Source organism: Nocardia bovistercoris (assembly GCF_015674855.1).
Lineage (GTDB): Bacteria > Actinomycetota > Actinomycetes > Mycobacteriales > Mycobacteriaceae > Nocardia > Nocardia bovistercoris.
Genome location: NZ_JADMLG010000003.1, coordinates 229,083 through 344,425, shown reverse-complemented (window position 1 = coordinate 344,425; position 115,343 = coordinate 229,083). Strand labels below are relative to the sequence as shown.

Here is a 115,343-nt window from a genome sequence, read left to right as displayed (position 1 = left end):
CTCGGGGCGGGTGAATTCCGTCCATTCTCTGTTCGAGGAGTTGCCGTGATTTCCGACCATTCCGTGGCCGCGGCGCCGTCGCCCGTGCAAATCGCGGTTCTGGAGAGCGTCGCGCCGCATATGCGGCACAACCCGTACGGCAGCTACGAGACGCTGCGCGTCGCAGGTCCCTTCGTGCCCGGCCCGCACGACACGCACCTGGTGACCCGGCACAGCGAGGCGCAGGCGATCATGCAGGATCCCCGGTGGAGTCACGCCGAGGAACCGGATCTGCTGCACGGTGACAGCGATGTCGAACTACCGGGGTCGTTCCTGTGGATGGAGCCGCCGGAGCACACCCGTCTGCGCGGGCTGGTGAGCAAGGCGTTCACCGCGCGCACCGTGTCGGGCATGCGCGACTACGCCGAACGCCTCGTGGGGGAGTTGCTCGACAAGGCGCTCGCCCAGGGCGAGGTCGACCTGCTCGACGCGCTGGCGTATCCGTTGCCGCTCAGCATGATCTGCGATCTGCTCGGTGTGCCCGCCGAGGCGCACGAACACGTCAGGAGCATGTCCACCGGCATCGCCCGCGGACTCGACCCCGACGTGCTGCTGTCGCCGGAGGAGCTGGCGGCACGCACCACCGCCGTCAACGACTTCCTCGAGTTCTTCGGCGATCTGGTCGACCAGCGCCGCAAGGCGCCGCGCCCCGACCTGATCACCGCGCTGGTGCAGGCCGAGGACGCGGGCGCGCGCCTGACCCGCACCGAACTGCTCGGCACCCTGCTGATCCTGGTGGTGGCCGGGCACGAGACCACGGTCAACCTGATCGGCAACGGCGTACTCGCCCTGATCCGCAATCCCGAGGAGTTCGCGCGGCTCGGCGCCTTCCCCGAACTGAGCGAACCCGCCGTGGACGAGGTGCTGCGCTACGACGCGCCCGTACATCTGACCACCCGCACCGCCCACGCGGACATCACCGTCTCAGGGCGGACCTTCGCCGAGGGCGAGGCGGTCATCGTGCTGCTCGCCTCGGCCAATCGCGATCCGCTCGCCTTCCCCGACGCGGACCGCTTCGACATCGCCCGCTACGCGCGCGGCAGCCGCGCCGAACGCCACCTGTCGTTCGGGCTCGGCCTGCACTACTGCCTCGGCGCTCCGCTGGCGCGGTTGGAGATGTCGGCCGCGCTGCGCGCCATCGCGGGCCGCGTGCGGTCGATGACCCTGCTCGAGGAACCGCCGTACCGGCCGAACGTGGTCGTGCGCGGCATGTCGCAACTTCGTGTCCGATTGGAGCCCCGATGAGCACAGCAGTACCGACCGGCGTGAGTTTCGACGCCTTCGACCCGGCCTACCGCGCCGATCCGTATCCGGCCTACCGCAGGGTGCGCGACGCGGCGGCGCTGTTCCCCTACGAATTCGGCGACGTGCCGGTCACTCTGGTGACCCGCTACGAGGAATGCGCGCAGGTGCTCACCGGTTCGGACTGGGGCCACGGCTATGCGGCGGGCATCAGCCCGTTCCGCGACACCACCGCCGCCATTCCCGGTTCGTTCGTGCGCATGGACCCGCCCGAGCACGGCCGCTACCGCAAGTACGTGGCGAAGGCGTTCACGCCGAAGGTGATGAGCTCGCTGGCGCCGACCGCGCAAGCGGTGGTGCGCGACCTGGTCGACCACGCCCTCGAACGCGGCGAACTCGACATCCTGAACGATCTGGCGGTTCCGCTTGCGGTGGCGATGGTTCCGGTGCGGCTGCTCGGCGCCGATCCCGCCGACGGCGCGCACTTCCGGCGCTGGCAGTTGGCCATCGCGCGCGGCAGCGACCCGGACTGGCTGCTCGACGAGGCGGCCACCACCGCGCGCACCGGCGCGGCCATGGAATGCATGGGCTACTTCGCGCGGCTGATCGGGATCAAGAAGGAGAACCCGACGCAGGACCTGCTCGGTGATCTGCTTGCCGCGGCGCGCGAGCCGGGCGGGCTCACCGAACCCGAGGTCATCGGAATCACGCTGCTGACCCTGGTCGCGGGCATGGAGACCTCGATCAACCTGATCGGCAACGGCATGCTCGCGCTGTTGCGCAATCCGGATCAGCTCGCCCTGCTGCGTGAGAACCCGGACCTGATCGCGCCCGCGCTGGACGAGATGCTGCGCTACGACGCGCCGACGCAGTTCACCATCCGCGTCGCGCTGGCCGACACGGTGGTGGGTGAGCGCGAATTTCGCCGGGGCGACGGCGTCGTGGTGCTGACCGCCTCGGGTAGCCGCGACGACCGGGTCTTCACCGACGCCGACTCCTTCGATGTCACCCGCTACGCCGGAAACCGTCCCGCGCGTAAACATCTCGGCTTCAGCCTCGGCGTCCACTACTGCGTCGGCGCGCCGCTGGCCAGGATCGAGGCCGACTCGGCGATCCGCGCCCTGCTCGCCCGCACCTCCGAGCTGCGCTTGGCGCACGAGGACATCGAATACCAGCCGAGCCTCATCCATCGCGGCATCACCGCACTTCCGGTGGCACTGCGCTCATGAGCGCGGGCGAGACCGCGGCTACGGGCGGCGGCGAGGGTGCTGCGGTCGGGAGCGCTGGTAGTGCTGCGGCTGCGAGCGCTGGTGGCGCGGAGGTTACGAGTGCCGGTGGCGCAGCGGCGATGAGTGCCCGCGACGTGGCGGCCACGGGTGCCGGTCGCGCTGTGGTCACGAGTGTCGTGGCGGTGCGTTCATGAGCGCGGGCGGGACCGGGCACGCGATTGTGCTCGGCGCGGGCATCGCCGGAATGCTCAGCGCCCGTGTGCTTTCCGAGTACTTCGAGCGGGTGACGGTGATCGAGCGCGACACCTTCGACGCGGACGGACCGCGCCGGGGCGTGCCGCAGGCCAGGCATCTGCACGGCCTGCTCGATCGCGGCCGCACCATCATCGAGGAACTGCACCCCGGATTCACCGAGGAGGCGGCGGCACTCGGCGCGCCCACCGCCGAGGCGCTGATCGGGACCCGCTGGTATCTGAGCGGTCTGCGGGTCACACCCACCGAGACCGGACTCACCTCGCTGATGGCGACCCGCCCGCTGCTGGAATCGGTGCTGCGCCGTCGCACCCTGGCCGCCCCCGGTGTGGAACTGCGCACGGCCGCCGCGGCGCGCGCGCTGATCGGTGACGCGCGGCGGATCACTGGTGTGGTGATCGCCCGCGAGGAAGTCGAACAGGCCGTCGCGGCGGATCTGGTGGTGGACGCCACCGGCAAGGCGTCGCGGTCGCCGGATTGGCTGCGCGCGCTGGGCGCGGCGACACCCCGCGAGGAACGCGTCGACGTCGATCTCGGCTATGCGTCGCGGTTCTACCGGCGCACGCCGGAGGATCTGGACGGACAGTCCTCGGTGATCATCTCCACCGGCCCGAACGGTCGTGGCGGCGGCGCGATCCGGGTGGAGGACGACCGATGGCATGTCACGCTGGCGGGGATGCTCGGCGACCATCCTCCCGTCGACCCGGCGGGTTTCGCAGACTTCGCCGCCACGATCGCCGCACCTGACATCCACCGGATCGTCACCTCGGCCGAACCTCTGGACGACGGTGTGCCGCACCGGTTCCGGCACGCCGTGCGCCGCCGTTTCGAGCGTTCGCACGCGCCGGAGGGTTTCCTCGCCGTCGGTGACGCGGTGTGCAGTTTCAACCCGCTCTACGCGCAGGGCATGGCGGTGGCGGCGCAGCAGGTGCGCGTGCTGCGCGACTGCCTGGCCGTCGGAACGGTCGATCTGCCCGCGCGGTTCTACGCCGCGGCCGCGCGCGTGGTCGATGTCGCGTGGCAGATGTCGACCGGGTCGGATCTGCGCTATCCCGGCGTGGTCGGCCACCGCACGGCCCGCGTCAGGCTGACCAATGCCTATGTCGGCGCGGCCCATCGCGCCGCGCACACCGATCCGCGCATCGCCAGGACCTTCCTGCGCGTCGCCAACCTCGTCGAACCGCCCGCCGCGCTGCTGCGCCCGGCGATCGCGAGCCGAATCCTGCTGCCCGGCAGACGAAACCGATGACCCCGCAAGTCGAACAGGAGGCAACACCAGGTATGACCGCCGAAACACCGGTCGTCGCGGACTCCGGTACCGCGATCCAGGACGCCATCGCGAAATTGTTCGGTCCGGACGGCCGGGCCGACCCCTACACCCCGGCGCGCGTGCTGCGCGAAGCGGGCCGCGTACACGAGACCCCGCTCGGCCACAAGGTGCTGACCCGCTACGAGGACTGCTCGGCGGTGCTGTCGACCACCGCGTGGAGCCACGCCGAGGAGGCCGGGATGATGCATCCCACCGTCTCCCCGGAGGACGCGCCCGAGGAACTGCCGACCTCGTTCCTGTGGATGGAGCCGCCGGACCACACCCGGCTGCGCAACCTCGTCACCAAGGGGTTCACCCCGCGCATGGTGACCAGGCTGCGTCCGCGCATCGAACAGCTCACCGAACAACTGGTCGACAACGCGCTAGAGGCCGGGGAATTCGACCTCGTCGAGATGATCGCCTACCCGCTGCCGCTCATCATCGCCTGCGAGCTGATCGGCGTGCCGGAGGAGGCATACGGCCAGGTGCACCAGTGGTCGCAGGATCTGGCGCGCGGCTTCGACCACGACTACACCCTGCCCGAGGAGTCGCTGCGGGCACGCAGCACGGCCTCGCGCGGTTTCATGGCCTACTTCCGCGAATTGCTGAACGAGCGTCGGGTGCGGCCGGCCGACGACCTGCTCAGCGCGCTGTCGCAGGTCGAGGACCGCGGCGACGTGCTCACCGAACAGGAACTACTTGCCACCTGCATCACCACCTTCGTCGCTGGCCACGAGACCACCGCGAATCTGATCGGCACCGGAATGCTGCGGCTGCTGCGCAATCCGGATCAGATCGAGGCCATGCGCGCGCGTCCCGGCCTGACCGAATACGCCCCCGACGAACTGCTGCGGCTTGAGCCGTCGGTGCAGATCACCACGCGCGCCGCGACCCGGCCGATCACCGTGGCAGGCCACGATTTCGAACCGGGCGAGGGCGTGGTGATCCTGATCAACTCGGCCAACCGCGACGACGCGGCGTTCACCGATCCCGACCGCACCGACGTCTCCCGCTACGCCGACCGCATGAAGCCGCCCAACAAGCATCTCGGCTTCAGCCTCGGCATCCACTACTGCCTCGGCGCACCGCTGGCATTGCTCGAGATGGAAGTATTGCTCGACGTGCTGCTGCGCAAGGTGCGCACCCTCGAACTGCGCTCCGAGGAGCCGCCGTTCAAGCCCAATGTCGTCATTCGCGGCCTGGAAGCGCTGCCTGCCGCGTTCAAGGCCTGATGCGCACGCCTTGCGGGGCGGTCGAACCGAGTCCGTACCACAGTGCACCTACCCGTCGGTCGCGGTTCACCGAGCCGCAACGCAGTGGGCAGGTGTTGTGCGGGCTCGGTTCATGCTCGGTTACTTGGCGAAGCTAGCGTGGCGGGTACCCGGAAGGAGTCGGCATGGAGTTCCGACATCTGGTCTCGTTCATAGCGATCGCCGAAGAGCTGCACTTCGGCCGCGCAGCGCAGCGCTTGCATCTTACGCAGCCCAGCCTCAGCACACAGTTGCAGAAGTTGGAGAAATCGCTCGGGGTACAGCTGGTTTCACGCAATTCGCATGAGGTCAAGCTCACTCCGGCGGGGTACGAGTTCGAGAGTCAAGCGCGTCTGATCGTGGCCCAGATGGATCGTGCCGCGAAGTTGGCCAAGGCGACCGCCGCGGGCCGGGCGGGCGCGCTGAACATCGGGTACAACCTTCCGGCCAGCAGACATGTGCTGCCAGACGCGCTGGAACGGATGACTCGCAGGCACCCCGACATCGTGGTGTCGCTGTGGGAGAAGCGCACCGGGCCGCAGCTGGCCGGACTGTCCGACGGCTCACTGGACATCGCGCTGGTCTACGGGCATCCCGGCACCACCGAATACCGCTATCGCCGTCTGCTGCACCGGGTTCCGTTGGTCGCGGTGGTCGGGCGCAGACACCGCTGGGCGGACCGGCCCGGCGTGCCGTTCTCGGAACTGGACGCCCAGGAGTGCGTGCTGTTCGCACGCGAGCAGTGTCCGGCCATGTACGACACGATCTTCCAGGCCGCGGCCGACAAGCGCATCTCGCTGCAGGTGGTGCAGACCGCCGACGATCCGGGGGCGACCGCGCACATGGTGTCGGTGCGGCCGCTGGTCGGATTCGCCTCGCTGCCGCGCGCGGTGTCGATGGGCATGGGCGCCCCCGACAGCAGCACGGTCGCGGTGAAACTGTTCGACCCGGTGCCGACGCTGGATCTCTACGCGGTGTGGACCGCGGTGGAGACGAATCCGGCGGTGTCATTGTTTCTGGCGTGCATAGAATCGGCCGAACCCCCTCGGCTCAATATTGCGCGAGTGGCAAGCGCGTGACCACTTCGATAGAAATCGCCATTCGCGTGGTTGCCAAGGAACCATAGCCGGGCCGTTATCCGCGGTCGCCGAGAACAATTGGTAATCGTGAAAACTGTCTCGACCACCGATAACGGTGCGAATTTGGCGGACGACACCGGTTTGTACTCGGTGATATCCGAGGCGGCCGCGCGGCATCCGGAACGGAATTCCCTCTGCGCCGCGGGAAACGAAGTTTCCCCGCTCACCTGTGCCGAGGTCGACGCGTCCGTGCGGGCGCTGGCCTCGGCGCTGCTGTCTCGCGGCGTAGCGGCGGGCGACCGGGTTGCGGTACTCGGGCGGACCACGCTGGAGTGGGCACTGCTCGACTGCGCGGTGCTCGCCGTCGGCGCCGTGCTCGTACCGATCTACCCGACCTCGTCGGCGGTGCAGATCAAGCACATACTCACCGACAGCGGCAGCGCCCACTTCGCCGCCGAGCTCGCCGACGACGTCGAGCGACTTGAAGCGGCGGGCGCGACGGGGGTCTGGACCTTCGGCGAGATCGCGACCTGGACCGGCACGCCGGAAGCGGCCGATCTCGCGGACCGCATCGACGCGGTCCGCGCCGACGACCTGGCCATGATCGTGTACACCAGCGGCACCACCGGAGTTGCCAAGGGCTGCATGATCACCCACCGCAACATGTACGTGTCCTCGGCCAACACCGTGCGCCAGACCGGTGACACCTTCGACGGGACAACGGTGCTCGCACTGCCGCTGGCGCACGTGTTCGGGCAGACGATCCTGTTCGCCTGCCTGGCCGGCGGCGCGCGCACGCACCTGCTGCCCGGCATCCCCGACCTGGTCCCCGCGCTGCCGCGGCTGCGCCCGACCTTCCTGGCGATGATCCCGTACGGGCTGGAGAAGATCCGCAAGTTCTGCCGCACGGTGATCGACGAATCCGCCGAACGGGAAGCCGTCGCGCGCGGCCTCGACCTGCTCGGCGCCCGCGTCGCGCCGCAACTCACCGACAACCCGGTCGCCGCCGCGCTCGGCGGGCGGCTCGCGCACGTCATCTGCGGCGGCGCGTCGCTCGACGATTCGACGGCGGGCTTCTACGCGGGCTTCGGCGTCGCGATCCTGAACTGCTACGGCCTCACCGAGGCGGCCACCGCGGTCACCGTCAACGCGCCGGCGACCAACCGGCTCGCCACCACCGGCAGGCCCATTCCCGGCACCTCGGTCGCCATCGCCGAGGACGGCGAGGTGCTCGTCGGGGGGCCGCACGTCAGCCCCGGATACTGGGGCGCGGCCGCGGACCAGAAGGTGGTCGACGACGAAGGTTGGCTGCACACCGGCGATCTCGGCGAGATCGACGAGGACGGCTACTTGATCATCACCGGGCGCAAGAAGGAGATCCTGGTGACCTCGGGCGGCAAGAACGTCGCGCCGACCCCGCTCGAGGACCGGATCCGCCTGCATCCGCTGGTCAGCAACTGCATCGTGATCGGCGACGCCCGCCCGTTCGTGACCGCGCTGGTCACCCTCGACCCGCCGCAGGTGCGACGCTGGCGCGAGAGCAATCCCGACGGTGATCTCGCGGCCGCCCTCCAACCCGCCGTCGACGAGGCGAATTCATTGGTATCGCGCGCGGAATCGATTCGGGCATTTCGGATAGTCGACGGCGATTTCACCGTGGACAACGGACTCGTCACCGGATCGCGGAAGTTGCGCAGGGCCGCGATCGCAGGCGCTTATTCGGAAGATATCGATCAGCTCTACGTTGCCCGCGAGTGAATTGCGGGGAAATCCTGCGCTTGATAGCCGAGACCGATCGTCCGATGAATTAGCGCCGCCGCGACTGGTTGATGCCGACCGGCGGCGACAGACTCGACAAGTAATTCGACTACCGAAAGTGATGCCACATGTACGACGTCATTGTTGTCGGAACTCGCGTTGCGGGCGCGCCGCTGGCCATGCTGCTCGCGCGGCGCGGCTACCGGGTGCTCGCCGTCGATCGGGCGAGCTTCCCGAGCGACACGCCGTCCACCCATTTCATCCACCAGGCGGGTCTGAGTCTGCTGAACTCCTGGGGTCTGCTCGACACGGTCGTCGCCACCGGCTGCCCGCCCATCCGCCACCTGAACTTCACCTACGCCGACATCGAGATCCGCGGCATGGCCGACCCGTCGGCCGACGGCATCGACGCGGTGTACTGCCCGCGCCGCACCGTGCTCGACAAGATCCTGGTCGACGCCGCCGGTGACGCGGGCGTCGAGTTGATCGAAGGCTTCGCGGTCAGCGACCTGATCTTCGACGGCGACAAGGTGGTCGGCATCCGCGGGCGCGTCGGTGAGGGCGCGGAGCGCGAGTTCCGGGCGCGGCTCGTGGTCGGCGCCGACGGTTCGAATTCGACGGTCGCCAAACTGGTCGGCGCGCAGGAGTACGACGCCTACCCGGCGGCGGGCTTCGTCTACTACTCCTACTACACCGGCGTCGACTGGGGCATGCAACACCGCACCGGCTTCGGCGACCAGCAGTTCGCGGCCTGGCCGACCAACGACGACCAGTACCTGGTCGCGATCATCCGCGAGCGCAGCCGCTTCCGCGACTTCCGCGACGACCCCGACGCGAAGATGCAGGAGATCATCGACGCCATCGACCCCGAGATCGGCGCCCGCTTCCGCGACACCGCGCAACGCGTCGAGCCGTTCCGGCCGATGCTCTACCCGCACAACTACCGTCGTCGCTCCTACGGCGACGGCTGGGCGCTCGTCGGCGACGCGGGCTACCACAAGGACCCGTTCACCGGCTGGGGCATCACCGACGCGTTCAAGTACGGTCAACTGCTGGCCGACCTCGCCCACCAGGGTCTGTCGGGCGAGCGTCCGATGGCCGAGGCGCTGGCCGAGTACGAGCGTGAGCGCGACGCCCAGAGCCTGAGCACCTACGACCTGACGCGCAGCATCTCCGAACTGACCTTCACCCCGTTCTACGATTCGGTGTTCCGCGCCACCAGCCGCAGCGAGCACTACACCACGAAGTTCTTCGGCCTGATCGCCGGACTGTACCCGCCGGACAAGTTCTTCGGCGAGCAGCAGCTCACCGACCTCTACGAGGAAGTCGACTTCCCGGTCGCCGACCGCCACGTGGTCAACCCCGAGGAACGGCGGCCAAGCGACATCGAGCAGCGCACCGAAACGGTGACCGCGTGACCGCGCCCGGCCTGACGGCCCTCGGCGACAGCTTCGTCGAGGGCCGGGGCGACCCGGCCACCGGCGGCGGCTACCGCGGCTGGGTCGCCCGCCTCGGCGGACAACTCGGCCTGCGCTCGGCCGCGGTGCGCAACTACGGCGTGCACGGCGCAACCACCACGGCGGTGGTGCGTGATCAGCTGCCCGCCGCCGCCTCGGCGCGCGCGCACGTCTACGGCGTCGTCGTCGGCGTCAACGATCTGGTCAGCGACTTCGACCCGGATCGCTTCGCCGAGAACCTGACCACCATCTTCGGCACCCTCACCGATTCCGGCGCAACGGTTTTCACCGCCAGCTATCCGGATATCCCGGCCCGGCTCCCGGTTCCGGACAACTTCCGCGGCCTGCTGCGCGACCGGTTCGACTACGCCAACGAAACCCTGTCCCGCGTCACCGCCGACACCGGGACCGAACTACTCGACATCGCGGCCCGCCCCGACTGGGAGCGCGCCGAGGTCTGGACCGAGGACGGGCTGCACCCGAGCCCGCTCGGACACCGACTATTCGCCGCGGGCGCGGCGGACCTCATCGCCTCGGTGACGGCGACCACGGTCGCCGCCTGACCCCATCTCGCCACTCGAGAGGAACTTCCTGTGACGGACGACAGACGACTGGCTCACAACCCGATCGCCATCGTCGGGATGTCGGGCCTGCTGCCCAAGGCCCGCAATCATCGCGAGTACTGGCAGAACATCGTCGACGGCGTGGACTGCACCGAAGAGGTGCCCGCGTCGCGATGGAGCCTGGACGACTATTACGACCCGGATCCGACGGCCGCCGACAAGACCTACTCCCGGCGTGGCGCGTTCCTGCCCGACATCGATTTCGACCCGCTGGAATTCGGCCTCCCGCCGAATCAGCTCGAGGTCACGAGCACCATGCAGACACTGAGCCTCGGTGTCGCGCGCGATCTGCTCGTCGACGCGGGCGCGGTGGATTCGAACTGGTACGACCCGAGCCGGACCGGTGTGGTGATCGGCACCACCGGACCCGTCCCCCTCATGCATCCGCTGGCGGCGCGACTGTCCACGCCGGTGCTCGAGGAGGCAGCGCGCTCGGTCGGGCTCTCCGACGACGACGCGCGCGCGATCGCGACGAAATTCGTGGCCGCGTTCGCGCCGTGGGAGGAGAACTCCTTCCCCGGTCTGCTCGCCAACGTCGTCGCGGGCCGGGTCGCCAACCGACTCGGCCTCGGCGGCATCAACTGCACCGTCGACGCGGCATGCGCGGCGTCGATGGCCGCGATCCGCACCGCCATCGCCGAACTGCTCGACGGGCGCGCCGACATGGTGCTCACCGGCGGCGTCGACACCGAGAACACCATCTTCATCTACATGTGCTTCAGCAAGGTCGGCGCGCTCTCGCCGACCGGCCGGATCAGCCCGTTCTCCGACGGCGCCAACGGAACTCTGCTCGGCGAGGGCATCACCATGCTCGCGCTGCGCCGCCTCGAAGACGCCCGCCGCGACGGCAACCGCGTGTACGCGGTCATCCGCGGCCTCGGCTCATCCAGCGACGGCCGCGCCAAGAGCATCTACGCCCCGCGCGCGGAAGGCCAGGTGCTCGCGCTGCGCCGCGCCTACGCCGACGCCGACTGCTCACCGGCCGACATCGAACTGTTCGAGGCGCACGCCACCGGCACCGCCGTCGGCGACAAGACCGAACTCACCGCGCTCGAGGGCGTGCTGAGCGAGGCGTCGCCGGAACGCGCCTTCGCCGCGCTCGGCACCGTGAAGTCCCAGATCGGGCACACCAAGGGCGCCGCGGGCACCGCGAGCGTCATGAAACTCGCACTGGCACTGCACGAGAAGGTGCTGCCCGGCACCATCAACGTGGACGCGCCCAATGCCCTGATCGCGGCCGAGGACGCGCCCTTCTACGTGAACACGCGCACCCGCCCGTGGATCCTGGATCCGCGGCGGCCGGTGCGCCGGGCCGCCGCCTCCGCGATGGGCTTCGGCGGCACCAACTTCCACCTCGTCCTCGAGGAATCCGATCAGCGGCGCGCGGGTGTCGTGCTGCACCGCACGCCGCGCGCGCACATCTGGCACGCGCCCGACGTGTCGGGACTGATCGACGCGGTGCGCAGCGTCGCGTCCGGTGACGGCGGCGACATCCCGGACGACCACGCGCGCGTCGGCTTCGTCTCGGTCGACGCCGAGAGCGCGGATCACCTGCGCGAGTTGGCCGTCGACGAGTTGATCCGCGATCCGCTGGCGCGGCACTGGGATCACCCCGAGGGCGTGTTCTTCCGCGCCGCGGCGCTGCCCGAACGTCGGATCGGCGCGCTGTTCGCGGGCCAGGGCAGTCAGTACGTCGACATGGGAGCCGCTGCCGCACTGGACAATCCGCCCGTCGGCGCGGCCTTCGACGCCGCCAACGCCGCCTTCGCGGGCGCGCCGCGCAGGCTGTCCTCGGTGCTGTTCCCCGCGCCCGCCTTCGACGAGCAGACCCGCTCCGAACAGGAACTGACGTTGCGCCGCACCGAATTCGCGCAGCCCGCGATCGGCGCCCTGTCCGCGGGCCAGTTCCGGGTGCTTACCGAATTCGGCCTGCGCGCCGACGGATACCTCGGCCACAGCTTCGGCGAACTCACCGCGCTGTGGGCCGCGGGCGCGCTCGCCGACGAGGACTTCCACCGCCTCGCACGGGCGCGCGGCGTCGCCATGACCCCCGAGGACGGCGTCGACGCCGGAACCATGATGGCCGTCGGAGCGACCCGCGACATCGCCGAAGAACTCGTCGCCGCGGTCGAGGACGTGTGGATCTGCAACCACAACGCCCCCGACCAGGTCGTGCTCGGCGGCGGCGCGGACGGCATCGCCGAGGTCGCGCGGGTATGCGCGGAACGCGGCATCGTGACTCGTGAACTGCCGGTCTCCGGCGCGTTCCACACCCCCTACGTCGGCCACGCGGTCAGCGCCTTCGGCGCGGCCGTCGCCTCGGTGCGCATCGGCGAGCCCGACGCGCCCGTCTACGCCGACACCCCCGGCGTGATCTACGGCGCCGACGCCGACGCCAATCGCGCCGTCCTCACCGAACAGCTCAGCAAGCCGGTCGAATTCGCGGCCGCGCTGACCGCGATGCGCGACGCGGGCTGCACGGTCTTCGTGGAGTTCGGCCCCAAACAGGTCCTCACCTCGCTGGTGCGCCGCACCCTCGGCGACGACGTGATCGCGATCGCCACCGACTCCGGCCCCGTCGGCGACGGCAGCCTCGCACTCGCCCGCGCCGCCGTCCGGCTCGCCGTCCTCGGCTTCGACCTGCGCGGTCTCAATCGTTACGGCGCGCCGCAGCCCGTCGCCGCGTCCGCCGGATCCGGCATGACGGTGTCGCTGTCGGCGCCCGAATACGTGCCGCAGAGCCGCCGCGCCGCCTACTCCGCGGCTCTCTCCGACGGTTACCGCGTGAGCGTTGGCGGATCCGGAAGCGCCGGTTCGGGCGTGTTCGGAGGTGTCGGCGTAGCCGCACCCGAGCGCGTCGGTGTGGTTGCACCGGGAAGTGTGGGCGCGGCCGTGTCCGGAACTGCTGGTGTGGCTGCGCCCGGAGGTGTCGGTGTGGCTGGGCCCGGAGGTGTCGGTGTGGCCGTGTCCGGAACTGCTGGTGTGGCCGTGCCCGGAAGTGTTGGCGTCGCCGCACCCGAGCGCGTCGGTGTGGCCGTGTCAGAGGGTGTCGGCGCGGCCGTGTCCGCACCGGTCGCCGTCGGTGCCGCCGCGCCCGTGGCAAACCATTCCCGAGTCGTAGAGAGGTCGAACGTGCAGGCAACGTCCAACGACGCGACGCATCCCGGCGCGTCGCAGGTGCCAGGAGTCGCGCCGTCGCAGTCGGCGGGCTCGGCGCTGTCGCGGGCGGCCGAGTTCGCGCCGTCGCGGTCGGTCGATTCCGGTCCGGTCGCGCACGCCGCAGCCGAGGCGGTCGCGGCCCGATCGGAGTCCGCTCACGCGTCCGCGAGCTTTGGCGGATTCGGTTCCGATACTGTCGATTCCGCGCTGGTGCAGCACATGCAGACGCACCGCCAGTACCTCGACGGCCAGCTCGACCTGGCGCGCGGTCTGGCGGGCCTGCTGAACGGCGGCACACTGGACGAATACACCGTGCGCGCCATAGAGGCGGTCAAGGACCACGGGGTGACCATCAGCGAGAGCCACGCGCACGCGGGCGAGGTGCTGGTGCAGCTGGCCGAACTCGAGAGCGGCGCCGCACCCGCGGTCCGCGCCCCCGCCCACCGAGTCGCACCCACAGCCCCGGCCCCCGCGCTGGAGCGCCGGGCCGCCACCGCCCCCGAACCCGCGCCCGCCAACGGTCACCACGCCGTCGCACCCGCCGCGCCGTCACCCGAAACCAACGGCGCCGCAGAGACTTACATCCCCGCCCCGAGTGCGGACCCCGCGCACATCCCGGTTGCGCCTCCCGTTCCGACCACCCCGGTCGCGCCACCCGCGTCGCACACTTCGGTAGCTCCCGCACCCGCGCGGAACGATTCGGCCTCGGCCGAGGAGTTGCGTCGCGCACTGCAGGAAGTGGTGGCCGAGAAGACCGGCTATCCGGTCGAGATGGTCGATCCCACACGCGATCTGGAGGCAGATCTCGGTGTGGATTCGATCAAGCGTGTGCAGGTGATCGGCGCTCTCCAGGAGCGGTTCCCGCAGTTGCCGGATCTGGGTCCCGAGCAGTTGGGCACGTTGCGCACGCTGGATCAGATCGTGGATCTGCTGGGCGATTCCGCCGCGCAGGCTCCCGCTGCGCAGGGTGCTCCCGCTGCGTCGGCGGGTATCGGCAGTGGCCCGTCCGACGAGGAGTTGCGGCGGGCGTTGCAGGAGGTCGTGGCCGAGAAGACCGGTTATCCGGTCGAGATGGTCGATCCGACGCGTGATCTGGAGGCGGACCTCGGTGTGGATTCGATCAAGCGTGTGCAGGTGATCGGCGCTCTCCAGGAGCGGTTCCCGCAGTTGCCGGATCTGGGTCCCGAGCAGTTGGGCACGTTGCGCACGCTGGATCAGATCGTGGATCTGCTGGGCGATTCCGCCGCGCAGGCTCCCGCCGCGCAGGTTTCGGCTGGGCAGGTTTCGGCTGGGCAGGTCCCCGCTACGCAAACCTCGGCGGGGGAGTCCTCCTCCGCGCCCGTCAGTGCCGGTGGAGGTGGTTCTTCCGACGAGGAGTTGCGTAAGGCGTTGCAGGAGGTGGTGGCCGAGAAGACCGGCTACCCGGTGGAGATGGTCGACCCCACGCGCGATCTGGAAGCGGATCTCGGTGTGGATTCGATCAAGCGTGTGCAGGTGATCGGCGCTCTGCAGGAACGGTTTCCGCATCTGCCGAGCCTGGGTCCTGAGCAACTCGGCACGCTTCGCACGCTGGATCAGATCGTCGCCGAGTTCGCGGCGGCGACAGGCGGTGATGTCCACCCAAAAGCTGAGGCCGCGGCATCGACGCCGCGGCACCTGGTCGAGTCCGTCGAGCTGGCCCCGGTGGACGCGGCCGTCGAGACCTACCGCGCGGGGGCGAGCGTGCTGCTCGTCGACCTCGCCGGAGAGTCCGAATCCGACCGCGCCGCACTGGAATCCGCCTGCACCCGACGCGGATGGCGGGTGCGTACGGTGCGGACGGTCACCGAAGCCGACGGCGACGACATCGACCTGTGCGTGGTGGTGGTCGGCGGCGCCGCGGACCGCGCCGAGGCGCAGCGCAGGCTCACCGAGGTGATCCTCACGGCGGGTCGGTCGATCCCGCGTCTGCTCGGCGCCGCCGGGCGCGCGGGTTTCGTGACCGTCACCCGCCTCGACGGCGAACTCGGTTACCGCGGCGGCGCCGACCCGGTCTCCGCGTTGCTCGGCGGCGCGGGCGGGGCGGTGAAAACACTGTCCGCCGAACAGCCTTCGCTGTTCTGCCGGGCTGTCGACATCGACCCGTCGGTCACCGGCGACCGCTTCGCCGCGCTGCTGCTCGACGAACTGACCGACAGCGCCAGAGACACCATCGAGGTCGGCATCGACGCCACCGGTGCGCGCCGTACCCTGGCGCCGAGCCGACACGCGGACGCGCGGACCGTGATCGAGGTGCGCCCTCTCGATGCGCAGCCCGAGAGCGTACTCACCGCCGAGGACGTGCTGGTGGTCACCGGCGGCGCACGCGGCGTGACCGCCCTGTGCGTGCTCGCCCTCGCCCGTCGCAGTCCGGCGCGGTTCGTACTGTTCGGCCGCTCGGAGCCGAAGCCGGAGCCGCGATGGGCGCTCGGCGTGGCCGATTCGGATCTCAAACAGGCGGCGCTGCGCGCGCTGGCAGGCACCGGCGTGACCCCGCGCGATATCGAACGCGAATGCGCGAGCATCCGCGGCGTGCGCGAGATCCGCGCCACCCTGGACGAGTTGGGCGACAGGGCACAGTATTTCGCGGTCGACGCCACCGACGAGGCGGCGGTGCGCGCCGCGCTCGAACCGGTGCGCGAATCGATCACCGGCGTCGTGCACGGCGCGGGCGTCCTGGCGGATTCGATGATCACGGCGAAGACCGAGGAATCCATAGCGCGGGTGCTCGAACCGAAGATCGGCGGACTGATCGCCGTCCTCGCCGCGCTCGGCGACCTGCGCCACCTCATCCTGTTCACCTCGGTGGCCGGCCTTTTCGGCAACGCGGGTCAGGCCGACTACGCCGCCGCCAACGAGGCGCTGTGCCGCTTCGCGGTGAGTTACCGGGCAGCCGCCCCGGACTGCCACGTGACCGCGATCGACTGGGGCGCCTGGGACGGCGGCATGGTGACCCCCGAACTGCGGGAGTACTTCAACGCCAGGCAGATTCCGCTGCTGCCCCCGGAATCCGGCGCTGCCGCGTTCACCGAACAGTTCACCGCCGAACGCGCGACGGACACCGTGGTACTGGTCGGCGCCGCCACCGCGCTGTCGGGTCCCGACACGGGCGCTCCGCCCGCGGTACGAGCCCGGCGCACGATCGGCTCGCTCACCGAGCACCCGGCGATCGCCGCGCACAAGGTCGGCACACACATCGTGCTCCCCGCGACCTTCGGCCTCGGCGCGATGATCAACCTCGCCGAACGTCGAGCGCCGGGCCGTTCGGTGATCGGCGTCCGCGAGTTCGAGGTGCTCAAGGGAATCGTGTTCGATCACCCGATCGCCGAACTCGACATCGAACTCGTGCCGGGCGACGAGCACGGCGCCCTCGTCCGCGCCGCAGTGTACGCCGAGGGCGCGGTCCGCTTCCGCGCCGAACTGGTCCTCGGCGACTCGGTCGCTGCGGGCCAACCATCCGGCCAGGACGTGGGTCTGCTGTCCGCACCGACCGGGGATCCCACCGACGCGGTGGTGATCTACCGCGACGGCGTGCAGTTCCACGCACCCGCGCTGCAGGGGATGCGCACCATCCGCGCCGCCTCCGACACCGCGATCGTGCTGGAATGTGTCCTGCCTCCTGCCACCGTGGCCAACGGTGCCTACGCCGGACGACTGCACGACCCGGTGCAGGCCGACTTGATCCTCCAGGGCCCGCCGGTACTCGGCCACCGCCTGCTCGGCGCGGCCTGCCTGCCGCTCGGCGTCGGCCGGATCGACTACCAGGGGCCGCTGCCTGCGGGCGAGCCGTTCCTGCTCATAGTGGACAACCCGCGCGCGGGCCGGGTCGACGCCCGCATCGACGCCACCGCGACCCTACTGGACGGCACAGTGCTGCAACGTTTCTCGGATGTCACCGTGGTGACGACACCGGATCTGACGGAGAAGTTTCGCACCTCGGTGAGGCAGTGGATGTCATGACAGTTCTCGACTTCGACGGAATCCCCTTCGACGCGCTCGCCGCGACCCGCACTCCCGAACCGGCGCCCCTCGCCCCGGCGAGTCCGGCCCCGGCAGCGCACCCGGACACCGCACCCGCGGTGCCCACCCACTCGTCACCTGCCCGGACTGCCCACACCGCACCCGAGGCGGGCGACCCCCGAGTCCGCGCGGCGATCGGCGAGATCCGAGCAGGCGTGGTAGCCGCGCACCGTGCGACCCTGGCCGCCCAGGTCGCCATCCAACGCGCCATCCTGCGCCGCGCGGCCCTCGCCCCGGCCGAGCCGCCCCTCCCCGTCGTCTCGGAGGCGCTCGCCACCTTTGCCGGGACCGTGAGATCGGAGAGCACGGCGGTCTTCGAGCCGACAGCGTCTTCGCGTGCGGGTAGCGGCCGAGAGGTGACCAATGGTCGAGGTGCGGCCGAGCGGTCCGCGGCCTCGACCACCGCGGCGGTTCGGCCTGCGACCTCGAGTGTCACGCCCACGGCCGGACTTGTCACTCCCGCACCGGAACCCGCGTTCAAACCGCTCGCACGAACCTCGGTGACCCGCCTCGATTCCGAGGCGCTGCACCGCCTCGCGGACGGCGATATCGCGGGCGTCTTCGGCCCGAGTCACCGTCGCGGCACCGAACCCGGCGTGGCACGCCTCGCGAGCACGGAACCGCTGACGCTCACCGACGTCGAGTCGATCGAACTGCGCGGCGGCGATGGCAAGGGCAGGTTGGTCGCCGGATTCGACGGCGACCCGCGTGCGGCGGCCGTGCAGGCCGCCGAGGTGTTCGCGCTGTTCACCGGCATGCATCTGGGTCTGTCACGCGGCGACCTGGTCGCGGCGGCGAGCTCGGATCCGACGACCGAGCCGAGCGTCGGATCCGGCGTCCTCGAATTGCTCGTCGGCCGAATCGATCTCGTGCCGCGCCCGCACGTCACCGGTGTCGTCCGGGTGGCGGGCACGGCGACCGCACTCGAGGTGTCGGTGGCGGTGGTGGAGCGCGACGGGACCTCCGTGGGACCGGGCGAGGCCGCGAACGGCCTGCTGCTCAACGAATTCCACATGGTCCACCTCTCGCGCGGAGATCAGACCATCGCCATGGGCCCGGAATTCGCCGAGTACACCGGCGTGCGCGCGACCCGACTGCCCACCGGCGGACTGCTGCTCGTCGACCGTGTGCTCGATTTCGACGGCGCGCGTGGCCGATTGGACTCGGCCGCCTACACCTCGGAATACGATTCGCCCGCCGACTCGTGGTACTACGCCGACACCGCCAATGACTCCATGCCGCATTTCGTCTACATGGAGACCTCCCTACAGGCGGCGCTGCTCATGGGCTACTACGCGGGGCCGACGCTCACCCAGCCCGGCACCACGCTGAGCCTGCGCAACCTGGGCGGCAAGGCGACCGTGCTGCGGCAGATCGATCTGCGCGACAAGACGATCGAACAGTCCTCGCGACTGCTGTCCACCACGATCCTGCCCGGCTCCTCACTCCAGACCTTCGACTACACCCTGAGCGTGGACGGCGAACCGTTCTACGTCGGCGAGACCATGTTCGGCTACTTCAGCGATCAGGCCCTGGCCAACCAGACCGGCCTGGACGCGGGCCGGACGAAACCGAGCTGGCTGGCCGAGCATTCGGGCGCCGCGGTGCGCGAGATCGACGTGGCCGCCCGCCGGGCCGACCCGTCCGCACCGCTGTGCGCGCGCCGGAACCTGACCCTGATCGACCGGGTCACGGTGGTCGACGGCGGCGGCGAACACGGCGCGGGCTACCTGCATTCGCTGCGCACCATCGACCCGTCGGACTGGTATTTCGCCCGCCACTTCCACCTCGACCCGGTGATTCCCGGCTCGCTCGGCGTCGAGTCGGTGATCCACGCCGTACAGGAGTGGATGATCGACGCCGGTTTCGCCGACACCATGGCCGATCCGGTGTTCCGCATCCCGCGCGACATCGCGTTCAGCTGGCGCTACCGCGGCCAGTTCCTGCCCTCCGACGGCACCGTGGAACTCGAGGCGCACGTCAAGTCGGTGCGCCGCGAGCCGCACGGCGTCGTCGTCACCGTGGACGGTTCGCTGTGGAAGCCTGGCCTGCGCATCTACGAACTCATCGACCTCGCCATCGAACTCGTCGACCGGAAGGCTTCGCGATGACCACCTCGCAGACCATCGCGATCGCCGAGACGGCTGCGGAAATCGCTGCGCTGCTTCGTGATACGAATAGTCCGTGCTGGATCATCCGGCACGACGGTCGCGTCGCCGCCACCGCCGACGACACGGTGGCGGCGCGCGCGCAGGTCCTGGCCGCGGTCGGCCCGCTCCCGCCGGAGCGTCTGGGCGACAGCGGTTTCCGCGCCGCGCACGGGGTGCGCGCCGCCTACGCCGCGGGCGCCATGGCCAACGGCATCGCCTCGACGGCGCTGGTGTCGGCGATGTCGCGGGCGGGCTACCTCGCCTCCTACGGCGCGGCTGGTGTCACTCCCGCGATCGTTGACTCCGCGCTGGCGGGCCTGGCTCGCGACCTCGGCGACCGCCCGTTCGCGTGCAACCTGATCCACAGCCCGTCGGAGTCGGCGCTGGAGCGCGCGATCGTCGATTCCTGCCTGCGCCACGGTATTCGCTGTGTCGAGGCGTCGGCGTTCATGTCCTTGACTCCCGAGGTGGTCCGCTACCGCGCCGCCGGCCTCACCGCGGCCCCGGACGGGGGAGTGCGGGTGGGTCACCGGGTGATCGCCAAGGTGTCGCGCGTCGAGGTGGCCGAGGTGTTCCTGCGGCCCGCGCCCGCGCCCCTGCTGCGCGCGTTGGTCGAGGCGGGCGATATCACCGCCGAACAGGCGCGCCTGGCCGAGCGGGTGCCCATGGCCGACGATCTGACCGCCGAGGCCGACTCCGGCGGCCACACCGACCGGCGTCCGCTGACCGTGCTGCTCCCCGAACTCGTCGCCGCCCGCGACCGGGTCGCCGTGACCGTGCCCGCCGCCGCGGCGGTCCGGGTCGGCGCGGCGGGCGGCATCGGCACCCCCGCGGCCGCGGCCGCGGCCTTCGCCCTCGGCGCGGCCTACGTGGTCACCGGTTCGGTGAATCAGGCCGCGCGCGAGGCCGATCAGTCCGAGACCACCAAGAAACTCTTGGCGACCGCGGATTTCGCGGACTGCGCGATGGCGCCGTCCTCGGACATGTTCGAACTCGGCGTGCAGGTGCAGGTGTTGCGGCGCGGCACCATGTTCGCCGCCCGCGCGCACCGGCTCTACGACACCTACCGCGAATTCGACGGTCTGCACGCGCTGCCCGACGCCCTGCGCTCCGATCTGGAGTCGACGGTCTTCCGCCGCCCGACCGAGGATGTCTGGCAGGACTGCGTCGCCTTCTTCACCGAACGCGATCCGGCCCAATTGATCGGCGCCGCCGAGGATCCCAAGCGCAAGATGGCGTTGATCTTCCGCTGGTATCTCGGCCTGTCGTCGGGGTGGAGCATTCGCGGCGTCGCCGAACGCGCCGCCGACTACCAGATCTGGTGCGGCCCGGCGATGGGCGCGTTCAACAGCTGGGCGGCGGGCACCTATCTGGCCGAGCCGCGCCATCGCACGGTCGCCGATATCGCCGACCAGTTGATGTCGGGCGCCGCCTATCTCACCCGCGTGGCGCAACTGCGCACCGCGGGCGTGCGGCTACCCGCCGTGATCGCCCGTTTCGAGCCACGACCCAGCGAGGAACGATGACCACACTCGAATCCGGCGCGGCGACCGGGACCGCGTGGCTGCTGTGCGCCGCCTGCGGCGCGATCGTCTACGCCAAGCGCTACGAGCGCGCGGGCCGGATCTGCCCCGAATGCGACGGTCACGGCGCGCTCACCGCCGAGCAGCGCATCGCGGCGCTGCTCGACCCGGACTCCGTCGAGATCCTGACGGTCGCCGAAACCGTCGCCGACCCACTGGAATTCACAGATTCCCGCCCCTACCCGGAGCGGCTCGCGCAGGCCCGCGCCCAGACCGGGATGGTGGACGGCTTCCGGTGCGCGCGCGGCGCCATCGACGGTGCGGGGGTTGTCGTGGCCGCCATGGATTTTCGCTTTCTCGGCGGCAGTCTCGGCGCCGCGGTCGGCGAGGCCGTCACCACCGCGGCCGAGGCGGCGCTGGCCGACCGGACGCCGCTGGTGATCGTGTCGGCCTCCGGCGGCGCGCGCATGCAGGAGGGCATCATCGCGCTCATGCAGATGGCCAAGACCAGTCAGGCCCTGCGCGCGCTCGACGACGCGGGCATCCTGACGATCTCGGTGATCACCGACCCCACCTACGGCGGCGTCGCGGCCTCCTATGCGACGAGCACCGACATCATCATCGCCGAACCGAAGGCCAGGCTGGGTTTCGCCGGTCCGCGCGTCATCAGCCAGACCATCGGCCAGACCCTGCCGCCCGGCTTCCAGACCGCGGAATTCCTGGTCGAGCACGGCATCGTCGACATGATCTGCCACCGTTCCGCGCTGCGCGAACGCCTGGCGCGGCTGCTGGCCATGGCCGCCGATCGCGGCAGGCGCATCCCGAGATCCGACGCCCGCCCGCCGCTGCTCGACGACCCGGCCGAGCGTGATCCGTGGCGATCGGTGCGCACGGCAAGGGAATTGGGTCGTCCGACCACCCTGGACTACCTGAACACCGCCTTCGAGGAATTCGTCGAACTGCACGGGGACCGGATGTCGGCGGACTGCCCGGCCATGATCACCGGACTCGCGCGCCTCGACGGCGTCCCGGTGGTGGTGGTCGGCACCCAGAAGGGCCACAGCGCCGAGGAACTGCGTCGCCGCAACTTCGGCATGCCGAGTCCGGCGGGCTACCGCAAATCCGCGCGCCTGCTGCGGCTCGCGGCGAAGCTCGGCCTGCCGGTCATCGCGCTGGTGGACACCGCGGGCGCCTATCCAGGCATCGAGGCCGAGGAGCAGGGCCAGGCGGTCGCCATCGCCGAGAACCTGAAACTGCTGGCGGGACTGCCGGTTCCGGTGATCACGGTGGTCACTGGGGAGGGCGGCAGCGGCGGCGCGCTCGCGCTGTCGGTGGCCGACACGGTGCTGGTGCTGGAGAACGCCTGGTATTCGGTCATCAGCCCCGAAGGGTGCGCGTCCATCCTGTGGAAGGACGCCGCGTCCGCACCGCGCGCCGCCGCGGCCCTGCGCGTCGACTCGACCTCGCTGCTGCGGCTGCGCGTCGCCGACGGCGTGATCGGCGAACCCGAGGGCGGCGCACACCGCGACCCGTCCGCCGCGGCGGCGAACCTCCGAGAAGTGCTGCGGCACAGTCTCCTCGGATTCGAACCGCTGGCCGCACCCGAACTGCTCGCGCGGCGTCACCACAGATTCCGCGCCTTCGGCACGAACCGACCGACACAGGAGTTTCAATGAGCGAGTCCGTGGCCACCGAACCGGTCGGCCGTGCCCTGAACCCGTCCGACGCCGATGCGGCGCTCACCATTCTGTCCAGGCACGCGCTGACGGTGCGCGACGCCACCGCGCCCAGTTCGGTGACCCTCGTCAACGGCCCGGTCTCGCTGCGAATCAGCTGGAACGGCAACGGCGCCGCGAGCGTCGCCACCTCGGAACAACTCGACGACGCCGCGAAGAACGGCACCAACGGCAACGGTAACGGCAACGGCCACAGCCGGAGCAACGGCGCGGCGCCCGCCGAACCAGCCGAATCCGTCTCCGACGCCGATACTTTCGTCGTCACCGCCGAGACCGTCGGCGTCTTCTACCGGCTGCCCGAACCCGGCGCGGCCCCGTTCGTCACCGAAGGCGACCCGGTGCGCACCGGTCAGCAGGTCGGCATCGTCGAGGCGATGAAACTCATGATCCCGGTGACCGCGTCCGCCGCGGGCCGGGTGCTGGAATTCCTCGTCGAGAACGGCGAAGCCGTGGAATACGGCGCGCCGCTGCTGCGGCTCGAGGCGGTCCGGTGAGCATCGGGGGAATCCGCACGGTGCTCGTCGCCAATCGCGGCGAGATCGCCGTGCGGATCATCCGCACCTGCGCCGAACTCGGGATCGCCACCGTCGCGGTGTATTCCGAGGCCGACGCCGAGTCGGCGGCGGTGCGCATGGCCGATCGCGCCTACCGCATCGGACCCGGCCCCGCCAAGCGCAGCTATCTGCACATTCCCGCGATCGTCGAGGCGGCCCGCGCGACCGGCGCCGACGCCATCCACCCCGGATACGGATTCCTTTCGGAGAACCCGGATTTCGCCGAGGTGTGCGAGGCCGAGGGGTTCGTGTTCATCGGCGCCCCAGCCGCCGTGATGGCCGATCTCGGCGACAAATCCACCGCGCGCACCCTGATGTCGGCGGCGGGGCTGCCGCTGTTGCCCGGCAGCCGCGAACCCCTGGACTCGGCCGAGGAGGCCAATGCGCTGGCCGACGAGATCGGCTACCCGGTGATCATCAAGGCCGTGGCGGGCGGCGGCGGTCGCGGGATGCGCGTGGTGCGCGACTCCGGTGACTTCGCGCAGGCCTGGCGCGACACCCGCGCCAACGCGAGCGCGGTCTTCGGCGACGGACGTCTCTACGTGGAGCGCTATCTCGATTCCGCGCGGCACGTCGAGGTGCAGATCCTGGCCGATCACCACGGCACGGTGCTGCACCTGGGCGCACGCGACTGCTCGCTGCAACGCCGCCACCAGAAGCTGGTCGAGGAATCGCCCGCACCGGGACTGTCCGACGAACTCCTCGCGCGGATCGGCGAGACGGCGGTGCGCGGCGCGGCCTCGGTCGGCTACGTCGGCGCGGGCACCTTCGAATTCCTGCTCGACCCGCAGGGCCGCTTCTACTTCATGGAAGTGAATTGCCGCCTCCAGGTGGAACATCCGGTCACCGAGATGGTCACCGGCATCGACCTGGTCGCCCAGCAGCTGCGGATCGCGGCCGGACTTCCGTTGGATCTGCCCGACGACATCGCCGTGCCGCGCGGGGTCGCCATCGAATGCCGGATCAACGCCGAGGACCCGGCGCGCGAATTCGCACCGGCGCCGGGCACACTCACCGAATGCGTGCTGCCCGGCGGCCCGTTCGTGCGGGTCGACACCCACGTCGAATCCGGTTATACGATTCCGCCGCACTACGATTCGCTGCTGGCGAAGGTGATCGTCTGGGGTGAGGACCGGTCCGCGGCGATCACGCGGATGCGTCGAGCGCTGGCCGAGACCAGGATCGACGGCGCGGGCGTGGCCACCACCGCGCGTTTCCTGCACGATGTCCTCGACCATCCGCGCTTCGTCACGGCCGAGCACGACACCGCGCTGATCGGCGCCCTCACCGAGCCCGTGTCCGTGGGTTCCTGAGCGCCGGACGACGAAGAAGGCGGTCGAGATATCTCGACCGCCTTCTTTCTTTCTCGGAAGCGTTCTCACGCAGGAAGTTCGCCCGCGGTGATCCAAGCGCCGAGCACGCGCGCGATGGCCGCGGAATCCTTGGTCCACAGGAAATGGTCGCGATTGGCGATCTCGGAGTTCTCGTCGATATGCCAGCGCGACACCCGCGCCTTCGGCATCCGCGAGACCAGGAAGTCCACATTCGACTTCGGCCCGAGCACATCATCGGACAGCGAGATCGGCAGCACCGGCAACGTCATCCGCGACAGCAGCGCGTTGTAGCGGCGCTTGCTGCCCCTCGGCCGGTAGTAGCTGGTCAGCGAGTGCACCGACCAGTCGATCATCACCCCGCCCGGCATCGGCGCCGGAATCAGCACGCCGCCCGGCCAGTGGCCCTTCACGCGCGCGACCATGCCGATCCACTGGATCTGGCTGATGGCCTCGAACCAGCGGCGCGGCCCGAACGCGTACCAGAACACGGTGCCGGTGCCGATGGTGATCACCCCGGCGACCCGCTCGGGTTCGGCGGCCGCGAACAGCAGCGCGAGCTGCCCGCCCAGGCTGTGCCCGAACAGGTACAGCGGCGCCGACGGGAAGCGTTCGCGCACCGCGCCGACGAGCGCGGGCATATCGATCTCGAGCATCTCGCGATACCCGAAGTCGGTGTGCTCGCCCAGGGCGGGCGCGGCCTCGCCGTGCGCGCGCAGATCGCAGGTCGCCACCGAAAGGCCCTGTGCGTGTAACGCTTTGGCCAGCGCCAGATAGTTGCGCGCCTTCATCGCCATGGCCGGGATGATCAGCACCACCGGTGCGTCCGGTGTTTCGGCGGGCAGGAAGCGCACGGTGAACACGACCTCGTCGGAGGTCCGCACGCGCACCGATTCCAGCGACCCGAACTCCGATTTCGCGTCGGGCGTCTTCGTGGTCATGCCCGCTCCTCGACGATGGCCACATCGCACACGTAGTCGAAGGTGAACTTCGCGACCACGACCTCGTTGTCGTCGAGCAACGCGACCTTGCCGGACAGCTCGAAGCGACCCGAGGCCGTCGCGCCGAGCACCTCGGCCAGTTCGCGCAGGTCGACGGTCGCGATCGCGCGGATACGGCCGACGGCAGGCTTGCGGTAGGAGGCGGTGCCCGCCTTCAGCACCAGCCGTTCCACGGTGTACAGCCGGGTCGCGGCGGCGCCGACGAAGGCGGCCGCGCCCGCGATGTCGGCGGCGGTGAACAGCGCGCCCGCGTGCACGGTGCCCATGTGGTTGCGGACCGATTCCAGCGCGGGGATCTCCACGACGGCGCGGTCGGCGCTGATCTCGGTGACGACGGTGCCGACACGCTCGGCGAAGGGCACCATCGCCTGCGAGACGGCCCGCAGGTATTCGTAATCGACGGCGGCGTAATTCAATTCGGGATAGGCCGCCGCGAATCCGGCGATTTCACGAGTAGTCATGACGATTCCTCACTTCTGCACGCGCAGCGCGCGGCGGGCGATGGACCAGCGCAGGACCTCGGAAGGGCCCTCGTAGATGCGAAAAGCCCGCGCCTCCACCAGGAAACGGGCGACAAGATGATCCTCGCAGACCCCGAGCCCGCCGTGCAGCTGCACCGCACGGTCGAGCACCCGCCATACCGCCTCGGCGACGAAGGTCTTGGCGATGGAGGTCTCGTGCTTGGCCTGCGAGGAGGACGGACCCTGCTCGTCGATGGTGGTCGCGGCCTGCTTGATCAGTCCGCGCGCGGCGGCGATGTCGATCTCGTTGTCGGCGATCATGCCCTGGGCAAGACCGTGTTCGGCGATCGGCGCGCCGAAGCCGGTGCGCTCGGTGATGTGGGCGACGGCGAGCCGGTGCCCGCGCACCGCGAGCCCGAGCCAGTTCATGCAGAACACCAGCCGCGACGGCGCCAGCCGGACCTGCGCGAGCGTCAGACCCTGGCCGACCGCGCCGAGCACCGCGTCGTCGGACACCTCGCAGTCGGTGAACAGCACCTCGCAGTGCCCGCCCGGCGCGCTGGTGTGGTCGAGCGTCGGCATCCGCCGCCCGACCGTCATGCCGGGATTGTCGGCGTCGACCAGGAACATCGTCGGGCCGTCGGAAGTGCGCGCCACGCAGATGGTGAACGCCGCGCCCTGCGCGCCGGTGGTGAAATGCTTGGCGCCGTTGATGACCCAGCCGCTGTCGGTCTCCTCGGCGTAGGTGCGCAGCATGGTCGGGTCCGAACCGGCGCCGGGCGCGGGTTCGGTCATCGCGATGGCCGAACGGACCTCGCCGGAGGCCAGCGGCGCGAGGTAGCGCTGTCGCTGCTCGGGATTCGCGACGTGGGCGAGCAGATGGATATTGCCGTCGTCGGGCGCCCATGCGTTGATCGCGAGCGGCCCGATCAGGCTCGCGCCCGCGGCCTCGAGCACCTGCGCCTGCGCGCGGGTGTCGAGGCCGAGTCCGCCGAAAGCCGGATCCGACAGCGGGCCGAACACGCCCGCCTCCTTGGCCTTCTTCTGCAACTCCAGACGCAGGGCGTCATCCATCACCCTGCCGTCGGCGACGATCTCGCGTTCGACGGGAAAGACGTGGTCACGGACGAATTCGGTGGTCTTCTCTACCAAGTGCGCCACTGAGGTCATGGGGTCAGTGTCGGTGCGCGGCGCGAGCGCGGCGACGGGCGATAGTCAACGTCGATTGCGCGAATCGACTGCGCGAACCTCGTGGCCGCCGCAACGCCCGCCGGGCGACAGTGGCTCCATGACCGACTTGCCGGTACGCATCACCGCCCGCAGCGACGAGGCCACCGGAGTCTTCGCACTCGAACTCGCCGCGCTCGACGGCGCCGAGCTGCCGCCATGGTCACCGGGCGCGCATATCGACGTGGCCGTCGGGCAGGCCGGGGTCAGACAGTACTCGCTGTGCGGAGAGCCCGGCGACCGGACCCGCTGGCGCATCGCCGTGCTGCACGAACCCGACGGTCGCGGCGGTTCCGATCTGCTGTTCCGCACCGCGCACGCGGGCGCCGAACTCGCGGTTTCGCCGCCGCGCAACAACTTCGAGCTGGAGTCCCGCGAGCGCTACGTCTTCATCGCGGGCGGCATCGGTATCACGCCCATCCTGCCGATGATGGCGGCGGCGCGGGCCTCTGGCGCGTCCTGGCGGCTCTACTACGGCGGCCGGACCCGCGAGCACATGGCCTTCGCCGAACACATCACCGCCCGCTACCCCGAGGCGCGACTGCTGCCGCAGGACGCGCACGGACTGCTGCCGCTGGCCGAGATCATGGACGAGAACGGCGACGCCGCCGTGTACTGCTGCGGTCCCGAACCGCTGCTGACCGCCGTGGAATCCGAAGGCGCGCGGCGCGGTGTCGCGGTGCGCACCGAACGATTCGTCCCGCGACTCGTCGACAGCGCCGAGGACCTGGCCTTCGAGGTGAAACTCGCCGACGGCCGCACGCTGCGCGTCGGCGCGCGCCAGTCGATCGTGGACGTCCTCGAATCCGCGGGCGTCCCGGTCGTCACCTCATGCCGTGAGGGCACCTGCGGGAGCTGCGAGACACCGGTTCTCGGCGGTGCGATCGAGCATCGGGATTCGATTCTGAGCGCGGAGGAACGCGAGCGCGGCGACACCATGATGCTGTGCGTGTCAAGGGCGCGCGGCGACCTGCTCGTGCTCGATATCTGAAGCAGGTTCGGACCTGGCCGCCGTGGCAAGCGGCGCCGCACTACTCGCGACGAGGACGCCATGATCGACACCGACGCCGAGGATCGGATCATCACGCTCGACGGTGATTTCTTCGCCGACCCACACGCGCACTACCGGCGCTGGCGCGCGAACGGTGCCGTGCATCCGGTGCGCTTCCCCGACGGGGTGGTGCGGTGGGTGGTCATCGGATACGCCGAGGCGCGGGCGGCGTTGGCCGATCCGCGACTGCGCAAGAACATGTCGCATATCGATGCCCTGCTCAGCGCTCGCCGCGAGGCGCCGCCGACGAATCCGCAGTGGCTGGCGCTGACCTCGCACATGCTGCACAGCGACCCGCCGGAGCACACCAGATTGCGGAAACTGGTCAACAAGTCCTTCACCGCGCGTGCCGTCGCCGAACTGCGCCCGCGGGTCGAGCGGATTGCCGACGATCTGCTGGACGCGATGGCCGCCGCGGCCGAGACGGACCTGATGGAAGCGTTCGCGGTGCCGTTGCCGGTGACCGTGATCTGTGAACTGCTCGGCGTGCCCTACGGCGATCGGGCGGATTTCACGAGGTGGACGCGGGATCTCATCGGCATCGCCGGTCGCGAGGCGGAGCGGGGGCGCGCTGCCATGGCGATGGTCGGCTATCTGGGTGAACTGGTCGCCACCAAACAGCGCGAACCTGCCGACGACCTGCTGTCCGCGCTTGCCGCCGCCCATGAGGACGGCGACCGGCTCAGTTCGGCCGAGCTGGTGTCGATGGCGTTTCTGCTGCTGGTCGCCGGGCACGAGACCACGGTCAACCTGATCGGGAACGGGGTCTACGCGCTGCTGCGCGATCCGGTTCAGCTCGCGGCCCTGCGTGCGGATCCGTCGATGATCCCGGGCGCGGTCGAGGAATTGCTGCGCTTCGACGGGCCTGTCGACATGGCGACCGTGCGCTACACCGCCGAACCGGTGTCGCTGGGCGGAGTCGAGATTCCCGAAGGGGAGCTGGTCTACGTGGCTGTCACCGCCGCGAACCGTGATCCCGATCGCTTCCGGGATCCGGACACCCTCGATATCGCGGGCGACAGCTCTCACCTGTCGTTCGGTCATGGCATTCACTTCTGCGTCGGGGCGCCGCTGGCTCGTATGGAGGCCACTGTCGCGTTCGCCGGGCTGCTGCGGCGGTTCCCGGATTTGGCGTTGCTCGACGGGGCGTCGGAGCCCCAGTGGCAGCCGAGCACGATGATTCGGGGGATGCTCGGGCTGCCGGTGCGGTTGCGGGGGTGACGGGTTTGCCTGGGCAATGGTTGTGTGGCTGAGTTACTGCCTCGGCGCTCGGACTGCCTGCGGACGCGAGTGATGGCATGATCATGGCCGCGGCCTGGCCTGGGAATGCGTGCACCGTGCGCATGTCCGAGATCTGAATCCGACCGGCGGCTGTGCGCGGGGCAACCGGAGTGTGGGGCACGACCTGTGCGTGGATCGCGTCGCGTGGCGATCGGAGAAGTTGGTTTGTCATGGCGACCTTCACCATCGATGGCACCCTCATCGCCTATACCGATACCGGTGTGCCCGCCGGTGTCCCGGATGCCGCTACCGTCGTCTTCGCCCACGGACTTCTGTTCGGCGGTTGGGTGTTTCGCAGGCAGATCGCCGTGCTGCGTGGTCAGTACCGCTGTGTGACGTTCGACTGGCGTGGTCAAGGCGAGACGCCGCCCACCGCCGACGGCTACGACATGGACACACTCACCCGCGACGCGATCGGGGTGATCCGCGCGCTCGGCGTCGGACCGGTGCACTGGGTGGGGCTGTCCATGGGCGGATTCGTCGGGCAGCGCTTGGCCGCGCGCCACGGCACCCTGCTGCGTTCGCTGACCCTGCTCGGCGCGGACGCCGAAGCCGAGGATCCCGCCAGGGTCGGTGCATACAGACGGCTGGCGTTCGCCTGGCGATGGTTCGGCGGCGCGCTGCTCGTCGGCCGGGTCGCGGTGCACATGTTCGGTCCGGTGTTCCGCGCCGATCCCGCCAACGGACCCGTCATCGACGAGTGGGCGCGCAGGCTGTGCCGCGGCGACCGGGTCGCGGTGCGGCGCGCGGTACTCGGCGTTATCGAGCGCGCGCCGGTGGCCGACGAGATCACCGGCGTGACCATGCCCACGCTGGTGGTGGTCGGCGTCGACGACGCCGTGACCCCGCCCGAACACTCCCGCCGCATGGCCGCACGCATCGCGGGGGCGCGGCTGCATGTGCTGCCCGACTGCGGGCACACCAGCGTGCTCGAACAGCCTGCGGCGATCACCGCTCTGCTCAACGAATTCCTGGCCAGTGTCGACCATCCGTGACGCCGCATACCAGACATCCGTCCGGCGCCGTTCGCGCGCTCGATTCCGCTATCGAGTAATTGATGTCGCGCCGAGACGGTTTCTCCGATCCGATGGGTGCGCGACAGTGTGCGTGACGTTCACGCAGCTGGAGGGCACATGTGTTCCGCCGTTCTCGACATCTCCACGGCACCGGTCGATCCCGACGAATACATCCGGGAACTGATGACATGGCATTTCAGCGAGGAGACCGGTAGTCCGTACTGGCTGCGCCGCGCGCGCACCCTGGACTTCGACCCGCGCGCCGACATCCGCACCTTCGCCGACCTCACCCGATTCCCCAACGTGGTCAACGAGTTCCGCGACATCACGATCGAGGACCTGATCCCGCGCGGACTCGAGGGCCCCGACCGCGAAATAGCGGGCATCTTCGAAAGCGGCGGCACCACCGGACTGCCGAAACGTTTCGTGATGTTCGACCGCTGGATGGAATTCGCCCTCGGCTGGGACGAATTCCACTACGCCGAACTCGGCACCGTGAACACACTGGCGATCGCGCCGAGCGGCCCCCATATGTTCGGCGAATTCGCGACCCGCCGCGCACGCAGGCACCACGGCGTGAAATTCACCATCGACCTCGACCCGCGCTGGATCAAACACCTCATCGCACAAGGCGACACCGAATCGGCCGACCGCTACGCCGAACACCTCGTCGACCAGGTCGCCCACATCCTCACCACCCAATCGGTCGGCATCCTCATCACCACCCCGCCGCTGCTCGAACGCCTCGCCCGCCGCCCCGAACTGGTCGAAGCGATCCGCAAACAGGTCAAATTCATCTGCTGGAGCGGTGCGCACATGGACGCCGACACCCGTGACATCTTCCGCCGCGAAATCTTCCCCGACATCCCCCTCAAGGGCCTCTACGGCAGCACCACCATCCTCGGCATGTCCCGCGAACGCGACGAGGAACGCCCCGACGGCCTCCCCGTCTTCGACACCCCGAGCCCCTACATCGCCTTCCGCGTGGTCGACCCCGAAACCGGCGCCGACCTCGACTACGGCCAACGCGGCCAGGTCGTCATGAACCACCTCACCAAATACGCCCTCCTGCCCAACAACCTGGAACGCGACATGGCCACCAAGGTCGAGCCCCTCCCGGGCGCCATCGGCTGCGCTGTCGCCGACGTGGGCCCGGTCAAAACCTTCGACGACCGCTCCGTAATCGAAGGCGTGTACTGATACGCCGATCCGGCGTGCCGTTTCGACGTTCCTCCTCCCGCGATTCTTGTCACGAGGTGTGTTTCCGATGGACATCCAGATCGATGCGCTCGGCCCGTCCGGCGCCTATCGCTCCCGTGAGCGCCTGCCCTTGACCGCGTTGTCGGGGGAGGGGATCGGCGAGATCAGCCAGGTGCCGCCGCTGTTTGTGCGACGCACGCTCACCGCGATGCGCGCGGCGCCCGTGCTGCCGGTGCGGGAGCGGTTGGCCGCGCTCGACAAGGCTGCGGAGTTGTTCCTGCACGGCACGGTCGGCGGGCTCGATCCCGATGGCTACGCCGAGCTCGTCTCGACCGCTTCGGGTGTGCCGCTCGCGGTGGTGCGGCAGTCGGTGGAGTGGGTCACCGATGTGCTGCGTTCACAGCGCGTCACCAGGGAACTGGCGATGCCGCGCGGTGCGGTCGAGGAATGGGCGGCCGAGCAGACGCTCGGGGGGTCGGCGGTGTGGACCCGCAAGGGTGACCTGTTCGCGGTGCACGCGGCGGGTAATACTCCTGCCGTGCACGGGCTTTGGCCGGAGGCGCTGGCGATGGGCTACAAGGTCGCCGTTCGGCCGTCGACCCGCGAGCCGTACACGGCGTTCCGCCTGGTCGCCGCGCTGCGCGAATCCGGTTTCCCGCCCGAGATCGTCGCATTGCTGCCGACCGACTACGCCGCGGCGGACGTGATCATCGCCGAATCCGATTTCGCCATCGTGTACGGCGGACAGGATGTGGTCGACAAGTACTCCGCCGACCCGCGCGTGCTCACCCAGGGGCCGGGTCGGTCGAAGGTTCTGGTGACCACCGACGTCGACTGGCGCGACAAAGTCGAGTTGCTCGCGGGTTCGGTGAGCCATCTCGGCGGCACCGCCTGCACCTGCGCCACCGCGATCCTGGTCGAAGGCGATCCGGAACCGGTCGCGGCGGCGGTGGCCGAGGCGCTGGCCGCGATCCCCAGCCTGCCCGCCGACCACCCCGACGCGATCCTCACCGTCCAGCCCACCGAGTCGGCGCGTCAGGTGGACCGCTACCTGCACGAGGTCGCGGGCACGGCGCGCCCGATGCTCGGCGGCGACACCATAGTGGACGAATTGCCTTCCGGCGGTGCGGTATTGCGCCCGGCCGTGCACCTGGTGGACAGTGCGACGGCCCCGCAGCTCAATGTCGAACTCGGATTCCCGTGCGTGTGGGTCGGGCCGTGGCGCGCCGAGGACGGCATCGCCCCGCTGCGCGACTCCCTCGTCCTCACCGCCATGACCTCGCGTTCCGAGCTGATCGACGCACTGCTCGACGAGCCGTCCATCACCAACCTGTACCTCGGAGACAACGCGACCACCTGGCTGCGCCCGGGCGTGCCGCACGACGGCTACCTGGCCGAACATCTCATGCGCACCAAGGGCATGATCCGCTCGGCCGTCTGACCGGCCGTCGCCGGACTACGGCCGAACTCACAGTTGGGTCAGCGCCGCCAGCAGCGTCAGGGCGGGGATCGTGCCCTGCGACGCGGCGGCCTTGACCATGCGCCGGTCGGTGGCCACCAGTACGGCGGCGGCCGCGAGCATCGATCCGCAGCCCATGATGATCAGCGCCCACCCCGCTGCGGGTTCGGGCCGCACGAGGATCGCGCCGACGAAGGCACCGATACCGAGGAACAGGTTGTAGAACCCTTGGTTGAAGGCCCACGGCCGCACCGCTTCCACATCGGTGTCGGCCACGCCGAATATTCCGCGATGCACCGCGGCGGCGCGGAACCGAATGCTTTCCAGGGTGAAGATGTAGACGTGGACGATCGCGGCGAGTATCGCCAGGATCTGCACGATCGCGAGCACAGGTTCTCCTCGGTGGTGCGGACGCTTGCCGGGACCGTATCGCGCTCGACTTCCACACTCCGCGCGCCGCGCCGCTGCCCGTGTCGGTCGACAGCGGCTACTTCTCGACGTCGCGATCGTAGTGGCGTGGATCGTTCGCCCGCTGCGGGCCGCGTTTGTCGCCCGAGAACTCAGTTCGCGTCGGTCGGTCCGATGCCCGCGACCCGCGCCGCTTCGGCGAGCACCTGTTCGAGCATGGCGGGGGTGAGCCTGCCGGTGAAGGTGTTCTGCTGGCTCACGTGATAGCACCCGAACAGATGCAGCGGTTCGCGATCGGATCGGGCCGGTTCCAGGAGTACGTGTGCGCCGTGACCGAATCGCGGCCGCGGTCGCGGCACCACCCAACCCGCTTCGGCGAGCGCGGGCAGCAACGCCTGCCAGCCGAAGCCCCCGAGCACGACGACGGCGCGCACGGTCGGCGCCAGCAATCCCAGTTCGATATCGAGCCAATTCCGGCAGCGGTCGCGTTCGTCCACGGTGGGTTTGTTGTCCGGCGGCGCGCAGTGCACGGGCGCGGTCACTCGCGTGCCGAGCAGTCGCAGCCCGTCGTCGCGGTGCGTGGCGTGCGGCTGATTCGCCAGTCCGACCGCGTGCATGGCGGCGAAGAGCACATCGCCGCTGCGGTCGCCGGTGAACATGCGTCCGGTGCGGTTGCCGCCGTGCGCGGCGGGTGCGAGACCGACGAGCAGTAGGCGCGCGTCGTCCGGTCCGAGTCCGGGAACCGGCCTGCCCCAATAGGTTTCGTCGCGGTAGGCGGCGCGCTTGGTGTGCGCGACCTGTTCGCGCCAGGCGACGAGGCGCGGGCAGGCGCGGCAGTCGGATACGGCGGCGTCGAGGTCGCCGATCGTGCGCGGGGTCGCGGCCCGCCCGTCCGGTCGTTGCGGCGGCGCACCGGAGGTCATGATCGCAGCGTAGGCGCTGCGCGCGCGGCGGCGGTAACGAACCTGTCACGTCGGGCGGCATGGTGATCAAGATCGAACCGACCGGTTGCCATGGCCCAGTCGGCGGCGGTAGGTTGCGTCGAGGAGGCGGCCCGTGCAGGCCGCGAACATCGAGCAACCACGATGACCAGGACCGTGCGCGCCGAGAACCCCGTGGGCGAGCACGCGGCGATCCGGATCCCCGACGGGCTCCGGGCGATGGAGCGAGGTGGATATGAGCGACCCGTGGCCCCCTTCGATGAATTCCTTCGACGACATCTTCCAGCGCTTCTTCGGATCCGGACTGGCCGCGCAGCCGCCGGTGCAGCGCATCGACCTCGGTCGCCTCATGACCGACAACGCCAAACTGCTCGTGAGCACCGCGCGCGAAGCCGCCCTGGACTGGGGCAATCCGGAAGTCACCCCGGAACACCTGCTCTATGCCGCGACCGAATCCGAGCCGGGACGCAGCATCCTCGCCGAACTCGGACAGGACCCGGACAAGGTCGCCGCCCAGATGCGCACCATCTCCGACACCGGCCGCGCCAATGAACCCGCCGACGAACCGCTGACCCTCAGTCCTACGGCGAAATCGGCGTTGCGCGCCGCCCAGCGCGCCGCGGCCGAGGCGGGCAGCAGCTATATCGGCCCCGAGCACGTCCTGCTCGGCGTCGCCGCGACCCCGGACAGCCCGGCCGCGCAGGTCCTGCTGTCGGGCGGGCGCACCAGGACTGCCGCGGGTCGCACTGAGAGCGCCACCCCGACCCTGGACCGATACGGCCGCGACCTGACCGCCGAAGCGCGCGCGGGCAAGGTCGATCCCGTGGTCGGCCGCGCCGAGGAGATCGAGCAGACCGTCGAGGTCCTGTCGCGGCGGCGCAAGAACAACCCGGTGCTGATCGGCGATCCCGGCGTCGGCAAGACCGCGATCGTGGAAGGGCTGGCCCAGCGTGTCGTCAACGGCGATGTGCCGAGCACATTGGCCGAGCGCCGGGTGATCGCCCTCGACGTCGGTTCGCTGGTCGCGGGCAGCAAGTATCGCGGCGAATTCGAGGAACGACTCACCAAGATCCTCGACGAGGTGCGCGCGCACTCCGACGAACTGGTCATCTTCATCGACGAACTGCACACCATCGTCGGCGCGGGCGCCGGGTCCGAGGGCGCGATGGACGCGGGCAACCTGCTCAAACCCGCGCTCGCCCGCGGCGAACTGCACGTGGTCGGCGCGACAACCATCGACGAGTACCGCGCGCACATCGAGAAGGACGCCGCGCTGGAACGCCGATTCCAGCCGGTCATGGTGTCGGAGCCGACGGTGGCCGACACCATCGAGATCCTGCGCGGCCTCGTCGACGTCTACGAGGAACACCACCAGGTGCACTACGCCGACGACGCGCTGATCGCCGCCGCCGAACTCTCCGACCGCTACGTCACCGACCGCTTCATGCCGGACAAGGCCATCGACCTGATGGATCAGGCGGGCGCGCGGGTGCGGTTGCGCAGCGGGACGCCGGGACCCGACCTGCGCTCCAAGGAGGAGCGGCTGGCGCGACTGCGGCGCGAGAAGGACGCGGCGGTGGCCGCCGAGGACTACGAGAAGGCCACCGAACTCAAGGCCGAGATCGCCGCCGCCGAATCCGGCATCGCCGAGAGCGAGGAGGAGCGGGAGCCGAGGGTGACGGTCGCCGACATCGCCGAGGTGGTCTCGCGCCACACCGGCATCCCGGTCGCCGACCTCACCGTCGAGGAACGCCAACGCCTGCTTCGCCTCGAACAGGCACTGCACGAGCGGGTCGTCGGCCAGGACGAGGCGATCGTCGCGGTGGCCGAGGCGGTGCGCAGGGCGCGGGCCGGTATGAAGGACCCGAATCGGCCGGTCGGCTCGTTCCTGTTCCTGGGCCCCACCGGCGTCGGGAAGACCGAACTGGCGAAGGCGTTGGCGGAGGCCGTCTTCGGCGACGAGGACCGGCTCATCCGCTTCGACATGAGCGAATTCCAGGAGAAGCACACGGTGTCGCGACTGGTCGGCGCGCCACCCGGATACATCGGCTACGACGACGCCGCGCAGTTGACCGACAAGGTGCGCAGGCAGCCGTATTCGGTGATCCTGTTCGACGAGATCGAGAAGGCACACCCCGACGTGTTCAACGTGCTGCTGCAACTGCTCGACGACGGGCGGGTCACCGACTCGCGCGGTCGCACGGTGGATTTCAAGAACACGATCGTGATCATGACCAGCAATATCGGGTCCGACCTGATCCTGTCCGCGCCGCCCGACGATTCGAAAGCCGTGGAGGAACGGCTGTTGGGACGGCTGCGCGAACACTTCCGGCCGGAGTTCCTGAACCGGATCGACGACACCATCGTCTTCCACCGGCTCGACAGCCGCCAGATCCACTCCATCGTCGGACTGGTCCTCGACGGCACCCGTCGGTTGCTGCGCGCCCAGGACATCGACCTCGACGTCACCGAACCCGCGGTGGACTGGCTCGCCGACCACGGCTACCAACCCGAATACGGCGCGCGCCCGCTGCGCCGCACCGTGCAGAAGGAACTCGACAACAAGTTGTCCCGCCTGCTGCTCGACGGCGCGCTCGGCGCGGGTGACACGGTGCGCGTCGACGCCGACGACACCGGACTCGAACTCGCCGCGCTGCACCACGACAACGGGCACGTCGCGGAAACCTCACTCGGGTCGTGAGCGGCCCCCGATCCGGGGTACTCCCGATCCGGGCGGGCGGATACCGGACATGTGCGGTGTGTGCGTCCGCGCGTTGTCCCCGAACTGCGCTACCATCGCGTTGCCATCGTGGGACAACTCGCCGATACGGCGGAATCTGCTGGGAGAGTTGTGCATTGGGTATGTTTCAGACTGGTCGCAGGGGCGGGGACGGTGGGTGGCGATGAATCCGCGCGAAGAGTTGCTGCGTCGTGTCCGCGACGCGTTGGTTGTCATGCCGGAGGACGAACGGCTGGTCACCATGCCGCATACGCGGCACGGCCGACCGGACGAGCCGACCACGGGTGACCGCACGGCGCTGGCCGACCTGTTCGCCGAACGACTGCGACATCACGGCGCCCAGGTCCGCAACATCATCGAACAGGACATCGCCGACACCATCGGTCAGGTGCTCGCCGCGCACGGCGCGAAGTCGGTGGTGGCGCCGCAGGGGCTGCCCGACACCTGGCTGGCGACCTGGCGCGCCGACGAGCGCAATCAGGTCATCGACGACAGCCCGTTCCTGCCGACCGGTCAGCTGGCCGCGGCCGACGCGGTGGTCACGAGTTGCGCGGCCGCGGTCGCCGACGCGGGCATCATCGTGCTCGACGGCGGCATGGGGCAGGGACGGCGCGCGCCAACGCTGGCGCCCGCCTGTCACGTGTGCGTCGTGCGGGTCGACCAGATCGGCGCGACCATGCCCGAGGTGATCGATCGCCTCGACCACCGGCGCACCATCACCTGGTTCGGCGGTCCTTCCGCGAGCGCGGAATCCGAGATCGACCAGCCGCCGGGCATCCGCACGGCCCGCCAGTTGATAGTGGTGATCGTGGACTGAGATACACGCGACGGCCTGTGCGGTGCGCGATGGTGGTCGAACGGCGTGAATCGGCTCAGCGACCGACGCATTCGAACGCCCGCACCCGGCAGCCTCGTGAACCGAGGAATCGAGCGGCCGCCCCCTGCGCGCTCAAGCCAAGGGGGCGGACCAGCGCAGCACCGTCCCGCCTTCGGGACCGGGTTCGATCGCGAAACCGCCTCCTTGCCGTTCGGCGCGCGCCGCGAGATTCGCCAGACCGCTGCGCCGCGACAGTTCCGGCGCGATCCCGACACCGTCGTCGACCACCTCGACGGTGACATCGTCGCGGATCGTGAGCGTGACCGCGACGGTGGTCGCCGACGCGTGCCGGATCACATTGCTCACCGCCTCGCGCAGCACCGCCTCCACGTCCTCCGACAGCGGCGGCGTGAGCACCGACACCGGACCCGCGAGCCGGATGGTGGTGCGCAGGCCGCTGTCCGCGGTCATGCCGGTGACCGCGTCGTAGAGGCGTTTGCGCAGCTTCGGCGCCTCGGCGCCGGTGCTGGAATGCAGGTCGAAGATGGAATGGCGGATGTCCTGGACGATCGCCTGGATATCGTTCACGGTGTCGACCAGGCGTTCGCGGACCTCGGGCGCGTCGGTGCGCCCGACCGTGCCGCGCAGCGAAAGGCCGACCGCGAACAGGCGCTGGATCACGTGGTCGTGCAGGTCGCGGGCGATCCGGTCGCGTTCGGAGAGCACGTCGAGGTCGCGCATCCTGCGCTGGGTGTGGGCGAGTTGCAGCGCCAGCGCGGCCTGTCCGGCGAAGGCCGCGAGCATCGATTGCCCGGCCGGGTCCAGCGGCGGCACCTCAGCGGGACGCACCGTGGTGAGCACGCCGATCACGGCTTCGCCCGCGCGCAGCGGCAGGATCAGGGCGGGGCCGTCCATGCCGACCGCGTCGGGCGGCACATACTCCAACTCGTCGACCGCGTGCACCCGCCCGTCGCGGAACGCCGCGCCCGAATGCGAGGCCGCCACCGGGATGCGCTGTCCGACAATACCTTCGGAATCGGCGCCGGAGGCGGCGACGACCACGAGTTCGGTGACCTCCTCGGGCGGGGTCTGCGGATCGGCGGGCAGGGCGACGAAGGCGTGTCCGGCGCGCGTCACCGACACCGCGCGCTCGGCGACCAGTTCGAGCACCTCGCCCGGTTCACCGCCCGCGAGCAGCTGGGTCGCCACGTCGAGGGTGGCCTCGAGCCACTGCTGGCGGATCCGGGACTGTTCGTAGAGCCGCGCGTTGGCGATGGCGATGCCCGCGGCCGCCGCGAGCGCCTGGACCAGCACCTCGTCCTGTTCGGTGAACTCCTGGCCGTCGGCCTTCTCGGTGAGATAGAGATTGCCGAACACCTCGTCGCGCACCTGCACGGGGACGCCGAGGAAACTGCGCATCGGCGGATGGTGCGGCGGGAAACCGACCGAGGAGCGGTGTGTCGACAGATCGGCGAGCCGGATGGGTTTGGGTTCGTGCAGCAGTAGGCCGAGCACGCCGTGCCCGGTCGGCAGCGCGCCGATGCGGATGCGGGCGCGATCGTCGATGCCCTCGTAGACGAATTCGGCCAGCTGTTCGCGGGTGGTGTCGGTGGCGCGCACGCCGAGCGCGCCGTATTTCGCGTCGACCAGCTCGATGGCGGTGTGCACGATGGAGCGCAGGGTGTTGTCGAGGTCGAGGCCCGCGGTGACGACGAGCATGGCCTCGATGAGCCGGTCCATCTGATCGCGGACGCCGACGATCTCGGCCATGCGGTCCTGGATCTGGCCGAGCAGTTCCCGCAGCCGGGACTGCGCCACGCCCGGTTCCGGGATGCGCGGCAGATTCATCCGCGCTCGCCGGGCGCGCCGAGTTTGGTCGCCAGCACCGCGGCCTGGGTGCGGCGCTCGACGCCGAGTTTGGTGAGCAGCCGCGAGACGTAGTTCTTGACGGTCTTCTCCGCCAGGAACATTCGGCCCGCGATCTGGCGGTTGGTGAGCCCCTCGCCGAGCAGGCCGAGCAGGACGCGTTCCTGTTCGGTGAGCGCGGCAAGCGGACCGGTGCGCCCCTCGGCCTCCGAGCGCAGTTTCGCCATGAGCGCGGCGGCGGCGCGATTGTCGAGCAGCGATTTGCCCGCGCCCACCGAGCGGATGGCGTCGACCAGCTCCAGCGTGCCGATGTCCTTGACGACGTACCCGCTGGCCCCGGCCAGGATGGCGTCGAGCATGGCCTGTTCGTCGGTGAACGAGGTGAGGATCAGACAGTGCAGTTCGCGGTGACGCGAGAGCAGTTCGCGGCACAGTTCGATGCCGTTGCCGTCGGGTAGCCGCACGTCGAGCACGATCACGTCCGGCCGCGCGGCCGGGATGCGGGCCATGGCCTCGGTGACGGTGCCCGCCTCGCCGACCACTTCCATATCGGGCTCGAGGCCGATCAGGTCGCCGACGCCGCGGCGGACGATCTCGTGATCGTCGACGAGGAAGACGGTGATCATCGGCGCACTCCTTTCGGCGGTCGGCTCCGCCGGTTCAGCGTACGGAACCGGCATGCCGGAGAAACGCGGTGTTGGACCCGTAATAGGTGACCGAAGTCCCTTGACATCGACCCTGCCGATCCGAGGTCCGCAGGACCCTCGCACGTGCTGCACATGGTCCCGCGCGCCGATGACGTTCGGCCCTGCTCCGCGTGCGCGGTGGCTGATGGCATGGGATCCCACCGACAGATCCCATCGACAGATGAGGAAGGACATGTTGTGCCACGAGATCTGACCCAGGGTGAGGTCCTGCGCGAACTGGAGCCGGTCGCCGAGACCTGCGTCAACCGCCACCTGGCCATGGCCAAGGACTGGAACCCGCACGACTACGTGCCGTGGGACCGGGGCCGCAATTTCGCCATGCTCGGTGGAATCGACTGGGATCCGGGCCAATCCACGCTCAGCGCGGTCGGCAAGGCGGCCATGATCACCAACCTGCTCACCGAGGACAACCTGCCTTCCTACCACCGCGAGATCGCACAGAACTTCTCCCGCGACGGCGCGTGGGGCACCTGGGTCGGGCGCTGGACCGCCGAGGAGATGCGCCACAGCACCGTGATCCGCGACTACCTCGTGGTCACGAGAGGGGTGGACCCGGTCGCCCTCGAACAGGCCAGGATGGTCCACATGACCGGCGGCTTCTCCTCCGGCGTCGACGCGGCGGGCGTCGCGGACGGCGCCGGATTCCTGCATTCGGTGGCGTATGTGTCCTTCCAGGAACTGGCCACGAGGGTCTCCCATCGCAACACCAGCAGGGTCTGCGAAGACCCGATCGCGGACCGGATGCTGCAACGCATCGCCGCCGACGAGAACCTGCACATGATCTTCTACCGCACGGTCTGCGGCGCGGCACTCGACCTCGCGCCCGATCAGGCGATCGAGGCCATCGACACCATCGTCGAGAATTTCCGGATGCCGGGTGCGGGCATGCCCGACTTCCGCCGCAACGGGGTGCTGATGGCCAAATACGGCGTCTACGATCTGCGCCAGCATCTCGAGGACGTGCTGTGGCCGGTGCTGCGGCAGTGGAACATCTTCGAGCGCACCGACTTCGGCGCTCGCGGCGAGGCGGTGCGGGAGCGGCTCGCCGCGTTCCTCGAGGACATGGAGCGGGTCAAGGTGCCGCGCTTCGAGGAACAGCGTGACCGGGCGCTGGTCAGGGATGCGGCGCGGATCTGAGTCCGGTCAGTCCAGCGGGGTCACCCCGAGTAGTACCGCGAGCACTTGGCGCAGGCGGTCGACGTCGCCGTGGATCCCCGCGGCGCGGTCGTTGTAGAGGAACGCCTCGCCGAGGCGGACCAGGGCGTAGGCCAGCAGCGCGCGGTCCAGCGGCGGCTCGTAGCCGTCCTCGCGTTCCACTCGGGCGATCAGTTCCTCCACGGCGGCGACCACTTTCGGCTGCACAGGTCCGTCGCCCGCGGTGATGATGCGCAGGCCGGAGATGGGTTCGAGTTCGAAGTAGCGGCGGAACGGCTCGTTCGCCGACTCCCAGCGCGCCACCCGGTCGAATACCTCGAGGATGCGCGCCGCGCCGTGCGTTTGCCTGCGCGCGTCGGCGTGGTCCAGCATCCGCTGGTGCTCGCGGGCGAGCATGGTGCCGAGGAGGCCGTCGCGGGAGCCGAACCAGCGGTAGATCGAGGCGCGGCTGAGGCCGAGTTCGGCCGCGATGGCTTGGACGTCGACGCGTTCGCCCGCCAGGAAGGCGCGTCTGGTGAGTTCGAGCACCTGCTCTCTGGTCGCGGAGGCGGGCCGACCGGGTGAACGAGGGACGGGCTGGCCGGGTGAACGAGGGACGGGCTGGCCGGGTGAACGAGGGGCGGGCTGGCCGGGTGAACGAGGGGCGGGCTGGCCTGGTGAACGAGGGGCGGGCTGGCCTGGTGAACGAGGGGCGGGTTGTTCGGGTGAACGAGCGGCGGGTTGTCCTGATGACGGGGGTGCAGGCCGTCCCGGTGACTCCGACGAGGGGCGCCGCGTGGAGGTGCTCATTACGGAAATAGTACACCGGTCGGTTCATGTATCTAACTTGAGTCGGCGAATCCGGGACGGGAACGGGCTCCTCATTGAGACGTGGATTCGAAGATGTACCTTATCGACGTCGATTCGATCACCCGACCCAGGGAGCTTTCCATGAGTGAGACCCGCACCGCCATCGTCACCGGAGCCGCCCGCGGAATCGGCGCGGCCACCGCCCGCAAACTCGCCGAGAACGGACTCGCGGTGGCCGTGCTCGACCTCGAGGAATCCGCGGGCGCGCCCGTGGTCGCCGACATCGAGGCCGCGGGCGGCCGGGCGCTGGCCGTCGGGGTCGACGTATCCGACGAGGCGTCCGTCGACGCGGCCGTGCAGCGGGTCGCCGACGAACTCGGCGCGCCGACCGTGCTCGTGAACAACGCGGGCATCACCCGCGACAACCTGCTGTTCAAGATGACGGTGACCGACTGGGACGCGGTGATGGGCGTGCACCTGCGCGGCTCGTTCCTGATGAGCCGCGCCGCGCAGAAGTACATGACCGAGGCGAAATGGGGCCGCATCGTCAACCTGTCGAGCACCTCGGCGCTCGGCAACCGCGGCCAGGCCAACTACTCCGCCGCCAAAGCCGGGCTACAGGGCTTCACCAAGACCCTCGCCATCGAACTCGGCCGCTTCGGAGTGACCGTCAACGCGATCGCCCCCGGTTTCATCGAAACCGAGATGACCCGCGCCACCGCCGAACGCCTCGGCATCTCCTTCGAACAGTTCGCCGACGGCCTGGCGAAAGAGATCCCCGTCGGCCGCGTCGGACAGCCCGCCGACATCGCCGAGACGGTCGCCTTCCTGGTCGGCGACGGCGCGGGCTTCATCTCCGGACAGGTGCTCTACGTCGCGGGCGGACCGACCGACTGAATGTCGTAGGCCGAACGGCCGCCGTGCCCGCGTTCGATCGTGCGGGCGCTTCGGATGCGGCGTTCGGTGGATTCGGAAAGCGATATGGGGCGGCCGATCGAGCGTCACCGAGGCGGCCGAGCGTCGCCCACCGGCCATCTGCCGCGCGGTCCGATCGCGCGGGGCTCGGCGGTCGACTCGGGTTGCGGTGTCGGTCGATCCCGATAACGGCATGGATTCGACCGGGCGGATAAGTGTCGGCCGTCGGGTGGCCGGGCCTACGATCTGGTCCGGGACGGTGGGTCCCGGACGGATTGCCGGAGGTCCAGGTGCCTCGGGCACGGCAGGCGTCGCCCGATCCGACGCGGGATGAGGGCCGGATGACTATTCGCAGCACCACCCCGATGCGGCGCGCTCGCCGGTGCGGCGCGGTGGCATTCGCGGTCGCCGTGTGCGCGGGACTCGCGATGGCTCAGCCGCCTTCGGCGGGCGCCACCGTCACCAGGGTCGGCGTGTACTACGACACCAACTACGGCCCGCTGACCAACTTCGGCACCGCGTGCACCTACACCGTCGAAGCGCGGTTGAGCAGCGCCGTCGGCCCGGTGTCCATGTACGACAACGGAATTCTCTTCGCCACCGTGCAACCCACCGGCGGCGTCGCCATCGCGCAATGGTCACCCGCCACGCGCGGTACCCACACCATCAGCGCCGCCCAGTCCACGGACAGCGCCACGGCAGGCGTCGATGTCTTCGTCGGCGCGGGCATCCCGATCGGCTACTCCTGCCTGGTCATCTGAGCCGAAACGCTCGCCGTGCCCGCTCGGGAGTGGTGCCTCGCCTGCCATCGACCGAGCCGGGTCGGGTGTCCGGTCGGCGCAGGACGAGCGCGCGAGGATCAGTCGCGCACCCCGTCCGCGCGGCAGTGGCGCCAGGCTCGGCCACCGTCGGATGAGTCGGGCTATTCGGTGGCGGGGTGCTCGGTCGGTGTGTGACCGGCTTCAGGCTGGTTGCTCGCGGCGGGTGCGCGGCGGTGTGGTGCTCGGCTCTGCCGCCGTCGGTTGAACCGGGCTATTCGGTGGCGGGGTGCTCTGATGGTGCGTGGCCGGCTCCAGGTCAGTCGCTCGCGGCGGTGTGGTGCCCGGCTCGGTCGCCGTCGGTTGAGTCGGGCTATTCGGTGGTGGGTGCTCGGGTCGGTGTGTGACCGGCTTCAGGTCAGTCGCTCGCGGCGGGTGGGTGGTAGTGGAGCTCGATTCGGTCGGGCATCGGCGAACCGGTTCACCGGGCGGGCGGTGGGAGGTCTGGTCGGCGTGGGGCCAGTTCGAAGATCAGTTCGGTGTCGCCGATGCGCAGCACCGCGCCGTCGCCGAGGGCCATGCTGTCGATGACCCGCTGGTCGTCGACGTAGACGCCGTTGGAGGACATCAGGTCCTTCACGACGTAGGCGAGGCCGGTGTCGACGACGACGGCGTGGTGGCGGCTGACTCTGCCGTCGTCGAGGGTGATGTCGTTGTCGCGCAATCGCCCGATCCTGGTGAACCGTCCGCGCACCGGGTGGCGGTGGCCTGCGCTGTCGCGCAGGGTGGCGAGGTGGTCGCCGCCGCTCTGGTCGATGATCGTGGTCATCCTGGTCGCCGAGGCGGCGCCGGCGGCGTTCGCGGTCAGCGGTTCCTGGCGCAGGATCCTTGCTTCGAGGTCGCGCAGCGGCGGTCCCGGATCGATGCCGAGTTCTTCGGCGAGGGTCGCGCGCAGGCGGCGCGCCGCGTCGAGTGCGTCGGATTGGCGGCCGTCGACGTAGAGGGCGGTGATCAGCTGCTGCCACAGCGGTTCGCGCAGCGGGTGTTCCGCCACCAGGTGCGACAGCTCCGAGACCACCGCGCCCGCGCGGCCCTGCGCGATATCGGCCTCGGCGCGCGCCTCGACCACCGTCATCCGGTCGTCGTCGAGGACCGTCGCGTACGCCTCGGCGAAGGCGAGTCCGCGCAGGTCCGCGAGCACCGGGCCGCGCCACTGGGCGAGCGCGTCGGAGAGCATCTCGCTCGCCGCGCGGAAGCGGCCCGCGGCCAGCGCGCGCAGCCCGGATTCCTTGCGTGCGCCGAATCGTTGGACGTCACTGCCGTTCTCCGCGACGGTGATCCGATAGCCCGCGCCGACCTGAGCGAGGGTGGCGCGCGCGTCGATGCCCGCCTCGCGCAGGGGTTTGCGCAGATTCGAGACGATGGTGTGCAGACTGACCCGCACATCCGGCGGCGGATTCTCCTCCCACACCGCCTGCGCCAGCGAATCCACCGACACCGGCCGGTTGGCGTTGATGACCAGATAGGCGAGCACCGCGCGCTGTTTGGGTCCGCCGAGCGGGCGCGCCGAACCGTCGACGGTCAGTTCCACCGGACCGAGTACGCCGAACCACGCCCGCCCCTCTGCCATGCCGAACTCCCTCACGACGCGGGCCACGAAGGCCATGGCAGGAATCGGTGCCGGATCCGGGCGCACCCGGCGGCGCATCAATCGTATACGGGTCGGGCGCCTGCGCTACCGCTTGTGAGCTCTGATATCGGTCTCGACCTCGGCCGAGCGACCGGCGACGGAGCGGGAACCCGCGGGGAGCGCGGCCCAGCCGCAGCGGACCGAAGCTCCCCTGCCTTCCGACAGGGGAGGACGTCAACGGACGGCGAAATCCGGACCGAACAAGATCGCGAGCCCGGCCGTGGTGTGCGGGTGGTTCTCCAGCAGCGTGGCGACCGCATTGCCGACGGCGCCCGGCGCGGGTTCGGACCACGGGTTGTCGTGGCCGAACAGTGTCGCGATGGCGTTGCAACCACTCCGATGAGTGCGCAGCAACTCGGCGACCGGACCACCCGACGGCACGGCCGCCACCGGAGGCGGCGATTCCTCGCGCTCCCACGGCGGGACGAAGGCGGCGATACCGGCGCGGTCGCCGGGGAAGGTGCGGCCCGCCTCGCGGGTCAGCGCGGGCACGAGCTCACCCGCCTGCGTGCGCAAGGTGGTGATCAGTGTCGGCAGCCACGGCAGCAGGACCGCGTCGGGCAGTCTGCCGAATGCCTTGGACAGCATCTCGACCACGAACGGCTTCACCGTCGGCACCGGATCGACGGCCTGCACGAATCCGCTCAGGTATTGCGGAAAGGCCGGGACGATCAGTGGATTGGCCAACATCTCGTCGCAGCGCGTGCGCAGCTCGGCTCGCGTCAGCAGACCCAGTTGCATCCGGGTCGCCCACAGCAGCGCCACTTTGGCGGGCGCCTCGGGATGCGATTGCCGCACCGCGAGTTCCAGCTGGGTGTGATCGCAGCCGAGTGACAGAGCCAGGTTCTCCATGCCGAACAGGAAGCCGAGCATCGCCGCGACCGGCCGCACCCCGGTGTCGTCGTCGGTGAAGGCGGTCGGGAGCAGCGTGCAGTAGTGGGCGTAGCCCGCGGTGACGAAGCGCCCGCACCACGACGGCAGTCCCGCATCGGTGGACCGGAAGTAGTTGAGCAGCAGTCGAATACGGCGCAAACCCGCGGGCGCCCCCCCCCGCGGGCGGGCGCCCCCCCCCCGTCCGCCCGCCCCCGCGCCGAGTTCGTCGGCGAGCCGAGCCGAGCCGAGATACAGCAGCGCGTCCTCGACGGCGGCCAGCGCGATCGCCGCGGTGGCGTCGGGGTCGTTGACCGCACGCCGCAGCCGCTGCTCGAGCACCTGTTCGAGGGTGACGCCCTCGTACCCGAGTTGGACGAGGTCGCGCTGGTATTTGCCGATCGCCACATCCCAGCTCTCCTGGATGGCGCGTTCGCCCAGCGCGCGTGCTCCCATCACGGGTCGCACGGCCCGGTCCGGCAGCAGGCGCCGCAGCATCCACAGCAGATCCGAGCACGGCCGCAGGTGCGGGTCGGCGTCGAGATCGAGCAGGGTGCGCTTTACCGTGCGGCCCGCGGGATCGATGCCGAGCGGTTGTAGACGGTCGTAGACGTCTCGGGCCAGCGGCGGCAGCGCCGCGTATCCGACCCGCCCGATCCGGTCGCCGCCGAGCAGGATCTCGCACAGTCGGCGCACGTCGCGCCGCCCCGGTACGTGATCCTTCTCGATGCAGGTGATCGCCGCGTCCTGGAAGTCGTAGGGCGTCGGCCTGGCCCGATTGCGCATGCCTGCCAACAGGATCGCGGTCTCGTAGACGGCGATGGCGTCGGCGGTGCTCGCCAGGTATCCGTTGCGGCGGGCGAGCCGCACGATGTCGACCGACCAGTCGAGCAGTTCGGTCTCGTCGAGCCGATCCGGACTCGGCGGCTTCGACAGGTACCCCGACAGCTGGTCGGCGACCTCGGCGGTCGCGACCGCGGGCGCGGCGACCGCCTTCGATTTCCCCTTCGCCGGTGTGCTCGCGAGGTCGAACGGCCGAATCCGGCCGCGCTTCAACCCTTTCGCCCACGTGGCTCCCGCGATCGACACCGATCCCGGCGCCAACCCGAACTGCTCCTCGATGGCGGAATGGCTCGACGGTATGAGCCCGTACTGCCAGACCGTCGCGGTGCGCGGGCCGATCTCGTAATGCGCCTGCGAGGCCAGCCCGAACTGTTCGACCCGGCTCGCGGCGTGGAACGCGCCGCACACGTACAGGCAGTGCGCGGGATCGGCCCCGGTGGCGGCGAGGTGTTCGCGCATCCTGGTCCACATGTACCGCTCGCGGTCCTCGTCGCGGTCGTCGCGGTCGCGGCGCAGGCGACGGAACAGGCTGCCGATCATCACCATGACCTGGCGGTAGGTGTCGTAGTCGGCGCCCGACAGCGGCTGTTCGACGTATTGGTCCCACCATTCCGACCAGTGCCGCACCTTGCCGTGGTGCAGCAGGTACTCCTCTAGTTCGGCGAAGCGCGGTCGCAGATCGCCGATTTCGATGCCGACCGCGTCGCCGTGCAGCGCCGCACCGCTCGCGGTAGCGTCCGCGACGGACTCCTCGGCGGCCGATTCCTCCGACGGCGACCACTGGAAGACGTGGTCGGTTGACCGGTCGACCAGGACCAGTTCCACGCCGGGGGTGTTCAGCGCGTAGGCGATCACCTGGTACTCGGCGGACGCCTCGGTGATCGGTGCGACCACCGACAGCGGCGCCAACGCGGCCGGGAACCCGTCGGTCTCACCTGCCCACGCCTGCAGCGCCACCGGCAGGGTGCAGTTGCGCAGTTCCTCCAGGATCGGCCGCAGGTCCTCGCACAACTCCAGATAGACGACCGACGGCCGCTTCTCGTGCAGCCGCCGCACCATCGCGAGCGCGGAGGCGGGGGAGTGGTGGCAGACCGGGAAGATCTCGAGTTGTTCGCCGAGCGCGCGATCGACATCGTCGACGATGCCGGACAGGATGTCGGTGAAGACTTCCGATCCGGCGCTGAAACGCTCGGCGGCGGTGCTGAGCTGCTCGCGCAGCGGGGCGAAGGTGCTCACGAAAGCCTCGCGATGGCGTCGCGGCCGCCTTCGAGGAAAGGCGTCCAGTCGCCGCCGGTCTCCTTGCTGCGCGGTTCGATCACCCCGTGCCAGAACTTGTTCAGGATGGCCAGATCCTCCGGCGCGCGCCGCACCAGCGATCCGACCAGCGAGCCCGCCAGGGTCTGGGCGCGCAGGGTGGCGTCGCCGAAGAACTGCGAGTGCAGGATCGCGTCCTCGAGTACGCCGATCTGCTCGGCGGTGGACAGCGCCGACTCCAACTTCTCGTCGTCGCTGCCCGCCGCGGCGGCCGCGGCGCGCAGGTCGGCGAAACTGTCCAACAGGATGTCGAGCAGGGTCGGCGGCAGTTCCAGTTCGATGCTGTGGCGGCGCAGCAGTTCAGCGGTGCGGAAACGCACGATCTCGGCCTCGCTGCGCTTGTTGGTGACCACCGGGATGCGCACGAAGTTGAAGCGGCGCTTCAACGCCGAGGACAGGTCGTTCACGCCGCGGTCGCGGCTGTTGGCCGTGGCGATGATGGAGAAGCCGGGTTTGGCGAACACCACGTTGTCGTCGTCGAGTTCTGGGATGGACACATACTTCTCGGACAGGATCGAGATCAGCGCGTCCTGCACGTCGCTGGTGGAGCGGGTGAGTTCCTCGAAGCGGCCGATGACGCCCTGTTCCATCGCGGTCATGATGGGCGAGGGGATCATCGATTCCCGCGACTGCCCCTTGGCGATGACCATGGAGATGTTCCAGGAGTACTTGATGTGGTCCTCGGTGGTGCCCGCGGTGCCCTGGACCACGAGGGTGGAATTGCGGCTGATCGCCGCCGACAGCAGTTCGGCCAGCCAACTCTTGCCGGTGCCGGGATCACCGATGAGCAGCAGGCCGCGGTCGGAGGCGAGGGTGACGATGCTGCGTTCGACGAAGCCGCGGTCGCCGAACCATTTCTGGTCGACGGTGCGGTCGAGTCCGTCGGCGCGTTCGGAGCCGAGGACGAACAGCCGCACCATTTTCGGGCTCAGTCGCCACGCGAAGGGCTTCGGGCCGTCGTCGATGGATTCCAGCCAGTCGAGTTCCTCGGCGTATTTGACTTCGGCGGGGGCGCGCAGCGTGGTTTCGGTCATGGTAGGCGTCTCCTAGTCGAGGAAGTTCTTGAGTTCGTTGACGAGTTTCTGGATGCGGCCCGACAGCACCGGGGTGCCCATGGCCTTGAAGCGTTCGCGGAACCAGGGGTTCACGCTCTGCTGCCCGGAGCTGTTCACCGAGCCGACCGGAATGAATTTCACGCCGTTGCGGTGCACGGCCTGCATGCTCTCGAACAGGGGTTGGCATTCCCATTCGTAGAAGTCCGAGATCCACACCAGCACGGTGTTCTTCGGGTCGGCGATCTTCGGCTGCGCCAGCGCCATCGCGACCCTGCCGTCGGTGCCGCCGCCGAGGTCGGTGCGCAACAGCACCTCGAACGGGTCGTGCACCCACGGGGTGAGGTCGAGTGCGTTCGTGTCGTAGGCGACCAGGTGCACGTCGACCTTCGGCAGTCCCGCGAAGATCGAGGCGAGGATGGTGCAGTTGACCATCGCGTCGACCATGGAACCGGACTGGTCGACCACCACGATCATCCTGGCGGGCACGGTCCTGGTCGCGGTGCGCCGATAGAACAGCCGGTCGACGTAGAGCCGTTCGTCCTCCGGATTCCAGTTGGTGAGGTTCTTCCAGATCGTGCGGTCCACGTCGAGGTTGCGCAGGATCCGCTTCGGCGCCACCGTGCGGTCGATCGTGCCCGCGGTGGCCTGGCGCACCTGCGTGCGCAGCACCTCGGCGACCTGGTCGACGAAGCGACGGATCAGGGCCTTGGCGTTGGCCAGCGCGACACCGGACAGATTCGCCTTGTCCCGCAGCAACTGTTCGATGAGCGACATGCTCGGCGTGAGCTGCGCGGCCAGCTGCGGATCGGCAAGCACCTCGCGCAGCCGCATCCGCGCCACCAGATCGCCTTCGAGTTCGGCCAGTACGGGCCGCAGTTCGCCGTCGCCGAGCGTCGCGCGCAACCACCCCGCGTCGCGCTGCCATGCCGCGAGCATTCCCGCGTCTACCGCCCCCGATCCGGTGGCGAACACATTGAGCAGCAGTTTCGACATCAGCGCCGCCGTGCGCACCTCGCCCGCGCCCACCTCGCCCGCGGCGGACGCGGCCTCCGCGCGGCCTTCCCCGGCGTCGAGTTCGGTACGCAGCGCGGCGAATTCGCGGTCGAGTTCGGGGAAGCGCTGCACGACGGTGTCGACCGCGGTGCCCGGTTCCAGGAGTGCGGGCGGCAGCGCGAGATCGTCGAGGATCGTGACGCTCGCCGATTCCAGCGCGGGCTGTGCCTCGCTGTCGAAGATGCGGGACAGCAAGCGCCAGTACAGGATCTGACGTCGGGTCGCGTCGGTCGCCGGTTCGTTCGCAGTGCTCATTTCCGCAGCAACCGTCCCGCTCGTTCGCGTAGCACCGCCACCGAATCACCGGATTTGGCGAGGGCTTTCGCGATCTTGGCATCGGTCGGGCCTTGCGCCCAGTCGCCGTTGTGGACCTGGACCGTCGCGCCCTTGACGGTGCGCTGGATCGCCAGCGGCCGCAGCGACCAGCCGCCGACGTCCCAGCGCAGCAGGCCGATGCAGGCCGTGGAATCGGCGACGAGCGCCGGCGTGAGCGGTCCGCAGTCGGGGAGCCGGTCGGTCTCGATCGGTACGCGGCCGCCGTCGAGTTCCAGGACGCCGTCGACGATCCGATAACCCTCGAGCAGGACCGGTTCGGCAAGGTGCACCGGGTCGCGATCCAGCGGCGCGACCGCGGGCGACACCGCGTCGGCTAGTCGCACACGGGCGGTGGTGAACGGGTCGGCCTCCGTGCCGAGGGTCGCGTTCGCATCGCACCACAGCAGATCGCCGCTCGGGGTGATCGCGGTGTCGGCGATCGTCAGCACGCGGTGTTCGGCCAAAGCCTGGAGCAGGCGGGGATGTTCGCCGAGCACCTGCCACACCGCCGGGCCGACGATGGTGTCGACCTTGGCCGCGCTCACGCTGACCCGCACCCGGCGGGCGGGACCTGCGCCGACCTCGAGCAACGCGTGCACCTGCGCCTGCACGGCGGTGCCGTGCTCGTGCACGTCAACCCCGAGGATCAGCAGCCGCCCCGAGACCGTCTCCGGCGCGGGCGGGGACTCCGCACGCCAGGTCAGCAGCAGCGCGCGGCTCCACAGATCGGCCCAGCGCCGCGCGGGCACCCGGTCCAGGCTCGCGATCGGCGACGCCGCGTGCAGTTCCGCGGCGAATCCGTCCAGCAGCACCGCGAGCCGACGCAGCTCCGGCTGATCCCACAGCGCCTCGACGGTGCGATCGGCCGCGGCGACCAGTTCGTGGTCGACCCCGCGCCACCCGGTGATCGCCAACTCCTGCAACCACGCCCGGCACCCCGCCGCGAGCGTGCTCGCCCCCTGACTCGGGTCCGGTCCCGCCCACTCCGCGCGGACCCGGCCCAACGCCGTATCGAACCGCAGCGCCAACGCGTCGTGCACCGCGCCGAGTACCGCCGCGCGCGCCCCCGCCAGCGCGCCGAGCGCCTCGGGGCCGATCGCGCCCGCGGCCACCCTCGCCACCGCGTCGGCCACCGGTGCGCCCAGCGGCGAGCCCGCGACCGCGCCCGCCAAGGCGGACAGCGCCGCCGTGCCCGCGTCGCCGAGGCGGCCGACGCCGTCGACCAGCGCGGCATCGAACGCGGCGACCATCTCGACGGCGTCCCGCACGCCCTCGGGCGTCTCGGCCAGTTCGGCCCAGTGGATTCCGAGCATCAGCGCGCCACCCCCGCGGCCGGGAACCACTGCAATTCCGGAATGGGCGACGCCGCGCCGGGCCGTTCCAGATACGCGAGATGCCGAAGGAAGCGGCTGAACACGACCGCCGCGGGCGCGGGCTCGTGAGTGACAAGCAGCGCGCTCAACAGATTCCCGCCCTCTGGCGCCGCTACCCGCAGATACCGCGCGACCCGCTCCATGCCGTATTGCAGCACCGCCTCCGCCGCCAGCGCGTCGATGTGCTTGCACGGATACGCCCCGCGCAACCCGCCGCACGGGCGATTGTTGTTCGTACTGCAACTCAATCCGTGATCGCGCACCGAAATCGACGAGACATAGACCCGCGCGATATCCGAGCCGCTGGACACCACACCCTGTAAGCGCCCGTCGGCCATTTCCACGAAGGGCACCTTCGCGAGTTTGCGCGGCGCGACGGCGGGCAGCACGCGCACCACCGAAGCCCGTTCCCGATCGCTGTCACCGGAGTCCATCCGATCGCCTCCCGTTCTCGTCATGGACACGAACCTAGTCGAGGCCACCGACAGGTTTCGGCGGGCGGGCATCGTTGCCGGACAGTGGCTTTCGCCATGTCCGGCGCATGTCGGCGGCTACTGCTACGCTCTGCACGGTGTTCGTGCAGTACTACTTCGCACTGGGCGAATCCGATGCCTCCGCGGTGCACCGGGTGCGTGAGACAGTGCGCTTCTTCCTGGGTTGCCGGGAAGTCGACACCGTGGAATCGGAGCACGGATCCACGGTCGTTCCGGGTCATCCGGTCGATCACCGCGCGCTCGGGGAATTGATGTCCGAGGCGCTGCGCAATCTGGACCGAGCCACCGAGGTGCCCGACCGTCATCTCGTCACCCCCATGCTCGGCTTCGATTTCGCGTGCGCCTGGAACTACGCGGTCGACCCGTGGTGCCCGCGCTGTCGCACCCCGCTCGAGGGCTGGGACGGCGAGGCGTGGATGCACGGCGCCGAGCCGTTCGAAACCTGCTCGGCCTGCGAATTCACCGGCCTGATCGGCGACTGGGACCTGACCAACGCGGCCTTCGCGAAAACCAATTGCGGTGTGGCGCTGCTGGATTGGCCGAATCTGTGGGAATGCGCCGTCGAGGTGCACCGGCACGCGCTCGGACTGATCGGGCGGCGCTCGCGCTACCTGTGCGGCGGCGTGTGAGCACCGGCCGGTCACGCGGTGGCGCGTCGGGACACCTGTCCGGCGCGCCGCGTGATATCGAGGAGCGATGACCTCGACGCGAAGTTCCTATGATGCGGTGGTGGTCGGCGCAGGCCACAACGGCTTGGTCGCCGCGGCCTATCTCGCCCGCGCCGGACGCTCGGTGCTGGTGCTGGAACGCCGGGACCACGTCGGCGGCGCCGCGGTCTCCGCGCGGGTCTTCCCCGGCGTCGATGTCCGGCTCTCGCGCTACTCCTACCTCGTCAGCCTCCTGCCGCGCCGGATCGTGACCGACCTCGGACTGTCCTTCCTGACCCGGCGCCGCCGCATCTCCTCCTACACCCCGGTCGGAACCGGCGGACTGCTCATCGACACCGCCTCCGAAGCGCGCACCAGGGACAGCTTCCGCGCCACCACCGGCTCCGACCGCGATTTCGACGCCTGGCGCGAGTTCTACGCCGCCACCGCACGCTTGGCCGCCCGCGTGTTCCCCACGCTGACCCAGCCGTTGCCGACCCGCGCGCAGCTACGGCGACTGGTCGACGATCCGCGCCTGTGGGAGGAGGTGTTCGAACGCCCGCTCGGCGAGACCGTGGAGGCCCGCTTCGCCGACGACGTCGTGCGCGGAGTCGTCATGACCGACGCGCTCATCGGCACCTTCACCCACGCGCACGATCCGACTCTGCTGCAGAACCGCTGTTTCCTCTATCACGTGATCGGCGGCGGCACCGGCGACTGGGACGTGCCGATCGGCGGCATGGGCGCGTTCACCGACGCCTTGGCCGACGCGGCCAGGTCGGCGGGCGCCGAGATCGTGACCGGATGCGAGGTCACCGGCATCGACACCGACGGCGTCACCGCCGAGGTGCGCCACAGCGACGGCCTGGCGCACGCCTCCCGCGTCCTGGTCAACGCCTCGCCCTACGACCTGTCCCGGCTGCTCGGCGAGCCCGCGCCGCCGAAACCGCGAGGATCGCAACTCAAGATCAACATGGTGCTGGACCGCTTGCCACGCCTGCGCGACCCCTCGGTCGACCCGGCGCTCGCCTTCGCGGGCACTTTCCACGTCGCCGAATCCTACGAACAACTCGAACGCGCCTACCGCGAGGCCGCGAGCGGAACCAGACCCGCCGCGCCCCCGTCGGAGATCTACTGCCACACCCTGACCGACCCGTCGATCCTGTCCGACCGGGCCGCCGCGCGCGGCCTGCACACCCTCACCCTGTTCGGCCTGCACACCCCGGCCGACCTGTTCGCCGCGACGCCGGAACAGACCCGCAGCGATCTGGTGGTCGCCACGCTGGCGCAACTGGATTCGGTGCTCGCCGAACCGATCGCGGGCTGTCTGGCCGTTGACGCCGACGGCATGCCGTGCCTGGAAGCCAGGTCGCCGGTCGACCTGGAGCGCGAGATCGGCCTGCCGGGCGGCCACATCTTCCACCGCGACCTGTCCTTCCCCTACGCGGAGCAGGAGTCGACCGATCCGGCCGAGCGCTGGGGCGTCGCGACCGGTCGGCCGACGGTGCTGCTGTGCGGCGCGGGCGCGGTGCGCGGCGGCGGAGTCAGCGGAATTCCCGGCCACAACGCGGCGATGGCGGTGCTGGAAACGTGACCGCGTTCGCCGCCGGATCTACGGACTCGACCTGACGGCTCGGTGGCCGTGGTTCGGTCGTGCACCGAGAGGACGAGCAATGTGGGTGCCCGCCGCGGCATAGGCGTCGCGATCGACCGGGCGCAGTCCCGTCGAAATGGTTCTCCACGGGATCTCCACACTCGCGTCGCCGCCCGCGCACATTCGGTTCCTACTGTTGCCGATATGGACAGTGTGCGACTCGAACAGCGCCGACACCTCGCCGGATTCGCCCGGTGGCGGGAAGAATTCGCGGCGAAGGCGGTCGCGCGCGCTGCGGTCGGCGACCCGGACTGGGAGCGCGGCGCGCGACTCGACGCTTCGGTGATCCGCAGCATTCAGCGATTCCAAGTCGGCGAGAGCGGCGACGGCGCGAACCTGATCGCCAAGGCCGAGGCCGCGGGTGACCCCGAATACACCGCCGCGGTGCGGATGTTCGTGGCCGAGGAGGCCAATCACGCGCGGCTGCTCGAGCGGCTGCTCACCGCCGCGCAGGCGCCGATCATCTCCGGGCACTGGAGCGACGCGGTATTCGTCCGACTGCGGCGCGCGCTCGGCTTACGCACCGAACTGATGGTGCTGATGGTCGCCGAGGTGGTGGCGCTGCGGTACTACAGCCTGCTCGGTCGAGGCGTCGACGATCCGCTGACGCGTCGGGTGGCGGCGCTGATCTTCGAGGACGAGAAACGCCACGTCCCGTTCCACTGTCAGCGCCTGCGCGCGGAATTCACTCGCGCGCACCCGATCACCCGCGCGGTGGCGGTGGCGCTGTGGTGGGTGGTGCTCATCGGGGCAACCGTGGTCGTGGCCATCGACCACGGCCCTGCACTACGCCGGTTCGGTTGTCGCCGTCACCAATTCGTGCGATCCGGCATCGCGCTGTTCGGCGCGATCCTGCCCGGTGCGCTGCCCCCGCGCCGAAATCGACGCGTCGGATAGCGCTGTCACAGCCCGCCGAGTCGAGTGAGCACCTCGAGCGCGGCGTCGACGGCACGCCACGTCAGATCGATCTCCTGCGCGGCGGCGGGCGCGAGCGCCGGATCCTGGAGTGCGAGACCGTTGGCGAAGATGAACACATTGGCCCCTGAGTCGGCGAACCGCAGCAGCGCCACGCTGCCGACGCCTTCGCCCAGCACCGCGTCCAGCCCCTCGCCGACGAAGTAGAAACGCCACAGCGGACCGAGGTCGCCGCCGTAGACCTCCTTGGTTCGGGAGACGATCAACCCGCCGTGCCCGGCGATGGCGTCCACGATGCGGAAGTTGTCGGGCGCGTTGTCCGGCGTGGCGCGGCTGTCGGCCAGCGCGTAGGACAGGTCGACGCTGAGGTGCGCGTTGTATCCGGCCATCGCGACCCGCGCGGCCGAGAGTTCGCACCGCTGGGCGAGCGCGAAGTAGTGCGCCCACTGCGGCGGCACCGGCGCGCCGGTGAATTCGGCGTGCACGGCGTCGAGGAAGCGGGCCAGCAGCAGCAAGCTGATCCGGTGCGCCCATTCGGGGTCGCGGAAGGCGGCCGGGTCGCGCTGCATCGGCATCACCGCCGCCTGTTCGACCGCGTCCAGGCCCAGCGGCAGCAGCCCGCGGCGGTCGCGGTGGCGCACCAGGATTTCGGTGAGCCCGGCGTGCCGGTCGACGGCCTGTTCCAGCCGCTGCATGGTCGATCCGGTGAGCACCGAGGTATCGGAGAGTTCGGTGATCTGCCGCATCTCGGCCTCGCTCAGCGGCGACCCGCACGCCTGCGCGGCCACCGCGCCCGCCGGGGTCGGAACGACGGCGGTGAGCGCGGCCGACAGCACCACGAGCAGTCCGGCGACACCGATTCGTCGCGCGGTCGTGCGGGATGCGGTGCGGGAGTTGGTCATCACGGCTCCGTATTCGCTGATCGATGCTGCGGAGTCGACCGGCCTGCACCGGTCGCGGGGATGGTCCGGACGTCTCGGAGCCTAGCGAACGCGGGTCGGGTCCGCATGCGCCGGTATCGCTACGAGGTCTTGCGCAGCGTTCCGCTGATGGTGCCGCCGAGCAGGCCGGGTGTGCTGTAGCTGAGGGTTCCGTCGTTGCGCAGGGTGACGCTGGACTCCTTGCCGTCGTCCACGCAGTCCGCGCCGCTGTTCGCGGTATCGAGCGCGGCGGTGAAATGCAGGGTGTCCTCGGCCACCGAGGTCACCGTCTCCAGCCGCGAGCATTTCGTGCCGACCAGCTTGCCGGTGTTGGACGAGGTCGCGGCCTGGTCGCCGACCGTGCCGCCGTGGATGGTGAGTTCGATGTCGAAGCCGAGCAGCCCGTCGTTGGCGGTGCCGCGCCAACTGCCGAGGAACGCGTCGGGGATCGGCGATCCCGACTCCGCCGCGCTGGTCTCGGTCGCCGACGGCTCGGTCGTTTCGGGGTCGGTGGTCTCCGCGTAACTGGGCTCGGTGCTCGACGCCGAATCGACCGAGTCATTGCGCAGCTGGTTGCCGACCACGAACGCCCCGACCGCGACGACCACGGCGATCACGACCAGACTCACGATCAGGCCGATCCGCGTGCGGTCGCGTTTCGGTGCCTGCGCGACCTGCGGCATCATGTGCGGCGGCGGGTGCTGACCGCCCACCGGGTTCTGCTGCCATCCCGGCTGCGGAGTCTGCCATCCCTGCGGGGCGGAACCCCGGGTGTCGCCGGACACCCACGTCGGCGTCGAGGCCGGATAGCGCGGACCCGAGGCCTGCCCGGTCGGCGCTGCGGCGGGCGGCTGCGTATAGCCCGCCTGGCCGTGCGGGGTCTGCAACTGCTCGGGGATGTCGTAGGGTCCGGAATCGAGGTCGAGCAGCTGGACGGCCCGCCTGCTGACCTCGTGCAATACCGGATTCGGCAGCCAGCCGCCGTCCGCGGGCACGCCGATGCGGGCGAGTTCGTCGAGCAACTGGCGCGGGGTCGGCCGTGCGCCTGCGTTCTTGTTCAGGCAGGACGCGATGAGCGGGCGCAACCGGTCCGGCACGGCGTCCAGGCGCGGCTCCTCGTAGACCACGCGCCACAGCATCTGCACGGTGTCGCCGGTGCCGAACGGGCCGTGTCCGGTGGCCGCGAACACCAGCACGCCGCCGAGGGCGAAGATATCGCTGGCGGGCACGACCGGTTCGCCGGTGACCTGTTCCGGGCACATGAATCCCGGCGATCCGATCACCTTGCCGGTGGTGGTGAGCGCGGTGTCCTCGACGGCGCGGGCGATGCCGAAATCGATCACCTTCGGACCGTCGAGCGCCAACAGCACATTGGAGGGTTTCAGGTCGCGGTGCACGACCCCCGCGCCGTGGATGGCCGACATCGCCTCGGCGAGTCCGCGGGCGAGGACCAGGATCGCGTCCTCGGTGAAGGTGCCGAACTGCTCCACCGCCTCGGCCAGCGAGAATCCCGCGACGTAGCCGGTGGCCAGCCACGGCGGGTTCGCGTCGACGTCGGCGTCGAGCACCGGGGCGGTGAACGCGCCGCCGACCCGGCGCGCCGCGGTGACCTCGCGGCGGAACCGCATCCGGAACTCGCCGTCGCCGATGAGGTCGGGCCGGATCACCTTCACCGCGACCGTGCGCCCACCGGCATTGCGTCCCAGGTACACCCGCCCCATGCCCCCGGCGCCGAGTACGCCGAGGAGGCGGTAGTCCCCGATCCGTCGCGGATCGTCCATGCCTAGCGGTTGCATCGCGAGCCTTTGTTCCCTTCGGGTGAATCGAGCTAGGCGAAAGGCTACCGACAACGCCGACATCCACCCAGACCTACTGCGCGATCACAGCCGCGACTGCACCTGAGCCGCGATCAGTTCGAGGTGGTCGAGGTCGTGCGGATCGAGGATCTGGAGGTAGACGCGACCGGTCCCGATCTCGGCGTACCTGCCGATCTTGTCGACCACCTCGGCGGGCGAACCGGCCAGACCATTGCGTTTCAGCTCGTCCACGTCGCGCCCGATGGCCTCGGCGCGCCGGGCCACCTCGGCGTCGGTGGCGCCGACGCAAGCCACGAGGGCGTTGGAGTAGATCAGGTCCTCGGGTCTGCGCCCGCGCGCCTGCGCCGCCGCCCGCACCCGGTCGAACTGGCGCGCGGAATCCTCGACCGAGGAGAACGGCATATTGAATTCGGTCGCGTACTCGGCGGCCAGCCTCGGGGTCCGGGTGGCGCCCTGGCCGCCGATCAGCAGCGGCACCGGATCCTGCACCGGTTTCGGCAGCGCGGGGGAGTCGACCAGGCGGTAGTGCTCGCCCTCGAAGTCGAAGGTGTCGCCGACCTTGGTCGACCACAGTCCGGTGACCACGGCCAGCTGTTCCTCCAACCGGGCGAATTTGTCGGTCGGGAACGGAATGCCGTATGCGGTGTGCTCCGCGGCGAACCATCCGCTGCCGAGCCCGAGTTCGACTCGGCCACCGGACATGCGGTCCACCTGCGCGACCTGGATGGCCAGCGGTCCCGGCAACCGGAAGGTCGCGGCGGTGACGAGGGTGCCGAGTCGGATACGCGAGGTCTCTCTGGCGAGTCCGGCGAGGGTGATCCAGGCATCGGTGGGGCCGGGCAGTCCGTCGGCGCCGCCCATCGCCAGGTAGTGATCGGAGCGGAAGAACGCGTCGAACTCCAATTCTTCGGCGGTCTTCGCGACGGTCAGCAGCGTGTCGTAGTCGGCGCCCTGCTGCGGTTCGGTGAAGATGCGCAATTTCATGGGACCTATCGTGCACGATGGATTCGCCGCGCCGATGGCCGCCCGACCGGAGCGCGAGATACGGTGTCCCGCGATGAAACCCCAGCGCGAACGGACCATCGTGGTCATGGGAGTCAGCGGAAGCGGGAAATCGACCGTCGGCGCCCTGCTCGCGCAAGCGCTGGACGTGCCGTTCGCCGAGGGTGACGCGCTGCACCCGGCAGCGAACATCGCGAAGATGAGCGCGGGCGTCGCGCTGACCGATGCGGACCGAGCGCCGTGGCTGGACCGGGTCGCGACTTGGCTGGGGCAGCACCTCGACGGCGGCGTGATCACCTGCTCTGCCCTGAAACGCGCCTACCGCGACCGCCTGCGCGTCGCCGCACCCTCCGTTTTGTTCGCGCACCCGCAGACCGACCGCGTGGAGTTGGCGCGCCGAACAGCCGCGCGCCGCGACCATTTCATGCCGCCTGCCCTATTGGACTCCCAACTCGCCACCCTCGAGCCGCTCGCCACCGATGAACACGGCGTCACCGTGGACGCGACCGCGGCGCCCGAGCGGATCGTCGAACAACTGCTCGCGGCGATGGGATTCGCCTAGGGTCGCCGACCGGCGGTGAGCCGAACCCGAACAGAGCGCGGCGCCGGGTGTTTTCGAGCGATGCTCGCCTGCCTTATCCCGGCGCCGGGCACGACTGCCCCGACACCACCGGAATGCACACCCCCGTCGCGTCCGACAACAGCAGACCGCCGCCGACGACCAGTGCCGCCACCGCGATCACACCGAAGAACAGCACCCACACGATGCCGGGGACGCGGGTCAGCCGAGCCAACTGATCGGCGTCGGAATCGACATTGCCCGGAGTGTTGCGCAGCCTGCGGACCCGCCCGCGCTGGAGTTCGAGCACCGGACGCGCGCCCGCCAACAGCAGGAACCAGGCCCCGAGAAACGCGAAACCGGCCTGCACCGTGTCGGTGCCGAACCACGACACCGCGAACACGAGCCCGCCGAGCCCGACCACCGTGCACACGCCGTACACATTGCGCACCTTGACCAACACCGCGGCCAACAACGCGATCGCCGTCCACAGCATGAGCGTGATCCGTTCCGCGCCGAGCAGCGCCGCGAACCCGAGCCCGAGCAGCGGGGGCGCCGGATAACCCGCCATCGCGGTCAGGATCATGCCGAGCCCATACGGTTTCCCGCTCGACACCGTCAACCCCGAGGTATCCGAATGCAAGGTGATGCTGTTCAACCTGCGCCCCGTGAGCAGCGCGAACAGCGCGTGCCCGCCCTCGTGCGCGATCGTCACCACATTCCGCGTGAGCCGCCACAACGGCCGATAGCTCACCAACACCAACGCCGCCACCCCGGTCGCCACCACCAACCACCACGGCGGCGGCGCCTGCGTGGTCGTGAGTCGATCGATGATGGAACTCCCGCGATCGACCAGTTCCGCTCTGTCCACCCGCCGCACCCTATCCCCTCACACGCCGGTGTGAGACACCTCAGTGTGCGTCAACCCCGCCCCGAACACGCCGAAACCCGACCGATCCGAGCGCATCACGCCAGGTTGCGCAAGCCCGCGCGCCCCGGTCGGTCGATTACGCTTCGCAAGCGTCCGCGTACTTCACGGCGAACCAGGCTCGGTCGGAATTCGCTTCGCGAGGTGATGCGAGCGACAGACCGGTCCGAGCCGCCTCGGTTCCTCACAGGATCAAATCCACGAGCGGAATTCCGCCCTCGGTGCTCCACATACAAGCGTCGGCTTCTCTTGTGAATTCTGTTCTGTCACAGTCGGATCGTCTGCCGATCTGCGGCGGATCGGCGGGCGGCCGCGAGGATGTCGGTGGTGGCGACGGCGTCTTCCGGGGTGACCGGTACCGGCGCGTCGTCCAGGACGGCCGCGGCCATCGCGGTGTAGAAGGCGGGGTAGTCGCCCGCGCGGAGGGGGTGGGGGCTGGTCTGGTTCTCGGTCCCCAGCGTGCCGTGGCGGACGGACTCGCCTGTGCCCCAACCGGGCTCGCCGGGTGCGCGGCCCGCGCGCAGTGCGTTCTCCTGCGGATCGAGTCCGTGGCAGACGAATCCGGCCTCCGAGCCGAGTACGCGGAATCGGGGGCCGAGCAGTGGGGTCACCGCGCTCGCCCAGAGGTGGGATCGCACGCCGTTGGTGTGGGTGAGCGCGACGAACGCGTCGTCATCGGTGCGTACCTCGGCGCGGCGGCGGTCGAGTTCGCAGTAGACCGAGTCCACAGGGCCGAACAGTGCGTACGCCTGGTCGACCAGATGCGGTCCGAGGTCGAACAGCACGCCCGCACCCTCTTCGGCCGCGCCGATCTCGCGCCAACTGCCTTTCGAGACGGGTCGCCACCGTTCGAATCGGGACTCGAATCGGCGCACCGAACCGAGTCGTCCCGAATCGAGAAGGTCGCGTACGGTCAGGAAGTCGTTGTCCCAGCGGCGATTCTGGAACACCGACAGCGGCACACCGGTCTCGCGCGCGGCCGCCGCCATGGTGCGCGCCTCCTTCGCGGACAGCGCGAACGGCTTGTCGACCACCGTGGCGATCCCCGCGCGCACGGCTCGCAGCGCCAGCGGGGCGTGCGTGCGGTTCGGTGACGCGATGACGACGAGATCGATGCCGCCCGGGTCGGCGAACAGTGCGTCGGTATCGGGAACGATCCGCACCCCGGGGTACGCGCGGCGCGCCGACTCGGCGCGTTCGGCGGATCCCGTGACCACCGCCGCCACCCGCATACGCGGTTGCGCCGCGATGAGCGGTGCGTGGAACACCGACCCGGCGAGCCCGAACCCGATGACGGCGACCTCGACGCTGCGCATGATCCAGACGCTACCGCCTGCCACACCCGGGCCGACCGGCACCCTATTTACCGAAGAGGTCAATTATCGAGCGATACGATCAAGTCGCCTTTCTCGGCATGGGGTGAAATCTCACCGGAGAATACGATCGAGTACCGGTCCGGCCCTGATCGATGGAAGTCCAGCGCCTTGACCGCTCCCGTGAATCGGCTACCGTCGGACTTCCTCAGTTCTACGGCTTCGCCGACGTTCATTTCACCCTTGATATGGCCGACAATAAATGGTTCCGGCATAAAACTGACGGGGAATATATCGATAATGGTGAACTCGGCCACTACTTGCCTCGCTTTGCCACAACCGAATGAGCACCTATGGCGGACCGTACACCACTGTGTAGCCATCAGCCTTCCACGCCGACAGCGACACCGACACCTACGTCCAGCAGTAGAGGGGTCCCGCCGAAATATCCGGGTGACTTCAGTTCTCGAGTGCGTGGAGGGCGTGGAGCGCGGCTTCGGTCGATGCCTCGGACGCGGGGAGCAGGGGGAGTCGCACGGTCGGGCTGGGGATATGGCCTTCGCGGGTGAGGACGGTTTTCAGCACGGTCGGGTTGGGTTCGGCGAACAGGGCCGATGACAGCGGTGTCAGTTGGTGGGCGGTCCGGCGGGCTTCGGTGAGTCGTCCCGAATGCCAATGGGCGAGCATGCCGGCGTATTGCGCCGGTGCGATGTTGGCGGCGGCGAGGATCGCGCCCGTCGCGCCGAGTGCGAGGAGGGCGGGGGCGAGTACGTCGTCGCCCGCGAGGATGGCGGTGCGGTGCGCGTGGGTGGCGAGGAACGCGGCGGTGGTGTCGTCGACGACGCCCGCGGAGTGTTTGAAGCCGATGACATTCGGGATCTCGGCCACCTCGCGCAGGGTCTCGGTGTCGAGTGTGCGGCCGGTCCGGTAGGGGATGTTGTAGACGACCAGCGGCAGCGGGCTCGCGGCGGCCAGTGCGCGGAAGTGGGCGACCACGCCCGGCTGCGACGGGCGCGTGTAGTAGGGGACAACGGTCAGCGCTGCGCTCACCCGAGGGTCGAGTGCCGCGAGCGCGCGCACCGAGTCCGCGGTGCAGTTGGTTCCGGCGCCCGCGAGCAGCGGAACCGAGCGTTCGGCGCACACGCTCGCGCACACGTCGAGTACCCGCGCGCGTTCCTCGGGGGAGAGGGTCGCGGGTTCGCCGGTGGTGCCGAGTGCGACGAGTCCCGCCGCGCCCGCGTCGAGGACGCGATGGGCGAGTCCCGCGAGCGCGTCGGCGGCGAGTTCGCCGCCGGTGGTGAAGGGGGTGATGAGCGGTACGAACAGACCGGTGAGCGACATACCGTCAGCTTGCGCCCGCATTTGCTTCAGGTCTATTTCACCTTTCCGATCCTGACCTTAAGCTGAGCTGATGCTCGATGTCCGCAGACTCCGACTGCTCCGGGAACTGGCCAACCGCGAGACGATCACCGCCGTCGCCGAGGCGCTGTCCTATACGCCGTCGGCCGTCTCCCAGCAGCTCACCGCCCTCGAACGCGAGGCCGGGGTGCCGCTGCTCGTCCGGACCGGACGCCGGGTGACGCTGACCCCGACCGGCGCGTGGCTGGTCCGCAAATCCGAGGTCGTCTTCACCGCGCTCGCCGAGGTCGACGCCGAACTCGCGCGCATCGCGGGCCAACTCACCGGCACGCTGCGCATCGGAGTCTTCCCGACCGCCGTGCGCGCCATGCTCACCCCGGCCCTGGTCGCGCTCAGCCGCGACCACCCCGACCTCGAACTGCGTGTCACCGAACTCGACCCGGCCACCGCGCCCGACGCCCTGCGCGCCGAAACCCTCGACATCGCCCTCGTCCAGGACTACGACCACGTGCCTGCGTCCCCCGATCCGGCCCTGGACACCGACCCCCTGCTCCGCGAGACCATCTACCTCGCCGCGACGGCGGAAGGCGCCCTCGACGACCACCGCGACCAACCGTGGATCCTCGCGACACCGGGCACCCTCTGCCACGCGATGACCGTACGCGCCTGCGAGGCAGCCGGATTCACCCCGCGCGCACGACACATCGCCGACGACTTCGGCACCGTCCTCGCGCTCGTCGCCGCATGCCAGGGCGTGGCGCTGGTTCCGGAACTCGGTGCGGGACAACCCCCGGACGGCGTGGTCCTCACACCCCTGCCCCTCGCGCGGGTGACCCGCCTGGCCTACCGCCGCGGCACCGGTGACCATCCCGTGGTGGCAGCCGGACGCTCGGCGCTGCGCACGGCCGCGGCCCTCGTGACACGCGGATGAGCGCCCGGCGATTCCGCGCGGGCTTCGCCGAGCGGGAGCCGTCGGAACCGCTCGCGAAATCCACCGTCGGGAATGGTCCGCTGGTTCGGGTGGCCGACATACACTCCGGAGTGATGGCCCGATCTGTGGGGTAGGTGTCCTTGTGGACCTGAGAACGGGTGACCAGACTGGGGATATGGAAACGAGGACCCGCGGCGAGGTGGTGGTGGCGGTGGCCGACGGGGTGCTTATGCTCGACGTCGCGGGCCCGGCGCAGGTCTGGCACTGGGCGGGCAGGCGAGTACGGTTCGCCTCACCGGACGGCCGGCCGGCGCGCACCGACATCGGCGCACCACTCGGTGTCGATTGCGCGCTCGCGGAGGTGGATTCGAAGATCGACACCCTTGTCGTGCCGGGATACCCACCGGAGGAAATGGTTTCGCCGCCGCTCGTGCGCGCGGTCCGTGAACTGGCCCGAAACGCACGGCGTATCGCCTCGGTGTGCACGGGGGCGTTCGTCCTGGCCGAGGCCGGACTTCTGGACGGTCGGCGTGCGACCACGCATTGGATGGCGTGCGCCGAACTGGCGCAACGGTTTCCGAGCGTCTCGGTGGAACCCGACGCGATCTACGTTCGGGACGGCGACGTCATCACCTCGGCGGGTGTGACCGCGGGCATCGATATGGCCCTCGCGCTCGTCGAAGCGGACGACGGCCAGGAAGCGGCACTCGACATCGCGCGCCATCTCGTGGTTTTCCTGCGCCGACCCGGCGGCCAGTCGCAGTTCAGCGTGCGGGAGAGCGTGCGCACCGCCCGCACCGGCGTCGTGCGCACCGTGCTGGACGCGGTGGCCGCCGATCCGAGCGCCGACCACAGCCTCGCGGCCATGGCCGAACGCGGCAGTGTCAGCGGTCGTCATCTCACTCGACTGTTCCGGCGGCAGACCGGGCTGTCCCCGGCGCGCTATGTCGAACAGATCCGGGTCGAGGCGGCGAAGGCATTGCTGGTGTCGGGCGACGACGGTGTCGCGACGGTCGCCCGCCGATGCGGATTCGGATCCGAGGAAAGTATGCGCCGCAGTTTCGTCAAGCTCCTCGGCGTCGCCCCCACCGAATATCGTGGCCGATTCCGCGCGAACGCTGGCTGACCTCCATCCGGACGAACCCCGAAGACACGCTTCCTCGTTCGCGGTGACACCGCACCGATGCTCACTCGATCGAACAGTTCACGCTCACAAGGAGATTCGCCATGCCCGAAATCGCCGCCAAGCACACGGACGATCAACTCGACCTGCCCGCGACCACACTGGCCCGTGACGTCACGAACCTGATCACCGAATCGCTGGAACCGCACCTACGCAACCACAGCATCCGCGGCTACTTTTTCGGACGCGCGCTCGCCGAGTCGCAGGGGCTCGAGCCCGACACCGACTACGACACCGAAACCCTGTACCTGATCTGCGCTCTGCACGATATCGGCCTGTCCGACATCGCCTGCGGAACCCAGCGATTCGAGGTGGACGGCGCCGACTACGCCGCGCGATGGCTCGAGTCCAGAGGCGTCGCGGACCCGATCATCGATGCGGTGTGGGACGCCATCGCTGCCCACACCAGCAGATTCTCCGACTCGCCCGTCTACCGTCGCCGCCGCGCCCCCGAAATCTGGATCGCCGTCGCAGGCATCGGCACGGATGTGGCGGGCGGCCCCGCCGATCTGCCGCCCGGATATGCCGACCGCGTGCACGCGGCCTACCCGCGTCTCGGCGGAACCCCCGCGCTCACCCGCGCCATCGAAGAGCAAGCGCTCGCCCATCCCGAGAAGGCGCCGCCGACCACGCTCGCGGGTGAGCTCGTACGGCAGCGACACCCTGACCTGCCCTACACCACTTGGGACATGATCGTCGCCACGCGCGGCTGGAGCGACTGATCCGGCGTGCTCAACCCGCGGCGGGCGCGGATTCGGTGGCCTTCAACTCGGCCTTCCACTCGCGGAACCCCTCTTCGGTGCGACCGCGCCGCCAGTACCCGGAGATGGAGTTGGCCCATTCGGCGGACACCTCGCGCTCGCGGCGGATGTAGCGGCGCAGGTCGTGCATGACGGCGTGCGCTTCACCGTGGATGAAGACCTGCACCTGCCCGTCGGACCACGGCGCCGCGCGCACCGTCTCGGCCAGCAGTTCGCCCGGTCCTCGGGCGCCACGGTGCAGCCAGGTGAATTCGACGCCGTCGGGCTTGTCGATGGGCAGTTCGTCGTCGGGACCGGCGACCTCGACGAACGCCTGACCTTTCGCCTCGCCGCCCATGGCGGCGAGCGCGGCGGAGATGGCGGGCAGCGCGGCTTCGTCACCGGCCAGCAGATGCCAGTCGGCGTCGGCGCGGGGCGAATACGCGCCGCCCGGCCCGTAGCAGTCGATGGACGCGCCGGGTTTCACCTCGGCGGCCCACGGTCCGGCGATGCCCTCGGCGCCGTGGTAGACGAAGTCCGCGGCGATCTCACCGGCTTCGCGGTCGACCGAGCGCACCGTGTAGGTCCGCAGCACTTCGATCCCGTCGTGGTCGAAGATGAATTTGACGTAGGAGTCGGTGAATTCGCTCGCGCGGAACGCCTCGAATCCGGGCCCGCCGAGGTGGACGCGGATCAGGTGCGGGGTGAGCCATTCGGTGCGCTGGACGATGAAGGTCGTGCGGGGTCGTGCCAAGATTGCCTCCGGATCGAGTGGACTAATTAGGCATGCCTTACCCAACGGTACTCGCCCGCGCCGTTATTCCGGCTCACCCGCCGACGCGCCCGATTCGATTCAGCGTGACCCATACCGCAGACGCCGCCCGCGCGACCGGCGAGCATTGTCGTTCATGACACAGACCGTGCCGACCCCCGCCAACGCCGTCCAGCAGCGCTACCGCGACGCCGAACCGACGGAACCGGCCGACTGGAACCCGGTGCTCCAGGTCGTGCACGAGCACCGCTCGGTGCGCCGCTACCTGCCCGATCCGGTGTCCGAGGCCACCCTGCGACTGCTGATCTCGGCCGCCCAGTCCGCCCCGACCTCCTCGAACCTCCAGGTGTGGAGTGTGGTCGCGGTGCGTGACGCGAAACGCCGGGCGCGGCTGGCCGACCTCGCGGGCAACCAGGACCACATCCGGCAGGCGCCGGTGCTGCTGGTGTGGACCGCCGATTTCGCCCGGCTACGCCAGCTGGCCGAGGACAACGACGCACCTCTGGAAGGTGCCGACTACCTGGAATCCAGCTACGTCGGTTTCATCGACGCCGCGTTGGCCGCGCAGAACGCCGTGGTCGCGGCGGAGTCGCTGGGACTGGGCACCGTCTACATCGGCGCGCTGCGCAACAAACCGGAGGAGGTGGCGGCGGAACTGGGGTTGCCCGACTCCGTATTCGCGGTGTTCGGCCTGGTCGTCGGGCATCCCGATCCCAGCGAGGGCGCGCGGGTGAAGCCGCGCCTGCCCCAAGCTGCGGTCCTGCATCACGAGACCTATGACCTCGAGGCGCAACGCGACCATGTCACCGCCTACGAGACCAGGATCGCCGAGTTCTACGCCGAACAGGACCTCGCGCATTCCTGGCGGGAACGGGTACTGGCCCGCCTCGCCTCGGCGGCAAGCCTGAACGGCCGCGACCGGTTGCGCGAATCCCTGCTCGGCCGCGGCTTCGGCCTGCGCTGACTCAGGCCGCGACCTTCTCGGCGAGCAGTTCGAACGAGCGGATCCGCGCCTCGACGTCGTAGACCAGGGTATTGACCATGAGCTCGTCGGCGCGGGTTCGCTCGAGCAGCGCGGTGAGCTGGGTGCGCACCGTGTCCGGCGAACCCTGCGCCTGACCTTCACGCCGGGCCAGCACGAACTGTCGTTCCCGATCACTCATCGGATAACGAGCCGCCTCCTCGGGCGTCGGGAGCGCCTGCGGCCGCCCGCCCGCCAGATGTAGGAAGGCCAGATCGCGCGGCAGCGAAAGTTCTTCGGCGCGTTCGTCGGTCTCGGCGCACACGACGGCGACGGCGACCATCGCGTACGGCTTGTCCAGATGTTCGGAGGGCCGGAAATTCTCCCGATAGAGCGCGAGCGCGGGTTCGGTATTGGCCGCGGAGAAATGGTGGGCGAACGCGAACGGCAACCCGAGCATCCCCGCCACCTGAGCGCTGAACCCGCTGGAACCGAGCAGCCAGATATCGGGCCGTTCCCCGCGCCCCGGCGTCGCCGTGATGCCTGCGGGATCGGTGCCGTGGAAGTAGCGCAACAGCGCGGCCAGTTCCTGCGGGAAGGAATCCGCGTTGAGACCTTCCCGCGTGCGGCGCAGAGCCAGCGCGGTCGCCTGATCGGTGCCGGGAGCGCGCCCGATACCCAGGTCGACCCGTCCCGGATGCAGTGCGTTGAGCGTCCCGAACTGCTCGGCGACCACCAGCGGCGCGTGATTGGGCAGCATCACGCCGCCGGAACCGAGGCGAATCGTCGAGGTCGCCGCACCCACATGCGCCAGCAGCACACTCGGCGCCGAACTCGCGATACCGGGCATGTTGTGATGTTCAGCGACCCAGAAGCGCCGGTATCCCAGCGCCTCCGTGCGTCGCGCCACCTCTGTCGTCGCCGCGAGCGCGGCACCCGCGCTGCGGCCTGCCTCCACCGGCGCGAGATCCAGAACTGACAGCGGGACGTCAAGCAATGCGGGCTCCTCTGATGGTCGACATCAAGAGCCAACGCCGCCCGACCCGACCGTTATTTCACGAGCCCGCGGGCGACACGAACTCCGGCTGATCGAGCAACCGGAGCCAACTCCCGTCGGCCTGGCGCCGCGCCACCTGAGCGCGAGCACCCGCACCGTCCCTCGGCGGTGTGGAGGTGAGCGCGATATCACCGCTGACCAGCGTCGGCAACGGCGGCTCCTGCTCGAAGCGCGGACGATTCGCCAACACCTTCTCCCACAGCACGCGGATCGCCTCCCGCCCGACCGTCTCCCCACCCGGCGGATACGCCAACACCGCGTCCTCCTCGTACAGCGCCGCGACCCCCGCCGCGTCACCGGCATTGGACCGCTCGACGAACAAGCGGGTGAGATCCTCTGGGCGCATGGCCTTTTCGTACTCCGACATGATGTCCTCCTGAGGTTCGACTGCTTCCGTACCTCCACTCTGGCCCAGGCGTTGCCAGTAGTCCAACAGATAGATCTGCTGGGAACTAGAATCCATAGTCATGGAACTCAGGCAGTTGGAATACTTCGTCGCCGTCGCCGAAGAACAGAACTTCACCCGTGCCGCCGAACGCGTGCACATCAGCCAGTCCGGGGTCAGCGCCCAGATCCGGCAACTGGAATCCGAACTCGGCGCCGAACTGTTCGACCGCTCCGCCCGCGTGACCACCCTCACCCCCGCCGGGAAAGCCGCCATCGAGCCCGCCCGCGCTGCCCTCGCCGCCGCCGAGTCGGTCGGCCGCGCCGTGGACGAGGTAACCTGCCTCGTCCGAGGCGCCCTCACCGTTGGCATGGTCACCGGCTGCACCATCACCCCACTGTTCGACGCCCTCGCCACCTTCCACCGCGCCCACCCCGGCGTGGAAATCACACTGCTGGAGGACAACTCCGACAAACTCACCGCGGGCGTCGACACCGGCGCCATCGACACAGCCCTCATCGGCGCCGCCGCCACCCCGAACGCCTTGCACTCCCACACCATCATCAGCGAACAGCTCGTCGCGACCTTCCCGCCCGACCACCCCCTCGCGAAGAAACGCCGACTCACCCTCGCCGATCTGCAACCTCATCCGATCGCCTGCATGCCCCCCGGCACCGGCCTACGCACCGTCTTCGATCAAGCCTGCGCGTCCCGAAATATCCACCCCCCGATCACCTTCCAAGCCACCGCCCCCGACGCCATAGCCGACCTCGCCACCCGAGGACTGGCCGTGGCCATCCTCAGCGAATCCATGGCCACCCACTACCGAGACCGCCTCACCCACCGCCCCCTCGCCGACATCGAAACCCCCGCCCTACTCTCTTTGATCTGGAAGACCCCGAACACCCCCGCACTCCGCGAATTCCTCACCCACGCTCGCCGTGCCTTCGGAAACTCTTGATAGTAAATCGTTTTCGGCCTTGTCGAAGGCGTGCTTCCGCAGGCGGGATCTACTCGGCGGAGTCGATGGGCCAACAATCGACGCCGGAATCAGGCTGCCGCGAAACCGCTTTCGGGCGCGGTGGGCAAGCGCATCAACTAGCGCTGGGTCCCAACGCGGAGGGGGCGGGGGTCGGGGCAGGCTCCTTGAGTTCGATGAACAGGGCGTGGGAGTCGGTGTCGCCGATGTTCTCGCCCGCGTGTTCCTGGGCGGAGACCCAACGGATCTGTCCCGCGGTCAATTCGACCTCGACCTGCTGTCCGCCCGAGGAGATGCGGCGGCGGAACGAGCCGAGCGGGTAGAGAACGCTGTCGGGATGGGTGTGCGGGCGGGTGCGGTCGCCGGGCTTGTCCCGGTATTCCAGGACGCGTACGCGATCGTTCTCGAAGATCACTCGGTAGAGATCGGGGTTGACGTCGATCGGATCAATGCACATGGCTGCCTCCGGCGCTCGATATGGGATCACAGTACCATGATGGGTATGTCGGTACCATATGAGCAGACGGGGCGGCGCAATCAGAAGACCAGAACTCGCGAGGCGCTGGTCGCCGCCACCCGTACCCTGTTGGAAGCCGGAGGCATGCCGACCGTCGAAGAGGCGGCCGCGGCCGCGGCCATCTCCAGGACGACGGCCTACCGATATTTCCCCAACCAGCGCGCCCTACTGGCCGCCGTCCACCCCGAAATCGACGAGATATCCCTGCTCACCGAACCCGCCCCCACCGATCCGTTCCAACGCCTCGAGCTGGTCATGCGCGAATGCGTCCGCATCACCACCGAATGGGAACCCGAACTACGCACCTCACTGCGCCTGTCCCTGGAACCCGACCCCACCGCCCCGACCCCGCTGCGCCGAGGGCGAGCAATCGACTGGATCGAACAAGCGCTGACCCCCCTGCGCGACACCCACCCGCACCTGGACATCCGCCGCCTCGCCATCGACATCCGCTCCGCGACCGGCATCGAATCCTACATCTGGCTCACCGACGTAGCTCGACTCCCGGCCTCCGAGTCCATCGAAACCCTCTGCCGCACAGCACAAGCCATCCTCGCCTACGCGCTGGCAGCGCCACACCCGCGCGATACCGACCACTGAAGGCGCCTGGAAGCCACCTATCCGAAGGCGGTACGCCGCACCTCGACCTCACCCGCGATCGGCGGATACGACGAGTGCGTCGAATATCCAGTCGTGCGCCTGTCCCACGGTCACGCGAGTCCCGAGGAACCGCGCCGTGAGAGCCCAATAGCGATGGATCCGACGGTCGGAATCGGTGGCGTCGACCAGCATCAGCTCGCGGAAGTGCGGGGAGTCGCGCTGTCCTCGGGCCTCGGCATGGGCGTGGACGAACCTGTCGAGTTCGCCGCCGACACGTGGGCGCACACCTTTCGACAAGAGTCCCACCACCTCCGCCATGACGCTTCCTATCTCGGCGTACAGCTCACCGGGATCGCGGATCAGCTCTGGATCGTGGCGCCAGAATTGTTTCCGCACCGTGCGTTTCATGTCCGGATCGGCGGCGAGTGCGACCAGTTCCGCATAAGCCAGTATTTCGTCCGGGGACGGCTCGTCGGGTGGCTGGGGAATATTCCAATGGATCCAGCCGTCGACGTCGCCTCGAGGTATTCGCGCGAGAACGCGCCGCCAGAACCGCACGAGCGCATCGTGAGCCGCGACCGCGTCCTGTGCGGCGGCCAGTAGCGCGAGCCGCCGCGCTCGCTGTGCCGGTGCGGCTGCCCCGATCGCCCGCAGCGCCGCCCGCCGCCATGCCAGTGACCTGAATTCGACATCCAGTCGCACGCTTTCGGCGGCTACGGCTTCGGCTATCGACTGCTGTCCACGCACCACCTCGCCGATCGAGTCGAGTCCGAGGCCGAGCGAGCGCAATCGCCGGATCAGCAGAAGTCGTTCGACGGCGCGGTCGGCCTCGAACATCCGATGCCCACCCGCGCTGCGCCGGGATTCGAGAATGCCCTCGTCGCAGTAGAAGCGAATCGTTCGCACCGTGAGACCGGTGCTGCGCGCCAACTCCCCGATGCCGATCAGCGAACTCGACTGTGTGGCGTCCATCACAAGGTATTGCACCTCCAGTCCGGTGGAGGTTTTAGCGTACCGGCATCGCTACTCGCACAACGCGCTACTTCAACCGAGGAGAACTGTTCATGGTCGCCACCCAGGACGAAATCGTCGCAGGCATCGCGCAGATCATCGAGGAGGTGACCGGTATCGATGCCGCCGAGGTCGTACCCGAGAAATCCTTCATCGAAGATCTGGAGATCGACTCGCTGTCCCTGGTCGAGATCGCGGTGCAACTCGAAGACAAATACGAGGTCAGGATTCCCGACGAGGATCTGTCGAGCCTGCGAACCGTCGGTGACGCCGTGGCCTATGTCCAGAAGATGGCCGCCGAGGAACCGCACTTCGCCGCCGAAATGGAGGCGAAGTTCAAGGAAGGTCACGGAAAGTGAATCCGCCGACCCGCCCCGCGTCGCCCCGGGGCGTCGATGATCGCTGATCCGCAGTTGAACCCCGCGGCGGTCGAACTCGGCACCTTCTTCCAGCAGCCACCCGACACCGTGTGGCGCGCATTGACCGAGCCGGACCTACTGGCGCGGTGGCTCCTACGCCCCTCCGGATTCGCGGCCGTAGTGGGCACCAACTTCCGATTCACCACCCCGGACTCCCCGGCCGACGAGATCGCCTGCGAAGTACTGGCCGTCGAGCCGTGCACACAATTGACCTATAGCTGGGTGTATTCGAGAGCCGAGCACCCGGCCGAATGGATCGTGGAATGGACGATCCGCGCACAGGGTCGAGGCACCCGACTTCTGCTCACTCAAACGGGTTTCGACATCTCCGACCGCCGCCAGAAGATGGTCCGCAACGCTGTCGAACGAAGCTGGAAGCGCCGCGTTCTGCCAAAACTCGGCGCGGTCGTCCATCGCTGACGAAGCCCCTCGATGACGTACGAGGAAGTCGGCGTGACGATCGATGTGGCAGATGTCGAATTCGTGCACGGCGTGCACGAACTCCTCGTCGGGCGGGTGCGTCCCTCGAACGGTGTCGAGATCGGCCGGACGTCGATCGGTCCGCGCGCATCGGGCGACAACACGAACGCTCGACCGACAGTGGTCCCGGCCGGGTAGACTCTGCTGTGTCGAAGTCGGTGCGCACACACGAAGATTCGCGCCCGCGATCGTTCGATGTCGCGTGGTCTCGAATCCGAACCGGTCTGTGGGGAACTCGGATGGATGTCACGATTTCAGTTGCGGGAGTGGCCGATCGCGGAGACAGCCTGCGTGCCCTACGCACGTGGTTGGTGGGCGAAGATCTGCTGCGGGGGCGCGCGAGAGCGGTCACGAGCCCACCTCCGGAGGGCGCGTTGGGCTCGACGGTGGAAACGCTCGCGATCGCGCTGGCGCCCGGAGGTGCGGCCACGGTGCTCGCGAGTGCGCTCGTCACCTGGATTCGGCGGCAACGAGGTGACATCACCCTCAAAGTGGTCCGGCCGGACGGTGCATCGGTGGAGTTCAGCGGTGCGAACGCACGATTGCAGGACGACAACACCCGTCAGTTGATCACCGATCTGCTGGAACACGCGGATTCCGACGGTGATGTCGAGGACGTTCGGTAGGCGTGCACCGATATGGCCGATGAACGGGCAACCGCACTTGGCAGCGCGGGTTCGCGCGCGCTGGTCGTCGGCACCGGCAGGCACGGCGCGTCCTCCCGACTGCCGGACGTTGCCGCCGTCGACAACACCGTGGCAGAACTCGGCCGTTGCCTGACCGAACGCTGTGGGATGCCTCGAGCCGAGGTATGCGTCGATCCCGCGGGACCGAAGGATTTCCTGCGGGCATTGATCGAAACGGCCGCGCAGGCAAGCGATGTCTTCCTGTTCTATTACGTCGGGCACGGGCTCATCGGGCCCGGCGGCGAGCTGTATCTGGCGACAGCGGCGACCGAGGACGAAGGCATCGGATTGGCGGTGGACGCGCTGGCGTACTCCACGGTTCGCGAGGCGCTCACCGAATGCCCCGCGCGTTCGATCATCGTCGTGCTCGACTGCTGCTTCTCCGGTCGTGCCCACGGTTCGTTCGGCACCGCGGTCGCCGATGCGTTCGAACTGAGCTATGTGCGGGGCAGTTTCCTGCTCAGTTCGGCGTCGGCGACCGAGCAGGCGCTGGCTCCTCCGGGTGAGCCGTTCACCGCGTTCAGTGGCGAGTTGATCCGGTTTCTCGATCACGGTGAGAGGTCTGTCGGTCGTTTTCTGACGGCCGACGACGCCTATCGTCATCTGGCCAGGGCGTTGCCGAGCCGCGGATTGCCCGCGCCGCACCGCAGGGCGGGCGATCGAGCGGGGGAGATCGTGCTCGCCGTCAATCCCGCCGCGCCCGTGACCGTCGTCTCTCGCCACGGGCCACCCGAGCCCGTCGATCGGGGCGGTGTGAGCGAGCCACGTTGTCCTTACCGGGGACTCGAGGCGTTCACCGCGGTGGACACCGGCTACTTCTTCGGGCGCGACGACATGGTCGCCGCGGTCTTGCAGCGGCTGGTCGATCGACAAGACGAGGGTCCGGTCGCCGTGATCGGCCGATCCGGATCGGGAAAGTCCTCGCTGTTGCAAGCCGGAGTTCTACCGGCGATCCACGCCGGGGGATTGAACATTCGAGGTTCTCGCAACTGGCCGCAGCTCATCATGCGGCCGGGCACGGACCCCGTGCGCGCGTTGGCGAGTCGGCTGACGCGCCTGTGCGGGCTCCCCGAGGACGAGATAGCGGCCAGGGTGTGCGCGGACGAAACGGGGTTGGCCGACATCGTCCGCGCCGCGTCGAACGCGGGCAGACTCCGGGGCGGTCGCCTCGTACTCGTCGTCGATCAATTCGAAGAACTGTTCGTCGACGGTGACGAGGGGCAGCGGCACGCATTCGTGCGAGCGATCTGCGTGGCCGGGCGTTCGGCGAATCGGACGACTGCCGCTCCGCTGATGGTGATTCTGTGTGTCCGCGCGGATTTCTACAGTTACTGCACCGAATACCCGGACCTGGTGGAGATCCTGCGTGACGCCCAGATCCCGGTGCCGCCGATGAACTCCGAGCAGCTACGGGAGGTCATCGAGAAGCCCGCCCGCGCAGTCGGTCTCACCCTGGAGGACGGCTTGATTCCTCGGCTGCTTCTCGACCTGCGCAGCGGCCACGACCTGACTGCCGAGTCCGGCGGGACGCTGCCGCTGCTTTCCTATGCCCTCATGATGACCTGGCAGCATCGAGAAGGCGCGGCATTGACATTGGCCGGTTACCAGGACAGCGGAGGAATCTGGGAAGCCGTCTCGCGGCAGGCCGAACAGACCTACCAGGCGCTGGCCCCGGACCGGCGGCGAGCCGCGCGTCACATGTTGCTGAAGATGGTCCGCCTCGGTGAGGGAACCGAGGACACGCGCAGGCGTCTTGCCTTGACGGAGCCGGCGGCCGGGGCGTCCACCGAGCAGGCGTCGTTCGCTCGCGAAGTGTTGGCCGCGTTCGTGGCGTCCCGGTTGGTTACGGTCGCCGACGGCACCGCCGAGATCACCCACGAGGGTCTGCTGCGAGTGTGGCAGCGATTGCGCGACTGGATCGCCGAGGACCGCGCCGCGCTTATCGTCGACCAGCAGTTCGGAGATGCCGCCCGAGCCTGGGATCACGCGGATCGCGATGCGACTCAACTGTATTCGGGAAACCGACTGGCGCGCGCCCGCGAGCGCTACGCCGAGGAGTCCGCGCGGACCGCGCTCAGTTCGCTGGAACGAGACTTTCTGGACGCGGGCTCCGAGGCCGCCCGCCGTCGCGAACGGCGCCGCCGCCTGCGACTCGCGGCGGTGGTCCTCGCGGCGGTGTTGATCGTCACCGGCGGCGCCGTCGCGGTGCAGCGCACCGTGCGTGCGGCGTGGGAGCATCGGGCGGCGTTGGACAGTCAGGCGGTGCGATCGTCACAGGAACTGGCCGCGGCCGCGGACGCGCTGCGCGTGAGCGATCCCGCTGCCGCCCTGCGACTGAGCCTGACCGCGTACAACTCCGCCCGAACCCCGCAGGCCCGAAGCAGCCTGTACCGCGCCTATGTGACGCCGTATCCGACCACCGTCGTCCGGCACGACGCCCCCTCGCTCAGCGTGGCCCACGCTGCCGATGGCCGCGTCGTCGCGAGCAGTGGGCAGGACCACACGGTGCGATTGTCCGATATCGGCGACCCGTTCCACCCGAAGCCGACCGCGACGCTGCCCACGGACAGCGTCGCGATGCTCGTCTTCAGTCCGGACAGTCGGCTGCTCGCCGCACGCACCCAGCGGCAGATGTTCCTCTGGGACGTGCGCGATCCCTTCCGTCCTGAACAGCTGGCCGCGATCCCCATGGCCAACTCGACGGTCCACGCCGAAGACGGCGACTCATCGATACATCCGGCGATCGCGTTCTCCGCGGACGGCGCCGTCCTGGCAACGACCGGCACCGAGGACGGTGCCGTGCAGCTGTGGGACGTCCGCGATCCGCGTCGCCTCGCACGCGATGCCGAAATATCGGCTGACAACCGCAAAATCAACGATCTGTCCTTCGGACCCGATGGTCTGCTCGCCGTCGCGGGTGCGGCCGGATCCGATGGCGGCATCGTGCGTTTGTGGGATACCCGTGTCCGGCCGACACCGACCATGGTGGCGACTCTTCCGGTGCATTCGGCTTTCTCGTTGGCGTTGAGCCGTTCCGGCCGGGAATTGGCAGCGGCGGGCGGGCTGGGTGACCTGCACGTCTGGGATCTCACCGATCCCGCGGCCCCGCGCGAGATGGAGTTCTCGTACCGGACCGGCCGTTCAAATTATTTGGATATCGCCTACAGCCCGGACGGGCGAGGCTTTCTCACCACCAGCTCCGACGGCGCAGCGACGTTCTGGACCAAATCGAATTCGGATACCGGATACAGTGCGCAGAGTTCGCTGCGCGACCCCTCGGGAATTCTCGCGGCCGATTTCGGTCCGGACGACCGTCATGTACTGACCGCCCAAGGTGACGGCACTGTCGGACTGTGGAGCGTGCCCGCATCGAGCATTCCGGGCATCGTGGAGCAAGGCCCAGTCGGTAGTTCTGCTTTCAACAGTGACGGAACGTTGCTGGTCACCGCGCAGACCGGCATGCGAGGCACCCAATTGTGGCAGGTCGATGATTTGCTCCGGCCACGTCTGGCGGCAACGCTGCCTGATATCTACACCGGCGCCGCCTTCATCGCGGATGGTCGTATCCTGCTGACACGGGGCAGCGACCGACAGGCGGTACGTCTGTGGGATGTCTCCGACGCTCGTCATCCATCGGCGGGGGCGTCCGTACCCACTCCACGGATTCCGGCCGCTCGTCGTGAACTCCTCGCCACCGTCTCCGTCGATGACAGGCTCGAACTGCGTACCGTCACCGATGTTCTGCATCCGGTTCTGCATGCGAGCGTCACGCTGAACAGTCCCGTGGAGCAGACCGGCGCTTTCCGCGGGTTGTGGTTTCTCGATGACGGTTTGCTCGGAGTGTCCTACGAAAAAGAGTTGCATCTGTGGGACGTACGCGACCCCGCGCACCCTGTTCGCCGCGGCGCGGTCGCATCCGCCGATGCCATATACGGGTACTTCCCTTCTCGTCACCTGCTCGCATCCGGTCCGACCTACGTACCGGATGTCACCTATCTGTGGGATCTCACCGATCCGGATCACCCGGTATCGATCACCGAAAAGCTGAGCGGTCGATCGAATTGGATAAACGCCTCGACGGCAACCTTGGACGAGATCGGCCACGGGTTCGTCGTCGGCATCGACAACAGCAGCAAACTGTTAAAGGTATGGGATCTGACCGACCCCGCCACACCGGCTACCGTCGGCAATACCGCCCCCAGTGGGTCGCCGCACAATTTGACGTCGAGCCCGACGGGAAATGTCCTGGTCGGCACGAGCTCGGACGACAGCGCGCAAATATGGAAGATAACAAGCGGATCCGGGCGACCACAGCTCGAAGACCTGATCACTCGCTTGCCGTCGGATCGGCAGATAGTCTTCCGCCCCGATGGCAATGCCATCGCGACGACGCTGCCCACCTATACCGGTAACCTCGGGCTGTTCTATCCCGCACCGGTATATCGCTCCATCATCTGGCCGCTCGACGCGGAAAGCCTCTATCGGCAGCTGTGCACCGACATCGATGATGTCGCGGTTACCGACGACTGGAAGAATTACCTACCGCGCCGATTCCACAGACCGGCCTGCACTTGAGTACCGGGCCGACCCGGTGACTTCCCGGCGGCCTACGGATTGTCTACGCTGATCAGGGCTTTGCGCCCCGGCATCATGGCCGACGCGACGACCATGATCACGGCCATTCCCGCCAGGGCGAGGAAGACCAGGTGCAGCGCGGTGGAGAGTTCGGTGGGGGACGGGTGGTCGGGGGATTCGAGGCGGGAGTTCACGAGGGCTCCGAAGACCGCGACGCCGACCGCGCTGCCGATGGCGCGGGCGAACATGTTGGCGGAGGTCACCACTCCGCGTTCGGACCATTCGGCGGCGGTTTGGGCGGCGATGAGGGTGGGGGTGGCTACGAGGCCCATGCCGGTGCCTACCAGGAAGCAGGAGGCGGCGATCTGCAGGAGGGGGGAGTGTTCGGTGATGAGGATGGTGCTTGCGGTGCCGAGGGTGGCCAGGGTGCTGCCGATGAGGGCGGTGCGGCGGAAACCTATGCGTAGGTAGACTTTTCCGGCTTGGGAGGCGGCCAGCGGCCAGCCGAGGGTGAGGGCGCCCACGGTCAGGCCCGCGAGGAGGGCGCCGGTGCCGAGTACGCCTTGGGTGAAGGTGGGGATGTAGGAGGTGAGACCGAGGATGACGGCGCCGACGAGGACCGAGACGAGGCTGCTCGCGATCACTACGCGCCGGGTGAAGATGCGCAAGGGGAGAACGGGGTCGTCGACTTTGAGTTCGACGACGGCGAAGACGGCGAGGAGCAGGGCGCCGACGGTGAAGATGGTGATGCTGGTGGGGGAGGTCCATGCCCAGGCTTGGCCGCCTTCGAGCAGGCCGAGGATGAGTGCGCCCGCGCCGAGGGTGAGCAGGATCGCGCCCGCGTAGTCGATGCGGGTGTCGCGGCGCGGGGCGGTTTCGTGGAAGCCGCGTAGCAGGAGCCTGCCCGCGAGGGCGCACAGGGGCAGGTTGATCAGGAAGATCCAACGCCAGCTGAGGTATTCGGCGAAGACGCCGCCGAGGAGGGGGCCGAGGACGGCGGAGACGGCCCAGACGCTCGCCAGATAGCCCTGGACTTTGGCGCGTTCGGCGAGGGTGTAGAGGTCACCCGCGATGACCATGGTCATGGGTTGGATGGCGCCTGCGCCGATGCCTTGGACAGCCCGGAAGACGATGAGCGCGACCATGCTCGTCGCGAGTCCGCAGAGCAGGGAGCCGAGGGCGAAGATCGCGATGCCGAGCAGGATCACCGGCTTGCGGCCGATGGTGTCGGCGAGTTTGCCGTAGATCGGCACGGTGACGGCTTGGGCGAGCAGGTAGACCGAGAACAGCCAGGGGAACTGGGAGAAGCCGCCGAGGCTGTCGGTGATGGTGAGCACCGCGGTGGCGATGATGGTGGAGTCGAGGGCCACCAGGCCGGTCGACAGCATCAGGGCGGCGAGTATCGGCCCGCGTTCCGATCGCAGTCCGACCGCCGATTCCGCTGCTTCCACGGCCACGGCGACCCCTCTCGTTCGTTCCGCTAACCACTGGAACGAACGTATCGGTCGCGGGACACTATTCCCACATCGTCAGGGCCGCCAGGTTATGCGGCCGCCCTGGAAGTCCTGCGCCTTGCCGCCCTGATAGTCGTATTCGTCGCTGGTCGGGTAGCCGTAGCGGCCGCCCTCGGCGCCCGCGCGCGCCCATTCGTCGCGCAGCGCGCCCCAGACGATGTGGGCGCCGCTGTTGGCGGTGTAGTAGATCGCGCCGCCGGTGAAGAGGCTGTAGCGGCCGTTGTTCCTGGCGGCGGACTCGTCGGTGAGCGGGTAGCCCAGCGGCCCGCCCTCCCAGCCTGCGGCGGCCCATTTGTCCCGGATCGGGCCGCCGATCTGGTGCGCCGCGGTGCCGAGCGACCAGTAGATGGAGCCGCGTTCGAAGTGGCTGAAGCGACCTCCGCCGACCGTGGACACTTGCTCGGCGGTAACCGGATAGCCGAGCGAGCCGGATTCCGAGCCCAGTTCGCGCCACTTCTGCCGGATCGCGCCACCCACCGGCTGTGCTCCGGTGGCTGGCTGCCAGTAGAACGAGACGTCGCGCTGGAAGGTCTGGAACTTCCCGCCGCGCGCCGCGTCGGATTCCGGGGAGGTGGGGTCGCCGAAGGCGGCAGGTCCGCCCTGCTGGTCGTAGGCCACCTCGATGGCGCCGCCGACCTCGAACGGGCCGATCGGGCGCGCCTGCGCGACACCGGCGCCGAGTAGGGCGCCCGCGGTGACGACGACGAGGGCCGAGGTCGCGCGGCGCGCGGAACCGGATGTGCGATGGGGGCGAGATCTCCGTGCCAATGGAACTCCCTGGACAGATGGAATCAGATTGCCGGTCGATAGCGGTGGCCGACTGTCGTGTGTCTGGCCGACGGTGCCGACCCGAAACTACCAGCTCACTTTCGGGCCTCGGCATCCGGCGTCGACTTCGCGTCGCTGCTCACATGGGGTAGAGGCTGTGTTTGCGCGGGTTGGGGGCGTAGTCCTGCTTGTCGCGCAGCAGGCGCAGCGCGCGCCGGAGTTCGAGACGGGTGCGCGAGGGTTCGATCACCGCGTCGATGTAGCCACGCTCGGCGGCCACCCACGGTGTGGCGACGGTCTCGTTGTACTGGGCGATCATCGCCTCGCGCACCGCGGGGCGCTGTTCGGGCGGCACCTGCTCGAGTTGACGCCTGCCGACCAGGTCGACCGCGCTCTCCGCGCCGATCACGGCGATGCGGGCGGTCGGCCACGCCAGGCTGATGTCGGCGCCGAGCTGCTTGCACGCCATGAACCCGTACGCGCCGCCGTAGGACTTGCGGACCACGAGGTTGATGATCGGCACCGACCCGGGTTGGACACCGCCACGACGGGATGCTCAGGGCTTGCGCAGTATCCCGCCGTACTCGTAGACCTCGGTGCGCGTCTTCGTGGTGCCGACGTAGGAGAGCAGCTGCTCGGGCACCGGTTCGAGCGGAGGCTGATCCGGGTCGGGCCGCCAGTCGATGAGGTTGGTGAAGCCGGGCTCGATCGGCTCCAGGCCGTCGAAGAGCGCGTCGACCTCGGCGGGAATCCGGTTCTGCCAGGGGATTCCGGCGCCGTCGAGTTGGGCGGCGAAGCGCGCGCCGATCTCCGGGTCGTCGCTGACGACCTGCGAGAACGCGATATGGCTTCCGGGGGCCGCGACCGTGTCGATGATGTGGCGCAGCGCGTGTCGCGCACCCGCGCCGACGGTGTCGACGTCCTTGAGATGGTGTCCGACCGAGAGGAACAGCACCGCAACCGGTTCGGAGAAATCGATGAGGCGCACCACGTCGGGATCGGTGAGCAGGGGCTCGGGATCGCGCATGTCGGCGGTGATGACGGTGGTGCTCTGCTGGTCGGCGAGCAGCGCGCGTCCGTGCGCGAGCACGATGGGATCGATGTCGACGTAGACCACGCGGGCGTCGGGATCGAACTGCTGCGCCACCTGGTGCACGTTGTTGTCGGTCGGCAGGCCGCAGCCGAGGTCGAGGAATTGGCGGATGCCCGCTTCCTGAACGAGATAGCGGACGGCGCGGTAGAGGAATTGGCGGTTCTGACGCGCGATGTCGACGCACTCGGGGAACCCCTCGAGCACATGTAGGATGATCTCGCGGTCGATGGCGTAGTTGTCCTTGCCGCCGAGCATCCATCCGTAGGCGCGCGCCGACGTTGGCCGGTCGAGCGGTATGGAGGTCTCGATCGTCTCGTCGGAAGTCATTGTGCTGCTCCGCCCCTCTCGCCCGGTGAGCGGTTTCGCTCGGTGGGCAGTGTCGTTCTGTGGAACCGATGCCGTGTCCCTCGGGTCACGCCGTCGACAAGTCTGACTGCTCGCGACTGCTCTAGCAAGGCAGCTCGATTCGTTCATGCTCGTGTGAATTACATTGTAAAAACCACGATTTGGGGATAGCTTATCGATACGTTCACGTGGCAGACTCGGCGCATGGGCGCGCGGGACATGCCGGAATCGAGTCGGTACGCGGACCGGGAGGCGATCGCCGAGGCCGCGCGCCGGGTGGTGGGCGCGGGCTGGTGGCAGCGCGACGCCGATTGGCTGCCGCCCGGATTCGACACCTATCTGCATCTCGAACAGGCCGCGCGGCTGTTGCGTTGCTACGAGTGCCGGGTGGTGCCGGAACTGCTGCAGACCCCCGACTATGCCCGGGCGCTGCTCACCCTCGCCCACCCCGAGGATTCCGAGGCCATGCGGGAACGCCGGGTGGCGCTGCGCATGCGCCGCGCCGAGATCCTGACGCGCCGCGAACCGGTCCAGCTCTGGGCCATCATCGAGGAATCCGCGCTGCGCCGCCCGGTCGGCGGTTCCGCGGTCTGGCGCGCGCAACTCGAACATCTGAGCCACGCCGCGGCACAGTACCCGAATGTCGCGGTGCAGGTGCTGGCCGATCCGGTGGGCGGTCCCGCCGTTGCCGAGGGTTCGTTCTCGGTGCTGCGCTTCGCCGAGGGCGACCTGCCGGATCTGGTGTATCTGCAACAACTCACCCGGCGGGTGTTCCTCGACGCGAGCGCCGACATCGAGGCGTATATGGGCGTCGCCGACATCCTTTCCGTGCACGCCATGGCGCCCGAGCACACACCCGCGCTGATCGAGGCCATGTGCTCGAGCCAGCCGCGCACCGTGGACGAGCCGAACCCGCGCTGACACAGGCTCCGGTAACGGGTTCCGAAAGATGTTGACACATCTCCGGTATGCCGGGACCGGGGCTGCTACCGTGGGCGGGTCGTCGGGTTCGGGCGGCTGGCGGAACAGGTTCATCTCGGTCGCGGAAACGCGAAAACCCCTGCTCCGCAGGCATTGCCTGCGGTGCGAACGGATGCGCTGCCGTCGGTTTCCGGTCCGCGGCTGGACCTGATCAACGGGTCGCCGAGGTGGAAACGGACTGAGGAAGGCTGAACGGAAGCGTTGAGGGCAGGTTGGCGGTGGGGTCCGAGCCCCGTGACGCGACCCGACGCGAGTTCGGTACTCCTCGACCGCCACGGCGCTACCCGGTTCCACCCCCTGGAGTCGAATCATTGAGCACGCCACCCTCTGCCTTACCGTCCCACGCTGTCTGCCCCGTCACGCACGGATCGCCCATCGATACCGACGGGCCACGCATGCCGCTGCATACCCCTGAATTCGCCGCCGACCCGCATCGCGCCTATCGCGAGGCGCGCGCCAGGTACGGCTCAATGGCCCCGATCGAATTGGCGCCCTCGGTGCCCGCCACGCTGGTTCTCGACTACCAGACGGCGCTGCGCATCCTCAACGATCCCGACCACTTCCCGGCCGATCCCAGGGCCTGGCAGGACAGCGTGCCCGCCGATTCACCGGTCAAGCCGATGATGGAGTGGTACCCGAACGCCCTGCGCAACAGCGGTCGGGCGCACGCGCGCTACCGGCAGGCCTACGTCGCGGCCATCGACGGCATCGACCTGCACGCGCTGCACACCACCGTCGAGCGGATCGCGGTACCGCTGATCAACACCTTTTGCGAGGCAGGCTCGGTGGATCTGGTCACCCAGTACGCGTTTCCGCTGGTCTTCGAGGTGCTGAACAGCATGGTCGGCTGCTCGGCGGAACTGGGCGCCCGGGTCGCCACCGGTATGGCGATGCTGTTCGACACCGTGGAAGCGGCGCGCGGCATGGAGATGCTGAGCACCGCCCTGCTCGAGCTGGTCGCCCTGCGTCGCGCCGAACCCGGCGACGACGTGACCTCGCGGCTGGCCCATCACCCGGCCGAACTCGACGACACCGAGATGCTGAGCCAGCTCATCAGCTTCTACGGCGCCGGCATCGAACCGCAGCAGAACCTGATCGCCAACACCCTGCTGCTGATGGTCACCGACCGGCGTTTCGGCGGCAATGTCCTCGGCGGCAGCCTGTCCACCCGCGACGCGCTCGACGAAGTGCTGTTCAACGACCCGCCGATGGCCAACTTCTGCACCACCTACCCGCGTCAGCCCATCCTGATCGACAACACCTGGCTGCCCGCGCACCAGCCGGTGCTGATCAGCCTGGCGGCCTGCAACAACGATCCGGCGATCCGCGGCGGCGACCGTACCGGCAACCGCTCGCACCTGGCGTGGAGCGCGGGACCGCACGCCTGCCCGGCGAAGTCGGTCGCCTACCTGATCGTGCAGGACGCCATCGATCAGTTGCTCGACGCCGTGCCGGAACTGAACCTCGCGGTGCCCGTCGAGCGGTTGACCTGGCGTCCCGGTCCCTTCCACCGCGCGCTGGCCGCGCTTCCGGTGGTCTTTCCGCCGTCCCCGCGGATGAATCCGATGTGAGCAGCGTGCCTCGCGGCTGATGTGGCGCTGCCCGCCCGGTTTCCGAATATGATTCCGGCCGTTGCGGTTTCATTGTTGTGGTCGGTGAATCGGTCTCGACCGGCGCTGCCGGTGCGATTCGGGCCGATGATGCGCGTCGGGGCGCCGTCGGGCGTCCCGACGCGGGTCAGCGATCGTGGATCGCGGACTCGTCGATCGGGCAGCTGACGGTGCGCGGAACCTCGATGCGGAAGTGTCCCGACCGCGATGCCATGGTGTCGCCGCCGACGCTCGCGATCTGCACGGTGTCGGTCGGCACGGATTTGTCCCCCAGAATGTCGAGCGCTCCGGCTCCGGCGAGGATGATGCCTACGGTGGCGAAAATTAGCTTCGATCGTTTCATGACCTGCTCCCGCTGATCGGCGAGTTCTGATGCTGAGCTCGGTCCATCCCGCTGAATGTTCCGCACCCCGTGTGGTCGCTGGCGATTTGCTTATGGGAACCGTAATTCTTTATTCGGGGGGTGAGCAAGACACAGAAGGGTCACGAAAGGGGTAGTTGAGAGTGTCACTACCTGGGTATACGCCCTTGACCGGGTAGATGGCGCATCGGCATCGACCGATGCGCTCCGGATGATGAAGTCATCTCGTCACATTTGCTGGTATTTCATAGATGTGATTATCGGCGCCCGATTCCGATTCGATAACTTTCGCGGAGACGTGCGGATATTTCGCGGGAAGGGCTGTCGGTCGTCGGTTCCGAGGGTGCGTCCGCCGCGGCGAGGTGGGCGAGCGCGGCGGAGACGGCCGCGCCCGTGGGTAGTCGACGGGCGCCGAGGCGTGGCTCGCACGCCCATCGCCATCCGAAGCCGTGATCGGACATCGGCAGCATCACCCGCCGTCCGTCCGCGCGCACACTCGCGCCGTGTGCGGACAGGATACGGGCGTGCTCGGTGTTCGTCGGCGCGGGTGGGGTCACCAGGAAGGTCCATCGGCGTCCGCGCGGGTCGGCCACCACCGGGCCGATGTGTCTGTCGTTCAGCACGCCGAGCACCAGGGAACCCAGCGTGGCGGGCATGTCGACGGCGTCGAGGCGCGGACCGCACACCACCGTGGGCCGCGCCGCGGTGAGTTCGACCGGGAGGCCGTACCTGTGGCGCAGCAGATGGGCGACATCGTATGGGGTGTAACAGGTTTCGAACACGGTACCTCTCGGGGGCGGCGCCTCGCGACGGGTGGTCGGGCTCGGCGCTGGGCCCGCGAATCGATGCGTAGATGAGAGCACCCGCGCGTTGCTTCGGCGTTTCCCCGGCATTGCTGCCCCATTGCCTTCCGCGCGCGGCTGCCGGGAGCATCGGCCGTCGCCGCTGATCGCGCCGACCGTGTGACTTTCGATTCTCTTCATTCGGTCGGAAAGTCGTGCGGGAATATGGAACTCGCTGCGATGGGATTCTTTCGCCGAGGTCCGGCGCCACGAACTGGTCGGGCTGTATTTTCATTCGGCGTGCGACTCGCCGAGTGGACTCGCCAGTTGGCGGTCAAGGGACGATAACGGCGGGTCGTGGGGGGTACATGTTGGCGCGCAGCGCATTACGATGGCTGTCGTTCGACGGTCGACAGCAAGGGGGTCGAGTGAATGCTGAGACGAACAGTGGGGGGCGGGAAGCCACGGAGCGGGCCGGTGAATTCTCGCTATTTCGGCGGCGGGCGGCGCGGGAAAACCGGAGTCGGCGAAAAATTCTCGGCGGCAATCTTTTTTGTCGTGCTATTGCTCATGGCCTTCGCGACGCTGTCCACGACCGCGGGACCGGTATTCGCCGTCCCGACCGCGAACGATTCACCCGCGCAGGAGCCGACCGCCGCGCAGGAACCGAAACAGCAACCGCAGGCGCCGAAACCGCAAGCGCCTGCGCCGCAGCCGCAACCTGCGCCACAGCAGGCGCCGCAACCTGCGCCCCAGCCGCAACCGGAGCCGGTAGCGCCGAAACCACAGGTGCAGCAACCGCAACCCGAGCCGGTGGCGCCGGAGCCGCAACTGACACAGCCGCAGCCGGAGGTACCCAAGCCTCAGGCGCCGCAGCCGGTGCCGGAGGTACCGAAACCGCAGGCATCGCAGCCGCAGCCCGAGGTGGCGCAGCCGGTACCCGAGAAGCCGAAACCAGAGGTTCCGCAGCCGGAAATTCCTCAACCACAATTAGAGCCGAAGCCTGCGGACTCGTCGAAGCCTGCGGATCCGTCGAAGCCTGCGGACTCGTCGAAGCCTGCGGATCCGTCGAAGCCTGCGGACTCGTCGAAGCCTGCGGATCCGTCGAAGCCTGCGGACTCGTCGAAGCCTGCGGATCCGTCGAAGCCTGCGGACTCGTCGAAGCCTGCGGATCCGTCGAAGCCTGCGGACTCGTCGAAGCCTGCGGATCCGTCGAAGCCTGCGGACTCGTCGAAGCCTGCGGACTCGTCGAAATCTGCTGAGCCGCGGTTGCAGGACACGTCGCAGTCCGGCGGGTCGCGGACGCCGGTCGGGGCGTGTGCGGACATCGTGTGTGACAGCGACGGCGAGAACGATGACGGTTTTCTACGGCCCGGCCGGAGCGATCCCGCGGATCCGTACCACGATTGGATCTGCAAGCCCGAGGACGGCAGGTTGCTCTGTGGCAATGCCTCGTGTGATCGGTCCAAGACGCCGAAGGAATGCGACTACACCGTCTGTAGCAGCAGTTCCGATTTCCTCGGATCCGAGTGCACCACAACGTGCATGGCAGGGATCGAGCAGCGGACCTGCCCACCGCGGCCGTGTGCGGCGGGTCTGTCGGTGCCGCTGTGTCCGTCGGACGGCACGCAGACGTGCGCGAAACCGTATCCGTCCCCGGTGTGCCCGGCGGTGTGGTGCGCAGGCGTCGATCCGAGCAAATGGTGTCCGTCGGGGTGTTCCCGCATCGATCTGTCCTGGTTGTGTTCGCTCATCACGTGCGCGGTCGGCAGTAAGTCTCCGAAGTGCGTGCACACCGATCCCGATGGGTCGAAGACGTGCGAACCGGGAAATACTCCGTGTGTCGACACCGGTACGCATACCGAAAACCCGGGAGGCACGAATACGCATGGGGGAGTGACGAACCCGGGGGCGGGCGTGACGAATCCGCGTGGTTCCGAGGTCACTGATCCGGGACCGGCGATCATCCCGATCCCGGAGACGAATTCGGTGACTCCGCCGCCCAGCACGCCGCCGCCGAGCACGCCCACACCCACACCCGCGGACCCGACCGCGCCTGCGACACTGACTCCTGATACGCCGACGTCACCGCCGGCTGCTCCCGAGACACGGTCGGCCGGACTCGAAATGAGCCCGAGGGCGATAGCTCCCGGCGGCGCGGTGGTCGCGGCGGGCGAGGGCTGCGATGCCGGATCGCCGGTCCTGCTGATGATCGGCGACACCCCGGTGGGCAGTTCCGTCGCGCGCGCCGACGGTTCGTTCCGTACCGCACTGTCGTTGTCGGCCATCGATGTCGGCCGGTACGAGGTGCGGGCGTGGTGCGGCCGCGCCCTGGCCGCGCCGTTGGACGTGGTGCTGGTGAGCCGCGTGAGCGGCGGCGCGGCGACGGTCGCGATTCTGCTGTTCTTCCTACTCCTCGGTGGCTGGTTCTACGGGCACCGACTCGTTTCTCATCAAACCGTCAGGAGGAGAGGATGAAGCGCATTCCCGCGATTCCCAGCGGAAGCGTGTGGACACCTCGTGTGGTCCGAATCATGTTGTGCCCCATGGTCGTCGTCACGGTGCTGGCCGGGGCGATGTTCGGCGCGGGTCCGGCCGCCGCGGCCTCCGACGGCATCCGTGTGGCGGCGACCGTCGATGATCGCGACATCGGCCCCGCGTCCTCCCGCGCCCCGCTTCGCCTCGTCCCCGACAGCACCGTGCGCGTGGCGGTCACGGTTACGAACAACACCCGTGCGCAGCTCGAGCTCCGCCGTGTCGATCTGACCGGGCGGGTGCTCGGGCTGAACTTCTTCTCCTATTCGACGGCGGTCGGGTTGAAGATCGCGCCGGGCAGCACCGAGACATTGCGCTACCAACTGGATCTGGCCGGCTTGCGGGGGCAGGCGACCGGTTTGATCGGCGGACGACTCGGGGTGATCGGTCTCGACGGCAAAGAGGTGGCCGGGGTCGACACGGTCACCGATGTCCGAGGTTCGATCTGGTCGGTATTCGGCCTGTTCGGTATCGCGCTGGCCGTGCTCACCGCACTCGCGACGCTCGACGCGACGCTCGGCATCGCGCGACATCGCTTGTCCGCCAATCGGTGGCAGCGCGGCGTGCGCCTGCTCGCGCCCGGTGTCGGCATCGGGTTGATCTTCGGATTCACCGCGTCGGTGCTGCGCTGGTGGGTGCCGTCGACGGGGATGTGGCTGACGGTCGCGGCCTGCGCGGCGGCCGTCGGCTTCCTGCTCGGATATCTCTCGCCGACACCGGAATCGGAGTCCGACGGCGACCCGGCCGATGAACTTCTCGACCTCTCGGACGCCGATGTGGTCGACACCGTGCGTCTCGTACCGAGAGGGCCGGACGCATGAGCGGCAGGGCGAGGGCGCGGACCGATATCGCTCGCGTGCGTGCGGCACTGCCCGCCTACGACGTCGACGACGTGATCGGGGAGGGCGGCTGCGGGGTCGTCCTCGCGGGTACGCACAGCAGGCTCGGCAGGCGGGTCGCGATCAAGCAGATGATCCCGCCCCAGTTCGGCGAGGATCCGGTGGTCCGGCGGCGCTTCATCGATGAGGCGCGAGTGATGGCGGCGATCGACCATCCGCATGTGGTGCAGGTCTTCGACTATGTCGAATACGAGGAATTATGCCTGCTGGTCATGGAATTCATGCCCGGCGGGACGGTGGGGGACCGGTTCAGCGAGGACGGACTCGACGCCGCGGCGGCCGTGGCCATCGCCTTGTCGTGCGCGGCCGGACTCGATGCCGCGCACCGGCACGGCATCCTGCATCGCGATGTGAAGCCCGCGAATCTGATGTTCGGTGGCGGTGGCGGGGTCAAACTCACCGACTTCGGCATCGCCAAGATCGTCGGCGGCGATGAGACGCTGGTGACCCAGGAGGGCTACATCGTCGGCACGTTGCACTACATGTCACCGGAACAGATACGGGGAGAACAGCTCTCGCCCGCAGCCGACGTGTACTCGTTGGCGACCATGCTCTATCAGCTGTTGTCGGGGAAGCTGCCGATTCCGCCGACGGAAAGCCGTGTCGGCACGATACTCGCGCACGCGCGCGGAGTCACCGTGCCGTTGACGAAGGTGAAGCCGAGCGTGCCCGAGCCCATCGCCGACGTGGTGATGCGCGGCCTGGCAAGCGATTCGGCACGACGGTTCCAGACCGCGGAGGAGTTCGCCGTCGCCTTGGGCGAACCGGCGGTGAGCTGCTGGGGCGAGGATTGGCTGACCTCGGTCGGCATCCCGGTGGTCGGGGCGGACACCATCGTCGCCGCGGCCACCGGGAGCGGCAGGCGTGGCAGCGGAGCTCATCGACGGCCGACATCCGAATCTCGCAGCGGTGAAACGACGTTCGAATCGACGCGGCCGTCCGCGGCATCCGAGGAAGGGCAGTCGTCGATGCCGACGACGGAGGGCGCGCCCGCTGGGAACGGATCGCCGCCGACCCTCGAGGATGTCGCCGCCGCGCGGCCACGGTCGACCGCGAGGCTGCCCCGGGTGCGACCCGACGGTGCGGTCGCCGATCACGGCCTCCGGTTGATCGACATCGATCGTGACGACCTGGTCCCCATCCAGGAAGTCGTGTCGTTCGACTCGCCGCGCGTGCCGCTGGGGGCGGCCGCGGTGCTGGCGGCCGCGGCCTGCGCTGTCGCCCTGCTCGGATTCGGCGGACCGACGGCGGGCGGGAGTCTGGCTCCCGGCGTCGTCGCGCTCGCCGGAGCCGATCCGGTCACCGCCGCTCCCGTCGAACTCGATCTGTCCGCTCCCATCCCGCTGCGGGTCGACGGACTCGACGCCGACGCGGCGCGACTGTCCTTGGACGTGCTCGGTGCGCGAGTGGGCGGCGACACCACGCCGATCACCCCCGGCGTCGCGACATCCGTTCCGGCGCCGGTGAATCCGTACGTGCTGCCCGGAACAGGGACGGGCGAGCTGACGCTGATCCGTGACGGCGTCGAAATCGCGGTCCAGCGTGTGGAATTCAGCACGGCGCAGCGTTCGACCACCACGGCGGTCGCGGTCGGCGTGGTGTTGCTCGCACTGTTCGGAATCGCCTATCTGGAATCCAATTTCCGTGTCCTGCGCCGCGGTCGCGGGGGAGTGGGCAATTACGCCGGGCTCTGCGCCGCCGCGGCGGTGACGGCCGTGGCGGTGGTCGGCGCGGCCTGGGTGCTGATCGGCACGTCGCCGACGGTGCCGACGCTCGTCGTCGCGGCGACGGTCGCGATCGGCGCGGGCGCCGCGGCGGCGGTTGGCGCGCGTCGAATGGGGAAGCGGTATCGCCATCAGCGCGGCGGTCGTCGTCGCACGGTGGCGGTGGTGAGAGGCTGACGCCAGGGTTCGGCGTGGGAGCCCCGGCGGTTCGGCGCGAGATGTCCGCGCGGTTCAGCGCGAGATGTCGCGGCGGCTCACAGCCCGCGCATGGCGGAGTTCGAACCAGTAGGCGGCCGTGACGGTGGCGTAGGAAGCTACTACCGCCGTCGCGACGAGAGCGACGATGAGCAGGAACAGGACGGCGATGTGGTCCACGAGACCCTCCCCGGAAAGATGGTGCGGCTACGTTGTCGACGGTGACTCGGCGCGACATCGCACCGTCTCGAAATGAAGCTGTTGCACACCTCGAATCGTAGAGCGATGTACGGCGCGTGGCATCCGCTGGAGGGTGTGAGACCTGTCATGCGAATTCGGTGTGTCCGGCCCCGCGCCCGAGCTCGATGAGGTTCAATTGAGGACGGTCTACGAGTACCGTTCGTGCGCTCGATCCTCTGAATTCCCGATTCAAGCATCACCTCGTCATCCGTAAAGGAGCATGAAGTGAGCATGATCCTGTGCGCGTTACACGACACCGTCCTCGCGCAGGTCGGCAATCCGACACCGGAAGCCCCGCCGCTGGCGGACAAATTCATGCAGATGGGTCGTTACTTCACCTGGCTCGTGCAACTGTCCGGACTCACCGCCATCACCTACGGCGGCGGCCGGTTCGCCTGGGAGAAGTGGAACGGCGGCGCTCTGCAATCGCCGAAGATGATCGCGGGCGCGATGGCCGGTGGCGCCGTCGCGACCAGCGCGGGCACGATCATGAACTCGGTGATCTGACACCCTGTTCACTCGACGAACGCTCGATCGCCGCCCGGAGGGGACTCTCGGTCGGATCAGGCGCTGCCTCGTAACGGCGTTTCGAGCAATTCGTGTAGGTGGCGGTTGAAGTCTTCGGCGCCTTCGTACATCGACCAGTGTCCGGCGCCGGGGACGATCCGAAGTTCGGCGGCGGGCTGAACGGTCCGAATCGCCGCGATGTTGACCGCCGGATCGGGGTGGGGGCGGTCGTGTTCGCCCCAGATGGCGTCGACTTGCGCCGGTACCTGTCGCAGGATGTGCAGCAACCGGTCGGGAATGACCTGGTGGTGGACGCGGCTGCGGGGGTGCCCGGCGTTCTCGTCGATCCACATCGCCGTGCCGTCGATTCGGTTCGGATCGTGAATCATCATCGTGTGGAGGTTGTGACGTCGTGCTCTGGAACGTTCTTCGCCGCTGAGCCCTCGCAACGGTTTCAACGCGAGGTGCGCCTGAGGCATCGGTGTGTCCAACCCGCCCGCGTCGACGATGATGAGGCGTCGGGCCAGGTGCGGCATCGACACCGCCAAGTGGGCGCCGATGAAGGCTCCCAAGGAGAACCCGACGATGTCGAGCGACTGTCCAGGCGTCAACAGCGCGGACAGGCCTTCGGCGAGTGCGCTCGCGTGCGATTGCGGACTGTCGAGGTCTCGGGGCGGCGCGGATTCGCCGTAGCCGGGTAGGTCGGGTACCAAGACCCGGCGATTCGATTCGAGTGCGGCGATATTGCGCACCCAGTGGGCCCAGCATCCGTGCGATCCGTGCAGCAACAGCACCGGAGGTCCGTTGCCCCACGAACGCCACACCACCACACCGTTTTCGCGCTCATGTTCATACCGTCGACCCCGCTGCTCCAGGACGCGCATGTCCTCAGGCGTATCAACCGACTTCGCACTTCCCCGGGGCGCGTCGCTACTCATCCAGTTCCTCCGAATCGAGTTGTACGACAGACCGGGTCAGGCTGTACCGCGTGCGCCCTGCCCGCGCGCCGCGCCGGTCACGAACATCGTCGATGATCCGCTGATCGAACTACCGATCAGCGAGGCACCTCGATACCGCTCAGCGCGCCGCCGGTCTGTACGACAGTCCGGGTCAGGTGCAGCGACGAGATCCGCCAGGCGCCTTCGACTTTGACGTAGGTCTCGTGATAGTGCCCGGCGCCCCGCAGCTCGTTGCCGTCGGGGAAGAGCAGCCAGTCCGCCATCGCCCAGATTCCGGTCGCCGTGGTGGGGGAGGTGAGGGTGATCTCCGGAGTGTGACAGTGATGCACCGTGGCGACCTCGGCGAGGGCGCCGAGGACGCCGTCGACGAAGGCGTCGACGCCGTCGAGTTCGAAACTGCCCGCGGGCTCCTCGGACGTCGCGACGGTGAGGTCGGTGCGGACCTGCACGTCCGCGGTGAAGACCGTACGCCAGCCCTGCTCGTCCTTGGTGTCGAGGAACCGGCAGTACCGTGCCTTCAACTCCCTGATCGCTTCTCGCTCCAGGACAGCGGCCAGGTCCGCTGCCGACTCCGGATGCTGCGACATCAACCCTGCTTTCTCGACACCGATGTTCGGCGTGTTCTTTCGGCGATTCGGTCGTCACGGCGCTGTCTCATGCAGACTTGTCGTGCCAACAGTATTACCGACTGTAGCGCTTTGTGCGGATATTCGATCATCATTCGAATACGCGAACTATTCGCGCGGTACTGCCGGATTCGGGAAAGCACCGTTCATGGTCTCGCCGTCCCAGCGGCTCGACATCGTCGGGTCCGAGTGCGATGAAAGGGTGCAGGCAGATGTTGCCCGCGACGCGACCGTGTCGATCGAAGCTCCGCGAATATTCGATGCACCTTTGACTATTCGTTCCGAGTACTCGTGGGCGTGTATGCCTCGACATCGTGGTCGACACCACCGGCCCGCTCGGCGCGCGAGCCTCCGGCCTGGACGAGTTCCAGTGAGCGGCCGAGACGCGAGCCGGGCCGTCTGCGACCTTGTCCGGGCGAGGTTCGGCGCACGGTGTCGTGCGATAGGTTTTGACGCATGTCAACTATTGCTGTCGTGAGTGAACGCTTCGTCGGGCGCACCGCCATCGTGACCGGCGGTGGCTCGGGTATCGGCGCGGCGCTGACCGGTGCGCTTGTCGCCGCGGGCGCGCGGGTGTGGTGTGCGGACATCGATCCGGCCGCCGCGGAGCGGGTCGCCGCGGCAGCGCGCGGGCCGGGGACCGTGACCGCCGTACTGCTCGATGTCACCGACGCGGAGGCCGTGCGGAGTCTGGTCGACGGGGTCGTGGCGGATGCGGGTCGCATCGATCTGATGTTCAACAACGCCGGGATCGTCCTCGGCGGACAAACCCATCTGCTGACGTTGGAACAGTGGAACCGCATCATCGATATCAACGTGCGCGGCGTCGTGCACGGAGTCCACGCGGCGTATCCGCACATGATCGCGGCAGGCAGTGGTCACATCGTCAACACCGCGTCCGCGGCGGGACTGATGGCGTCCGGTCTGCTGACGAGCTATTCGACCACCAAGTTCGCGGTCGTCGGGTTGTCCGACGCGTTGCGTTCCGAGGCCGGGGTGCACGGTGTCGGGGTCACGGTGGTGTGTCCGTCGGCGGTCGAGACGCCGATCCTCGACAAGGGCGGCGTCGGCGACTTCCGCGGCAGGGCCTTCCTGCTCGGAGCCGAGAAGACCAAACATGCGTACTCGCCGCAACGCCTGGCCGAGGACGTGCTGGTGGCGGTCGCCCGCGATCGCGCGCGGGTGGTGGTCCCGCGCCGAACGCGGATCGGATGGCTGCTCAGCCGAATCGCTCCCGGATTCATCGAGCGCCGGATGGCCGACTATGTACGGCAGGAGTTGCGGGCCATGGACGAACACTGAGGCGTCGGACTCCGAAGCCGCTCGGCGCACCCTTTGTCGAAATATTTACAGTTGTAGAGACTGTAGATATGTCTATACCGCCTCGCGGCCGACCGCGACCGGCTACGGTGCATGCGTGGAGATCGGGGGACGAGGGAGTCTGCTGTAGCCATGTCGAGTCCGAACGTGTGGACCCTGTCGTCGGAGGACGAAGGTGTCCATCCGGCTGTCGCGCAACCGTTGTGGAGCGAGAGTTGGTATGCCGACTTCGTGGATCCCGGCCGAGGTATCGGAGGCTGGGTCCGACTCGGTCGGATGCCGACCGAGCGTGCGACCTGGGTGCAGATCTACCTCTGCGGCCCGGACATGCCGACCGTCGTGATCTCGGAAATGCTCGCCGAGGTGGCCGAGGATCCGTGGGCCGTGCGCACCCCCGACCTCGAATTCACGCACACCGTGCCGACGCCGTGGCACCGCTACCGAGTGACCGCGCGCGGTCGGGCGCGTGTATACGACGATCCCGCGGCAATTTTCGAGTCCCGGGGCACCGCGACCGCCGCGCTCGACATCGATCTGGAATGGTCGACAGACGGGGATCTCTACCCCTACCGGATCACCCCGCGCTACGAGATCCCGTGCCGAGTGTCGGGCACGGTGAGCATCGACGGGCGCGCGGTCACGCTGCACGGCGTGCTCGGCCAGCGCGACCATTCGTGGGGTCCGCGCGACTGGTGGTCGATGGACTGGACGTGGAGCGCGCTACATCTCGAGGACGGCAGCCACTCGCACGCGGTGCACATCCGGCTGCCGGGAATCGAGGTGCCCGGGGTCGGCTACCTCCAGACGCCGGGACGGCCTCTGGTCGAATTGACCGATATCCGCGCTGTCGAGACCTTCACCGCGGACGGCCTGGTCGCGCGGACGACGCTGACCGCCACTCCCGACCTGCACCTCGTCGTCGAGACCGCAGGACACGCACCGGTGCCCGTTGTCGCGGCGGACGGTCGCGTCAGCAGGTTCCTGCGCGGCTGGGGGACCGTCACCGCCTCCGACGGACGCAGGGGATACGGCTGGGTCGAATGCAATCTGTCGCCCGCCCCGCCCGCGGGCGGCGCCCCCTGATCGCGGCTCGCGGAACAATGTCTCGCGGTGCCCCATGGGCATCGGCGACGCTGCCGAGCGGACAGCGGTCGTCCCCCTTCATGATTCAGCGGCTCAGGAGTTCGCGTAGGGCGGCGGTGATTTCGGTGGGGTTGTCTTCGGGTAGGAGGTGGCCGCCGGGAACGATGGTGGTGCGCAGGTCGGTGGCCCATGTCCGCCAGAGGGGTTCGGGGTCGAAGGGCCAGGTGGGTGTCCACAGGGCCGTGGTCGGCATGGTGAGTTGTCGTGCGGCGGTGCGGTCGCCTGCGTCGTGGGCGATGTCGGTGGTGGCGCCCGCGCGGTAGTCGGCGCAGATCGCGGTGATCGCTTCGGGGGTCGAGCAGGCGTCCAGATAGGCGTGTCGGAATTGGTCGGGGATGGCGGCGGGGTCGGTGGTCCATTGGTCGAGGAAGTGGCCGAGGTAGGTGTGAGCCGCCGCGGTGATGAGGGTTTCGGGGAGCGGTGCGGGGTGGGCCATGAAGTAGAGGTGGAACAGCGCTACGCCGGTGGGACCGGTGAGCAGGGGCCAGATGTCGAGGCTGGGTACGACATCGAGGAATGCGGCGTGGGTGATGGTGTCGGGGTGGTCGAGTCCGGCGCGGAAGGCGACGCCCGCGCCGCGGTCGTGGCCTGCGACGGCGAAGCGGTGGTGGCCGAGGTGGGCGAGTAGTTCCACGAGGTCGGTGGCCATTGTGCGTTTGGAGTACACGGTGTGGTCGCGGTCGTCGGCGGGTTTGTCGCTGGCGCCGTAGCCGCGCAGGTCCGGGCAGATCACGCGGTGGTCGGCGGCGAGGGCGGTGGCGACGTGTCGCCACGCGAGGTGGGTTTGGGGGAAGCCGTGCAACAGGACTACCGGTGTGCCGTCGCCGCCGATCGCGACGTTGAGGCCGACGCCGTCGCCGACGGTGATGCGCTGGTAGTCGAAATCGGGAATGGTGAGTGCCATGGATGCCAGCGTCGCCGCGCCGAGTTCGGCGAACAATGGCCGGTTGCGAGGTGATCGTGTACTACCGCTTGACGATTCGGAGGGTCACCATGGGTGCGGCGGGCGAGATCGCGGTGGATTCGCGGGAGATCGAAGTGTTTCTGACTCTTGCGCGGGAGTTGCATTTCGGTCGGACCGCCGAGGTGTTGACGGTGTCGACCGCGTGGGTCAGCCAATCCATCCGCCGCTTCGAACGCCGTATCGGCGCACCGCTTTTCGAACGCACCAGTCGACGTGTGGCGCTGACCGCGCTCGGAGCCCAATTGTTCGACGACCTGGTGCCTGCTTACGGTGCGGTCACCGACGCGCTCACCCGCGCGGCCGCCACCGCAGCAGACACCGTCGGTCGCCTCGCCGTGGGGTTCCTCGGGCCTACCGCGGGGGATTTCGTGGCCGCCACCACCAAGGCCCTGCGGGTGCGCCACCCCGACTGTGTCGTGACGATGCGGGAGGCCGACCTCGGTGATCCGCTGTCCGGTATACGCAGCGGTGCGGTCGATCTCGTGTTCACCAAGCTTCCGGTTCGGGACACGGGTCTACGGACGGGGCCGGTGTTGTTGCGCACGCCGCGACTGCTTGCCGTCTCCAGGCGCTCACCTCTGGCCCGCCTCCGCCGCGTCACTCCCGAGGTGATCGCAGGACTGCCGTTCGTCGACCTCACCGCCTCGGTACCCGCCTACTGGCGGGAGGCGTTGCTGCCGCGCCAGGTGGGCGGAACACCGATCCGTCGAGGCCCGACGGTGCGGACACTGCCCGAAGCGCTGCTCGTCGTGGCGGACGGAGACGCCGTGTGCTCGGTCGACGCCGGGGTGGTGCGCAATCTCGGCCGCCCCGACATCACCTACCTCCCACTCCCGTGCTGGCCCTCGTTCGAGTTCGCGCTGGTGTCGTCCACCGCCCGCGACACCCCGCTGATGCGCGCCTTCACCGCGGCCGCCACCCGAACCTCCCGACGTATCCGGCAAACGAAGTGACATGACGACTCGGATTACGCGTTGTCCGCTTCCGTCTGGACCGCCGACGTCGACCGGGGAATGCGCGGTTGGGAACGTCTCGCGGGTGGTGTCCGTCGTTCCCGACTCGGTGGATGGCGCGACGAGCAGGTGATTTCGGATACCACGTGGTGTGGTTTCAGAAATTCGAACTTGTAAGTTCGGGCACCCGAACTTAGCATCTCGAAGTATGAAGGTGTGGCTCCAACGGGTCGGCGCTGTCGTGTCGCGCGGATCCGTCGCGGTGATAGCGTCCTGTTCGCTCGCGGTCGGGCTCGTGGCTTGCGGCGCCGCGACCGACGGTGACGAGCGTCCGGTGGTGCTCACCACTTTCACCGTGCTGGCCGATATCGCGAGCAATGTCGCGGGACCGCACCTGGCGGTCGAATCGATCACCAAGGTCGGCGCCGAGATCCACGGCTACGAACCGACGCCGGGTGATATCAAGAAGGCCGCGCGCGCGGATCTGATCCTGGACAACGGGATGAACCTCGAAGCCTGGTTCGCGCAGTTCGTCGCCGACGTGCGGGTCAGACACGTCGTGGTCAGCGAAGGGGTGCAGCCCATCGCCATCGGCGAGGACGCCTACCGGGGTAAGCCGAATCCGCACGCCTGGATGTCGCCGCTCAATGTCGCGATCTACGTGGACAACATGGTTCGCGCCTTCGCCGAACTCGCCCCCGACCACGCCGCCGACTTCCGCGCCAACGGCGACCGGTACAAGGCCGCGTTGACCACCGTCCATCAGGATCTCGTACGCACCCTCGACACGCTGCCCGCCGATCAGCGCGCGCTGGTGACCTGCGAGGGCGCGTTCTCCTATCTGGCCAGAGACGCGGGGCTCACCGAGAAATACATCTGGGCGGTGAACGCCGAACAGCAGGCAACGCCACAGCAGATCGCCTCGGCGATCGATTTCGTGCGTGCCAAGCGGGTTCCCGCCGTGTTCTGCGAGTCGACGGTGTCCGACGCGCCGATGCGCCGGGTCGTCGAGGCGACCGGGTCGAGCTTCGGCGGTGTGCTGTATGTGGATTCGCTGTCGGAGGCCGATGGTCCGGTGCCCGACTATCTCGCGCTGATCCGTCACGACGCGCAGACCATCGGCGCGGCTCTCACCGGGAGGCAACGATGACCGAGGCGGCGACCGGGACGACCGGAGCTGCGAGGGCCGAGGCGGTGTCGACTGCGGAGGCGTCGATCGAAGCGGCTGCGCACGAGTCGGTTCCGCTTGAATCGGCATCGGTTGGAGCGGTGTCGACAGGAGCGGTGAGGGCCGAAGCGTCATCGACCGGAACGGTTCCGGTCGGGGCAGGGACGGTCGGAGCGGAATCGACCGCGAACGCCGTGGTGCGGGAGGCGGATTCATCGATCGCCATCGAGGTCGAGTCGGTCACTGTGCGCTACGGCGAGGTGCTCGCCGTCGACGGGGTCGACCTGCGGGTTTCGCACGGTCGGATCTGCGGCTTGGTCGGTATGAACGGGTCGGGGAAGTCGACCGTGTTCAAGACCGTGATGGGCCTGGTCACCCCCGATCGCGGGACGGTGCGGATCGACGGCGGCACACCGGCGGCGGCTCGGCGTGCGGGTGTGCTCGGGTATGTCCCGCAGAGCGAGGATGTGGACTGGGATTTCCCGCTGTCGGTGCGCGATGTGGTGATGTCGGGGCGGTACGGGCGGATGGGGTGGACGCGTCGGCCGCGCCGTGCCGACCGTGCCGCGGTGGCCGAGGCGTTGGCTCGGGTGGAGCTGACGGAGCTGGCCGAGCGGCAGATCGGGAAGCTGTCGGGCGGGCAGCGCAAACGCGCGTTCGTGGCGCGCGCCATCGCGCAGGGAGCGACGGTGCTGCTGCTCGACGAACCGTTCGCCGGTGTCGACAAACGCTCCGAAGCCGCGATCACCGCGTTGTTGCGCGAACTCGCCGACGACGGGGTGGCGGTACTGATTTCCACGCACGACCTGCACGCGCTCCCCGCCCTCGCCGACGAAGCCGTGCTGTTGATGCGCTCGGTGCTCGCGCACGGTGACCCGGAGTCGGTGCTGCGCCCGGAGAACCTGGCCGCGGCATTCGGCCTCGACGTGCTCGGCCGCGGTCGCGACGCGGACGGCGGGAAGGAATCATGATGAGCCTCACCGAGATCCTGGTCGATCCGCTGCGCTACGAATTCATGGTGCGCGCCCTCGCCACCACCGTGACGGCCGCGGTGGTCTGCGCGGTGCTGTCCTGCTGGCTGGTGCTCATCGGCTGGTCGCTGATGGGCGACGCGGTCTCGCATGCCGTACTGCCCGGCGTGGTGCTCGCCTATATCGTCGGCGCGCCGTTCGCGGTGGGTGCGATCATCTTCGGGTTCCTGGCCGTGGCGCTGATCGGGGTGGTGCGCGAGACCAGCAGGATCAAGGAGGACGCGGCCATCGGCATCGTGTTCACCACGCTGTTCGCGTTCGGACTCGTCCTGGTGTCGGTGACCCCGAGCCAGACCGACCTGAACCACATCGTCTTCGGCAACCTGCTCGGCGTGAGCACCGCCGAACTCGTCCAGATCGTGATCCTGGCCGCGATCACGCTGACCGCGCTGATCCTCAAACGTCGCGATTTCACCCTCTACGCCTTCGACCGGACCCACGCGCACGCCATCGGCCTGAACCCGCGCCTGCTCGGCATCGCGTTGCTCGGGCTGCTCGCGCTGACCGCCGTGGTCGCCTTGCAGGCGGTGGGGGTGGTGCTGGTGGTGGCGATGCTCATCATTCCCGGTGCCACCGCCTCGCTGCTCACCGACCGATTCGGCCGCATGCTCCTCATCGCGCCCGCGGTGTCGGTGGCGGCCGCGGTCACCGGCCTGTATCTGAGCTACCACCTCGACACCGCCTCCGGCGCGATGGTCGTGGTCGTGCAGGGGGTGACCTTCACCGCCGCCTACCTGTTCGCGCCGCGTCAAGGCGTGATCGGGCGGCGGATCGCCGCGGCACGCCGCCGTGCCGCCGCCGTCTGAACCGGTGGCGAACCGCCACGACGCGAATCCGCGCCGAGCCTGCCTCGGTCGCCGGTGGACGGCCGCGCGAGACCGAATCCGAGCCGTCGCCCGCGACCGGGCGGTCCTGTCCTGATCTGCGGCGCGATCACCGCGTCGCCGTCGGCGCGGTCGCGGCTCGCGGTGCTCGATCTGCCGCACGGCCGACGGCGACAGCGTTCGACGTGATCAGCCATCGGCGCGGCGTGCTCGAGCGGATGGCCGATACCGTTGTGGCACTGGACCATGCGGTCGTCCCGACAGGTCCGGTCACCCTCGGCGAGCGGACCCGCGCCCGGTGACCGACGGCGCGGGTTATCACCTGTCGACACCATTTCCGGCATATCTGTGCGTACAGTGCAGATATGCCCGAAGCGCATCCCACATCAGTGGTGCGTGACGAAGCGGACGCCACCGATACCGACCTGCTCTCGCTCGCCGCACAGCTGTGCTTTGCCCTGTACTCCACCTCGCGCGCCATGACGGCGGCCTACCGGCCGTATCTGGAGGCGATGGAGGTGACGTATCCGCAGTACCTCGCGTTGCTCGCGCTCTGGGAGCAACCGGGGATGACCATGAAGGAGTTGGGTGAACGGCTGCGCCTGGACTACGGCACGGTCTCGCCGCTGATCCAGCGGTTGCAGGCGCACGGCTTGGTGGAGTCGGTGCGCAGCGCCTCCGATCGGCGCGCGGTCGAACTGCGCGCCACCGACGCGAGCCGCGAACTCCAGGATCGCGCGCGGGGGATGATCGGATCCGTGCTCGCCGCGCTGGACTGGCCGCTGGACAACGTGGTCGCGCTGCGCGATCAGGTGAACGCGCTCGGCGCTCGGCTCGAGGCCATCGCGACAGTGGGCTCCGACACAGTCTCCCAATCGGATTCGATGCGTTAGCCCCGTCGCTCGGTGGTACTCCCCTGGGGACACCGAGCGCCGACGACGGGAGGGCTTTCGCCTATGGGAGCGGGCCGAACCGACGCGCTCACAGTGTTGCCGTCCAAGGATCAGCTGCTCGCGGCCTTGCGGGGCCACTATCTGCTCGGGCCGCTGTGCACGCAGGCGTTCGGATTGGCCGAACTGCATCGCCAACGTCGCGACCAGCCCGAGCGCGCGGCCCGGATCGATTCCCGCCGCGCGGAACTCGTCGGCGAGATCGATGACTGGGCCGATGCGGCGCTGCCCGCCCCGCGTGCCGACGCGCGCACGGCGACCGAACCGCTCGGCGTGACCATCGATCGGATGGCGTCGGCGTCGGCGCTGGCTTTCCACCTGTTGATGACCGGTGATCCGGCGGGCGACGAGATGCACGCCGCGTGGACGCGTTTGGCCGAACTCGAGATCGCCTACGGCGAACTGTCGGCCGCCCTGCTCGCGGGCTACCGGCGTTTGCCGGTGCGTGACGGCGCCGATCGCTGAGGGTTCGCACGGTCGTAGGGTTGGACCGTGCGGATATTCCTGGCCGGTGCGACCGGTGTGATCGGAAGTCGTCTGGTGCCGCTGCTGGTGCGGGCGGGCCACGAGGTCGCGGGGATGACGAGGTCGCCGGAGAAGGCGGGGCAGGTGGCGCGCGCGGGCGCGACGCCGGTCGTCTGCGATGTCTACGATCGTGACGCGCTCGTCGCCGCGGTGCGGGAGTTCCGGCCGGATCTGGTGATGCACCAGCTCACCGATCTGCCCGACGATGTCGCGCGCCTGCCCGAACTGGCCGCGGCGAACGCGCGCATCCGCACCGAGGGCACCGCGAATCTGCTCGCCGCCGCGTCGGCCGCGGGCGCGAAACGCTTTCTGGCGCAGAGCATCGCGTGGGAGCCGCCCGCCGGGCGCGGCGATGCGGTGGCGGCCCACGATGCGGCGGTGCTCGAGGCGGGCGCCGTGGTGGTAAAGTACGGTCAATTCTACGGTCCCGGAACGTATTACGTCTCCGAGCCGCCGCCGCATCCTCGGGTGCGCGTGGACGAGGCAGTCGCGGCGACGATTTCGCTGCTCGAGGCGCCCGGCGGGTCCGTGGCGGTCGTGGCCGAGGCGCACTGATCCGTCCGGAATCGAGCCACCCCATTCGCGACACAGAGCGGGTAACGTATCAAATACGTTCCGGGTCCGCGACCCGGATCCGATTTGTCGCGAGAGGATTGTCCGTGCGTTCCCAGTTGATCTCCCGCCGGGATCTGGAGTTCCTGCTGTACGAGTGGTTGCGGGTCGAGGAGCTCATCGCGCTGCCGCGTTTCGGCGACCATTCGCGCGAGACCTTCGACGGATTCCTCGACCTGTGCGAAGAGTTGGCCACCCGGCATTTCGCACCGCACAACAAGCGCAACGACAGCATGGAGCCGACCTTCGACGGCACGCGCGTGACGGTGATTCCCGAGGTCAAGGCCGCCATCGAGGCGTTCGCCAAGGCAAATCTGATCGGCGCGGCGATGGACGAGCGCCACGGCGGCATCCAGTTGCCCTCGGTGGTGGACGCCGCGGGCCTGTGCTGGTTCCAGGCCGCCAACGCGGGCACGATGGCCTACCTGTTCCTCACCATCGGCAACGCGAACCTGCTGAGCGCGCACGGCACCCCCGAGCAGATCGAGCGATTCGTCGTACCCATGGTCGAGGGGCGGGCCACCGGGACCATGTGCCTGTCGGAGCCGCAGGCCGGATCCTCGCTCGCCGACATCACCACCAGGGCCGAGCCCGCCGACGACGGCTCCTTCCGGTTGTTCGGCTCGAAGATGTGGATCTCCGGCGGCGACCACGAACTCACCGAGAACATCGTGCACCTGGTACTGGCCAGGATTCCGGGCGCACCCGCGGGCGTCAAGGGCATCTCCCTGTTCATCGTGCCCAAATATCTTGTCGCCGAAGATGGTTCGGTGGGCGAGCGTAACGACGTCGTGCTCGCCGGGCTCAACCACAAGATGGGCTATCGCGGAACCACCAATGCCGTACTGAATTTCGGCGAAGGCGCGCACACTCCGCAGGACGCGCCGGGAGCGATCGGGTACCTCATCGGTGAACCGAATCGCGGTCTGTCCTACATGTTCCACATGATGAACGAGGCGCGCCTCGGCGTCGGACTCGGCGCCACCGCGCTCGGGTACACCGGATACCTGAAATCGCTGGAATACGCGCGCGAGCGCAGGCAGGGCCGGGCGATCACCGCTAAAGACCCGGCCACACAGCAGATCCCGATCATCGAGCACGCCGACGTGCGGCGCATGCTGCTGGCGCAGAAGTCCTATGTCGAGGGCGCGCTCGGGCTGCTGCTGTACTGCAACCGGCTGACCGACCTCGAACGCGCCGACCCCGATCCCGAGGCCGGGCGCCGCCACCGCCTGCTGCTCGAAATCCTGACCGGAGTGGCAAAGAGCTGGCCGTCGCAGTGGTGCCTCGAGGCCAACAGCCTGGCCATCCAGGTGCATGGCGGCTACGGCTACACCCGCGAATACGATGTCGAACAGCATTACCGCGACAATCGCCTCAACCCGATCCACGAGGGCACCCACGGCATCCAGGGCATGGATCTGTTGGGGCGCAAGGTGATCCAGCACGACGGCGCGAGCCTCGGCTTGCTCACCGAAGTCGTCACCGCCACCGTCGCCGCGGCACGCGACGCGGGTGGCGCCGCGGCCGAATTCGGCGCCGAACTCGACGCGTCCTGGCAACGGCTGCTCACGGTGACAGGATCGATGTTCGCCGCGGGCGATCCGGTGGCGGCGATGGCCAACTCGACGATCTACCTCGAGGCCTTCGGCCATCTCGTGATCTCCTGGATCTGGCTGGAACAGCTGGTCGCGGTCGGTGACCGGGAGGGCGACTTCTACGACGGCAAACGCGCGGCGGCCCGATACTTCTTCCGCTACGAACTGCCGAAGACCGGTCCGCAACTGGACCTGCTCGAATCGCTGGATCGCACCACCCTCGACGTGCGCGCCGACTGGTTCTGACCGCCGCACCCGCCCGCCCGCCGCATTCGGATCGACGTGATCCTAATTCGGCGGGCGCGCCGCCGGTGGCGTTAATCGCCGCCTCGCCCGCATCCGCCCTGGTAGCGCCCGCCGGTGACCGGCGCAATGACATCGCGTGATGCGCGGCCGCCCCGCGCCGGGGTAAAGGCGCTCCCGCTCCCGATATCGTCGCTGTTCATGCAGGTCAGCGCGGGACAGGTGGGAGATATGACGGCGGAATCGGCCCCGGTGCGGCCTCTGCGCGCCGATCAGGCGCGCCGGGTCGCCGACATCCTGCGCCACCAGATCCACTCGGGCGCCTTCGACGCCGGGATCCCCGGCGAACAGCAGCTCGCCACCGAATACTCGGCCTCGCGCAACACCGTACGGGAAGCGCTGGCGCTGCTCAGGGACGAAGGTCTGATCGACCGCGTCCCCAAGGTCGGCACCAGGGTCGCCACCCGCAAATACGACCATGGTCTCGACGCGCTGCTCGGACTCCAGGAAACCCTCAAGGGGCACGGGACCGTCCGCAACGAGGTGCGCGCGGCCATGCACATCGCCGCGCCGCCGGCCGTCGCGCGCCGTCTCGGCCTCGAGCCGGGGGAGCGCGTGGTCTACCTGGAGCGGTTGCGCTACGCCGCCGAACTGCCGCTGAGCCTCGACCTGACCTATCTGGCCCCCGACATCGGCACCGAAGTGCTCGGCCACGACCTGGAGAACACCGACATCTTCGTGCTGCTGGAACAGATCAGCGGGCAGTCGCTCGGCTCGGCGGATCTCGCGCTCGAGGCGGTGCCCGCCGACCCGCACACCGCGACCACCCTCGACGTCCCCGGCGGCGCGCCGCTGCTGATGCTGGAGCGGCTCACCCGACTCGAGGACGGCAGACCCGTTGATCTGGAGTACATCCGGATGCGCGGGGACCGAATCACCATGCGCGGCAGCCTGACCCGCAGCGCACCGGAATGGAAGGTCCTGTAGATGAGCCTGGCCGAACACCGAGCCGACATCCCCGTCACCATCGACGAATCGCTGTGTATCCAGGGCTGCACGCTGTGCGTGGAGATCTGCCCGCTCGATTCGCTGGCGATCAACCCCGAGAACGGCAAAGCCTTCATGCACGTCGACGAATGTTGGTACTGCGGCCCGTGCGCAGCGCGCTGCCCCACCGGCGCCGTCACCGTCAATATGCCCTATCTGCTCCGCTGAAATCCTGGAAGAACCATGAAACACCTTGTGCCCCTTGTCCTCGCCGCCGTCCTCGCTGCGGCGGGTTGCTCGCTGGACTCCGCGAACGACACCCCCGAGGGAACCGTGAAGGTGGTGGTCGGCTACCAGTCCAAGACCATCAACACCGTCACCGCGGGCACCCTGCTACGCGCCCAGGGCTACCTCGAGCAGCGATTGCGGCGACTGACCGATGCCGGTGGCTCGAAATACCAAGTGGAATGGCAGGATTACGACACCGGGGCGCCGATCACCGCGCAGATGGTGGCGGAGAAGATCGACATCGGGTCGATGGGCGACTATCCGTTGCTCATCAACGGTTCACGCACCCAGGCCAACGAGCGCGCGAAGACAGCGCTGGTGTCGGTCACCGGCTACAACCCCAAGGGCGCGCTCAATATGGTTGTCGTGCCACCCGATTCGTCGGTGGCGGGACTCGACGGGCTCGCCGGGCAGAAGATCTCGGCCAGCGTCGGGTCGGCCGGGCACGGCACCCTCGTGCAGGCGCTGACGCGGGCGGGCATCGACCCCGCCAAGGGCGTCGAGGTGCTGAATCAGCAGCCGCAGGTCGGCGCGTCGGCGTTGGAATCGCACCAGGTGGGCGCGCTGTCGCAGTTCGTGGCGTGGCCGGGTCTGCTGGTGTTCCAGAACAAGGCGAAACTGCTCTACGACGGCGCCGAACTGAATGTGCCCACCTTCCACGGCGTGGTCGCGCGCCGCTCCTACAGCGCCGAACACCCGGAAGTGCTCGAAGCGTTCCTCGCCGCACAACTCGACGCGACGACTTTCCTGCGCGACAAGCCTTTCGAGGCCGCCAAGATCGTCGCCGACGGATCCGGCCTGCCGCAGGAGGTCGTCTACCTCTACAACGGCCCCGCCGGCACCTCCTTCGACGTCACGCTCAAACCGAGTCTGATCCAGGCACTGAAAGGTGATGTACCGTACCTGAAGTCGATCGGTGACTTCGCCGAGCTGAATATCGACGGCTTCGTCGACGACGGGCCGCTGCGCACCGTCTACGCGCAGTACGGTGCGGGTAACTACGACACAGCGCTCGCCTCGACCGTCAATCCGAGCCGAATCGGCGGCACGGACCCGGTGTGTGGTCGCCCTGTCGGCGAATCGGCGGGCGAGGTGTGGATCGAAGGGGCCGAGCGTCCGCAGCCCGCCGCCGACGCCACCTGCCTGCTGCGTGCGGTGCAGCAGGCGAAGTCGCAGGGCAAGGTGGTGCGCGCCGCCTACATTCCCGACGCCGAACTCGGCACCCGCTGGTTCGCCGACAAGTCGATCTGGCTGCGCGATGGCGACGCCTACCTGCCCTTCACGACCCCGGCGGCCGCGCAGCGCTACCGCCAGAGCCATCCCGGTGCTGTCACTGTCGGCTATGACCAAGCCGTGACGGAAGTCCGCGGATGAGCACCGTGACCGTACCGGGCCGGACACGTGCGCGCCGCCCCGCCCGGCGGCCACGCGCGCTGCGCGTCCGAGTGATCCAGGTACTGTCGGTGATCAGCGCGATTCTGTTGTGGCAGTTGCTCACCGCCAACGATGTCCGGCTGTGGGTGCGCTTCGACACCCTGCCGACCGTCACCGACATCATCGCCGAATTCGGTGCGCACCTCGGTCGCGGCGAGTACTACGTCGATGTCGCGCAGTCGCTGATCCGCATCCTCACCGGATTCGGCATGGCGGCGGTGGTCGGGGTGTTCGCGGGCATCGGTCTCGGACGTTCGGAACTGCTGGCGGCGGTTTTCGGGCCGCTCACGGAACTGGTCCGTCCGATACCGGCCATCGCGCTGGTGCCGGTGGCGATCCTGCTGTTCCCCAGCGACGAATCCGGCATCGTATTCATCACCTTCACCGCGTCGCTGTTCCCGGTGTTGGTCTCCACCAGGCACACGGTGCGCGCACTGCCGACGATCTGGGAGGACGCGCTGCGCACCCTGGGCGCGACCCGCACCGATGTCCTGGTGCGCGTGGTGTTCCCTGGCATCCTGCCCGGCGTGTTCAGCGGATTGTCGGTCGGTATCGGCGTCGGCTGGATCTGCCTCATCTCGGCGGAGATGATCTCGGGCCGCCTCGGCATCGGATACCGCACCTGGCAGGCGTACACCATCGTCGACTATCCGGCGGTCTTCGTCGGCATGATCACCATCGGCGTCCTCGGCTTCGGCACCTCGGCCCTGGTCGAACTGCTCGGACGCCGCCTCACCCGCTGGCTGCCCCGAGAGGTGTCCCGATGACCGCCACCGCGACCACCGCGGCGCCGACCGCGACCGGAATGCGCCTGCGGCTGCACGACATTCGCATCGACTACGGTGGCGGCGCGGTCATCGACGGGCTCGACCTCGAGATCGCCGCCGGTGAGATCCTGGTGCTGGTCGGCAAATCCGGCTGCGGTAAGTCGACCCTGTTGCGCGCCATCGCCGGACTGCGCGCGCCGAGCGCGGGACGGATTCTGGCCGACGACGCGCCGGTCGCCGGTCCGTCCGCGGATCGCGCCCTGGTCTTCCAGGACGACGCGCTGCTGCCGTGGCGCACCGCGCGCCGCAATATCGAACTCGCGCTGAGCCTGCGCGGAATCGCGCGGGCGCAACGCCGCGCGACCGCGCTGCGGTGGGTCCGCGAGATCGGGCTGGAAGGGTTCGCCGACTACCTGCCGCGCGACCTGTCCGGCGGTATGCGCCAGCGAGTCCAGTTGGCGCGCAGCCTCGCCGGGTCGCCGCGCGCGGTGCTCATGGACGAACCGTTCGGCGCGCTCGACACCCAGACCCGCGCCACCATGCAGCGCCTGCTCATCGACACCTGGCGCGCCCATCCGACCACGATCGTCTTCGTGACCCACGACCTTGACGAGGCTCTGCTGCTCGGCGACCGTATCGCGGTCATCGGCGGCGGCGCGGTTCGCGACCTGGTCGAGGTGCCCGCGCCGCGCACCCCGTTGGACCGCGCCGCGTTGAAAGCCGAACTACTGGAGAAGCTATGAGAATCCCGGAGCTCGACGAACGCGTCCGACTCGACTGCGATGTGCTGGTGATCGGCGGCGGCACGGCGGGTACCATGGCCGCGCTGACCGCCGCCGAACAGGGCGCGAACGTGCTGCTGCTGGAGAAGGCGCACGTGCGGCATTCGGGTGCGCTCGCCATGGGCATGGACGGCGTCAACAACGCCGTCATCCCGGGCAAGGCCGAACCGGAGGACTACGTCGCCGAGATCACCCGCGCCAACGACGGAATCGTGAACCAGCGCACCGTGTATCAGACCGCGACGCGCGGCTTCGCGATGGTGCAGCGGTTGGAGCGCTACGGCGTGAAGTTCGAGAAGGACGAGTACGGCGAATACGCGGTGCGCCGCGTGCATCGGTCCGGCTCCTACGTCTTGCCGATGCCCGAGGGCAAGGACGTCAAGAAGGCCCTGTATCGCGTTCTGCGGCAACGGAAGATGCGTGAACGAATCCGCATCGAGAACCGGTTGATGCCGGTGCGGGTGCTCACCGACGGTGGCCGGGCGGTCGGCGCGGCCGCATTGCACACGCGCACCGGGGAATTCGTCGCGGTCGGCGCCAAGGCGGTGATCCTGGCGACCGGGCCGTGCGGTCGGCTCGGTCTACCCGCGTCCGGGTACCTGTACGGCACCTACGAGAATCCGACCAACGCGGGCGACGGCTATTCGATGGCCTACCACGCGGGCGCCGAACTCAGCGGCATCGAATGCTTCCAGATCAACCCGCTCATCAAGGATTACAACGGACCCGCCTGCGCCTACGTCGCCAATCCGTTCGGCGGCTACCAGGTGAACGCACACGGTGAACGGTTCGTCGACTCCGACTACTGGTCGGGACAGATGATGACCGAGGTCAAGCGCGAGATCGAATCCGCGCGCGGCCCCATCTACCTCAAGGTGTCGCACCTGCCCGAGGAGACGCTGAGCACCCTCGAGGGCATCCTGCACACCACCGAACGCCCCACCCGAGGCACCTTCCACGCCAACCGCGGCCACGACTACCGCACGCACGACATCGAAATGCACATCTCCGAAATCGGTTTGTGCAGTGGACATTCCGCCTCCGGAGTATGGGTGGACGAACACGCCCGCACGACGGTTCCCGGTCTCTACGCGGCAGGTGACCTGGCCTGTGTCCCGCACAACTACATGATCGGCGCGTTCGTCTTCGGCGATCTGGCAGGCGCGCACGCCGCGGGCGCCCTGGCCGAGGTCGACGCGCCCACCGAGCTGCCCGAGGACCAACTCGCCGCCGCGCACGCGTTGATCTACCGACCGCTGCGCCACCCCGACGGCCCGCCGCAACCGCAGGTCGAATACAAACTGCGTCGCTTCGTCAACGACTATGTGGCGCCGCCGAAGACGGCCGCGAAGCTGTCCATCGCGGTCGAGACCTTCGAACGCATGCGCGGCGACATCGAGTCCATGGGCGCGCGCACGCCGCACGAACTGATGCGCGCGGTGGAAGTGTCGTTTATCCGCGACTGCGCCGAAATGGCCTCCCGCAGTTCGCTGACCCGCACCGAATCCCGGTGGGGTCTCTACCACGAACGCGCCGACCTGCCCGAGCGTGACGACGTGGACTGGCGTTACCACCTCAACCTGCGCAAGAACGCCGCGGGCGAGATGGAATTCCTCAAACGCCCGGTCGCGCCGTATCTGGTTCCGGTCCCCGGATTGGACGACCTGCCCTCCGAAGGCCCCGAAATCCCGGTGCGCCAGCCGGTCCCGAGCGCGGGACGAGCGCCGCGCCCGGAGACGGCGGCCGAACCACCCCGCGTCCCCGCCGCCCCGCCCTCACCCCGCATCGTCACCCTGCTCGCCCTCGACGCGCCCACCGTCGAAGACCTCGACACCTACCTGCGCGACCCCGACCCGGTCGTGCGCGTAGCGGCGCTCTCGGTCCTCACCGAACACACCCCCGACGGTTTCGCGACGGCCCTGGTCGGCTCGCTGGACGACGCGACCGCCACCGTCCGCCGCGCCGCCGCCGAAAGCCTGCGCGAACTGGTGGAGGTCCTGCCCGCCGCAACCGGCCTGGCCGAACGCCTGACCTCCCGCGATCCCGTGGTCCGCGCCTGCGTGGTCGACCTGCTGCGCGCCATGAAGGCGGGCTCCGCCGCCGACTTCACCCGCGCCCTGACCGACTCCGACCACCGGGTCCGCATCGAAGCGGTCCGCGCGCTGGTCTCCCTCGACGACTGGAGCGCGGTCACCACCGCCGCCGCCGACGACAACCGCGAGGTGCGCGTCGCGGTCGCCCACGGCATAGCGGCCGTCGGCGACGGCGGACTCGACACCGTGCGAACCCTGTCCGCCGACCCCGACCCGCTGGTCCGCGCCGCCGCGCTGGCCGCCTTCGCCCACCTCGGCGCCACCACCGACGACCTCACGGAACTGTCCGCCGCCCTCCGCAGTTCGGCCTGGCAGGTCCGCGTTGGCGCGGCCCGAGGACTGTCCGGCGCCCCCGCCGACACCGCCGTCACCCCCCTCACCACCGCCCTGCTCGACCCCCACCTCGACGTCCGCAAAGCCGCCGTCCTCGCCCTGTCCACCTGGCCCGCCGACACCTCCGCCCGCGACGCCCTGCGCACCGCCGTGGACGACACCGACGCCGACGTGCGCGCCTACGCCAGAAGAGCTTTGGCGGCGGTCTGAGGAACCGAACCTAGCGAACCGTTTCGATCCGGTAGCGTCCGTCGATCTCACGCAACACGAGATCGGCGCGCACCGAGGTCGCCGCGATCAGTCGAGCATTCGGCATGTCGCTGTCGGCGACCTTCGCGCGAACCCGCGCGGCACTCTTGCCGCCGCGCAGGTGCCGCTCGGTCAGCCTCGGCACGATGACCTGATCGGCGGCGTCGAGATACCAGACCTCGTCCAGATATCCGGCCACCTCCCGCCAGCCCGGTTTCTCGAGCAGCAGGTAGTTCCCCTCCACGATCGCCACCTTCTCATCGGAGAACCGAAGAGCATCCGGTGTGGGATCGTCGATCCCACGATCGAAGATCGGCCAGTGCACGACCTCGCCGAAAGCCGACTCGCGCAACGACTTCAGGTGTGCGAGGAAGCCCGCCACGTCGAAGGTGTCGGGTTCGCCCTTGCGATCCAGCGCCCCGGCCGCCGAGAGTTCCGCGTTCGTGCGGTGAAATCCGTCCATCGGGGCGATCTGTGCGGGGACCCGGCATCCGACGCTCAGCGCGACGGCCAGATTCGCCGACAATGTCGACTTGCCCGCCGCCGGGGGACCGGCGATGCCGAGGACGAAACGGCGACCCGAGGGAATTCTCGACGCCGACCACGCGGCCAAGTCCGCGACGCAGACGTGCTGTCCTTCGATCATGCGAATCCACTGTAGGTGAACTCGACGAGCGTTGGTCGCGGGCTATTCGGCGACGAACTCCGCCTCGCGTTCCACCGCCTCGATCGTCTCCTGCGGTACGCCGATCGCTCCCGGAGAGTAGATGATGGCGCGGAGGTCGCCGGTGTACCGGAAGGGGCCACGGCGTTCGCGGAGGTCCCACGACACCGGTCCTCGGGCGTCTACACCGACCGAGATTCCCGTCCACGGTGACATGCCGACCAGTTGAACCGTGTCGGTGAGTTCGGCGACCCGCACGCCGTCGACCTCGACGGTGAAATCCTGGCGCAGTCGCGGGCGAACAGCGGCGCGCAGGCTGATCAGTTCCGCGCCTTCTGGCAGCGGACCCGACGTCACCGAACGGTAGTTCCCGTAGCTGTTGACGCCCAGCGTCACGTGTCCGTCCTCGATGTAGAGCAGGTAGCCGCCGAGCGGGTCGCCGTGAGCCACCAGCACTCCTTCCGCGGGCGCGCGATACCCGCCGAGTTCCGCGGTGATGGTGAAATCGCGGTAGGCGATCAGACGTTGGGAGCGGTAGCGTTCCAGGGTCGGGGTGCCGGGGAGCAGGCGCAGCGGTGCGGCCAGACGGGACTCCTCCGGGCGTCTGCGGGCCAGGTCGGCGCGGGTGAGCAGCGGGAAAACCGTATTGGCCCAGGCTGATTCGTCCCAGGCCGCAGCCAGTTCCTCAACTTTTTCCGGGAAGTCGCGCGACAGATCGTGTAGTTCCGTTGGATCGGCGCGCACGTCGAACAGTTGCCAGTTCGGGGCGTCCACGTCGGCGCCCGGCTCATACAGTGACAACAGTTTCCAGCCGTCGCGGTAGAAGCCGCGATGTCCGGTCATCTCCGAATACTGCTCGGTGTGCGGGGTCGGCGCCGTGGGGTCGCGCAGGACCTGTGCCACCGAGACGCCGTCGAATTCCTTGGCGGGCAGCCCGTTACGCACCTGCGAGCGCTGGATTCCGACCAGTTCGAGCAGGGTCGGCGCCAGGTCGGTGACGTAGGCGTACTCGTCGCGAATCCCGTTGTCCTGTATCGCGCGCGGCAGTCCCGCGGGCCACGACACGATCAACGGAACCCGGACGCCGCCCGCGAAGGTCTGACCCTTGTAGAAGCGGAAAGGGGTGTTCGACGCCTGACCCCAGCCGCGCGGATAGTGCACACCCAGTTTCGCGGTGCCGATGAGTTCCTCGTCGTGCGGAACATCGCCGACCCAGTCGGGATCCTCGATGTGCGCGAATTCGGCGAAGTAGCTGCGTGTGCCCTCCGGGCCGCCTTCGGCGGTGCCTCCGTTGTCGGAGGTGAAGACCACAATGGTGTTGTCGAGCTCGCCGAACCG

Annotated in this window: 99 protein-coding genes and 1 pseudogene (1 of these 100 only partly in view); 61 read left to right on the top strand and 39 right to left on the bottom strand. The window is 68.9% G+C overall.

What is annotated here, in order from left to right; all coding sequences use genetic code 11:
- Window positions 1-45: 45 nt before the first annotated feature.
- The 14 genes from IT779_RS09575 to IT779_RS09510 all read left to right on the top strand — a co-directional run bounded on the left by IT779_RS09575 (window position 46) and on the right by IT779_RS09510 (window position 24,711).
- Window positions 46-1,284 carry a cytochrome P450 gene (locus IT779_RS09575; protein ID WP_332838731.1) on the top strand — a complete coding sequence of 413 codons (1,239 nt, stop codon included), beginning with the start codon at window positions 46-48 and terminating at the stop codon, window positions 1,282-1,284.
- On the top strand, window positions 1,281-2,510 hold the full coding sequence (locus IT779_RS09570) for a cytochrome P450 (protein WP_196148865.1): 1,230 nt from the start codon (window positions 1,281-1,283) through the stop codon (window positions 2,508-2,510). Before IT779_RS09575 ends, IT779_RS09570 begins: the two co-directional genes overlap by 4 nt.
- A 190-nt stretch (window positions 2,511-2,700) precedes the next feature.
- Window positions 2,701-4,011, top strand: a complete 1,311-nt coding sequence (locus IT779_RS09565; RefSeq protein WP_196148864.1) for an NAD(P)/FAD-dependent oxidoreductase — start codon at window positions 2,701-2,703, stop codon at window positions 4,009-4,011.
- A 32-nt stretch (window positions 4,012-4,043) separates the two neighbouring features.
- Window positions 4,044-5,303: a cytochrome P450 gene (locus IT779_RS09560; protein ID WP_196148863.1), complete on the top strand. Its 1,260-nt coding sequence runs from the start codon at window positions 4,044-4,046 to the stop codon at window positions 5,301-5,303.
- 164 nt (window positions 5,304-5,467) lie between these two features.
- Window positions 5,468-6,400 carry a LysR family transcriptional regulator gene (locus IT779_RS09555; protein ID WP_196148862.1) on the top strand — a complete coding sequence of 311 codons (933 nt, stop codon included), beginning with the start codon at window positions 5,468-5,470 and terminating at the stop codon, window positions 6,398-6,400.
- 123 nt (window positions 6,401-6,523) lie between these two features.
- Window positions 6,524-8,158, top strand: a complete 1,635-nt coding sequence (locus tag IT779_RS09550) for an AMP-dependent synthetase/ligase (RefSeq protein WP_232541582.1) — start codon at window positions 6,524-6,526, stop codon at window positions 8,156-8,158.
- 128 nt (window positions 8,159-8,286) lie between these two features.
- Window positions 8,287-9,576: an NAD(P)/FAD-dependent oxidoreductase gene (locus IT779_RS09545; protein WP_196148861.1), complete on the top strand. Its 1,290-nt coding sequence runs from the start codon at window positions 8,287-8,289 to the stop codon at window positions 9,574-9,576.
- On the top strand, window positions 9,573-10,178 hold the full coding sequence (locus IT779_RS09540) for an SGNH/GDSL hydrolase family protein (protein ID WP_196148860.1): 606 nt from the start codon (window positions 9,573-9,575) through the stop codon (window positions 10,176-10,178). The genes IT779_RS09545 and IT779_RS09540 overlap by 4 nt, the downstream gene beginning before the upstream one ends.
- 30 nt (window positions 10,179-10,208) lie before the next feature.
- Complete coding sequence (locus tag IT779_RS37605; RefSeq protein WP_196148859.1) at window positions 10,209-17,375, top strand: type I polyketide synthase; 7,167 nt, start codon at window positions 10,209-10,211, stop codon at window positions 17,373-17,375.
- Entirely contained in the window at window positions 17,372-19,546 is a 2,175-nt protein-coding gene (locus IT779_RS09530) for a beta-hydroxydecanoyl-ACP dehydratase (RefSeq protein ID WP_196148858.1), read from the top strand. The genes IT779_RS37605 and IT779_RS09530 overlap by 4 nt, the downstream gene beginning before the upstream one ends.
- On the top strand, window positions 19,543-21,111 hold the full coding sequence (locus IT779_RS09525; protein WP_196148857.1) for a PfaD family polyunsaturated fatty acid/polyketide biosynthesis protein: 1,569 nt from the start codon (window positions 19,543-19,545) through the stop codon (window positions 21,109-21,111). Before IT779_RS09530 ends, IT779_RS09525 begins: the two co-directional genes overlap by 4 nt.
- A complete protein-coding gene (accA, locus tag IT779_RS09520) occupies window positions 21,108-22,784 on the top strand; it encodes an acetyl-CoA carboxylase carboxyl transferase subunit alpha (RefSeq protein ID WP_196148856.1) in 1,677 nt (558 codons plus the stop codon). Before IT779_RS09525 ends, accA begins: the two co-directional genes overlap by 4 nt.
- Entirely contained in the window at window positions 22,781-23,338 is a 558-nt protein-coding gene (locus IT779_RS09515; RefSeq protein WP_196148855.1) for an acetyl-CoA carboxylase biotin carboxyl carrier protein, read from the top strand. The genes accA and IT779_RS09515 overlap by 4 nt, the downstream gene beginning before the upstream one ends.
- Window positions 23,335-24,711, top strand: coding sequence for an acetyl-CoA carboxylase biotin carboxylase subunit (locus IT779_RS09510; RefSeq protein ID WP_332838730.1), 1,377 nt, complete (start codon window positions 23,335-23,337; stop codon window positions 24,709-24,711). Before IT779_RS09515 ends, IT779_RS09510 begins: the two co-directional genes overlap by 4 nt.
- A 65-nt stretch (window positions 24,712-24,776) precedes the next feature.
- Here the strand turns inward: IT779_RS09510 and IT779_RS09505 are convergent, their stop codons facing one another.
- Genes IT779_RS09505 through IT779_RS09495 form a run of 3 tightly spaced genes read right to left on the bottom strand, consistent with a single transcriptional unit; the run spans window position 24,777 to window position 27,361 of the window.
- Window positions 24,777-25,670: an alpha/beta hydrolase family protein gene (locus IT779_RS09505; RefSeq protein ID WP_196148854.1), complete on the bottom strand. Its 894-nt coding sequence runs from the start codon at window positions 25,668-25,670 to the stop codon at window positions 24,777-24,779.
- Window positions 25,667-26,191: a YiiD C-terminal domain-containing protein gene (locus IT779_RS09500; protein WP_196148853.1), complete on the bottom strand. Its 525-nt coding sequence runs from the start codon at window positions 26,189-26,191 to the stop codon at window positions 25,667-25,669. The genes IT779_RS09505 and IT779_RS09500 overlap by 4 nt, the downstream gene beginning before the upstream one ends.
- Before the next feature lie 9 nt (window positions 26,192-26,200).
- Window positions 26,201-27,361 carry an acyl-CoA dehydrogenase family protein gene (locus IT779_RS09495; RefSeq protein WP_196148852.1) on the bottom strand — a complete coding sequence of 387 codons (1,161 nt, stop codon included), beginning with the start codon at window positions 27,359-27,361 and terminating at the stop codon, window positions 26,201-26,203.
- A gap of 118 nt (window positions 27,362-27,479) precedes the next feature.
- Here IT779_RS09495 and IT779_RS09490 point away from each other — a divergent pair, with 118 nt between their 5' ends.
- From IT779_RS09490 to IT779_RS09470, 5 genes are all read left to right on the top strand, one after another.
- On the top strand, window positions 27,480-28,409 hold the full coding sequence (locus IT779_RS09490) for a PDR/VanB family oxidoreductase (protein ID WP_196148851.1): 930 nt from the start codon (window positions 27,480-27,482) through the stop codon (window positions 28,407-28,409).
- 60 nt (window positions 28,410-28,469) lie between these two features.
- A complete protein-coding gene (locus IT779_RS09485; RefSeq protein WP_196148850.1) occupies window positions 28,470-29,690 on the top strand; it encodes a cytochrome P450 family protein in 1,221 nt (406 codons plus the stop codon).
- Window positions 29,691-29,920: 230 nt separating this feature from the next.
- A complete protein-coding gene (locus tag IT779_RS09480; protein WP_196148849.1) occupies window positions 29,921-30,745 on the top strand; it encodes an alpha/beta fold hydrolase in 825 nt (274 codons plus the stop codon).
- Between the two features lie 138 nt (window positions 30,746-30,883).
- Window positions 30,884-31,966 (top strand): AMP-binding protein, encoded by a 1,083-nt coding sequence (locus IT779_RS09475; protein WP_196148848.1) that lies wholly within the window; start codon window positions 30,884-30,886, stop codon window positions 31,964-31,966.
- Window positions 31,967-32,033: 67 nt separating this feature from the next.
- The gene (locus IT779_RS09470) at window positions 32,034-33,407 is read left to right on the top strand and encodes an aldehyde dehydrogenase family protein (protein ID WP_196148847.1); all 1,374 of its coding nucleotides are present in this window, start codon (window positions 32,034-32,036) and stop codon (window positions 33,405-33,407) included.
- A 27-nt stretch (window positions 33,408-33,434) separates the two neighbouring features.
- On the opposite strand, the gene IT779_RS09465 is transcribed toward IT779_RS09470, so the two are convergent.
- Both IT779_RS09465 and IT779_RS09460 read right to left on the bottom strand, forming a co-directional pair.
- Window positions 33,435-33,815: a DUF1304 domain-containing protein gene (locus tag IT779_RS09465; protein ID WP_196148846.1), complete on the bottom strand. Its 381-nt coding sequence runs from the start codon at window positions 33,813-33,815 to the stop codon at window positions 33,435-33,437.
- A 170-nt stretch (window positions 33,816-33,985) separates the two neighbouring features.
- Window positions 33,986-34,756, bottom strand: a complete 771-nt coding sequence (locus tag IT779_RS09460; protein ID WP_196148845.1) for a uracil-DNA glycosylase — start codon at window positions 34,754-34,756, stop codon at window positions 33,986-33,988.
- A 253-nt stretch (window positions 34,757-35,009) separates the two neighbouring features.
- Here IT779_RS09460 and IT779_RS09455 point away from each other — a divergent pair, with 253 nt between their 5' ends.
- A complete protein-coding gene (locus IT779_RS09455) occupies window positions 35,010-37,475 on the top strand; it encodes an ATP-dependent Clp protease ATP-binding subunit (RefSeq protein WP_196148844.1) in 2,466 nt (821 codons plus the stop codon).
- A 202-nt stretch (window positions 37,476-37,677) separates the two neighbouring features.
- A complete protein-coding gene (locus IT779_RS09450; RefSeq protein ID WP_196148843.1) occupies window positions 37,678-38,331 on the top strand; it encodes a LutC/YkgG family protein in 654 nt (217 codons plus the stop codon).
- Window positions 38,332-38,463: 132 nt separating this feature from the next.
- Here the strand turns inward: IT779_RS09450 and IT779_RS09445 are convergent, their stop codons facing one another.
- Both IT779_RS09445 and IT779_RS09440 read right to left on the bottom strand, forming a co-directional pair.
- Entirely contained in the window at window positions 38,464-40,179 is a 1,716-nt protein-coding gene (locus IT779_RS09445) for a sensor histidine kinase (protein WP_196148842.1), read from the bottom strand.
- Window positions 40,176-40,823, bottom strand: a complete 648-nt coding sequence (locus IT779_RS09440; RefSeq protein ID WP_196148841.1) for a response regulator transcription factor — start codon at window positions 40,821-40,823, stop codon at window positions 40,176-40,178. Before IT779_RS09440 ends, IT779_RS09445 begins: the two co-directional genes overlap by 4 nt.
- Window positions 40,824-41,081: 258 nt before the next feature.
- Here IT779_RS09440 and IT779_RS09435 point away from each other — a divergent pair, with 258 nt between their 5' ends.
- Window positions 41,082-42,041 (top strand): acyl-ACP desaturase, encoded by a 960-nt coding sequence (locus IT779_RS09435; RefSeq protein WP_196148840.1) that lies wholly within the window; start codon window positions 41,082-41,084, stop codon window positions 42,039-42,041.
- A gap of 6 nt (window positions 42,042-42,047) precedes the next feature.
- Here the strand turns inward: IT779_RS09435 and IT779_RS37600 are convergent, their stop codons facing one another.
- Window positions 42,048-42,587 carry a QsdR family transcriptional regulator gene (locus tag IT779_RS37600; RefSeq protein ID WP_332838729.1) on the bottom strand — a complete coding sequence of 180 codons (540 nt, stop codon included), beginning with the start codon at window positions 42,585-42,587 and terminating at the stop codon, window positions 42,048-42,050.
- Window positions 42,588-42,989: 402 nt separating this feature from the next.
- Between IT779_RS37600 and fabG the strand changes: the two genes are divergently transcribed.
- Together fabG and IT779_RS09420 are read left to right on the top strand one after the other, a co-directional pair.
- Window positions 42,990-43,745, top strand: a complete 756-nt coding sequence (gene fabG / locus IT779_RS09425; RefSeq protein WP_196148838.1) for a 3-oxoacyl-ACP reductase FabG — start codon at window positions 42,990-42,992, stop codon at window positions 43,743-43,745.
- Window positions 43,746-44,104: 359 nt separating this feature from the next.
- Window positions 44,105-44,524 carry a hypothetical protein gene (locus IT779_RS09420; protein ID WP_196148837.1) on the top strand — a complete coding sequence of 140 codons (420 nt, stop codon included), beginning with the start codon at window positions 44,105-44,107 and terminating at the stop codon, window positions 44,522-44,524.
- Window positions 44,525-45,002: 478 nt separating this feature from the next.
- On the opposite strand, the gene IT779_RS09415 is transcribed toward IT779_RS09420, so the two are convergent.
- From IT779_RS09415 to IT779_RS09390, 6 genes are all read right to left on the bottom strand, one after another.
- Window positions 45,003-46,151, bottom strand: a complete 1,149-nt coding sequence (locus IT779_RS09415) for a BTAD domain-containing putative transcriptional regulator (protein ID WP_196148836.1) — start codon at window positions 46,149-46,151, stop codon at window positions 45,003-45,005.
- Window positions 46,152-46,385: 234 nt separating this feature from the next.
- Window positions 46,386-49,160 carry a DUF5682 family protein gene (locus IT779_RS09410; protein WP_196148835.1) on the bottom strand — a complete coding sequence of 925 codons (2,775 nt, stop codon included), beginning with the start codon at window positions 49,158-49,160 and terminating at the stop codon, window positions 46,386-46,388.
- Entirely contained in the window at window positions 49,157-50,272 is a 1,116-nt protein-coding gene (locus tag IT779_RS09405) for an ATP-binding protein (protein ID WP_196148834.1), read from the bottom strand. Before IT779_RS09405 ends, IT779_RS09410 begins: the two co-directional genes overlap by 4 nt.
- Window positions 50,273-50,284: 12 nt before the next feature.
- Window positions 50,285-51,601: a vWA domain-containing protein gene (locus tag IT779_RS09400; protein ID WP_196148833.1), complete on the bottom strand. Its 1,317-nt coding sequence runs from the start codon at window positions 51,599-51,601 to the stop codon at window positions 50,285-50,287.
- Entirely contained in the window at window positions 51,598-52,974 is a 1,377-nt protein-coding gene (locus IT779_RS09395; RefSeq protein WP_196148832.1) for a hypothetical protein, read from the bottom strand. Before IT779_RS09395 ends, IT779_RS09400 begins: the two co-directional genes overlap by 4 nt.
- Complete coding sequence (locus IT779_RS09390; RefSeq protein ID WP_232541581.1) at window positions 52,974-53,492, bottom strand: hypothetical protein; 519 nt, start codon at window positions 53,490-53,492, stop codon at window positions 52,974-52,976. The genes IT779_RS09395 and IT779_RS09390 overlap by 1 nt, the downstream gene beginning before the upstream one ends.
- 113 nt (window positions 53,493-53,605) lie before the next feature.
- On the opposite strand from IT779_RS09390, the gene IT779_RS09385 reads away from it, so the two are divergent.
- The 3 genes from IT779_RS09385 (at window position 53,606) to IT779_RS09375 (ending at window position 56,726) form a co-directional block, all read left to right on the top strand.
- Window positions 53,606-54,157, top strand: coding sequence for a hypothetical protein (locus tag IT779_RS09385; protein WP_196148831.1), 552 nt, complete (start codon window positions 53,606-53,608; stop codon window positions 54,155-54,157).
- Between the two features lie 67 nt (window positions 54,158-54,224).
- Window positions 54,225-55,769 (top strand): phytoene desaturase family protein, encoded by a 1,545-nt coding sequence (locus IT779_RS09380; protein WP_196148830.1) that lies wholly within the window; start codon window positions 54,225-54,227, stop codon window positions 55,767-55,769.
- A gap of 204 nt (window positions 55,770-55,973) precedes the next feature.
- Window positions 55,974-56,726 carry a ferritin family protein gene (locus IT779_RS09375; RefSeq protein WP_196148829.1) on the top strand — a complete coding sequence of 251 codons (753 nt, stop codon included), beginning with the start codon at window positions 55,974-55,976 and terminating at the stop codon, window positions 56,724-56,726.
- 5 nt (window positions 56,727-56,731) lie between these two features.
- On the opposite strand, the gene IT779_RS09370 is transcribed toward IT779_RS09375, so the two are convergent.
- The 3 genes from IT779_RS09370 to IT779_RS09360 all read right to left on the bottom strand — a co-directional run bounded on the left by IT779_RS09370 (window position 56,732) and on the right by IT779_RS09360 (window position 60,465).
- Window positions 56,732-57,646 (bottom strand): DUF5995 family protein, encoded by a 915-nt coding sequence (locus tag IT779_RS09370; protein WP_196148828.1) that lies wholly within the window; start codon window positions 57,644-57,646, stop codon window positions 56,732-56,734.
- Between the two features lie 119 nt (window positions 57,647-57,765).
- Window positions 57,766-59,460, bottom strand: a complete 1,695-nt coding sequence (locus tag IT779_RS09365) for a serine/threonine protein kinase (RefSeq protein WP_196148827.1) — start codon at window positions 59,458-59,460, stop codon at window positions 57,766-57,768.
- 84 nt (window positions 59,461-59,544) lie between these two features.
- Window positions 59,545-60,465 carry an LLM class F420-dependent oxidoreductase gene (locus tag IT779_RS09360; protein ID WP_196148826.1) on the bottom strand — a complete coding sequence of 307 codons (921 nt, stop codon included), beginning with the start codon at window positions 60,463-60,465 and terminating at the stop codon, window positions 59,545-59,547.
- 73 nt (window positions 60,466-60,538) lie between these two features.
- Here IT779_RS09360 and IT779_RS09355 point away from each other — a divergent pair, with 73 nt between their 5' ends.
- Window positions 60,539-61,045, top strand: coding sequence for a gluconokinase (locus IT779_RS09355; RefSeq protein ID WP_196148825.1), 507 nt, complete (start codon window positions 60,539-60,541; stop codon window positions 61,043-61,045).
- A 73-nt stretch (window positions 61,046-61,118) separates the two neighbouring features.
- On the opposite strand, the gene IT779_RS09350 is transcribed toward IT779_RS09355, so the two are convergent.
- The 4 genes from IT779_RS09350 to dapA all read right to left on the bottom strand — a co-directional run bounded on the left by IT779_RS09350 (window position 61,119) and on the right by dapA (window position 64,624).
- Complete coding sequence (locus IT779_RS09350) at window positions 61,119-61,913, bottom strand: M50 family metallopeptidase (RefSeq protein ID WP_196148824.1); 795 nt, start codon at window positions 61,911-61,913, stop codon at window positions 61,119-61,121.
- A 323-nt stretch (window positions 61,914-62,236) separates the two neighbouring features.
- Window positions 62,237-63,286, bottom strand: coding sequence for a Gfo/Idh/MocA family oxidoreductase (locus IT779_RS09345; RefSeq protein ID WP_196148823.1), 1,050 nt, complete (start codon window positions 63,284-63,286; stop codon window positions 62,237-62,239).
- 59 nt (window positions 63,287-63,345) lie between these two features.
- On the bottom strand, window positions 63,346-63,600 hold the full coding sequence (locus IT779_RS09340; protein WP_196148822.1) for a hypothetical protein: 255 nt from the start codon (window positions 63,598-63,600) through the stop codon (window positions 63,346-63,348).
- Window positions 63,601-63,742: 142 nt separating this feature from the next.
- Window positions 63,743-64,624 carry a 4-hydroxy-tetrahydrodipicolinate synthase gene (gene dapA / locus IT779_RS09335; protein ID WP_196148821.1) on the bottom strand — a complete coding sequence of 294 codons (882 nt, stop codon included), beginning with the start codon at window positions 64,622-64,624 and terminating at the stop codon, window positions 63,743-63,745.
- A 70-nt stretch (window positions 64,625-64,694) separates the two neighbouring features.
- On the opposite strand from dapA, the gene IT779_RS09330 reads away from it, so the two are divergent.
- The 3 genes from IT779_RS09330 to IT779_RS09320 all read left to right on the top strand — a co-directional run bounded on the left by IT779_RS09330 (window position 64,695) and on the right by IT779_RS09320 (window position 67,478).
- Window positions 64,695-65,573 carry a LysR family transcriptional regulator gene (locus IT779_RS09330; RefSeq protein WP_196148820.1) on the top strand — a complete coding sequence of 293 codons (879 nt, stop codon included), beginning with the start codon at window positions 64,695-64,697 and terminating at the stop codon, window positions 65,571-65,573.
- Between the two features lie 175 nt (window positions 65,574-65,748).
- Window positions 65,749-66,699 carry a GlxA family transcriptional regulator gene (locus tag IT779_RS09325; RefSeq protein WP_196148819.1) on the top strand — a complete coding sequence of 317 codons (951 nt, stop codon included), beginning with the start codon at window positions 65,749-65,751 and terminating at the stop codon, window positions 66,697-66,699.
- Between the two features lie 101 nt (window positions 66,700-66,800).
- Entirely contained in the window at window positions 66,801-67,478 is a 678-nt protein-coding gene (locus IT779_RS09320; RefSeq protein WP_196148818.1) for an HD domain-containing protein, read from the top strand.
- A 10-nt stretch (window positions 67,479-67,488) separates the two neighbouring features.
- On the opposite strand, the gene IT779_RS09315 is transcribed toward IT779_RS09320, so the two are convergent.
- Window positions 67,489-68,250, bottom strand: coding sequence for a siderophore-interacting protein (locus IT779_RS09315; RefSeq protein ID WP_196148817.1), 762 nt, complete (start codon window positions 68,248-68,250; stop codon window positions 67,489-67,491).
- A 154-nt stretch (window positions 68,251-68,404) separates the two neighbouring features.
- Between IT779_RS09315 and IT779_RS09310 the strand changes: the two genes are divergently transcribed.
- The gene (locus tag IT779_RS09310; protein ID WP_196148816.1) at window positions 68,405-69,232 is read left to right on the top strand and encodes an NADPH-dependent oxidoreductase; all 828 of its coding nucleotides are present in this window, start codon (window positions 68,405-68,407) and stop codon (window positions 69,230-69,232) included.
- A gap of 1 nt (window position 69,233) precedes the next feature.
- Here the strand turns inward: IT779_RS09310 and IT779_RS09305 are convergent, their stop codons facing one another.
- A complete protein-coding gene (locus IT779_RS09305) occupies window positions 69,234-70,226 on the bottom strand; it encodes an LLM class flavin-dependent oxidoreductase (RefSeq protein ID WP_196148815.1) in 993 nt (330 codons plus the stop codon).
- 58 nt (window positions 70,227-70,284) lie between these two features.
- Entirely contained in the window at window positions 70,285-70,653 is a 369-nt protein-coding gene (locus tag IT779_RS09300) for a YybH family protein (RefSeq protein WP_196148814.1), read from the bottom strand.
- 100 nt (window positions 70,654-70,753) lie between these two features.
- On the opposite strand from IT779_RS09300, the gene IT779_RS09295 reads away from it, so the two are divergent.
- Entirely contained in the window at window positions 70,754-71,632 is an 879-nt protein-coding gene (locus IT779_RS09295) for a LysR family transcriptional regulator (RefSeq protein WP_196148813.1), read from the top strand.
- Between the two features lie 133 nt (window positions 71,633-71,765).
- On the opposite strand, the gene IT779_RS09290 is transcribed toward IT779_RS09295, so the two are convergent.
- Window positions 71,766-72,107: a cupin domain-containing protein gene (locus IT779_RS09290; RefSeq protein ID WP_196148812.1), complete on the bottom strand. Its 342-nt coding sequence runs from the start codon at window positions 72,105-72,107 to the stop codon at window positions 71,766-71,768.
- A 45-nt stretch (window positions 72,108-72,152) separates the two neighbouring features.
- Here IT779_RS09290 and IT779_RS09285 point away from each other — a divergent pair, with 45 nt between their 5' ends.
- Entirely contained in the window at window positions 72,153-72,767 is a 615-nt protein-coding gene (locus IT779_RS09285) for a TetR/AcrR family transcriptional regulator (protein WP_196148811.1), read from the top strand.
- Between the two features lie 48 nt (window positions 72,768-72,815).
- Here IT779_RS09285 and IT779_RS09280 read toward each other — a convergent pair whose 3' ends face one another.
- Window positions 72,816-73,739, bottom strand: coding sequence for a MerR family transcriptional regulator (locus IT779_RS09280; RefSeq protein WP_196148810.1), 924 nt, complete (start codon window positions 73,737-73,739; stop codon window positions 72,816-72,818).
- Between the two features lie 92 nt (window positions 73,740-73,831).
- Between IT779_RS09280 and acpM the strand changes: the two genes are divergently transcribed.
- The 5 genes from acpM to IT779_RS09255 all read left to right on the top strand — a co-directional run bounded on the left by acpM (window position 73,832) and on the right by IT779_RS09255 (window position 79,938).
- Entirely contained in the window at window positions 73,832-74,137 is a 306-nt protein-coding gene (gene acpM, locus IT779_RS09275; RefSeq protein ID WP_196148809.1) for a meromycolate extension acyl carrier protein AcpM, read from the top strand.
- A gap of 36 nt (window positions 74,138-74,173) precedes the next feature.
- Window positions 74,174-74,617, top strand: a complete 444-nt coding sequence (locus IT779_RS09270) for an SRPBCC family protein (protein WP_196148808.1) — start codon at window positions 74,174-74,176, stop codon at window positions 74,615-74,617.
- A gap of 12 nt (window positions 74,618-74,629) precedes the next feature.
- Complete coding sequence (locus IT779_RS09265; RefSeq protein ID WP_196148807.1) at window positions 74,630-74,815, top strand: hypothetical protein; 186 nt, start codon at window positions 74,630-74,632, stop codon at window positions 74,813-74,815.
- A 128-nt stretch (window positions 74,816-74,943) separates the two neighbouring features.
- Complete coding sequence (locus tag IT779_RS09260; RefSeq protein ID WP_196148806.1) at window positions 74,944-75,303, top strand: effector-associated constant component EACC1; 360 nt, start codon at window positions 74,944-74,946, stop codon at window positions 75,301-75,303.
- Between the two features lie 12 nt (window positions 75,304-75,315).
- Entirely contained in the window at window positions 75,316-79,938 is a 4,623-nt protein-coding gene (locus IT779_RS09255) for a caspase, EACC1-associated type (protein WP_196148805.1), read from the top strand.
- Between the two features lie 32 nt (window positions 79,939-79,970).
- On the opposite strand, the gene IT779_RS09250 is transcribed toward IT779_RS09255, so the two are convergent.
- The 4 genes and pseudogenes from IT779_RS09250 to IT779_RS09235 all read right to left on the bottom strand — a co-directional run bounded on the left by IT779_RS09250 (window position 79,971) and on the right by IT779_RS09235 (window position 83,640).
- Window positions 79,971-81,440, bottom strand: a complete 1,470-nt coding sequence (locus IT779_RS09250) for an MDR family MFS transporter (RefSeq protein ID WP_196149156.1) — start codon at window positions 81,438-81,440, stop codon at window positions 79,971-79,973.
- 27 nt (window positions 81,441-81,467) lie between these two features.
- A complete protein-coding gene (locus IT779_RS09245) occupies window positions 81,468-82,220 on the bottom strand; it encodes an LGFP repeat-containing protein (protein ID WP_196148804.1) in 753 nt (250 codons plus the stop codon).
- Window positions 82,221-82,359: 139 nt separating this feature from the next.
- A pseudogene (locus tag IT779_RS09240) lies at window positions 82,360-82,746 on the bottom strand (carboxyl transferase domain-containing protein); the annotation flags it as partial.
- 30 nt (window positions 82,747-82,776) lie between these two features.
- Window positions 82,777-83,640, bottom strand: a complete 864-nt coding sequence (locus IT779_RS09235; RefSeq protein ID WP_196148803.1) for an SAM-dependent methyltransferase — start codon at window positions 83,638-83,640, stop codon at window positions 82,777-82,779.
- Window positions 83,641-83,862: 222 nt separating this feature from the next.
- Between IT779_RS09235 and IT779_RS09230 the strand changes: the two genes are divergently transcribed.
- Both IT779_RS09230 and IT779_RS09225 read left to right on the top strand, forming a co-directional pair.
- Window positions 83,863-84,579: a DUF5753 domain-containing protein gene (locus IT779_RS09230; protein WP_196148802.1), complete on the top strand. Its 717-nt coding sequence runs from the start codon at window positions 83,863-83,865 to the stop codon at window positions 84,577-84,579.
- A 371-nt stretch (window positions 84,580-84,950) separates the two neighbouring features.
- Window positions 84,951-86,210, top strand: a complete 1,260-nt coding sequence (locus tag IT779_RS09225) for a cytochrome P450 (protein WP_196148801.1) — start codon at window positions 84,951-84,953, stop codon at window positions 86,208-86,210.
- A gap of 166 nt (window positions 86,211-86,376) precedes the next feature.
- Here IT779_RS09225 and IT779_RS09220 read toward each other — a convergent pair whose 3' ends face one another.
- The 3 genes from IT779_RS09220 to IT779_RS09210 all read right to left on the bottom strand — a co-directional run bounded on the left by IT779_RS09220 (window position 86,377) and on the right by IT779_RS09210 (window position 88,720).
- Window positions 86,377-86,592, bottom strand: a complete 216-nt coding sequence (locus tag IT779_RS09220) for a hypothetical protein (protein WP_196148800.1) — start codon at window positions 86,590-86,592, stop codon at window positions 86,377-86,379.
- A 275-nt stretch (window positions 86,593-86,867) separates the two neighbouring features.
- The gene (locus IT779_RS09215) at window positions 86,868-87,392 is read right to left on the bottom strand and encodes a bifunctional DNA primase/polymerase (RefSeq protein WP_196148799.1); all 525 of its coding nucleotides are present in this window, start codon (window positions 87,390-87,392) and stop codon (window positions 86,868-86,870) included.
- A 980-nt stretch (window positions 87,393-88,372) separates the two neighbouring features.
- Window positions 88,373-88,720 carry a hypothetical protein gene (locus IT779_RS09210; protein WP_196148798.1) on the bottom strand — a complete coding sequence of 116 codons (348 nt, stop codon included), beginning with the start codon at window positions 88,718-88,720 and terminating at the stop codon, window positions 88,373-88,375.
- A 799-nt stretch (window positions 88,721-89,519) separates the two neighbouring features.
- Between IT779_RS09210 and IT779_RS09205 the strand changes: the two genes are divergently transcribed.
- The 3 genes from IT779_RS09205 to IT779_RS09195 are packed head-to-tail and all read left to right on the top strand — an operon-like array spanning window position 89,520 to window position 92,727.
- Window positions 89,520-89,870, top strand: a complete 351-nt coding sequence (locus IT779_RS09205; protein WP_196148797.1) for a hypothetical protein — start codon at window positions 89,520-89,522, stop codon at window positions 89,868-89,870.
- A complete protein-coding gene (locus tag IT779_RS09200; RefSeq protein WP_196148796.1) occupies window positions 89,867-90,748 on the top strand; it encodes a hypothetical protein in 882 nt (293 codons plus the stop codon). The genes IT779_RS09205 and IT779_RS09200 overlap by 4 nt, the downstream gene beginning before the upstream one ends.
- On the top strand, window positions 90,745-92,727 hold the full coding sequence (locus tag IT779_RS09195; protein WP_196148795.1) for a serine/threonine-protein kinase: 1,983 nt from the start codon (window positions 90,745-90,747) through the stop codon (window positions 92,725-92,727). The genes IT779_RS09200 and IT779_RS09195 overlap by 4 nt, the downstream gene beginning before the upstream one ends.
- Window positions 92,728-92,781: 54 nt before the next feature.
- Here the strand turns inward: IT779_RS09195 and IT779_RS09190 are convergent, their stop codons facing one another.
- Window positions 92,782-92,925, bottom strand: a complete 144-nt coding sequence (locus IT779_RS09190; RefSeq protein WP_196148794.1) for a hypothetical protein — start codon at window positions 92,923-92,925, stop codon at window positions 92,782-92,784.
- A 291-nt stretch (window positions 92,926-93,216) separates the two neighbouring features.
- Here IT779_RS09190 and IT779_RS09185 point away from each other — a divergent pair, with 291 nt between their 5' ends.
- Window positions 93,217-93,492 (top strand): hypothetical protein, encoded by a 276-nt coding sequence (locus tag IT779_RS09185; RefSeq protein WP_196149155.1) that lies wholly within the window; start codon window positions 93,217-93,219, stop codon window positions 93,490-93,492.
- 56 nt (window positions 93,493-93,548) lie between these two features.
- Here the strand turns inward: IT779_RS09185 and IT779_RS09180 are convergent, their stop codons facing one another.
- Together IT779_RS09180 and IT779_RS09175 are read right to left on the bottom strand one after the other, a co-directional pair.
- Window positions 93,549-94,286, bottom strand: a complete 738-nt coding sequence (locus IT779_RS09180) for an alpha/beta fold hydrolase (RefSeq protein WP_196148793.1) — start codon at window positions 94,284-94,286, stop codon at window positions 93,549-93,551.
- Window positions 94,287-94,546: 260 nt separating this feature from the next.
- Window positions 94,547-95,038 (bottom strand): nuclear transport factor 2 family protein, encoded by a 492-nt coding sequence (locus IT779_RS09175; protein ID WP_196148792.1) that lies wholly within the window; start codon window positions 95,036-95,038, stop codon window positions 94,547-94,549.
- Window positions 95,039-95,533: 495 nt separating this feature from the next.
- Here IT779_RS09175 and IT779_RS09170 point away from each other — a divergent pair, with 495 nt between their 5' ends.
- Both IT779_RS09170 and IT779_RS09165 read left to right on the top strand, forming a co-directional pair.
- Complete coding sequence (locus IT779_RS09170) at window positions 95,534-96,379, top strand: SDR family NAD(P)-dependent oxidoreductase (protein ID WP_196148791.1); 846 nt, start codon at window positions 95,534-95,536, stop codon at window positions 96,377-96,379.
- Window positions 96,380-96,529: 150 nt separating this feature from the next.
- Window positions 96,530-97,480, top strand: a complete 951-nt coding sequence (locus IT779_RS09165) for a DUF7064 domain-containing protein (RefSeq protein ID WP_196148790.1) — start codon at window positions 96,530-96,532, stop codon at window positions 97,478-97,480.
- An 85-nt stretch (window positions 97,481-97,565) separates the two neighbouring features.
- Here the strand turns inward: IT779_RS09165 and IT779_RS09160 are convergent, their stop codons facing one another.
- Window positions 97,566-98,444, bottom strand: a complete 879-nt coding sequence (locus IT779_RS09160; RefSeq protein ID WP_196148789.1) for an alpha/beta fold hydrolase — start codon at window positions 98,442-98,444, stop codon at window positions 97,566-97,568.
- A 68-nt stretch (window positions 98,445-98,512) separates the two neighbouring features.
- On the opposite strand from IT779_RS09160, the gene IT779_RS09155 reads away from it, so the two are divergent.
- The 14 genes from IT779_RS09155 (at window position 98,513) to IT779_RS09090 (ending at window position 113,302) form a co-directional block, all read left to right on the top strand.
- Window positions 98,513-99,457, top strand: a complete 945-nt coding sequence (locus IT779_RS09155) for a LysR family transcriptional regulator (protein WP_196148788.1) — start codon at window positions 98,513-98,515, stop codon at window positions 99,455-99,457.
- Window positions 99,458-99,665: 208 nt separating this feature from the next.
- Window positions 99,666-100,607, top strand: a complete 942-nt coding sequence (locus IT779_RS09150) for a metal ABC transporter substrate-binding protein (protein WP_196148787.1) — start codon at window positions 99,666-99,668, stop codon at window positions 100,605-100,607.
- Between the two features lie 212 nt (window positions 100,608-100,819).
- Complete coding sequence (locus IT779_RS09145; RefSeq protein WP_408637746.1) at window positions 100,820-101,596, top strand: metal ABC transporter ATP-binding protein; 777 nt, start codon at window positions 100,820-100,822, stop codon at window positions 101,594-101,596.
- Window positions 101,596-102,462: a metal ABC transporter permease gene (locus IT779_RS09140; RefSeq protein WP_196148786.1), complete on the top strand. Its 867-nt coding sequence runs from the start codon at window positions 101,596-101,598 to the stop codon at window positions 102,460-102,462. Before IT779_RS09145 ends, IT779_RS09140 begins: the two co-directional genes overlap by 1 nt.
- A gap of 497 nt (window positions 102,463-102,959) precedes the next feature.
- Window positions 102,960-103,373: a MarR family winged helix-turn-helix transcriptional regulator gene (locus IT779_RS09135; protein WP_232541622.1), complete on the top strand. Its 414-nt coding sequence runs from the start codon at window positions 102,960-102,962 to the stop codon at window positions 103,371-103,373.
- Window positions 103,374-103,436: 63 nt separating this feature from the next.
- Window positions 103,437-103,895, top strand: a complete 459-nt coding sequence (locus IT779_RS09130) for a DUF4254 domain-containing protein (protein WP_196148784.1) — start codon at window positions 103,437-103,439, stop codon at window positions 103,893-103,895.
- A gap of 27 nt (window positions 103,896-103,922) precedes the next feature.
- Window positions 103,923-104,510 carry an NAD-dependent epimerase/dehydratase family protein gene (locus tag IT779_RS09125; RefSeq protein WP_196148783.1) on the top strand — a complete coding sequence of 196 codons (588 nt, stop codon included), beginning with the start codon at window positions 103,923-103,925 and terminating at the stop codon, window positions 104,508-104,510.
- A 104-nt stretch (window positions 104,511-104,614) separates the two neighbouring features.
- Window positions 104,615-106,411 carry an acyl-CoA dehydrogenase gene (locus tag IT779_RS09120; RefSeq protein WP_196148782.1) on the top strand — a complete coding sequence of 599 codons (1,797 nt, stop codon included), beginning with the start codon at window positions 104,615-104,617 and terminating at the stop codon, window positions 106,409-106,411.
- Between the two features lie 228 nt (window positions 106,412-106,639).
- Entirely contained in the window at window positions 106,640-107,395 is a 756-nt protein-coding gene (locus tag IT779_RS09115; RefSeq protein WP_232541578.1) for a GntR family transcriptional regulator, read from the top strand.
- Window positions 107,396-107,623: a 4Fe-4S dicluster domain-containing protein gene (locus IT779_RS09110; protein ID WP_196148780.1), complete on the top strand. Its 228-nt coding sequence runs from the start codon at window positions 107,396-107,398 to the stop codon at window positions 107,621-107,623. It abuts the gene before it with no gap.
- 15 nt (window positions 107,624-107,638) lie between these two features.
- Window positions 107,639-109,057: an ABC transporter substrate-binding protein gene (locus IT779_RS09105; protein ID WP_196148779.1), complete on the top strand. Its 1,419-nt coding sequence runs from the start codon at window positions 107,639-107,641 to the stop codon at window positions 109,055-109,057.
- On the top strand, window positions 109,054-109,884 hold the full coding sequence (locus tag IT779_RS09100) for an ABC transporter permease (protein ID WP_196148778.1): 831 nt from the start codon (window positions 109,054-109,056) through the stop codon (window positions 109,882-109,884). Before IT779_RS09105 ends, IT779_RS09100 begins: the two co-directional genes overlap by 4 nt.
- Window positions 109,881-110,627 carry an ABC transporter ATP-binding protein gene (locus IT779_RS09095; RefSeq protein WP_196148777.1) on the top strand — a complete coding sequence of 249 codons (747 nt, stop codon included), beginning with the start codon at window positions 109,881-109,883 and terminating at the stop codon, window positions 110,625-110,627. The genes IT779_RS09100 and IT779_RS09095 overlap by 4 nt, the downstream gene beginning before the upstream one ends.
- Window positions 110,624-113,302, top strand: a complete 2,679-nt coding sequence (locus IT779_RS09090) for a fumarate reductase/succinate dehydrogenase flavoprotein subunit (RefSeq protein ID WP_196148776.1) — start codon at window positions 110,624-110,626, stop codon at window positions 113,300-113,302. The genes IT779_RS09095 and IT779_RS09090 overlap by 4 nt, the downstream gene beginning before the upstream one ends.
- 10 nt (window positions 113,303-113,312) lie before the next feature.
- On the opposite strand, the gene IT779_RS09085 is transcribed toward IT779_RS09090, so the two are convergent.
- Together IT779_RS09085 and IT779_RS09080 are read right to left on the bottom strand one after the other, a co-directional pair.
- Complete coding sequence (locus IT779_RS09085; protein ID WP_196148775.1) at window positions 113,313-113,987, bottom strand: nucleoside/nucleotide kinase family protein; 675 nt, start codon at window positions 113,985-113,987, stop codon at window positions 113,313-113,315.
- Window positions 113,988-114,029: 42 nt separating this feature from the next.
- Window positions 114,030-115,343, bottom strand: partial view of an arylsulfatase gene (locus tag IT779_RS09080; protein ID WP_196148774.1) — the 3' portion only. The gene runs 999 nt beyond the window's last position; only the last 1,314 of its 2,313 coding nucleotides appear in the window; its start codon lies beyond the right edge, outside the window — the gene reads right to left on this strand; it ends in the stop codon at window positions 114,030-114,032.

Excerpts from the sequence above, each read along its gene's own strand:
- IT779_RS09530 (WP_196148858.1), top strand. The coding sequence starts at position 17,372 with ATGACAGTTCTCGACTTCGACGGAATCCCCTTCGACGCGCTCGCCGCG.
- IT779_RS09320 (WP_196148818.1), top strand. The coding sequence starts at position 66,801 with ATGCCCGAAATCGCCGCCAAGCACACGGACGATCAACTCGACCTGCCC.
- IT779_RS09560 (WP_196148863.1), top strand. The coding sequence starts at position 4,044 with ATGACCGCCGAAACACCGGTCGTCGCGGACTCCGGTACCGCGATCCAG.
- accA (WP_196148856.1), top strand. The coding sequence starts at position 21,108 with ATGACCACACTCGAATCCGGCGCGGCGACCGGGACCGCGTGGCTGCTG.
- IT779_RS09090 (WP_196148776.1), top strand. The coding sequence starts at position 110,624 with ATGAGAATCCCGGAGCTCGACGAACGCGTCCGACTCGACTGCGATGTG.
- IT779_RS09460 (WP_196148845.1), bottom strand. The coding sequence starts at position 34,756 with ATGACCTCCGGTGCGCCGCCGCAACGACCGGACGGGCGGGCCGCGACC.
- IT779_RS09525 (WP_196148857.1), top strand. The coding sequence starts at position 19,543 with ATGACCACCTCGCAGACCATCGCGATCGCCGAGACGGCTGCGGAAATC.
- IT779_RS09390 (WP_232541581.1), bottom strand. The coding sequence starts at position 53,492 with ATGACGAGAACGGGAGGCGATCGGATGGACTCCGGTGACAGCGATCGG.
- IT779_RS09235 (WP_196148803.1), bottom strand. The coding sequence starts at position 83,640 with ATGACTTCCGACGAGACGATCGAGACCTCCATACCGCTCGACCGGCCA.
- acpM (WP_196148809.1), top strand. The coding sequence starts at position 73,832 with ATGGTCGCCACCCAGGACGAAATCGTCGCAGGCATCGCGCAGATCATC.
- IT779_RS09085 (WP_196148775.1), bottom strand. The coding sequence starts at position 113,987 with ATGATCGAAGGACAGCACGTCTGCGTCGCGGACTTGGCCGCGTGGTCG.
- IT779_RS09135 (WP_232541622.1), top strand. The coding sequence starts at position 102,960 with ATGACGGCGGCCTACCGGCCGTATCTGGAGGCGATGGAGGTGACGTAT.
- IT779_RS09160 (WP_196148789.1), bottom strand. The coding sequence starts at position 98,444 with ATGGCACTCACCATTCCCGATTTCGACTACCAGCGCATCACCGTCGGC.
- IT779_RS09095 (WP_196148777.1), top strand. The coding sequence starts at position 109,881 with ATGACCGCCACCGCGACCACCGCGGCGCCGACCGCGACCGGAATGCGC.
- IT779_RS09450 (WP_196148843.1), top strand. The coding sequence starts at position 37,678 with ATGAATCCGCGCGAAGAGTTGCTGCGTCGTGTCCGCGACGCGTTGGTT.
- IT779_RS09445 (WP_196148842.1), bottom strand. The coding sequence starts at position 40,179 with ATGAATCTGCCGCGCATCCCGGAACCGGGCGTGGCGCAGTCCCGGCTG.
- IT779_RS09115 (WP_232541578.1), top strand. The coding sequence starts at position 106,640 with ATGACGGCGGAATCGGCCCCGGTGCGGCCTCTGCGCGCCGATCAGGCG.
- IT779_RS09395 (WP_196148832.1), bottom strand. The coding sequence starts at position 52,974 with ATGCTCGGAATCCACTGGGCCGAACTGGCCGAGACGCCCGAGGGCGTG.
- IT779_RS09300 (WP_196148814.1), bottom strand. The coding sequence starts at position 70,653 with ATGTCGGAGTACGAAAAGGCCATGCGCCCAGAGGATCTCACCCGCTTG.
- IT779_RS09355 (WP_196148825.1), top strand. The coding sequence starts at position 60,539 with ATGAAACCCCAGCGCGAACGGACCATCGTGGTCATGGGAGTCAGCGGA.
- IT779_RS09100 (WP_196148778.1), top strand. The coding sequence starts at position 109,054 with ATGAGCACCGTGACCGTACCGGGCCGGACACGTGCGCGCCGCCCCGCC.
- IT779_RS09365 (WP_196148827.1), bottom strand. The coding sequence starts at position 59,460 with ATGCAACCGCTAGGCATGGACGATCCGCGACGGATCGGGGACTACCGC.
- IT779_RS09140 (WP_196148786.1), top strand. The coding sequence starts at position 101,596 with ATGAGCCTCACCGAGATCCTGGTCGATCCGCTGCGCTACGAATTCATG.
- IT779_RS09330 (WP_196148820.1), top strand. The coding sequence starts at position 64,695 with ATGCTCGATGTCCGCAGACTCCGACTGCTCCGGGAACTGGCCAACCGC.
- IT779_RS09565 (WP_196148864.1), top strand. The coding sequence starts at position 2,701 with ATGAGCGCGGGCGGGACCGGGCACGCGATTGTGCTCGGCGCGGGCATC.
- IT779_RS09150 (WP_196148787.1), top strand. The coding sequence starts at position 99,666 with ATGAAGGTGTGGCTCCAACGGGTCGGCGCTGTCGTGTCGCGCGGATCC.
- IT779_RS09515 (WP_196148855.1), top strand. The coding sequence starts at position 22,781 with ATGAGCGAGTCCGTGGCCACCGAACCGGTCGGCCGTGCCCTGAACCCG.
- IT779_RS09265 (WP_196148807.1), top strand. The coding sequence starts at position 74,630 with ATGACGTACGAGGAAGTCGGCGTGACGATCGATGTGGCAGATGTCGAA.
- IT779_RS09280 (WP_196148810.1), bottom strand. The coding sequence starts at position 73,739 with ATGGACGCCACACAGTCGAGTTCGCTGATCGGCATCGGGGAGTTGGCG.
- IT779_RS09110 (WP_196148780.1), top strand. The coding sequence starts at position 107,396 with ATGAGCCTGGCCGAACACCGAGCCGACATCCCCGTCACCATCGACGAA.
- IT779_RS09480 (WP_196148849.1), top strand. The coding sequence starts at position 29,921 with ATGGCGACCTTCACCATCGATGGCACCCTCATCGCCTATACCGATACC.
- IT779_RS09325 (WP_196148819.1), top strand. The coding sequence starts at position 65,749 with ATGGAAACGAGGACCCGCGGCGAGGTGGTGGTGGCGGTGGCCGACGGG.
- IT779_RS09380 (WP_196148830.1), top strand. The coding sequence starts at position 54,225 with ATGACCTCGACGCGAAGTTCCTATGATGCGGTGGTGGTCGGCGCAGGC.
- IT779_RS09195 (WP_196148795.1), top strand. The coding sequence starts at position 90,745 with ATGAGCGGCAGGGCGAGGGCGCGGACCGATATCGCTCGCGTGCGTGCG.
- IT779_RS09475 (WP_196148848.1), top strand. The coding sequence starts at position 30,884 with ATGTGTTCCGCCGTTCTCGACATCTCCACGGCACCGGTCGATCCCGAC.
- IT779_RS09500 (WP_196148853.1), bottom strand. The coding sequence starts at position 26,191 with ATGACTACTCGTGAAATCGCCGGATTCGCGGCGGCCTATCCCGAATTG.
- IT779_RS09345 (WP_196148823.1), bottom strand. The coding sequence starts at position 63,286 with ATGCGCAGCGTCGAGGTCGCCGTCATCGGGTTCGGGCTCGCCGGGTCG.
- IT779_RS09220 (WP_196148800.1), bottom strand. The coding sequence starts at position 86,592 with ATGAAACGATCGAAGCTAATTTTCGCCACCGTAGGCATCATCCTCGCC.
- IT779_RS09495 (WP_196148852.1), bottom strand. The coding sequence starts at position 27,361 with ATGACCTCAGTGGCGCACTTGGTAGAGAAGACCACCGAATTCGTCCGT.
- IT779_RS09505 (WP_196148854.1), bottom strand. The coding sequence starts at position 25,670 with ATGACCACGAAGACGCCCGACGCGAAATCGGAGTTCGGGTCGCTGGAA.
- IT779_RS09490 (WP_196148851.1), top strand. The coding sequence starts at position 27,480 with ATGACCGACTTGCCGGTACGCATCACCGCCCGCAGCGACGAGGCCACC.
- IT779_RS09270 (WP_196148808.1), top strand. The coding sequence starts at position 74,174 with ATGATCGCTGATCCGCAGTTGAACCCCGCGGCGGTCGAACTCGGCACC.
- IT779_RS09285 (WP_196148811.1), top strand. The coding sequence starts at position 72,153 with ATGTCGGTACCATATGAGCAGACGGGGCGGCGCAATCAGAAGACCAGA.
- IT779_RS09255 (WP_196148805.1), top strand. The coding sequence starts at position 75,316 with ATGGCCGATGAACGGGCAACCGCACTTGGCAGCGCGGGTTCGCGCGCG.
- IT779_RS09185 (WP_196149155.1), top strand. The coding sequence starts at position 93,217 with ATGATCCTGTGCGCGTTACACGACACCGTCCTCGCGCAGGTCGGCAAT.
- IT779_RS09420 (WP_196148837.1), top strand. The coding sequence starts at position 44,105 with ATGACTATTCGCAGCACCACCCCGATGCGGCGCGCTCGCCGGTGCGGC.
- IT779_RS09415 (WP_196148836.1), bottom strand. The coding sequence starts at position 46,151 with ATGGCAGAGGGGCGGGCGTGGTTCGGCGTACTCGGTCCGGTGGAACTG.
- IT779_RS09440 (WP_196148841.1), bottom strand. The coding sequence starts at position 40,823 with ATGATCACCGTCTTCCTCGTCGACGATCACGAGATCGTCCGCCGCGGC.
- IT779_RS09555 (WP_196148862.1), top strand. The coding sequence starts at position 5,468 with ATGGAGTTCCGACATCTGGTCTCGTTCATAGCGATCGCCGAAGAGCTG.
- IT779_RS09170 (WP_196148791.1), top strand. The coding sequence starts at position 95,534 with ATGTCAACTATTGCTGTCGTGAGTGAACGCTTCGTCGGGCGCACCGCC.
- IT779_RS09295 (WP_196148813.1), top strand. The coding sequence starts at position 70,754 with ATGGAACTCAGGCAGTTGGAATACTTCGTCGCCGTCGCCGAAGAACAG.
- IT779_RS09455 (WP_196148844.1), top strand. The coding sequence starts at position 35,010 with ATGAGCGACCCGTGGCCCCCTTCGATGAATTCCTTCGACGACATCTTC.
- IT779_RS09130 (WP_196148784.1), top strand. The coding sequence starts at position 103,437 with ATGGGAGCGGGCCGAACCGACGCGCTCACAGTGTTGCCGTCCAAGGAT.
- IT779_RS09375 (WP_196148829.1), top strand. The coding sequence starts at position 55,974 with ATGGACAGTGTGCGACTCGAACAGCGCCGACACCTCGCCGGATTCGCC.
- IT779_RS09400 (WP_196148833.1), bottom strand. The coding sequence starts at position 51,601 with ATGAGCACTGCGAACGAACCGGCGACCGACGCGACCCGACGTCAGATC.
- IT779_RS09205 (WP_196148797.1), top strand. The coding sequence starts at position 89,520 with ATGAGCCCGAGGGCGATAGCTCCCGGCGGCGCGGTGGTCGCGGCGGGC.
- IT779_RS09570 (WP_196148865.1), top strand. The coding sequence starts at position 1,281 with ATGAGCACAGCAGTACCGACCGGCGTGAGTTTCGACGCCTTCGACCCG.
- IT779_RS09230 (WP_196148802.1), top strand. The coding sequence starts at position 83,863 with ATGGGCGCGCGGGACATGCCGGAATCGAGTCGGTACGCGGACCGGGAG.
- IT779_RS09105 (WP_196148779.1), top strand. The coding sequence starts at position 107,639 with ATGAAACACCTTGTGCCCCTTGTCCTCGCCGCCGTCCTCGCTGCGGCG.
- IT779_RS09405 (WP_196148834.1), bottom strand. The coding sequence starts at position 50,272 with ATGACCGAAACCACGCTGCGCGCCCCCGCCGAAGTCAAATACGCCGAG.
- dapA (WP_196148821.1), bottom strand. The coding sequence starts at position 64,624 with ATGTCGCTCACCGGTCTGTTCGTACCGCTCATCACCCCCTTCACCACC.
- IT779_RS09360 (WP_196148826.1), bottom strand. The coding sequence starts at position 60,465 with ATGAAATTGCGCATCTTCACCGAACCGCAGCAGGGCGCCGACTACGAC.
- IT779_RS09210 (WP_196148798.1), bottom strand. The coding sequence starts at position 88,720 with ATGTCCGCACACGCCCCGACCGGCGTCCGCGACCCGCCGGACTGCGAC.
- IT779_RS09485 (WP_196148850.1), top strand. The coding sequence starts at position 28,470 with ATGATCGACACCGACGCCGAGGATCGGATCATCACGCTCGACGGTGAT.
- IT779_RS09165 (WP_196148790.1), top strand. The coding sequence starts at position 96,530 with ATGTCGAGTCCGAACGTGTGGACCCTGTCGTCGGAGGACGAAGGTGTC.
- IT779_RS09370 (WP_196148828.1), bottom strand. The coding sequence starts at position 57,646 with ATGACCAACTCCCGCACCGCATCCCGCACGACCGCGCGACGAATCGGT.
- IT779_RS09175 (WP_196148792.1), bottom strand. The coding sequence starts at position 95,038 with ATGTCGCAGCATCCGGAGTCGGCAGCGGACCTGGCCGCTGTCCTGGAG.
- IT779_RS09310 (WP_196148816.1), top strand. The coding sequence starts at position 68,405 with ATGACACAGACCGTGCCGACCCCCGCCAACGCCGTCCAGCAGCGCTAC.
- IT779_RS09545 (WP_196148861.1), top strand. The coding sequence starts at position 8,287 with ATGTACGACGTCATTGTTGTCGGAACTCGCGTTGCGGGCGCGCCGCTG.
- fabG (WP_196148838.1), top strand. The coding sequence starts at position 42,990 with ATGAGTGAGACCCGCACCGCCATCGTCACCGGAGCCGCCCGCGGAATC.
- IT779_RS09290 (WP_196148812.1), bottom strand. The coding sequence starts at position 72,107 with ATGTGCATTGATCCGATCGACGTCAACCCCGATCTCTACCGAGTGATC.
- IT779_RS09470 (WP_196148847.1), top strand. The coding sequence starts at position 32,034 with ATGGACATCCAGATCGATGCGCTCGGCCCGTCCGGCGCCTATCGCTCC.
- IT779_RS09200 (WP_196148796.1), top strand. The coding sequence starts at position 89,867 with ATGAAGCGCATTCCCGCGATTCCCAGCGGAAGCGTGTGGACACCTCGT.